Genomic DNA, 115,343 nt, shown 5'->3' on the forward strand with positions numbered 1-115,343 from the left:
TTCTACTTTTAAAAGGGCTTCCTTTAATTGTTTTTCCTTATCTGTATTGGAGGCTCCTGCTTTTAGGTCCGGTGAGCCAACTGCTGGATCTTTTTTAACTACTGGCAGCTGATCCTGGCTGTAATGCCTTTCGTACCAGGACACCATACTCCTAACGACCTCTCTGTTTTTAAGGCCGTACTTCTTTGCCAACTCCCCATAGCTTTGATCTGTCGATAGATATTCCCGGGCAACGCTGATTTTCAAGGTCTCGGCGTAGATAGGAGGTGGTCCTAATGATTTTCCTTTCATGTTAGTAATTTAATTAATCCTTAATTAACCCCCAACATGTAAAGTCAATTCTGAATCAATACAGAATGCAAGTAGTAATGGATACCTGGTTTATTCCACGGGGTACCCAAATAAAAACAGGCTGTATCAGTATATGATACAGCCTGTTCCCTTCTTAAAGGATATCTTTTATGTTATTCCGTTTTCAAACTCTTTACCGGGTTGGCTACTGCGGCTTTTACCGCCTGGAAGCTGATGGTAAAAAAGGCAATTAATAATGCCAGTAAGGCGGCTATGGCAAATACCCACCATTGGATGCTGATACGGTAGGCAAAATGCTGCAGCCATTGCTGCATGCCCCAACCCGCAATGGGAGCGGCTATGAGCGCTGCTATAATTACCAGCTGCAAAAATTCTCTGGATAATAAGGTTACTACCTGGCTTACTGAGGCGCCCAGCACTTTACGGATGCCGATCTCTTTCACCTTTTGCTCTGCCGTGAACAGGGCCAGGCCGTACAGTCCCAGGCAGGAAATAAATACGGCCATAATGGTGAAAATGGTAATGATAGTACCGGTACGCCGCTCCATTTCATAATTATGCTGGAACTGCCGGTCTAAAAAGTAATATTCAAAAGGCTCTTCGCTGTTAAGGGTTTTCCAGGTAGCGGCCAGAGATTGCAGGGCGCTTTGCAGCTGCTTTGTATTGAGGTGCACCATCAGGTAGTTATACTGCCCCTGCTGCATTTCAAAGCTGTAAGATTTAATGGGTTCCTGCAAGCCTTCAAAGTGAAAGTTCTTCGTTACGCCAATGATCTCGTAGGTATACTTGCGGTCCTGCCAGTCAAAGAAAATGCGTTTGCCAATAGCTTCTGCCGGCTGGTAACCCAGCTCCCTGACGGCTTTTTCATTTAATACGATCTTGTTAAAACCGGCAGTATCTGCTGCAAATCCGTTGGAGAAAAAGCGGCCGGCCAGCAAGGGGATCCGCAAAGTGGCGGCATAATCATAGTCTACCCAGTTGGAGCGGATGCTTACTCCTTCTTTGGACGATTTACCTTCTGTATAGAAACTTTTATCAGAAAGTACGGAGGTGCCCGGGTAAGTATCGCAGCCGGAGGCCTCTGCTACAAAGCTGCTTTTTTTGACCTCTGTTTTAAAAACTTCATACATCTTTTTGGCATGCGCTGTTCTCAGGGGTATCACTACTTGCTGCGATTGCTGGAAACCCAGCTGCTGGTGCTGCATGTACCGCATTTGCTGCAAAATGATGATGGAGGCCAGGATGAGGCAAATGGCAATGGCAAACTGGAAAACCACCAGCCCCTTGCGTACGAACACTGCGGCAAAACTGTTCTTTAGCCGGCCCTTTAATACCTGCACCGGGCGAAAGGCGGAAAGGTAGAAAGCCGGATAGCTGCCGGCCAGCAAACCCGCCACCAGCGTAAGTATCACAAAAGCGGTAATGTACAAAGGATTGGCCAGCACATTTAAGGTGATGGCGCTTCCGGAAATATCATTGAACAAGGGCAACAGAGCGGCCAGTAAAATAACGGCCAGCACTAATGCAATCACGCTGGCCAGCACCGATTCGCCTATGAATTGCTGTACCAGCGAGCCGTTACCGGCGCCAATGGCCTTGCGAATACCCACTTCCACCGCGCGTTTGCTGCTGCGGGCAGTGGAAAGGTTCATGAAATTAATACAGGCAATCACCAGTATGAATACCGCGATCAGGATGAGCATGTATACATAGGTAATGCTGCCATTGCGGGCAAACTCCGCATCCAGGTGGGAGTGCAGGTGAATAGCCGTTACCGGCTGCAGGAAATGTTTTTTATCGAACCCGGCTGCTTTCAGCCATTTGCGCTCATATTTTTCTATAAAGGCGGGGAATTTACTTTCCAGCACCTCCGCACGGGCGCCGGGTTTAAGCCGGAGATAGGTATAGAAGATATTGTTAACAGCAAAGTCTGTGGTGGTACGTGCAAACTCGCCCATGCCCCCGCTTTGCAGCGACATAAAAAAGGTACCGTCAATATGCGATTTGCCGGTGGGGGTAAACACGCCGGTAATGCGGTAATCAATCTGCCCGTTGCTGTTATTGATGCGGATGATCTTATTTAATGCAGGCCCAGTACCGAATAATTTCAGGGCCATTTCATTAGAGATCACTACGGTATTGGGCTCCTGCAGGGCATTATAGGGGTCGCCTTCTGTAAAATGATAGTTGAAGATGCGGAAAAAAGGCGCATCGGCCATATAACCATGGCTTTGATAAAATGACTTCACCAGGGCGCCGCCTTCATAATACTGCAACAAACTCTTATCCTCATTATAGGGTACAAACAAACGGGCTGCCTGCTCCACTTCCGGAAATTCCAGCTGCAGGGCGGCCGCAATGGGCGCGGCGCTCACAGCATTGGGAATAGCCCCTTCCCGGCCAATGCTTATAGTACCCAGGCGGTATAGGTCCTGGGGGCGCCGGTGCTGCCGGTCATAGCTGAACTGATCCTGCACATACAATAAAATGAACATGCAGCAAGCCAGGCCAATGGCCAAACCAGCTACGTTAATAATGGAAAACACCTTATTGCGCCACATATTGCGCCAGGCGGTTTTAAGATAGTTTTTAAACATACCCGGGAATTAAGCATATAGGGGCACACAAAGGGAGTGCTGGATTATGTAGAGATTGATTCCCAGATGATTGTGATGTATGCGTAAGGGGAAGTGTCCGGTTTTAAGGCAGTAGAGTGTTCGAATCTGAACGGGAGGTGCGGAGCTTGTGTGTGCCCCACCTTGAGGTGTGGCACACGGTTACGCCATTACCGCCTGTTTGGCGGCCACGGGTTTGGCCTTGCTTTTCTTATGCCTGCGGCCCCACCAGATGTAAACGCCGGTAACGGGCAGGCTGGCGGCTATAAGGCTGGCACAGAAAGCCATGATCTTGCCGGGCAGGCCCAGTACGGCGCCTACGTGAATATCATAGTTCATACGGGCCAGCTTATCTGCAGCAGATGCTTTGGCAAAACGGTTGTAGGAGTGGGTAACCGGTATTTCCTGAAGGGTGTATTGATCAAAATAGAGAATATCCTGCTTCCAGTAAGTATCCATATCCGGGTTGGCTACGGCAGAAATGGCGGCGGTATCGCTTTCCGGGTAGTGCACTTCTATGATCTGCGCTTTAGGATAATCTGCCTTCATTTTTTCCCAGAGCCGGTCTGTAACCGGGGTGGCAGCGGCCAGTGCAGCGGTGTTCTTTTTAGAGAAGGGCTCGTAATATTGCACCAGGCTTTTACCGCCGGAGCTTGTCCAGTACACGGTTTTGGCAAACCACTGAAAACCCATCACCAAACCGGTAAGGGCTATAAAAATGATCACCCAGCTAATATAGAAGCCCAGCACATTATGTAGGTCATAGTTCACCCGCCGCCAGCGGGCATTCCATTTTATGGAAAAACGCTGTTTGCTGGCAGCCCGGTTCTTAGGCCACCACAGCACCAGGCCGGTAATAAGCATGATCACGAAAATAAGGGTGGCGCTGGCTACAATGGGCTGGCCAATGGCAGGCGGCAGCCATAAATAGTAATGGCCCATGATCACGATCCGGAAAAAATCGCGGTTCATATCCTTTACCTTCAGCACCTGCCCGCTATAGGGATTAAAGTATACGATGTAATAATATTCGGGATCTGCCGCATAAAAGGCCACTTCAGCGGCCCGGTCTTTGGGAAAAAAGCTTACGCTGTGCGGGTGCTTGCCGGGCAGGGCCTTTTCTGCGGCGGCCTTTAATACAGAAGGAGGCAGAAAAGGGCGCTGCTCATTTTTAATATAACGGTAAGGGGTAGTTACACTTTCAATTTCGTGCTGAAAAGCCAGTATACAGCCGGTAAGGCCCAGGAATAAAACTATCAGGCCGGAGGTAAGCCCCAGCCAAAGATGTATTTTCCCTATCCAGTACTTCAGATCCTTTTTCTTAGTTCCCATATGGTAAAGCCGGCGGCCTAACACGCCTTATTATAGGTATTTAACATATAAAAACGTTTGCCTTACAGCAGTGGTCCCCATTTGTTAATGCCTTTGTCACTTATCAGATTACCTGGCAAAATTGCGATTAAAGCGGCTAAAGTGTTTACGGGATCGGGAAAAATATTTACGGGATACGAAAAAATCTGAACCGGATCGGGCAATGGCGGGAGGACGGATCTATAACAGCATAGCCTACACGATATTTTCACTGCAGGGCTTTTTACCTGATGGTGGTAAAGCGGCCACCATATATTTATCCGGTAATTGCTTATTCCTGCAATCCGCCCTGGTACCGTGTTAGTTGTACATGATCATGCCCGCCTGTTCTACAGAATTACGGCTACAGTCATTCACAAAAAAAATTATTTACGTTAACAACGGTCAAATAATATTTTCTGTACTTTTAGTTGGTATAAGTTAGGCACAACTGCTTGTCATAAGAATTACGAACCTTGCCCTGAAAGTTAGATGCTCTTCCTTAGAATTGTTGCCTGGTTCCGGCTATTGTATCGTAGACATCGGGAATCATATACCGGCTACGGGCCAACGTTATGAACAGAAAAACCAAATCTAGTGTATGAAACGAAAAGTGGAGCAACACAATGACAAACAATTATTACGCAGACTCAGAACGGGCGACCCAAATGCGTTGAACGATGCCTATCGTCAATACCGTGTATGGCTGCTGGTGGTAGCTACTACTTATCTCACCGATGAAGCTGAAGCCAAAACCCTGGTGGAAGACTTTTTTATAGAATGCTGGGATAAAAATTTATTTAAGGATGTTCGCGTTCCGTTAAGGACTTTTCTTTTCAAAACCCTTACAGAGCGTTGCAAAAAACAGGGTATACAGATAAACATGTACCCCTGATAAATCTTCGGGAATAGATCAACAATATGCCATTTTATTGACCGGTAGTAACATTATTACTTCTACTTCGACCATGTCATTATTTGTATGACTGCCAACGAAACAACATTGTAGCCTTGACACACACACAACAACAGAACGAACACCTATGGCAACTGATGTTTGAGAAAGTTGCCGGCGTGATCTCCACGAAAGACCTGCATTACCTGGAAGCGCAGCTCCGGGAAGATGAATCCATGCAGGAAGCATTCCACGCAATACAGATCAGCTTTGGTCATGAAGATCTTGAACGTTTAAAGGAGGATGAGGACTGGATCGATATTTTAAGCGTGATCAAAACCCGGCCACGCACCACCCACCAGCACCGCTTTGGTAAATATACCGTGGCAGCTGTGCTGGCTGGCCTGCTGGTAAGCAGCGCAGGGCTGTACTTTTTAACGAACCGTAAAACAACCCCACCCTTAGCTGCTGTTACTGCCGGCGAATCCCCGCAGGCAGTAGTATTACAGCTGGCCGACAGTAAAACTGTGCTGCTGTCTGACAAAACCACCAACATTCGCCTGGGCGATGTGCAGCTGCACAACGCGGCAGACCAGCTCACCTTTAGCAGCCCGGATAATTTTTCTGTATATGGCGGGCAGCACACGCTGATAGTGCCGGTAGCCAAATCGTACAGGGTTACCCTGTCTGATGGTACAGCTGTATGGCTGAATGCCGACACCCGCCTGCAATTTCCCTTTAGTTTTAACGGCAGCAGCCGGGAAATTACCCTGCTGAGCGGGGAGGCGTTTATAGAGGTGGCCCCTGATGCCGGCCAGCCTTTTATTGTACACACACCTAACAGCACGGTGCAGGTATTGGGCACGGCATTTAATATTAATGCCTACAACCCAAAGCAGGTGCGCCTGTCGCTGGTAAGCGGGTCTGTTAAAATGAACACCCATGGCGCAGCCGTGGTGGTAAAACCCGGTATGGAAGCGGTGTACACGCCGCCCGAAGGCTTATATACACAATCCTTTGACGAAAAAACGGTGCTGAGCTGGAAAGCCGGTAAGCACTTCTTTGATAAGGCCTCCCTGTCAGATATCTGCCTGATCCTGTACCGCCATATGGGTATTAAAGCGGTTATAGACAGCAGCCTGCGGAGGCATGATATTCACTTTAACGGTATGGTGGATAAGCATAAACCCATCCAGGAGTTTATGGATGATGTGAAGAACATGACCGGGGTAGATTATTACTTTGACGCGCAGGGTATCCTGCATTTCAGATAAACTGCTTAATACAGCATTACTGCTGTTATAGTTTGCTTAAAGGTTGAGGTACGTTACAAGGGAATAATAAGTACCTCCGGCGCATTCCGGGTGATGCCGGCATGCGCCACAAATGCACATTGGCGGCCATGGCCGCCAATGCTTTTTACAAGCACCCCTGGCAGATCAGGTACAGTCCCCCCTATAACCGGCCTGTTTTAACCCGGTATTTGTTATAAGCCGCTACGGCAATCCGGCTACAGCAAAGCATTGTAAAGACTGCTCCCCTGGTAATAATGTTTCAGTAACCAAAAGGTTTCATTATTTTTGTGGCGGGGGAAATTTTCATCCCCGGTTAATTACATTTATCATGAGACGGGATGTTTTCCAGGCGATCGCGGATCCAACGAGAAGGGAGATTATACACTTACTGGCCCAGCAGGCCCTTAACCTGAATGCGGTAGCAGAGAACTTTGATATCAGCCGGCCGGCTATTTCCAAACATATTAAAATACTCACGGAATGCGGGCTGGTGGTGATCAAACAACAGGGCCGGGAACGGTATTGCTATGCGGAGCTGCAAAAACTGCAGGAGGTAGCGGAGTGGACTGAAAAGTACCGTATTTTCTGGACCGCGAAACTGGATGCGCTGGAAAATTTCCTGGAAAAAACGCAGCCCCGGAAGAAAAAATAATTGTCATTTTCCCTACCGTTCCGGGGGTGTTGCGCTTATAATGCTCAGAATAATTACGCCCCGCTATAAATAACACTACCATCCTCTCAAGCAGCCATCACAGGACATTTTAGTAAATTATAAATATACCGGCCTAAGATCCGGCCGGGCAGGTACGCCGTATATTTCCAAGGAACGCCTCCTATACTGATACCTTCTTACTGTTCACTTTGTCCGGAATTTAGCTGCATTTGATTATTCATCTTACCCAATTACGGCAGTATGAATCCGAATGATCAACTCTTATTAAACCGCCTGAAAGCTGGTGATGTTACCGCTTTTACGCAGCTCGTTAGCCAGTACCGCCGCTGGATGGTTTATATAGCCTATACGCTGCTGGAAGATGAAACGGAAGCGCATGATGTTGTGCAGGATTTTTTTATGGATTGCTGGGAGAAACAATTATTCACGAACGTAACCATCTCACTGAAAAGTTTTTTACACTGCGCCATGAAGAACCGTTGCCTGAACCGACTGCGGGATGAGGCTTTGCGCCGGAAGAAATTAAAGGTACTGCTACAGCAGGCTACCGAGCTGCCTCTGCAGCCTGCCGAGAACAGTGATTTCTGGGAACGCGTGCTGCAGGTGGTTGAGCAGGTGCCGCCCGCATCTGCACAGGTATTCCGGTACACCTATTTTCACGGCATGAACCGTAAGGAGGTAGCCTTACAGCTTGGCATCAGCCCCTCTACCGTTAAGCACCAGCTGGCGCGCTCCCTGCGCATTGTACGTAACCTGCTGCTGCGCAGTCCCCAGCTCCATTACTGATCCTGCGTTTCCAACACCACCGGCCCTAATAAACCGGATTCCAGCAGCTGCCATTCCGGGCGGATGGTGATATTGGTTTTGGTGAACCGCTTTTCCGCAGGCACACCACGGTCGCCCACCAGGCGGTTACGCCAGCTGTTGATCACTTCTACTTCCAGCACATTCTTACCCGGCTGTATATCGTTTAAGGCTATACGATAAGGCGGCGCCCACAATACCCCGATCTCTTTTCCATTTAACTTTACTCCAGCGATGCCTACATCTTTTACCGCGCCCAGGTTCAGGTAAATGTGCTTTTGCTTTGGATCATAATTAAACTCCTTGTGATATACCACGCTACCGGAGTAGTAACGGATGCCCGGTTCCGGCCTTTCCGTCCAGCTGGTCAGGGATGGGAACTCCACGGAGGCCGGGCCGCCCCAGCGTTCATCAAAATGTAATTGCCAGGGGCCCTGCAGGGTATCTGTTACCCTGAACTCAGGGAAGTTGGTGGCTGCTGTGCCTTGCTGTGTAACCGGTACAGGTTTGCGGAACACCACAAACCAGGAACCATAAGGCGCAAAAGATACCGGCACTGTAGTAACGCCCCCAGCCTGTGTATACGCTACTGCCGGTTGGGTGCGGCCGCTTACCGGGTCCCAGAACTCAGGCTGGCGCCCGCTTACCCGGAAGCTAACAGTAGCGTTTACAGGTGTTTGCTTCCGGCTGCTGATGAAATAATAATCCGCTTCATTCCAACGGTGATGGATATATCCAAATGTATCCGTAGCTGAGGCTTCAAAATGACAGTCTTCCGCTATGTGCTGTAAGGCCAGCCATTCTGCGGCTGTGTAGCCCCAGGCCATACGACCCTTACCTACTGCCCGGCTGCCCGCTTGCTGATTGGCCGTACTATCTGTACCCCATAAATGCGCTACCAGCTGTTGTAATGTTTTGCCGGAGGCAGCATACTTTTCCAGGCTTACCGTTCGCTGTGTACGCGTGCCTATCACCGTGGCGCCGGCGCTTACCAGCTGATCTATTTTTTGCAACGCAGCCAGTGACAGTACACGGTGTTTGGGCAATACCAGCACGCGGTAACGCATACCATGGGGCAGCGTGATCCAGCCTTGCTGTACCTGTAAGGCCATTAACCGCTCCTCATTGATCACGTCATAATCGTAGCCGGGTAAAGCGCCCGCGGGATCATCTTCTTTCAGCCGTGCAATATTCGGCACATGATCTCCATAATAATAGAGCACATCGGCTACAAAACGGCCCTGCTGCATCATGTACTGCGCGCGGGCCATGTAGCTCCAGAAGGCATCTGAATATTTCCACCAGGTTATGTTGGGATTAAAGTGCGTGCCTGCAAAATATTCCTGCCCCGGCAAACCCATTTCAGGCGGCGAGCTGGTAAAGGTATGCAGCAAAGTAAGGTTCAGGCCTGCACACAGTTCATGGTCAAAGCTGGGCTTCATTTCTTTCCAGATAATATCGTCCCAGTGATGGCCAATAGTGGTAAAGGCTTCTGCACCTACCAGGTTCTTATTGTAGATGTGCGCTGCGCTGGCGGCCTGTTTCACAAAAAAGCGGCTTTCCGGCAAAGGGCGGTGTGCGGAGGGCGACCAGAACTCGCCCATCATAATTTCACTGTGCCCAAAATTCTTTAATCCATCAAAGGGGCCTGCGTGCGGGCCGGCACTTTCCGGCTGAATGCCCATGCCATAAGCGGCGGCTTTTTCCTGGAATACCTTGTAATGATTATCGGCTATACAATCGCTGATGGTTTTGCGCAGGTCTGCTAAAAAACGGTTGCTCACCTCGCGGCTGTCAATGAGCTTACCGGCCACTATGGGTAAGTAAGGGAGCAGATCATATCCCCTGCGGTTGCGGAATTCCTGCTGAAAATCTTCTGTCCAGTTAATGCCGCCCAGCTCCCAGCTGTCTGTTTGCAGGTAACGCAGGGTAGTACCTGCATCCTTGCCAATGCTTTGCAGCAGCGGTTGTACATGTGTATCCCAATACCGGGTAAAATGCTGCCGGCTCATGTAATCAATTACTAAGCCCTGCCATTTACCGCTGGAGGTAGAAATTTCTGCGCCATTGAGGGTGTACCCAAATCTCAGGATCACCCATTTGCCGGCAGGCGCTTTCCAGCTGAGGATACCCTGTGCATTCATTTTTTGCGTAAGGTTAATAACGGCACTGTGCTGTGCATGTACCAGCTTATTATTGGTGGTATCCTCATTCAGCAGAAAGCGTGTATCCGTAGCGGAGCCGCCTACTTCATCAAAAGCTGCTTTCTGTCTCAGGTTATGCAGAGGTTGTATGCCGGTGGTATCCTTGTATGGGAAGGCCAGCACTGCAATGTCTTTATAAAAACCGTCCAGCGCTGCTGGTACCGGTAAAGCCTGTACGTAGTTCTGATTACCATTGATGATGGTTTGCGACCAGGTTAAACGTTTGGCGGCTTCCTGCGGTTTTACATCCGGCGCGCCCAGGTTCCAGCCGCTTTGTATGTTAAGGCTTAATACCAAACCCAAGCGGTGGGCTTCCTGTACGGCAAAGCGGAACAGCTCCTGCCAGGCGGGTGAGCCAAACAGGGGACCTTCCGGCACATTACTATTTCCACGCTGATCCTGCCCGCCTGCATCAAAGATACAGGCTCCGCTGAAACCCTTTGCCTTCATAGCTTCCAGGTCACGGGTAATAGACTGTTTGCTTACATTGCCATTCAGCCACCACCACCAGCAGCGGATGCCGTAAGCAGCAGGCGGCTGCTGAAAGGCTGTTTCAGAAAGTTGTGTATTGGTGTTGTTATTGGGTTGTTGTGCAAATGCCTGTTGTGATAGTAACAAACCGGATAAAAGGCCGGTTAAGATGATGCTGGATCTCATACGCGTGTTTATTCAAAAAATGTAAAATTATAATGATTATCCGCTTTCTTATACCAACGTCATTGCGTGGCCGCGCCCCAGGGCCAGCAGAGAGCAGGGCCAAAGCAATCTCCTGCCATCGGGAGATTGCTTCGGCGCCCACGCTTAGTAACTTCGCTTTACGCCTCGCAATGACGTAGCAGATGGCAATCGCAATTATGCTGGTGTAGAAAAGCGGATAATCATTTAATCCATCAGCTGTACTTCCCTGCGCGGGTACTGGTAGATAAGCTTTATGCCGGTATAGGCGGCAGGCACCAGGTAAGCTTTCAATGCCTTTTCCCTGGCTGCATGCGCCAGCATAACAGCAGTGCCCTGGCCGGTGCGCAGCAGGTCAAACCAGCGGTGATCTTCAAAGGCCAGCTCTACCCTCCGTTCCTGCCATACAGCCTGGCGAAAGGCTTCCTGCGTGCTTACATTCAGCGCGGGGTTGGCGTTACCGCTTGTTTTGGGCAACAGCCCTGCGCGCTGGCGCACCTGGTTCAACAATGTATATGCTTCCCCGTTAGCTGCAAAACCGGCTTCATTTAAACACTCCGCCAGCATCAGCAGCACATCTGCAAAACGGTATACCGGGAAATTGCTGGCCGTTTGGTAACGGATGGCATGCGGTGTTTTATACTTGATCACATAAGGTACTATCTTACTGGTATTGGGATCCGTAAAGGAAAGGCTGATGGATGCATCCTTACGTTTATCGCCTGCTTCATATGCATCCAGCATATCCTGGGTGGGAATGTTCCAGCCGGATCCGGAGCCTGTATACAAACCAAAACCGGTAATGCTGGTGCCTGCATTGTAAGGCGCAAACTGGTACATAAAATCGCTGAACTCATTGGAGCTGCCTTCCATGTACTGGATCTCAAAGATGGATTCTACACTGTTCTTATTAGCCAGTGTGTACAGGCTGGCATAATCCGGCAGCAGGGTGTATCCGTTGGGCGATTGCATAACAGCGCGTAACAACGGTACTGCGTTATTGTATTGTTTTTGCGTAAGGTATACTTCTGCCAGCAGGGTTTGTGCGCTGGCTTTTACTGCACGGCCTTTATCCTTGGCATTTGTCCATGCATCCGGCAGGTTGGCGATAGCTGTTTGCGCATCTGCTATGATCTGGGTATAGATGTCGGCAGCTGGTTTACGTTCGGCTACATTAAAGGCATCGCTGGTGGAGGTTACTTCATGCGTAACCAATGGAATATCGCCAAAGGCGCGTACCAGGTTAAAGTAATAGAAAGCCCGCAGAAAGCTGGCCTGGCCGGTGATCTGTGTTTTTATGGTTGCGTCTATGGTGGCGCCGCTTAAGTGGTCCAGCACAGTGTTACAGCGTGCAATGCCATTGTAGCTATAGTTAAAGTACGCGTATACAAAACTGTTATCATCCTGCTCGCGGAACTCATCCAGCTCCTCGCGTGCAAAACCGGAAGCGTCGCCGGTATTCTTCTGGTAAGAGGTATTGTCGGAACGCATTTCCGCCAGTACCCAGTGGCTGCCGGTGTATAAACCCTGCAATGGCGCATAGGCGCCGTTTAAGGCCTGTACAAACTGGTCGGCGGTCTTAAAATAATTGCCTTCTTTCTGGAACTGCTCCGGCGATATATCCAGAAAACTTTTTCCGCAGGCAGTAAGCAGCAGGCATATAAGCAATAAATATCTTGTGTGTTTCATGTTACATGTTTTTAGTAAGCCATCACATCCTATAACTTCAGGTTTGCGCCCAGTGTAAATGTGGCTGGTACCGGGTAACCGGTATAGTTAACGCCCGGCGCCAGGGAGTTGCTGCCGTTCACATTCACTTCCGGGTTGCCCCTGTAGGAAGAGAAGATCCAGGCATTCTGCGCGCTGAAGTATACCCGCACATTATTGGCTGCTTTTATTTTAAAACTGTAGCCCAGGGTAATATTCCTTAGCGCTACGTACGATGCATCTTTTACCCACAGGGAGTTGATCTCACGCGCCAGCGGTGTGCTGGCCACCGTGGTGGGCAGCTGCCCGTTGCCCGGCTGCTGTGGCGAACGCCAGCGGTTCTTTACATCTTCTTCTACATTAAACACCCCATCCAGGTTAGTGGTAAAACGTTTGTACAGGTCCAGCACCTTAATGCCCTGTGATCCGTTAATGAGAATAGACAGGTCAAAATTGCCGTAGTTGAACTTATTGGTAAGCCCCCATGTAAAATCAGGGTAGGGGCTGCCCATAATGGTTTTGTCGGCGCTGGTAATATTACCATCTCCATTCACATCTTTATACTTCACGGTACCCGGTACCTGTCCGGTTTGATGCGGTGATTTATCTACCTCTTCCTGGCTCTGGAAAATGCCTTCAAAAATATAGCCGTAGAACATGCCCATGGGCTGGCCAATTAAGGAAATATTCGTGCTTTCACTACCGGAAATGATCCTTGATTTATTGCCCAGGTTCTGAATGCGGTTACGGTTAAAGGCTACATTAAAATCCGTGCTCCAGCGGAAGGCATTTATAAAATTGCGGGTGCTTACAGAAAATTCCCAGCCATGGTTACGTACTTCGCCAATGTTGGCAATGCCGCTTTCAAAGCCGGATACGCTGGGTACATCAATGGTTTGCAGCATATTCTTTGTATCGCGGACATAGTATTCACCTATAAAATAAATGCGGCCTTTTAACAGGGACAGGTCAAGACCTACATCTGTTTGCCGGGATGATTCCCAGCCCAGGTCGGGGTTAGCCAGTGCGTTCACACGCACACCGCTGGCCAAGCCACCGCCCAGCACATAGTTAGTATTGTTTAAGAAGTTGCCGTTGTTGTCAATTACTACACCGGGTAAATAGGTATAGTTACCAATGTTATTGTTGCCTGCCAAACCATGGCTGGCGCGTAATTTCAGATCATCAATAAAACGGGTTTTAGGAAAAAAGGGTTCTTCAGATACCCGCCATCCCAGTGATGCGGAGGGGAAGTTACCCCAGCGGTTGTTCTCACCAAAACGGGAAGAACCATCGCGGCGGAATACCACGCTGGCCAGGTAACGGTCTTTAAATCCATAGTTAATACGGCCCAGGTAAGAAAGCTGCCGCCATTCCTGTACGGAGGTTTGCCCGGTTATCACGGCTGCTGCATTTAATGTGCGCACATTATCATCCGGGTATTGTGTGCCGGTAAAGTTGCCGAACTCGCCCCGCTCCTGCTGCGCGGTGTAGCCGGCCAGTAAGGAAAAGCTGTGCTGCTTCCATTGCTTATCGTATGTAAGCGTATTTTCATTCAGCAGGCTTAACACGCTGCCGGTATTATACTGGCCGCTTGCAGGCTGTGGGGGCGGACTGCGGAAGCTGCCCACAAAGGAAGGCACGTAAATATTCTGCTTATCGTTACTGTAATCAACATTCAGGGTGGTTTTAAAATTCAGGCCCGGAATAATTTCCCAGTTCACATACACATTCGTTAACGCACGCACGCTGTTCACCTTGTTGGTAGTGTTCTCCAATACATTCACCGGGTTGGCATTGGAAAAAGCATCTGTGGATCCTATTACCGGCGTAAAGCTGCCATCCGGCTGCTTTACAGGCGGCAAAGGGCTGTTCAGCAAGCCCTGTGTAAGAATGGCGGTGTTAAAGTGGCCTTCTGTTTCCTGCAGGTTGCGGATGTTATAGGTAGGTGAAAAGTTAAGGCCTATGGTAACATTCTTACGTACGTTGCCTTCAATATTTGCGCGGAAGGTATAGCGCTGGAAAGCGGTATTGCGTACAATGCCCTGCTGGTTAAAGTATCCGCCGGAAAGCAGCACCCTGATATCCTCCGATCCTTTGCTCCAGGTTACATTATAGCTTTGAATAGGCGCTGCATGCGTCATAGCATCGTACCAGTTAGTACCGGCTCCTAATGAATCGGGGTTACGGTATTCCTTTGGTACGGATGCCGGATCAAAAGGCTGCCCGGTAAATGCGGCCATATCCTGCCGGTGCTCTGTACGCCACTGTGCGTACTCCTGCGCCGTCATCATCTTTACACGGTTACGTTTATACTCCTGCTGAATGCCGGTATACAGATCCACTTCCAGGCGGCTGGTACCGGGTTTTGCTTTTTTTGTGGTGATGAGTATTACGCCATTGGCGCCACGGGAGCCGTAGATGGCCGCTGCAGAGGCGTCTTTCAGCACCGTGATGGATTCAATATCATTAGGGCTGAAAAGGCTGAGCGGGTTTGAATATTTGTTATAGTTGGTGGTAATGGGAAATCCATCTATCACGTACAGCGGATCATCACCCGCGCCTATGGAACCGGCGCCACGGATACGTACCACCGGGCTTCCACCAGGCGTGCCCGTTACCTGCATTACCTGCACACCGGCTACCTGGCCGGTCAGCTTCTGATCTACGCTGGTTACCGGCAGGTCCTTGATGGATTCTGCACGTACGGTGGATACTGCGCCGGTTACATTACGCCGCTCCTGCTTACCATAACCTACTACCACTACATCCTGCAGGGATTGGGAGGCCGGCCGCAGTTGTATATCTACCGCAGTTTTGCCTTCAACCGACAGCTCCTGTGTTTCATAGCCGATAAAGCTTACCAGCAGCATTGGGTTATTGCCGGTTATACGTAATTTAAAGGTGCCCTCGGGATCGGTAACGGTACCATTGGTGGAGCCTTTTATCACCAGCGTTACGCCGGGTATGGGATGGCCCAGTTCGTCCCTTACCGTACCGGTGATCACTTTTTCCTGGAAGGCTGCAACGGCAATGAGCTTGTCCTTATCCAGCGCATACAATAAAATGCGCTCATCCATCACCTTATAACCAATGTCCATTGGTTTTAATACTTTATCCAACAGTACGCCCAGCTTCTCATTATTTACGGAGAACGACAGCTTGCGGTCTGTCCGGATCACCTCCGGGCTATACAGGAAGCGGATACCTGTTTGCTGCTGCAGCAGCTCAATAATGCCGGAAATTTGTGTAGGCTGTACTGTTAGTGTTACTCTTTTGTTCAATACATCCTGTGCGGATATTTTGCTGGCATACACGGTGCAGGCAAACATACCTGCCAGTGCCAGCTGTATTACTGTTATCCTCATGACAAGCAGTATTTTGGCCTTCCATGGCCTGTGTTGCGGCACATGAATGACCCGCGATGAATAGTAATCGCCAGATTTCATAACATGAAAAATTTGTTGTTTAATAAAAGGATCCGGGAATTAAGGCCGTGCTAAACGGTATTGCGCCACAATACCGGCTGGCCTGGTGGAATTGATTTTGGTTAATTTTTCATAACTTGGAATTGTTTGTTCGTTTAGTAAAAGGATCCGGACAACACTAACAGCCGGTAATGCGCCACATTGCCGGCTTGTTTTTTTGCTGACCGTTATTATTGCTGACTATACATGTTTACTCCGGGCAACCGCTGCCCCTGATAATGATCTTTGTACCCCTGATCTCATAGGCTGCATGTAATACCTGGCAGATCACTTCCATTCTGGCATTAAAATCCATATCAGATATATCTCCTGAGAAATGGCAGTTATTAATACGCTCATTCTCTACTTCTATTTCTATACCGTATACCTGTTCAAAGGTGTGCAGCACTTCCGGTAAGGGCGCCCTGTTAAACACAAAGCTGGCTGCTGCCGCCACTGAACCGGCGCTATGCAAACTATCTGCCGGCATTACCGGCAATAAGGGTAGTGGATCTTCTACCAGCAACGCTTCAAACTGCCGGCTATCTTCCGAATAGATCACTTTCTGGTTTGGCGTAAGGATCACTCCATTGCTAACGTTGGTACGTTCCCGTTTGCGGGAAGCGGTAACCTGCTCATACACTTCTACCTTACCACTGTGCACTGTTACCTCTACCTGTTTCTTCGGATTGGTTTTTATACGGAAGCTGGTGCCCAGCACATGTGTTACCAGGTTATTGTAGTACACATAAAAAGGGCGGTCTGCATCATGGCTTACATCAAAAAAGGCTTCCCCTTCCAGGTATACTTCCCTTTTACCGCTTTTAAAATGCGGCGGGTATAAGAGTTTGGCGCCTGCTTCCAGTATCACGGTGCTGCTATCTTCCAGCTGTATGGTTAACGCCTGTGTGCCGTTGTTCTTTTTCTCCTGCAGGTATTGGGTGGCCAGTAGCTGCCGGGTGTTCCTGTTGCTGTAATACTCCTTATTATAAAGGAACAGTATTGCTGTTAGTACAATCCCAATGGTGATCACGGCCAGCGCAAACAGGCGTATCAGGCGGCCCTGTTTGGTGGCTGTCAGCGGCGCTTCCTCTTGCGGAGCTTCGCCTTCATGGGTGTTGATAGCGCGGTGCAGGCGTTCCATTTCCTGCTGGTATTCCTCTTCCGGCAGCTGCAGGGCAGCAAAGCTAATGAGCTGATCGGCGCTCATGATCACATCCAGCTTTTCCGGATGATTGCTGATCCAGTTCTGCCAGAAAAAAACATCTACAGGGTCTAATTTAAAATAGTACCGCAGGTAGGATTCATTGGCCGCAAAGTCTTCCGGTGCATATAATGTATAATCCATACGGGGGCTTTGTATATATATAAGTGCAACCAACATTCCATTTTTACTATGGAATTGTTATAAAAATTTAAAAATAATTTTTAACGGGCTGATAATTAGAAAAATAGCACCACTCTTAAACACTTACGCAGGATCTTGAGGGAGTCGTATACCTGGTTATAAATGGTACGCGGTGTGGTGGTGGTAAGGGCGGATATTTCTTCGTAGCTCTTATTCTCAAAGAATTTCATGCGGATGATCTCTATCTGGCGCTGGGAGAGCTGCTGCATGGCGGCCCGTACTTTGTCGGCCATTTCTTTTTTTGATTGCATGAGAATGAGCAGCTCTTCGTAGGGGCGTTCTGTTTCGGTAATGCGGGTTTCCATATCGGCCACAGCGTAATGCTGCAGCTTGCCGGCTTCCCGCTGAATTTTCCTGCGGAGATAGGTTTTGAGGTAAGCGCCTACATGCTGTACCGGCGGCAGTTTGTGGCGGTTATACCATATTTCGAGGAAGAGCTCATGAATACAGTCTTTCACCAGGTCTTTATTACCACAGGTGCGGAAGCCTTCTGCAAAAAGCAGCTGGTAGTAAGCCTTGTACAACATGGTAAAGGCTTCTTTGTCATTGTCCCTTATGGCATCCCAAAGTTGATCTTCCACGTGGTATTACGTATGGTGAGTTAGCGGAATATAATAAATTATATCCAGCTAACTATCCTACACTGTCATAATTCCCTTACCCATATGTTGCGGAAGCTCACCTTACTGCCGTGTTCCTGCAGCAGCAGCGGCAGCTTAGCGGCATGGTATACATATTTGGGGTAACCGGCATATACCATGGGACCTTTAATGGCTACATGGTTCTGTATAAGAATGCCGTTCTGAAAAACAGTGATATAAGCGGGTGTTTTCAAAGACTGATCGGCATTAAATTCCGGCGCTTCAAACACCACATCAAAGGTTTGCCAGGTTTGTGGCGGCAGGCTTGCATTTACCAGGGGCGCATATTGTTTGTAAATGCTGCCGGCCTGGCCGTTATAATATATACGTTCCCGGTACTGGTAGCTTTCGTAGATCTGCAGCTCATACAGGCCCATGAACAGCACCCCACTGTTGCCCATGTTATTGCGGCCTTTATTTTCTCCGGGATCAGGCGTTTTCCATTCTATATGCAGCTGTATGCTGCCAAAGGCCTGTTTGGTACGGATATCTTTTGCTTTGGGTACAATGGTGAGCTCATTGCCATTAACTGCCCATTTTACAGCGCTGCTGTCCGGATGCTCCCATTTGTTAAGGTCCTGCGCAGTGGAAAATAACACGATGGCATCTGAAGGCGCATGACGTTTATCCGCAGGGGTTACTACCGGCGGCTGGTGCGACCAGTCCTCGGTGGCTTCAGGCGCAACCTTTTGAGAGAACCCAGCAGCCGGAAGGAGGGCAAAGGAGAGAGTGAGCAATGTGAAGAAACACTTCATTTTTAATTACGAATTGGTCAATTACGAATTACGAATTGGGTAGAGCGTGGTTAAATGTATTTATTTGGAAAGGCTGGTAATTAAAAAGTATGGTGCTTTGCAGGGCTTTGTTGAATGGAGCCTGCGTTATTATACCATCACTTTTAGTTTACTGCCTTAAGCTTTATGCTTTACGCTTTATGCTTTCTGCTTACTTCACTACTTCCAACCGGTCATCTCTCACCTGTAGCCGGTACTTCTTTCCTTTTTGGGTAGATAGCTTCAGCGATTGCTGACCGTACTTCAGCTCACAGGGGCCACCCGCAGTAGCCGTTACCGTTAGCTGTTGCAGCTTACCTTGCTCCCAGCCCATATCCAGCACAAAACCACCACGGGTACAAATGCCGCTTACATGGCCGGCTGGCCAGGCATCCGGCAGGGCGGGCAACAGGTCAATATATCCCATATGGCTTTGTACCAGCATTTCTGCAATGCCGGAAGCGCCGCCGAAGTTACCGTCGATCTGGAAAGGCGGATGCGCATCAAACAGGTTGGTGAATGAGCCGCCATGTGCTTTGCCGCCGTTCAGGTCTTCAGCTGGCGTTAGCAGGTTTTTTAGGAGGAGCAATGCGTGGTTGCCATCTTTAAACCTGGCCCACAGGTTCACCTTCCAGGCAAGGCTCCAGCCGGTACCGCCATCACCACGGAATAATAAAGACTGGCGCGCGGCTTTCATAAATTCCGGCGACTGATCCCAGGTAATATCCTTACCGGGGAACACACCCCACAAATGGGATACGTGCCGGTGACGGCTGGTAGTATCATCTACATCCTGCAACCACTCCTGCAGCTGTCCGAACTTACCGATCTGGTTAGGCGCTATCTGTTTATATTTTGTTTGCAGGGTTTGGCTGAAAGCAGCATCCGTATGCAGGATAGCCGCTGCATCTATGCAGTTCTTAAATAGGTCGCGGATCAGCTGGTGATCCATTGTAGGACCAGCTACCAGGCCGCCGTTCTCCGGGGAATTGGAAGGTGTGCTGATCAACCAGCCGGTAGTGCTGTCTTTCACCAGGAAGCTCACAAAAAAGCTGGCCGCCGCTTTCATAATGGGATACGCCTTTTGCTGTAAGAAAACAGGATCTTTTGTAAATAAATAATGCTCCCATAAATGATGACTGAGCCAGGCGGCTCCTGTTACCCATATGCCGTGATTAGCTGCATTAATGGGCGCAGTGGCCCGCCACAGATCGGTATTATGATGTAATACCCAACCTGGAGCACCATATTGCTCCTTTGCTGTAACGCGGCCGGTTTGCGCTACATCATCTATTAAACTAAACATAGGCGCTGTGCAGGCTGAAAGATTCCAGACCTCTGCCGGCCAGTAGTTCATTTCAAAGTTAATATTGGTGGTGTATTTGCTGTCCCAGGGCGGCGTTAGCTGATCGTTCCAGATGCCCTGCAGGTTCATGGGCTGCCCACCCGGGCGCGATGCTGCGATCATCAGGTAACGGGCATATTGTACGTACAATGCGGCCAGCGCCGGATCGGTAGCCGGTGTAAATTGGCGGATGCGCTGATCTGTAGGCAGCTGTGTTTGCCCCTCGCCCAGGTTAAGATCCAGTTTGTTAAAGTATTGCTGGTAATCTTTGATATGCGCTGCTTTAATGCCGGTGTAAGAAAGACCTTTCAGCTTAGCTGTTACCTGCGCGCAAAGTGCAGCAGGGTTGCCGCTTACATCCTTGTAGCTTTTGTAGCTGGTGGCAGCGGTGAGGTACAGCGTGGCTTCATCTGCATCCTCAACAGTAATGGTACTATCCCCAACGGTTACACGTCCTTTATGTGCGCTTAGCTTTAGCCAGCTTTCGCCCTTTAGTACACCGTCCTTTACCTGCAGGGAAAGCGCCAGTGTGCTGTCATTCACCTTGCGGATGCTGTAAGTTTTGTGTGATGTTTTTATTGCTGCAGTGAAGCTGATACTGCCTGGCCTGTCTGCTGTTAAATGTACTGCTATCGCCTTTTGCGGCGCGCTGGCCAGGTATTCCCGGGTATAATGAATGTTGTTGGTAGTATAGGTGGTGCGGGCAATGGCCCTGTTCAGGTCCAGTTCCCGGTGGTAATCCGTTACTGCTGCAGTGGTGTCCCTGAAGTGTAGCAGCAGGTCGCCAAAAGGCTGGTATGCTGCCTGGTAGCGGGAGGCAGGTGGGGCACTTTTTTGTCCCAGGAAATGTTCTTCAGCCAGCTGCTCTGCTTCTTTTTGCTTACCGGCTGCCAGCAGTGCACGGATCTGTGGCAGGTACTGTACTGCGCCAATGCGGGCATGCTCCCGCGGGCCATCGGTCCATAAGGTAGCTTCGTTAAACTGTAAGTGCTCTGTGTTCACACCACCGTAGATCATAGCTCCCTGATGCCCGTTACCAATGGGCAATGCAGCGGTCCATTTAGCGGCCGGGCTGTTGTACCACAAAGTAAGCGCCTGCTTTTTTGCAGGCAGCGGTGTTACGACGCGGGTAAGATTATTACCGCTGTAGATCTTTTCACCGTCTGCAAATATTTGAAAGCCCTTTCCTTTATTATATTTTTTCCCGGTCCTATCCCACAGGATGGTGAGCAGGCGGCCATGATAAGGCACCTGGTCCAGGCAGAACCAGTCCCAGGTTCCGGCAGGGATCAGCGGTGCTATTTCCAGCTGTTCATCACTGCGGGGCTTCAGTCCCACCAGGTCGCTGATCACCAGGTCGCAGAAACCGGAGTGGTTGTAAAAGCTGCTGCGCGGATCATCTCCTTTTAACCAGTACCCGTTCTTTTCATCCTGGTACTCGCCTAAATAAGGTTGTCCGTTCTTCTGGTGAGAGCGGGCGTATGTTTTCAATGCGCGGTAATATACCTGCGCATTCATTCCATCATGATTACGGTAGTCTGTTAACAGGTTGGCTAATGCTTTTAATGTTTGCGTAGTGGCAAAGGGCCATATAGCGCCATCCCACTCACAACCACCGGTACCGTGTGTACGAAAAGCAGGGTGCCGCTGTTCTGCTGTGGTAATGCCCCAGGGTGCATCAAAACCTTTTGGGTCAGTGAGCTGCTGCCAGGCTTTTGCATAAGTGGCCTTATCATCCGGCAGGTTAAAATACCAGGGTATAAAACCTATCTCCTCTCTTGCGCCGGATAAACCGCCTTTTGCAAAACGTACTTTGAAGAAAGCGGCTGTATCATCCCATAACTTTTCCTGCACGGCTGCTTTTAACTGCGCGGCCAATTTCGTATACCGGATACGCAGGCTGTCGCGCCCGGCCATAGCGGCTATCAGCGCCAGTGCGCGGGCATTGCCATACATATAGCTGTTGATGGTAGGGCGTATATTCCTTTCTTTCCGGGAGCCGCTGATAGATTCTTCCATTCCATCTCTTACATCAAACTGCCAGAACATACCATCCGGCAATAATTTCTCCTGCTCCCACAAACGGTAATCGGCATCCAGGGAATCCAGCATGCTGATGGCAAAATTGCGGTCGCCGGTAACCAGGTAGTAATTATAAACGGCATCGGCGGCCCAGCCGCTGAACTGATGAAAACGTGGCTTAGGCTGGTGTTTGTCTTTTTCCAGCCAGTAACGGATGTATTGATCCACGTACTGCGTATCGCGCAGCCAGCGGCCTTCATAAATGTGATGGCCTGTGGCGCAGCTTAATGCATTATACCTGCCGGCATGTTTTACCGGTTCAATAAATTCTGTAAAGATGAAACCATCCGGTGTTTGCTTTAAGTGTTTGCGAAAGCTGTACCAGCGGTAGTAATAGGTTTGTTCAATGGTGCTGTCCGGGCAATCCAGTAAAGGAATATTGCTCTGCAGCCAGGTGGCAGCCTGTTCATCCGGCACATAATTCACCACATTCTTTTTATCGTCTATCCGGTTAAAGAATGTTACGTATTGCTGTAAACGGCCGCCTTTCAGGAAAGGCGTCTTTTGCTGCGTCCATCCATTCATTACTGCACACAGGCATAAACAAACACTTAAAAAACGTTGCATTGGTTTCTTTTGATTACTTCTATTTCTTATTTCGCTTTTACTTTCAGGATGCCCTTCATTACCGCATAGTGGCCGGGAAAGGTGCATACGTACGGGTAATCACCCGGTGTTTTAGGCGCTATAAAATAAATGCTCTGCGAGGTTTCCGGCTGCAGCAGGCAGGTATTGTACAACACATCTTTTGATCCCGGCACATAGGCCAGCTGTGAGCCGCTTAAACCCATTTCCATGGCCAGCTTACCTACTGCATCTCCTTTACCCGGAGCGGTGATCACCAGGTTATGCAGCATATCGTCATTATTATTAAACACCAGCTTTACCTTGCTGCCGGCAGTTACTTCCAGCTCCGCTACATCAAACTTTAAACCTGGTTTGGTGCCTACCTGTAAGGTTATATCCGGCTTAGCCCAGCCGGCGGGTTGCACGCTTACACATTTGGTGGGATCTGTACCGCAGGCGCCTTTATTACTGGCGCCGCTGGCAGCCAGGCTTTTAGTAGTAACTGCACAGCTGGGACCTACGCCGGCTGGAATGGCATTTAACGTATAGTAGCCAACGTTATGCAGCAGGGATAATCCTGATTGTGATTGCAGGCCGTTCACATGCAGCTCATGAATATATCCTTCGCGCAAACCTTCCACATAGATCCTTACCCGGCGTCCATCTTCAGATACTTCACTTTTTACTACCGCGCAGGGTTGCTGGTTAATAATAGGGCTGCCATATGTTTTATGATAAGCGTAGGTAAAACCGGTTACGCTGTACAAGCTGGCATCTGCTGCCTGTTTTTTATTTACCGGCAGGGTAAATTCCAGCTCAAAGCCATTGCTTTGGGCACGCATGGCTTTTATTTCAAAAGGCGTCGCTCCTTTAAAGTTTACCCGTTGCAAACCAAACAATGCCGGGCCGGTGGATGCCCACCCGCGGCTGGTCATGCCTACAAAAAGGGAATGATCACTTCCCCAGGCCATGCGCAGCACACCGGATGAAAAGCCCTCCAGGAAAGGGAAAGAGGCTCCCTGGTATTTTCCCTTTACCTTTTCCAGGAAAGCGCGCATTACTTTGCTATGCCCCTGGTCACCTACCAGCACCTGGCCTTTAAAAGGACCAAAAGCATCGGAATTAATGGTTAATACTTCTGAAGTGGAAATACCCATCAGCGTGTGCGGGAACCATACACTGGGCTCTTTGAAGTGTTCCGTTTTTTTAGCAAAGTCGTGCAGAATGCCTATTGAATCCGGGAACTGTTCCGGTTTTAGCTTAATGGGCGATCCATATTCACCGGACCAGCGCAGGCCTGCAGGGTGACCGGCAAAATCGCCATAGTCCATTTGCGTGATGCGGCCGGAGCCTATCCAGTCGCCCTGGTTCTCCGCAAAAAATATATCTCCATTCTCCGACAATCCAAAACCTGCAGGAGAGCGCATGCCCGCAGCATAAGGCTGCATAGTGCCATCCGGTTTTATGCGCATCATCCAGCCACGCCATTTAGCCAGGCTTGCACCGCGCCCTATCCAGGAAAGGTTCAGGGTAACGATCATATCACCATTTGGCAGGAACAGCGGGCCATAAGAATATTCATGGTAGTTGCCGGACAAAGGCCAGGAGGCTACCGTCTGGAACAGGTCTGCTTTCCCGTCGTTGTTAGTGTCGGTTACTTTCGTGAGCTCTGAACGCTGTGTGGTATAGAAAGATCCGTTGTGCCAGGCCAGGCCCAGGGTTTCATGCATGCCATATGCAAAACGTTTGTACTGCGGCTGTTTAGACTTCTTCTGGTATGGGTCTGTGATCAGCCATATTTCCCCGTGCCGGGTGGACACGCCCAGCCTGTCATCCGGCGTAAAGGCCAGCCCGCCTACTTCCAGCACCACGCTATCCGGTATAGGCACATCCGTTATACTATAATACTTACCTTCCTTTGCCTTCATTTCTGTTTGCGCATTTGCCATAAAGGGGAGGCCGCATAACAATGATAAAAAGGCTATATGCAATTGACGCTTCATATTATTTACCAGATAATGGAGTAATGAATGTTCATAGTTTTACCAGCCTGTAAGGGCAGCACCAGGCGGTATTGCCCTTTGCTTTCCACGATCTCCGGCTGATCCTTTGTTTCAATGTAGTAGTGCTTATCATCTACCGCATAGCTGCCATCCGGCAGTTTTTCTATCAGGCCGCCGCCACCCATCAACCAGTATGCGTTGCCGTTAGCCGATGCAGGACTGTTGATGGTGATTTCCCTTTCCAGCCCTTTTCCATCTGCACGAGGATGCAGATAATCTTCCACCGACCATTGATGCAGCGTGTAAAAGAATACCGGCAGGTCATTGGGTAATATTTTATAACCGCGGTTGGTATAGCTGCTGCTGTCTTCCCGTATAGAATCCGGCCAGGCAGCATTCTTAGCGGATAATTCTGCAATACAGGGAATGCCTGCCAGCTCCAGCGGAGCGCCTAAGGGCCGGGCCAGCTGTTTTTCTCCACGCTCATGCCACATCTCCGCTACATCAATATAGCGCCCGTGCCAGGCCAGTAAAGGACTATAGTTCACCATATCATACGCATAATTAATGCCGCCCGGCGCGCCTACCGCCATGCTATAGGGATCCACTTTATTGCCATGCTCCATGAAGCCGCGCTGAATAACAGCGCTTGCTTTAACAGGATATTCCATTTGCGGGGATACCTCCACCTGCCGTTCAGATGCAGGTGTAGTAAGCGCAGTAAAAGGAATATGCGGTCCTTCATATAACAGCACCAGGCTCTCATCATAATTTGCATAGCTTAGCTGGAAATCGTGCGGACCGCCTTTCAGCAAGGTATCACCGTAAAAGGGGCGTTCAAAGTCGCGGGTACCGCCGTTATTGGCAATTTCATTCCCATCGATCATCAGCCGCACCGGTCCGCCGGCGCGGATGCTGAATACATAGTGCCCTTCTGTGGGCAGCTGCAGCTTACCTTCCAGCAGCAGCTGCGCACGTTTATCGCCTACGCGGTAGCTGAGTGAATCTGTATTACCTGAGCGGGTGGGCAGTAATAGCTTCAACGTATCATGGTTCTTGTATACGCCTTTGTATACACGGTAATGCAGGCCGGTTATACTTGCACGTGCATCGCCATAGGTTTTATAACGGATGTTGCGGAACGCTACAGGGCCATTATGCACCACAAAGCGCAGAGGACCGGGCGTTTGCACCTGTTTACGCAAGGTATCCTGCGCTGTGATGCCCAATACAGGATCCTGCTGAATGGTACGCCCGTTCAGCATTACAGATTCAAAACCTGCTTCTGTAGTGCCATTATTACCGGTACGCGCTGCTTTAAACTTCACCACCAGGTGCTGCCACAAACCAGGCGCCTTGCAGGCATTCAGCAAGGGTGCTTTATCTGCTACCCCTCCGCAATCTGCTGCAGTAACGCTGTCTTTAAGCCAGCTATCCTGCAGCTGCAATGGATATTTACCCTGAAAAAGAATGGCGGCATTTGCCTGCGGCGATAGCATGAAGTCCAGCTCCAGGTCTATATCCCCATGGGTCATTTTCGTAGGCAGCTCACCGTTAGCAGCTGCATTAAATACCAGGATGCCTTTACCCTCCTTTACTTCCAGCTGGTGCGGCTGCTGCCGATTCATGTATACATTACCGGCTATTTGCCAGCTGTTACCCGGTGTGGTAAAAGCATCCAGGTTATCCAGGCTAAGCGGATCCATGGGCAGACTTTCGACCGGAAGTGTTTCCTTCTTCCCCGACGAACAGGCCGCAAGGCTTACAATGATGGTGCTATACAGCAAAAAAGATTTGACAGACATTGACTGAGATCAAAAGATGAAAAATATTTTCACAACGTTCAATTATACTATGGTGTAAACTTAACGGCCCTGTTACGGAAAATCAAACCGCTTATCAAGGATCCGCAGCAGGTCCGGTACATCGTAATACCGCAAAACATCCGGTATTACAACGCTATACCAGTTCTTTTGCAACACCTGCTGAATGATAGTGGTAAAAGAAGGCAGGTGATCCGCTACCTGCAGGTATTTGATGCGATCATCCACCACAGCGGCATGCAGCGCTACCAGGGCGCTCATACCTGTAGCACGTACGGCCACCTCTCTTTGCCGGAAAGCAGCATCTGTTTGCAAATAATCCAGCAAGAGCTGCAGGTCGGTTACGCGCTGCCCTATAAGCGGCCGCCCCAAATGCAGGGATGACATTACATTGCGGTATTCTTTATTATAGAACTTGGTATTGTTAAATTCGGGCCGGTCGGCAGTTTCACCGGTACCCCGCAGATCGGGCAGCAGGATGGCGTAACCTTTTTGCAGGTACGGCTGTAACAAAGCAGCGCTATCCAGCAAGGCGCGTTTGCCCTCGTCCTGTAAGCAGATCAGCACTTTTTTGATAGCCTGCTCCTGCGGGCGTATGAGCAAAAAAGGCAGGGGCGGCTCATGGGCGCTGCGTAACAGCTTCTTTTCTATTTTACCTAATGGGTGTGAGAAAGTACCGGTATCTTCTACCTGTACTTTTTCGCGGGCGGATGGTAATGCTAATAACTGTTGCAGGGTATCTGCCAGCGCTTTGCCCGTGAGCTTCTTCCGGCTGTTAGACAGCACGGTAGCTGTTTTCAGGAAATGCTGCTGTAGCGTAAGCTCATTGGGCATGCTGTTATTCAGCTCACCGCTAGTAGTGCAGTTCAGTGTTGCGGCAGGTAATACATTCAGCGTACCTTCTTTTACCGGCGCATCATCTTTATAAAGCCATTTACGGAACCAGCGTACAGCAGCTTCCCGCTTGGGTTGAGAAATGCCATGGCCATCATCTACTGTTACCAGCTGCACATGATCTGCAGCATTTAAAGTAGTATAACATTGTTTGGCTTCGTTGTAGGCCTGCACAGCGCCGATATAATCTACAAAGTCGTACCGGCCGGATAATATCAGTAAAGGCTTCGGCGCCAGCATGTGCATGTAGTCGGCTATTTCAATGCCTTGCTTGCCTTCATTGGGTATTTGTACACAGCCATCCAGCGGGCCGGCCAGCTCAAATGTTCTTTCGCGGGAAGTAATGTAGCTGCACACTGCCGCCACTTTAATGCGTGGCTCAAAGGCCATAAAGTAAGCAGTTTGCGTGCCGCCTCCAGAATTGCCTAAACAACCAATACGGGTAGTATCCACTTCCCTGCGGGATAAAAGGTAGTCGAGCCCGCGCTCATTATCCCATAACTCGTAAGCCGCTACGCTGGAACCTACCAGGGCAGCTGCTGCGTTTAATAAAGTATGTTCAGTGGTACCGCCCCTGGTTAAAGGTTTGCCGGTACTGTCCGTAAGCTGATGACGCTCTCCCTGTGAAACGGGGTCAACGATCAGCACCACAAAACCATTTTTTGCAAGCAGTATAGCTGTTTGCTGGTATGAGGGGGTGGACTTTGCTGTGGCCTCATGCCCGCAAAACAACAGCGCAGCAGGGAAAGGGCCTTTGCCTGCTGGTATATATAAGTTGGCCGTTACATGATGTTGAGGAAGGCTTTGATAAATGATCTTTTCAATGCGGTAACCATCCTGCTGCAGCGTGCCTGTTACAAGCGGCTGCAGTGGTACTTTTTGCGGCAAGGGACCTAATAATTTATGATAAGCAGCCTGCAGCTGCTGCTGGTAGCTGTGTACTCCCTGCGCGGATTGCAGGGCCGTTTGCAGACGGGTATTGCGTAATACATATTGCTGGTGCATTTGCTGCATCAGGTAAGTATTGAGCATTTCATCTGCCCGCCAGTCAATGATGTTAGTGGATTGTTGGGCATGCAGAGGGAATACCCACAGGCACATAATACCAATGGCAATCTTAGTATAACTGTACAAGTAACACTTATTCGACAACAGCTGCGTAAAACGGTAAAGTCCCCGTACTTTCATCAACATGGAATTTTAGATCTCCGCTATAGCGATCAAACTACAGAAATATACAGGTAAATTAGTATTTTTTTACGCAAACGTTGCCGGAGCAAGCGTTTAAAAATGTTCTGTTAACTTTGCCCGCTTATACAATATGTACCAGGTTTTTCGCAACATATTACTTTGGCTGTTACCGGTTATATGCGCTTTTAACACACAAGCGCAGCAACCGGAGCTGGATTCCTGCAATATTACCTGGACCCGCCAGAGCCGCAGCTCCGGCGAATCTATGCCTTGTGGTGGCGGTGATATAGGCCTGAACGTGTGGGTAGAGAAAGGGGAGCTATGCTGCTACCTTTCCCGCAGCGGCGCATTTGATGAACATAACATTATGCTCAAACAGGGGCGCCTTCGGGTAAAGCTTACGCCTAACCCGTTTGAGAATGGTACGCAATTCCGGCAAACCTTGCACCTGCGGCAGGGTTATATTGATATCAGCGGCAGCAAAGGCCCGCTGCAAGCGAAGATCCGGATATGGGTAGATGTTTTTCAGCCCCTGATACATGTGGAGGTAAACAGCAACCAGCCTGTAAAAGCTACTGCGCGTTATGAGAACTGGCGCACGAAAGACCGGTTATTATCGCCGGGTGAGCTGCTGGCTTCTTCCGGTTATAAAGGCGGCACCATCCCGGTAACAGCCTATCATGATAGTATTACTTTTCATGAAAACCAGGTGCTGTTCTGCCATCGCAATCGCGATGATAAGCTGATCTTTGACTTTACCGTACGGCAACAAGGCTTGAATGCGATAAAGTCACAGCTCTGGAATCCACAGCGGGGGCTTACGTCCGGCGGAGCAATGTGGGGCAGTAATATGCAGGCCGCCGGTACTGCAACCGGCAAATACCTGAACACACCTTACACCGCGTGGCAGCTGCAAAGCAGGCAGGCGGCACGTAATCATACTATTAATGTGCTGCTACATATAGATACGATTAACTGGTACCAGGGTTTGCAGCAGCAAATAGCAGCAGCTGCCGGCAGCAGCTTTGAAAAAACACAAGCCTGGTGGCAACAGTACTGGGACCGGAGCTTTATCTTCATTCAGAAAGACACCAACACTGTTGAATGGCAGGCCAGCCGCAACTATCAGCTGTTCCGCTATATGCTGGGCTGTAATGCCTACGGCGCCTACCCTACCAAGTTTAACGGCGGGCTGTTTACCTACGATCCCGTTTTTGTAAATAAAAACACTCCCTTCTCACCGGATTTCCGGCGCTGGGGTGGCGGTACCTTCACCGCGCAGAACCAGCGCCTGGTGTACTGGCCGTTGCTGAAAAGCGGCGACTTTGATCTGATGACCGCGCAGTTTGAATTTTACCGGCGGGCATTGCAAAATGCAACCGCGCGTACCCGCTTTTACTGGGGACATGCAGGCGCCAGCTTTACAGAGCAGATGGAAAATTTTGGCCTACCTGCTGCCAGTGAATACGGCTGGAAGCGCCCAGCAGATTTTGATAAAGGCGTAGAATACAATAACTGGCTGGAATACGAATGGGATACTGTACTGGAATTTTGCCTGATGATACTGGATTGGGAACGTTTCAGCGGGCATGATATTTCAAAGTACCTGCCGCTTATTGAAAGCTGCATTACCTTTTTTGATGAGCACTATCAATACCTGGCTACCTTACGCGGCGGCGCTGCGCTGGATAGCAACGGGCACCTGGTGCTGTATCCCGGTTCGGCTGGCGAAACATACAAGCTGGCTTACAACTCCGCTACTACTATTGTGGGTTTACATACCGTTACCAGCCGCTTGCTGGAATTATCTATTGCAGACAGTACACGCAAAAAGCTGCAGGCTTTCCTGCAACGCATACCGCCTCTCTCCTTCCGTAACATGCAGGGATATACGACTATTTCACCTGCGCAGTCCTGGCAACGGATCAATAACCAGGAAACACCGCAGTTATACCCGGTATTCCCTTATGGCATGTATGGTATTGGTAAGCCCGGGCTGGATACGGCACGCAATACCTGGCTGTATGATACGGATGCCATATCACGCCGCAGCGCAGTGGGCTGGAAACAGGATAATATTTTCTGTGCACGTTTAGGGCTTACCAAAGAAGCAGCTTATTACACATTGGAAAAACTGAAAAATAGTACCAACCGTTTCCCTGCTTTCTGGGGGCCTGGTTTTGACTGGACACCGGATCATAACCAGGGTGGATCAGGAATGATAGGATTGCAGGAAATGCTGCTGCAAACGGATGGGAAGCATATTTATCTTTTTCCTGCCTGGCCGCCCAAATGGGATGTACATTTTAAACTGCATGCACCATATGAGACAACCGTGGAGGGCATTTTGAAGGATGGGAAGATTGTGAAGCTGGAAGTGCTGCCGAAGGAGAGAGAGAAAGATGTGGTGGTGATGTTGAAGTAGGATTGTCTACACGGTGCGGAGATAATCACTTCACCACAACACTCACCTGCCCCTCCTTTAACCCCTCCGCCTTTGCCTTTAACACAACATTCCCCGGCCCTCCTGTAGCTTTCACTACCACCAAACACCTGCCCTGCCAGGCTTTACGCTGCGGCAGCTGGTAGCTTTCTGTACTGATAGGGTTTGCATTACCCACACCCACAATGGTGCCCGGACCAGTTATAGAAAACTGGACCAGGTTCTCTGCTTTAGGATCGCGCACGCCGCTGGCATCCAGTAATTCTACTGTGATATATACCAGGTCCTGGTTATTAGCCTGCATGGTGTTATGATCTGCTGTGAGCTTAAGCTGTACAGGCGTAGCCGCCGTGCGTAATACAGCAGTATTTATTTTTTTGTTGCCATTATAACCTATTGCTTCCAGCGTACCTGCTTCATAAGGGACCTTGAAAGTAGCGGTGAACTTATTAGCGCGGCTGGTGGATTGTTTTCCTAAAGAACGATTGTTCAGGAAAAGCTCCACCTGCTCACAGGAAGAATATACTTCCACTTCCAGCGGCTGTTTTTCATAACCTTTCCAGTTCCAGTCTGGTACCACATCATGCCATTCCCAATGGCTCCAGTCCACTTTATTTGGATTGGTGGGAAAAGAAGGCTGCGGCGGTTTTACAAAAACCGATACCTGGCCGGGTTTCCACAGTACATCCCGGTAATAGGATTGCGGGCGTTTCCAGCCGCAGATATCTATATCGCCGCAATAGGCAAGGTTCCAGGGGTAGAAGTGCTGCCGCTGCCAGTAACCCAGCCAGCCAATGCTGGCTTCTCCTATATAATCAAAGGAAGTCCATACAAAATCACCGATCACCCAGGGATGATCTGTTACACCCATCCAGTAATCAAATGCTTCCAGCGGTAAAGATTCCGTGGCAAATATAACGCGATCGGGTAAACGCTGATGATCGGTTACGTATTTATCCCGTGCATAGTTATAACCGGCGATGTCCAGTGTAGCCAGGAAAGGATCTTTATCCGGCGTTACACCATTCACCCCACAGGTTATAAACCGTGTGGTATCAAGCGTGCGGATGTGGTCACTGAGCATTCTGGCAACGCTTACTACTTCCGGCTTTTCCCGGTTCGGGATCTCGTTACCGGTGCTCCACATAATGATGGACGGATGATTGCGGTCGCGGTATACCATGCTCTCTATATCTTTCTTCCACCAGTCATTAAAGTAGAGATGATAATCGTCCGGGTTTTTACCCTGCGTCCAGGCATCAAAGGCTTCATCTATCACCAGCATGCCCAAACGGTCGCAGGCATCCAGGAAAGCGGGTGAGGGTGGATTATGCGCGCAGCGGATGGCGTTATACCCGTTGGCTTTTAGTATTTCTATCTTACGTTCCTCTGCACGGTCGTAGGCCTTTGCACCTAAGGGACCATTGTCATGGTGCACACACCCCCCTTTTAATTTCAACGGCTGCCCATTTAAACGGAAACCATTCACGGCATCAGCGGTAATGCTGCGGATGCCAAAAGGAGTTTGCAGCTGATCAACCAATTGCCCATCGCGGTAAACGGATGTTACAGCGGTATACAATACCGGCGTGGTAACAGACCACAGCTCAGGGCGGGCTACTGCCACATCCTGGTTATAGGTAACAGTATCTTTGGGGCTTAAGCTTTGCGTGCTGTTGGCAGTGGCTACTTCTTTTCCTTTTGCGTTTAAAATACGGGTAACCAGCTTTATGGATGTAGTGCCGGCGCCTTCATTCAATACCGTAGTATTTATATGTACACCAGCCGTAGCAGCGCTTACCTGTGGAGTTGTAATATAAGTGCCCCACTGCGCTACATGCACCGGATCCATCACCTGCAGCCATACGTGGCGATAAATGCCTGAACCGGCATACCAGCGGCTGTTCTCTCCTTCATTCCTGACCTTTACAGCCAGCACATTTTTTTCATTCCATTTGATACGATCTGTAGCATCGTACCAGAAGGACGTATAACCGTAAGGGTGTTTACCCAGCTTTTTTCCATTGAGCCAGATCTCGGCATTCATATAAATACCATCAAACTGCAGGTGTACACGCTTGCCTTTTTGCGCAGCAGGTATGGTAAATGTTTTGCGGTACCAGCCAGTGCCGCCGGTGGTAAAACCACCGCTTACCTGGCTAATGGCATCCGGGCTAAAGGGCGATTGTGTGCCTGGCAGGTCTTCAATACTCCAGTCATGCGGCAGGTCTATTGCACGCCATTGGGAATCGTCAAAATCCGGCTCATCGGCGCCTTGCGCCCCGCCCCTGTGAAAACGCCAGCCTGCATCAAATAACTGTGTGCGGCTGCTATCCTGGGCCTGGGCATAGATGCTTATCAGTAAAAATATAGCTGTTAATAATCGCATGTGCTTAATTATAAATGCAATATAAAATTAAGGGAGCATCCCACATCATTTATCCACGTGCGGTACAAACTGCACTTCACTTTTTCCCTTATCTACAGATGTAGCTACGGCAATACCCCGCTGCTCGGCCTTATTCACGGCGCAGTAGAAATGATATACTACGCCTTTGTAAAACACCACACTGGATTTATGTGCAAAAAGATCATCAAAGGATGCTGAGGACTTTATTAAGTCGTCACCGGTCCAGTCGGTCCAGTGCACCAGGTCATAGGAACAGGCAAAACGGTTAAAGGCGCCGGGCCTGTCTTTCCAGAAGGCGCCGAAGTAGAACATTACCCATACATCATTCATGCGCTGGATCCATGGATCGCCGGTAATGCCGGCGTGATGGTTCAGCACCGGTTCTTTTTCATAGCGCTTCCAGTGCACCATATCGTCAGATACTGCCATACCTATACGCTCCTTCCCTCTTTTGGGTTTAAGGCTGTCGCCTTTTGCATTGTAATACAGTATAAAAGGATAGCCAATGCTGTTGGTTTTATCCCATAATACCGTGCTTTTATACAAGGTGTTGTTCTCCCACCAGCGAACATCTGCATCAGTGGCCATCAGTACAGGTTTAGGCAACCGCTGCCACTCATGGGCTTTTGCAGGATTCTTCTTTGTATACGCCATTCCAATTGAAAGCAAGCCCTGTTCATAACCGCGGTTGCTGCCGCCAATGTACGACATCCAGTATTTACCCTTATAGGGCTGCCATTCATAGCTGCCGCCCCATTGCGGATCCTGCAGGGCTATGTATCCTGCCTTCTGGTTATTATCCCAATCCGTAGTATCAGAAAAAGACATGAGCCGGCCCATTGTTTTCCAGTGCAGCAGGTCGTCACTGCCGGAGAGCCAGGTTTCATAACCCCTTCCGTCAAAAACAATATAGGTCATATACCATTTATCGTTCTTGCGGAACACGCTTGGGCAATCTATTTTCTTTGCATTATCTGAGGGTACCAATACCAGCCCGTATTTATAGGGTGTTTTCACCTGGTCGTAAACATGCTGCATTACATTGGCGGGTACCTCCTGCGGTTTGCTTTGCGCACAGGCAATCGTTCCAATTAAAAGCAGTATATATGTTAGCATGTGTCTCATCGTGTCATTCATTTGTTTTCACTATTGTTACAGGCCCCAGCAAACCGGCTTCCAGCAGCGGACTTCCCTCTAAACGATAAGGCGCGGTAGTGCGGGTAATACGCTGTGCTTCCGGCAGTCTGTGATCTCCGATCAAACGGTTGGCCCAGGTGTTGGATACTTCGATCTTTAACTCGTTGCTACCGTTGTGTAAGGCTTTTGTAATATCCACACGGTAAGGTGCGGTCCAGGCCACACCGCAGGGTATGCCATTCAGGGTAATTTCCGCAATATTGGCTACCCGTCCTACATCCAGCCATATACGGCCGGTAGTTGCTTTCCAGTTAAATGCTTTCGCATATGTGGCAGTACCGGAATAATAGCGAATGGTACTGTCTGTGTGTTTACTCCAATCCTGCAGCTGATGGAACGTTATAGGTTGTTCACGGCCGCCTGCTTTTTTATTAAAGGCAGCCTGCCAGCTACCCGTGAGGGTTTGCAGCGTTTGCGGCTGCTGCCAGTTCTGACCGGTATGCTGTTCCTTTTGCGTGATTGGCTTACGCAGCACCACGAATATGGAACCTGAAGGTCCTAACTGTAACGGCAGGAGCGTACGCCCTTTTTCAACAGACCATTCTTTTGCTGTTTGTATATCACCGGTAACCGGGTCCCATAGCTCAGGTACCTTACCGGCTACACGAAGCGAAACATCCAGGATGCGGGCAGTATCCAGCTGGTTAGCGATGAAATAGATATCTGCATCCGGCAGCTGGCGGTGGGTCCAGACCACGCCGGGTTGTGTAATTACATCTCTTTCCAGGCGCCATTCGTGCCAGGTTTTCAATTTTAATGTTTGCATGATCCGGCGCACCGTATCATCACTGGCAGGGAAACCGGATAAGCCCGGCGCATGATCTGCCTGTTCTGCAGTAAGTATTGTAGCACCAGCCTTCACCAGCTCCTGCAAGCGGACAGCCACTTCCGGCGACAACATTTTTGCATCCGGCGACATAGCATGCGGGCCGGGTAATACCAATGCGGCATAGCTGGCACCACCCGGCAGCTCAATACGGCCGTTGTGCACTTCCGTTAACCGTAACAAAGCATCGCGGTTAAAAGAATCATATCCATCTTCTACAATACCGGGTAAAGTGTTTAGGCGGTCCGGTAATATGGCGCGACGGGGTATTTCCTCGCCAGTGAATACGGCTACATCCACTACCGGCCGGCCTTGTTGTAACAGGGCCTGGCAACGTTGTGCATAGGTAACCCAGGCGCGGCCCGGTTTCCACCAGGTTTGATCCCGCTGAAAGTAAAGCCCCACTCCGTCCAGCGTCATACCCGGAGCACGGTCTGTCCAGGGATTGTGCGCGAATACATGATACACCAGTCGGTTCACGCCCATGGCATAATTCTTATCCTGCAAGGCTTTTAACATGGCAGGATGCTCATCCCAGGCCATGCGTAATTCCGTAAAAGCTTCTGATTGTATAATCTGTTTCCCATAAATATGCGCACCGGAAATAGCGTCCAGCATATCATTGGGTTTATCGTGTGTGGGTGACCGTAGCCAGAACTCACCCATGGGAATATCCACTGCGCTGTAATGGGCCATGCCGTCGCTGGTCATGGTGGGCGCTACATTTTCCGCACTAAAGCTGCAACCCTTTTCATGCGCCAGCTTTCCCATGGTGCCGTAAAAATTATCTACTACCAGCTCAGAGATCGTTTGGCGGATATCGTGTAAAAACCGTTCTGAGATGGCGGCGCTTTGCACCGGGATACCGGCCATTACCGGCAAATAAGTGTACAGATCATAGCCTCTGCGGCGGCGAAACTCTTCGCGGAACACCGGCGACCAGTTCTGGCTGCCGCATTCCCAGCTATCCACATGGAATACTTTTAACACGCGGCCGGCTAATGCGGGTCCCACCTGCCTGAAAGCTTCTCCGAACCACTTATCAAACTGCAGACGGATGGCAACAGGGTTAAACTTATCACACTCCAGCCCAATCCCCGCGCCACCGGTAGCATTGGTATGACCTGTAGAGGTATGGCCGATACGCAGGATGGTCCAGCGGCCGGGTGGTACCTGCCATAACAGGCGGCCCTGTTTATCTAATTTACCGGTAAGGTTAATGATCTTATTCAACGGCACACATAATGAATCCGGCACCTGCGCTGTAGTAGTACGGCTGCTGATACGCCAGATCTCCCCGTTCTTTCCTTCAAACTGGTGCAGGCGCGGCTCACTGGATAATGTAATACCACAGACCTTTAAAGTGGTTTTCCATTTGGCAGCATCCAGGTCTTCGGATCCGGCTTCTGAGCCGGTGCTGTCATATACAAACCGGAAATAACGTGCAGTCGTGGGGGTGATGGCATGTGTTACGCCAAAATCATTATCCTGCCAGCCATGGCGGGGCGCCTCCAAACGGCCAATGCTACGGAAGTTTCGTCCATCATCGCTAACAGTTACTATCAGGCGCTGCGCCTGGTAGTTAGGTCCATTGGTGCGGATGTGAATATTGCGGCAGGTGAAGGGCTTATCAAATGCATACTGGATCCAGCAGGCGGCTTCACTGCGGAAGTTCTCTTTGTTATTGGGATCCAGTAAAAAGCGTGCATCTATGCCGGCCTGGCTGGTGCTTACCACCGGCGCAGGAGCGGGCCCTGTTCCTGGTAATGCGGGATAAGCCAGCACCTGGATATCTTTATAATAACCTTTATAGGCAGGCGGGGTTAACAAGGTATCATTAAACAGCCGGTTGCCCTCCACCTGTGTTTCTGACCAAACCACTTTTTGCATGGAGAGCTCCGGCGTTATCCAGGGGCCGCCAGCCAATGCAAAACCATCACAATCATGCATCGCCATCTGCAAACCTAAGCGGTCTGCTTCCTGTATGGCAAAACGCACCATGTCCCACCATTCCGGCGTTAGCTGCGCTACCGGCGGCTGCATCAGCGGCGGGTTAGCAGCGCCTTTTATTGGCATCAGGTAAGCGCCGCCAATACCTGCCTCTTTCATTGCTTCCAGGTCGGCAGTAATACCGGCCTTTGATACGCTGGCCTGCATCCAGTACCAGAATACCCAGGGCTTAGCCGCAGCTGGCGGTTGGCGGAAATCCCTTTCCAGGTCATGCTGCTGCGCTATAGCCGGCAGTGATAACATACACGCCCATACGTAAAACAGTATCGTTCTTATACCTTTCATTAAGCCTGTTGAAAAACCGATTTCAGATATTTAGTATTTGCGCCAAAGTTCCATTTTACATTACGTGGGTCCTTCGCATTGCGGGAGCGCTCTATCACCAGCCAGCCGCTCCAGCCCATTTTATCCAGCGTATGTTTTACTTTAGGTAAATGAATACGCGGGTTATCCTGCAGCCATACACCATCTTTATCCGTACAGTGGATCTGGCAGATACGGTTCTTACCCAGGATGCGCAATTCCTTTTGCAGATCGCGGCCTGCTTCCAGCGCATTGGCAAAGTTGAAATAACTCTGGATGGCATGAGAACCAATATCATCCATCAGCTTAACCTCTCCGGCTGCATCCAGGGATGTTTCTATTCCAATGATCACATTTGCTTTCTCTGCCTGTTTGGCCACTGCCTGCAAACGCTGCACAATTACAGGGCGCAGCTCCGGATGTTGTACCAGGTCGCCCTGTATGCCCAGGGGCAGGAAAGCTACCTTTACGTTTAGCTGGGTCATAGTATCAATGCAGTCCTGCACCATTTTGTCTACCCCCGGACGTTCCGCAAACGACTGTGCATAAAAACCCGACATGGCAACAGAACTGATTTTCAGGTTCAGCTCTTTTGCTTTGTCCAGGAACTGCTGGCGCAAAACAGGATCTACGAGCTTATTATCAAAAGTTTCCCGGTTACCTAAACCGCCCATATCCAGCTCTACCCCATCAGCGCCAATATCTTTGGTAAGCTGAAATGCGCCCAGCTTCTGCCTTTTAAGGATCATCCAGTCGCACACGGCTATTTTATAACGCTGATCAGTATTTGCAGGCGTGGTAGCAGCCCAGGATAACTGACGGTGTAATAAACCCGCTGTAAGGGCCAGAGAAGTATTGAGAAGGAAGTGACGACGGTCCATTTAATTACGAATTATTCAATTACGAATTACGAATTGGTTTTACGTTTTGGAATGTTATCTATATAACTACCAATAGTATTGGTACAATTATTTGATCACAAATTATCAACTACAAATTCCGGTCAGCATTTAATAGTGCGAACACCGTAATTACGAACTACTCAATTCGTAATTCGTAATTGGATAATTCGTAATTCACTTTGGCCATTGGCCATTTTTAATCTCTGTGAGCTGTAATTGCTTAGGATCTATTTTCACATACTTGATGCGCTCCCGGCGCCAGGTATATACAATGTGAATAGAACCATCCTTTGCGCAGATCACAGAAGGATAGGAATACTGGCTGATGGGTGAGTCTTCCAGCACCAGCGCGGCATTCCATACCTTACCATCTTTGGATATAGCTACGTTCAAAGGTGTGCGCGGGCCTTTGGGCTTACCATCCGGTGGCAGCACATGATTATATACCAGCAGCTGCCGGCCATCCTGCATGGTTACTGCATCTGTACCGGAATTATTATTTGGCAGATCAATTGGCGCTATGGCCGACCAGCTGCGGCCGTTATCTGTTGACCAGGATTCCAGTATCGCGCGGTTCTTGCTTCTGCAAAGGATCTGCAGCCTGCCATCTTTGTAAAACAGCACGCTGGGTTGTATAGCGTTGTAAGTTTTTCCATCATTGATAGGGCCTACCTTTTCCCAGGTATTGCCATTGTCTTTTGTGAGCTCAAAGTGTACCTTCCAGCCATCGCCTTCTGTACTGGACGGGCAGAGCAAAGTACCATCACTTAACAACACCGGTTTATTCTTAACAGGCCCTAAATAACCATCGGGCAAGGCTTTGGGAGCCGACCAGGTAGTACCGCCATCTTTTGAGCTGATCATCCAGCCCTTCCATTGCGCTACTTTAGGACCTATTTTATAGAACAATAACAGATCGCCGCCGGGCACCTGGTATAATACCGGGTTCCAGCAGGCATAGCGGGTAGTGTCGTTCTTTTTACCATTGGCTACTTTCACCGGTGTTGTCCACTGGCTTTTGGCTATTGCTTTATGGCTTACCCAGATGCTTACATCCGGTTTGCCCTCTTTGGTACCGCCAAACCAGGCTGCTACAAGTCCTTTCGGGGTTTCTGCAATGGTAGCCGCGTGGCAGGATGGAAAGGATGCTTTCTCAAAAATAAATTCATCTGTCAGGATCCCTTCTTTAAAAGTACGCGGCTTACCTGTTTGCCCCTGGCTAATGAGCGCTGCGAGTAATAGAAACCCGGCGCAAAAAATACGTTTATACATCATAGTTATTTACTGCTTTCAAATTCATAATTCCCGGAGCCTACCTCAAACACGGCCCGGTCACCTTCCATACGCAACCACCTTACACCAGCTGCTTTGGCAGCGGCGTTACCACGTTCCTTTACCTGTGCAGCAGCGGTAGCGGGTATATATACTAACGCAGTTGTATTACCCGGCACAGAAATATTCCAGGTAAATGTACCGTTCACATTCTTCCACTCGCTTTTGATAGTACCGTGAATGGATTGATAGGAAGCATTTACTGTTTGTAACCCTTCCGGCAAAACCGGCTGCATGATCACCTGTTTAAAGCCCGGAGATGCTGTGCTGCTGCGGATGCCGGCCAGGTCCTCATAATACCAGATCAGCAGATCGCCCAGCAGCATTACATGGTTATGGGAGTTCATGGCTGGATTAGCCGTGTCGCCATTCCAGAGCTCCCAGATAGTGGTAGCGCCACGGTCTATCATATATCCCCAGCTGGGATAATCGCGGTTAGCGGCAATGTGAAAGGCCAGCTCCGGCTTACCCCAGCGGCTTAAACCGCGCATAAGCCATTGCGTGCCTATTACCCCGGTGCTGATATGTCCTTTATATTCCTGTTGTATTTTATTCACAATATTGCTGAACACCTGCTTTTCCGTTGCAGCGGGTGTTATTCCAAAATACAATGGCAATAAGTTAGCAGTTACCGTATTATTGCTGTATTGTGCAGTAAGCGGGTTAAAGAATTTCCGGTTAAAGGCAGTGCGGATGTGCGCGCACAGCTCTGCAAATGCCTGTGCATCCTGCGGTTTATGCAGCACGTTTGCAAAACGCTGCATTAAAAATAACAGGCGGTAGTAATAAGCCGTGGCCAGTAAGGTACCATCCGTATTTCGGGTAGAATCCCTGGAATGAATGAGCTGTAATGATTCCGGCGGCACACACCAATCACCGTATTTATCTTTAGTGACGATGTAATCTTTCATGTACTTAGCGCGCATGTAGGCCAGCCACTTCTTCATAGTATCATAATGTTTGGCAATAGCCCGCTGATCGCCAAACTGCCCGTACAACATATCAGCTACCAGGATGTAGGTACCCGGCCAGGTAACATTATCACTGTAATAACGCCAGTAGGCCGGCGCTACGTCCGGTATGGCGCCTTCCGGCGTTTGTGCTTCCTCAATATCATCCAGCCATTTGGCATATAGTTTTGCATTGTCAAACAGGTAAGCTTCCCCGTAGGCGCCGGTAGCGCGGTCACCCAGCCAGGGCATACGCTCATTGCGTTGCGGACAATCCAGCGGCATACCTTTGTAATTGCTGCGAATGCCCTGGTAAGCGTTATTAAAGATCTGGTTCAGGGTAGTGTCTGAGGAAGTGAACGTGCCGGTGGTACTGATATTATCGTAGATCACCTGCCCTTCAAAATCCTGTACAGTAGGTGTGCCGGGGTAATTGCTGATCTCTGCGTACCGGAAGCCATGATATACAAACGCCGGGTGCCAGGTTTCTGTACCCCCGCCTTTTAGTGTATACCTATCCGTTACTTTGGCATCCCGCAGGTTAGCGGTGTAAAGGGAGCCATCAGGCTGCAAGGTTTCTGCAAAACGTAAGGTGACATTTGTACCGCGCGGACCTTTTACTTTCATTTGCAGCCAGCCTGCCATGTTCTGCCCCATATCAAGGATGTACACACCTGGCTTTAATTCTTTTATGGACCTGGGCTGCAGCCTTTCCATCACCTGCATTTTTTCATTCAGCTGCGCCCTTATTACACCACCGGGGGCCTGTACCAATTCTGGCTGCAGCCAGGCATGATCATCAAAACCGGCAGTATTCCAGCCGGGCATTTCTTTGGTGGCATCATATTCTTCACCATCGTATTCATTATTGGTGCGGATAGGCCCATCGGTGGTTACCTTCCAGGAAGCGTCACTGGCAAAGGTTTCGCGGGTACCATTGGTATATTCAATTTCCAGCTGCAGCAACATTTTAGGATAACCGAATGTGCGGATCTTTTGCGGTTTATAAGCCTGGCGCATGGTAAAGAAACGGCCATTGCCAAGTATAGTTCCTATTGCATTATCGCCCTGATGCAAAGCGTCAGTTACATCATAGGTATTGTACAATACACTTTTGGTATAATCTGTGGGCGCGGGCGCCAATACCTGGTTACCGATGCGCTGTCCGTTCATATACAGCTCATACCAGCCTAAGCCGGCTATATAGGCTGTAGCCTTTTTGACAGCTTGCTTTACTGTAAATGTTTTACGGAAGTAACGGGCCGACAAACGGGAGAACTTACTTTGCGCACTATCCCAGGGAAATGCACGATCCAGCCCTATCCAGCTGGCCTGCCAATCTTTTGTGGCTAACAGCGCCATGCTCCATTGTGCCGGCGCGCTCCATTCACTGGCGCCCTGCGTGGTCCAGGTTCTTACTTTCCAGTAACAGATTGCTCTGCTCTGTAAAGGAGCTCCTGCATACAGCACCTGTACGGATTGGCTGCTGCTTACCTTACCGGAGTTCCACAGATCGCCTTCATTTGCAGCCAGCTTTTCTGCAGATGATGCTACCAGCACCTGGTAAGCAGTTTGTAGCACATTGCGCTGCGCGCTGCTGATCTCCCAGCTCAGGCGGGGCGTTGTAACATCAATACCTGTTGGGTTAGATAACAATTCGCAACGCAGGTTTTGCAGCTGCACATTCGCGGTGGCCGGCCCCGCGGCAGAAATGAGTATTGTTAATATGGCAATAAAATAGCGCATTAGTTTGCTGCTGCTGTTTTTAATGACCGGATATAAAAGACTGCCTCATCCTCCGGCTCACCGGCATTGGGCAGGTCGTAGGTTTGTGCAGCAGGCGTATCCGCATTAGGCTCATGCCGTGGCATACCGGTGCGGAACACAATACGGCTCACATTCCGCACGGGCGCAAACGTAAGCTGGTTTAGGGCATCCTTACCATTAATGTTCACTGTATAAAAGCGGGTGTAAGTATTTAGCGTGATGCGGATATTATAGGTAGTGCCGGCCTCGTATTTCATGATGTTCTTGAACTTTGCACCGGCCTTTGCCCGCAGCACACCATCCGGCTCAAACATCAGCCGCACGCAGCCGCTGCCTTTAGCGTCCTGCAGCTCTACATGTAGCAGGCCTTTGTTATTTTGTGCAGGTGTTATGGAAAACTCCACCGCTGCTCTTTGTGTTTCCGGGAACAGGTGTTCTGCTTTAGCATAATCGTACCGGTCCTTATCTTTCAGCACCAACGCGGAGCCATCCGGTGTTTGTTCCATTTTCACGGGCGCCCAGCAGGGACTGTAAATATTCCATAAATTCAGCGCTGTATCCGGCCGCATTTCTTTAAACACATCATTTACCTGCTCCGTTGCTTTCTCCATGACCGGCACTTTTACGCGGGATACCCAGATGTCCTCCTTACTCATGCTGTATGTCACCCACAGGTCGCCATCCGGCGGTGTGCCATTCTTTTCAGTGATGCCCCGGATGTATTGCGGACCGTAATCTTTGAAATTGCCATGGTAACGCAGGGGAGAAATTTCACCATGTACCAGCAACATGTTCGTATATTCCAGGCCGTTATCACTTAAAGAAATGGCCAACGGCCAGCGGTATTCAGAGGGATTGTATACTGTGGCATAACGGCCGTCGGCTGTACGCTGCCCCCAGATCTTGGCATTGGCATTTACAAAGCCCGGCGCCCTTACTGCAGATTCAGGCCAGGTTTTGCCTTCATCTTTACTGATAGCAGTAAGCGCATTTTTCCACAGCCCCACTACCCTGCCATCCGGCAAATGGTAATAGCTTAATGCTTTGTATTGTTTTTTGAGCGGTATAAGCGGATCATTGCGATCTGATTCCTCATTCCACTGCTGCGTTACAAGCGGATCGGCCAGCAGCTCGTTACAGGCTTCCACGAAACCCTTATCCTTGCTGCTGGTATAATAGGGATAGGAGGTGTTCTTTGCATTCCAGGCAGGGTTATAATGAATGAAGTAAACAGGACCGTAGCTACCGTCCGGCAGTATTTCCCGTACTACACGGCCTATACCCTTTCCATCATTTGGGTCATCATCTATATCCAGGCAAAAACCGTAAAAGGCTAGTGCCAGCAAACGCTTTTTCTTAGAAGTATAAAATCCCATGCGCTGATGCATCACGGCATATAAATTATGCGCTACACCAGGGTGGCCTTCTTTGGTAGTGCCATCCGGTATTTTATACCGCGGAAAGATCACCTCCGGTTTGGTCCAGCTGTAACCGTCTTTAGAGGTGGTTAATAGTGTTTGGCCGGGCGGTATATGCTCACCAATACTGTCACTTAAATATTCCAGGTAGAATTTGTTATTCCAGTAAGCCAGCATGGGTGCGTGGTTGTATGTCCAGCCGGCGCCTTCTGCCATTTCAGGATGCTCACGGTTAGCGCGCAGCACCTGTATGTTATGTACGCCCATGGCCGGGCTTAGCTGCCCATGGTGGTAATCAATATTCACACGGGTTTGGCCGGTATAACGTACCGTGTCCTGCGCTTTACTTGTAATAGCGAGTAATAAGAGTGGAATAATATGCAGTAGTTTCCCGTTCATGCTTTAGTTTTTATGTGTGCCACACGTTTAGCGCTGTAGCGCATCCAATAATTCTTCTTTTACCTTTAAGATAGTGCCGTGCTTATGCCCTTCCGGTACCAGCACCTCCCCGGATATATCTGTGAATGTTTTAAAATCCGATGTTCTAACCGCGCCATATTCTTTATCGCGGTAGGCATCAAAATAGATCAGCCAGTTCTGCCCTGCTTTTACTACGGCAGGACCTTCTGTAAAAGAGGGTGTAAATGCCTTTGATACATTTTTGTACGGGCCTAAAGCCTGCGTGCTGAAGGCTACTTTGATATCCCTTTCCGGGCGGGTATTATCTTTTAAGATCAGCACATATTTACCTGCCGCCTGCTCTGCAATCACACAATCAATTACGCTGAAGCCGGGATCCAGGAACAACTTAGCAGGGGTAAAGGTTTTAAAATCTTTTGTAGTGGTATAATACATGCGGTGGTTATTATCCTCATCCTCCTGCCCTTTAGGAAAACGGCGTGGAATGGTGGATGCCCAGATAATAATATACTGGCTGGTAGCCTTATCATAAAACAGTTCCGGCGCCCATACATTTACGGTTGTGGGCTCTTTTTCCATTACGTTAATGGCCCGCTGCTCCGACCAATGTACCAGGTCTTTGGAGCTGGCATAACCAAATCCCTTATCTCCTTTCCAGCCGCTGGTCCATACCAGGTGAAAAGTACCATCGGCGTCCTGGATCATAGAAGGGTCGCGCATTAATTTCTTTTCACCTACCTGCGGCTGCAGGAAGGAATGGCCCAGATCCAGCCAGTGATAAGCATCATAGCTGTATAACAGGTGCAGACCGTCTGTAGCAGGCTCCCGGAAAGAGGTGAACAAATACACTTCCTTGCCGGGCGTGTAGGTATCCAGTATTAATACCCAGTCATTCCCATCTTTTTGCTCGCCCGGCGGGTCAAAAGTGTTAACACCTTTGTTCGGGTATTTACCAATGATGGTTACAGCGCCATTGCGCGGGTTATACCAGGATGCCTTTACAGTATCTCCTGCAATCTTACCCATGTTCACCGGTATATTGCGGCCATTGTACGTGTAAATAAATGCATACTGCTGCCCGCGGGTAGCCAGCAACCGGTTATAGCGGCTTCCCTGCCCGCTGGCTATCAACGACTGATCCGGTACCCGTTCAAAATAAGGACGTGACAACAGCAGGTTTTTCAGATACACCATTTGCTGTGCACCGGGATCGTTCATGGCGCTGGTCCATACTTCACGTACACCGTAAGCGCCGTTACTATCCGTGGATTTGTGCATTTGCATTACGGCGTTATGCCCGTATGTATAACCGGCAGCACCGGCAAAAACAGACCAGTAACCGTAACGGCGCACATCACTGTCGGTCCAGCGGGGCTGCAGGCTGTCGTGCAGGCCATGTGGAATGCCTTCGTAAGAGGGCTCTCCATCCAGCGTTGGTTTTGTGGGCGTAAGACGGTAATCTGTTACAATGTATTTCCAGTTATCTTCTCCATAGTGCATGTCTTCTGCGCTGGTATCCTGCGCGTAAGTACGGTGGCCGGACTGCATCATATTAAACTGCAGCCAGCTCTCTTTATGAAACCAGGTGGAGGATTGCATACGTCCCCTGGGATGGTAAGTAACCAGGTGCGCAGTATCTGCTGCATGCAGAGTGCTGCCAATGGCGTTCCATACCTGTATGTGATCGCTTCCCTTTATATCACCTCCATTCAGCCAGATGATGTTGGGCCGATTCCTATAACGGGCAGCTAACCAGGCTGCATAGATCTTTGCTTCCTGCTCACTTACATGCCCCTCTTTTACATTAGAGCCCCATACCGGCACCAGCGCCATGTACAGGCCCTTTTCCGCTGCTTTATCAACAATATAATCTACATGATCCCAGAAATCATATTGCGCGGTATCCGTAAATGTATTGCCGGGTGTAGTTTTAGGGGTCGCTACATTTTTATTGACCAGGGCACTGTCGCCATAGGCATTTACCTGGCCCAGGCTGTGCACCACCATTACCTGTATTACGTTAAACCCTTTCTGACGGCGGTTCTCCAGGTAGTTATCTGCTTCTTCACGGGTGAGCTTATTAAACAGTAACCAGCCGGTATCGCCTAACCAGAAAAAGGGCGCACCACCGGCGGTTGTAAAATACCGGCCATTGGCAGAGATATGCAGCGGAGCTACCCGCTTCATTTGTGCCTGTACAGCGCCGGTGATCATTAATAATGTTATGGATAGTATAAAACCGATCTTTTGCATGATTCCCATTTATGTTTATTTATTGCTTACCCAAACCACTACCGGGCCTGCGCCTGGATTTTGTAAGGTAAGATCTCTACCGCCTGCCTGTTCTTCTGTTTTCAACAGCCGCCCGTCCTTAGGATCTATCCAATGGATACTACAGGTACCGGTAGTTTTGCTCAGATCCAGCTGTATTGGGCCGGATGCATTGCTGTAAACAATATATGCTTTGCCGTTAGTTAACCTCCACTGCCCCTGCGTACCTGCTACCGGGTGCATAGCAGCAGCTGCTTCCAGGAAGCCCTTGTCTGCTATTGCCGGGATACCGGCCAAAGAACCACCGGCCATAAAAGCTGCCCAGGCAAATTCATCGTATGCGCTGCCGGCATATACCACAGCTTTTTCCGGGTATTTATTACGGTATTCGCTTACGGCCCGGTATACCTGCTCAAAAGTACTTTTCTTAGGTTTCAGCAGGCGGGCATGCTGGCGTGGCGCCAGGTTCTGGCCACCTAATGGTGCATAGGCGCTGCCATCCGGCTGGTAGTGCCACTGGCGTATATCTATTACAGTTATAAGCTTTGAACGTACAGGATCGGCCAGTATAGCATCCTGCACATCTTTGGTGGTGCTAAGGCCAATAGTTACTTTTTTACCGGTTTCTTTTTCCCAGGCCAGGATGGTATCTATCCAGAACTGCACAAAGGCCAGCGGCCCGGTAAATTCCGCTCCGATAAAATGGATCACCCCTGTATTGCCGGCAAAATTATCCATGCACTTGCGGATGTAAGCCTGGTGCAGCTTGCGGCGTACCGGGTTAGTTACATCATAGAACTGCTCCGCCATAAAGATGCGCTTATCACCTGCATAGGGAGGCGGTTCGGGGAAACCGGTATGATTGATATTGTTGGCGCTGCGCCAGGGAAAATCTGCATAGTGCGCACCGGCTTCAATAATGTTATGCTGAAAATAATCCTGGTGCACCAGCACTAATCCCTGCTGGTCGGCCAGGTTGGCAAACTGTTTCAGGCGCATCCAGTACCAGGCGTTGTATTTGGTAAGATCGTACTGGCTCAGGCCATCCCAGGCGGTTCCCTGCCCGCTGCGGGCAAAAGGCAGCTCGTAAAAGGGAGGCCATACTTCGCCATTCATACGGCGTATGCGTTCATGATCATCGCGCCGGCGCTCATACCACAACCCATAATTATGTTCCAGGGATACAATGTGCTTATCCCTCATCCACTGTGCTACTTCCTGCAGATCGTCTGTGAGGCCGGTACCAATGCGGCCGGGCACAAAGCGGGTTACATCGGGCTTAGCTTCTTTAATACCATCGGGCCGTACATCTCCCCGCCACCAGGGCACTTCAAAATGCTCCCCGGTTAATACGGCATTGCCGCGCAGCAGCCAGCCATTACCTACATGCATGGGAGCAGCCAGCGCGGGCACTGCTGGTTTCGTATAACCTATATCGTTAATAGTTTTAACACCGGTTGCTTTTGTAGTAACCGGATTGCGGTTTGATGCATCATCTATCCAGTCTGTGAGCTGTGGCAGCGGTTTAACAGCTGCCCGGGTCAATGCAACGGCCTGCTCTACACCGGGACTGCTGGAAGCTTCTGATTCCACCGGCATCAGCTGCGCCTGCTGTTTAACGTCTTTGCCTAAACGATCGGCCAGCTGCGCATAATACAAACTGCGGGGGGGAATATGCTCATTGGAATCGCCCCAGTACCCGTCGCCTGCAAACTGTGCCCAGGTTGCAAAAGCCCAGTTGTTGGCAGTTGGTGGACGGTAACAGTCCACACGTGCAGCGCTGCATTGCCAGAATACGCTGTTAGCAGCGCTCCATCCGGCGCCCTGCCCATCCTGACCGCGGTTACCAAAACGCAGGGCATTACCATCTACATTCACTACATCAAACAATACCCCGGAGGCCCAGCTATCAATGGCACCACTGAAATTATTGGGTAAATGTGATTCACATTGTACAAATGCATTAGGACCTGCTGCACAAAAACCCACCGCGAAATCGTGATAGCCGTATTCCGCATAATTACGCTGGAACAGGGTTTGCTGCCCCATCGTCCAAAAGCTATAACGGCGCTGCCCGCCTATTTCAGAAACAGGCAGCAGCGATTTGCAATCTTCTACCGTGATCCGTTTGCTTGTTTCCAGCGCCAGCACAGCCGATCCTGCAAAATGTTCAAAGGTGACCTGGCGTACCCAGGCATCGCAAATATTTTCCAGGGTAATGGCCATCCAGCGGTGGGCTTCATCTTTTGGATTATTTACATCGTAAGTGGATTGGCAGCGCAGGTTTTCAATACCGGTTTGCTCAATACGGCCCGGCCAGCTGTATGTAGCCAGGGTGCCGCCGCCATAAGCGGTATCCAGCGCAGTGGTTAAGGGTACATCCAGAGTAATGGCATTTCCGTCTACTGCTATTATGGTACGGTCCCAGTCTATATCACGCTCGCCCGGTTTCCACCCAAGCGTAGTAATACCTCCGCCCATGTGATCCATGCCTAAAGCCTCTATCCATTCTTTAGTGCTGGGACGGTGAACCAGCACTTTATCGCCCACCTTAAAACCCTGCGCAGCAGCCACATGAATAGTACGGGCATTTACCGGCACATAAGCATCGGTAATTTTAACAGGGGTATTGGTGCTGCGGTCAGGCCGGCCAAATATGCGGATGAGTGTTTGCCGGTCAGGACCTGTGCCCACCAGTGTAGTACCCTGCTCCTCTGCCCCGCTGCCGCGTAATACCACGCCGCTGGCGCGCATATGCAGGCTACCGGCTATTTCATAGCGGCCTTTCTGCAGCAGCACTGCACCGCGTATACCCTGTTTATCCGCCGGCAACGTTGCCACATAATCCAATGCCGCCTGTACTGGTACGGTAGCATCGCCCTTTATAACAGGGACCACTATACGTACCGGTACATCCGGAATGGATTGTTCGCTGGCCATATAACCGCAATAGGAAAAATCAGGGATCCGGTTGCCCTGCTCATCTGGCGCATATACCAAATGTCCGCTGGCATTAAGCTCCACCGGTGGTGCAGGTTTATTTTTTTTCTGTGCATACACACCGGTTGTAGTACCCAGCGTTAGCACACAAAATATGTTGATCAGTTTCCAGTTCATTCTTCTTTTGTTAAAACGAAGCAGCATAGAACGAAGTAAGAAGTAGGATGTACGACATAAGAAGCCTGGTTGCTACTTACATCATACATCCTACTTCATATAGATTATTTCTGCGCCGTATGCTTACTTCCTGCTTCTACATTCCCTTTCTTTTCTTCCAGTCGGCCTCTACTTCTTTCATATTGTAACCGGCAGCGGAAAGGTAATTGTTAATACGGCCTTTGTATTTTCCGAACCAGGCGTGCTTCTTTTCTGAAGAACCTGCATCCATGGCATGTTCACGGGCTTCTACCAGCCAGGCCATCATCTGTGCTTTCTGCTGCTGGGTAAGGTTAGGCAGCATATCCATGTACACGCCGTAAGTAAGCGGCAGCACACCATAGGTCATGCCATCCTTTACCTGGTCTACCTGCGCAGGGTTCAGCTTTGCGGACAGCTTAGCCAGGTATGCCTGGTGCAGCGCATCCAGCTTTTTATTGGTAGCGTCTTCAATACCCTGTAAACGGGTATCCAGCGCAGGCTTGTTGTCCTTCAATTCCTCTTTGGCGGCCTTCACCTGTGTGTCCCGTTCCATTTGGATCTTATTCAGATCCTGGTATTGCTGTGCAATAATATCACGCACCTGTGTGGATACCGCGGTATTGCCCATGTTCATGGAAGCCACGATCTTATCGGCACGCTGGGTTACCACCCTCACATAGGCCGTATCCGCACCTGCGCTTTGCGCAACTACCGGGGCAGTGGCCAGCATACATCCTGCTAAAAATAAATATTGTAATCGTTTCATAACAAGTCAATTGCTATTAACGGCTCATCTGGCCGCTGGTTTTACCTGAAAGCGTGTTAAAATTGTTCTTTGGATCTTTCCAGTTCACTTTTTTATCCGGGTTAATGCCATTGATGAATTTCTCAATGTTCGTATACCCATCGCCGTTCATATCCTTCGCCGCATCGGCAGCATCTTTGGGGTTCAGCCCATGTTTGCTTTCCCACTCATCGGGCATTCCATCGTTATCGGAATCTTTGTAAGGCGTACCCTTATATTCCGGGTAGCCGCCCACCTGGCTGATGTCGGCAATAATACCCTGTTTGTAGGAATCCTTGTCCAAACGGCGGTGAATGTACTGGCTGCCTACATCTGTAGCCGTATTATCCTTGTAAATGATCTTGCCGGTGCGTACCTGTTCTACCACGCGGGTATCTACCGGGTCGCGCTTAGGTAAGGTAGCGCCTGCGTTGGCCAGTACAAATTCATATGCTTCTTTGGCTGACATTATTGTAATAGCCGGCATGGGTAAAGGTTTTACAATGCGCATATCATCGCGGTACGGGCCGGCATCTTCCTCATCTTCTACCTGCACGCCACCGGCCCAGTTATCTTTAGTTATCTTGTCGTAACCTTCCATAATGTTACCGTTCACATACGCACGGCCAAACACTTTATATTTCAGCTTGCTGCGGCCTGATTCCGGTTTAATGATACGATGGCCCACCGGCTCATCTTTCGGTGTAATGGGACCGGGTTTATAATAGTTATTGATGATGTTGAACAAGCCACGGTAATCGCTGCCATCCATGGTACGGTGCTTCCAGTTAAATACAACGTTGTTCACAAAGTTAAACTGCCCAAACCAGCCGATAGACGGGTTACGGCCGGTATTGCAGGCCCACAGGTTACGCATGAACGTGCAGTTCTCACCGCCAATGGTGCTGCCAAAAGAGTGGTTGTAGGTGTCCAGCGCTTCGGAAGAGATACAGTTCTGGATGGTAATGTTAACGGTAGGCAGCTTCTCGTCCGGTGAACCATCTCCGGGATTGTACATGTGACGGTACATGGAGATATTTTCATCCAGGCCCCAGCTGGTGGAGCAATGGTCTATGATAATGTTGCCTACAGGATTGCCGCCCAGCGCATCATCCCGGCGGCCTACATTAGTTTCGCCACGGCGGAAACGCATAAAGCGGATGATCACATCATGTGTGTTGATCCACACTGATTCCCCTGCTACACATACGCCATCGCCCGGTGCAGTTTGTCCTGCAATGGTGATATAAGGTGCACGGATGATCAGCGGGCTTTTTAAATGTATGATACCTGCCACGTTAAATACAATAATGCGGGCGCCGCCCTGTTCTGCTGCATCGCGCAGAGTGCCGGGGCCACGGTCTTCCAGGCTGGTTACCACATACACTTTGCCGCCACGGCCGCCGAATGTATACGCGCCGCCGCCTTCTGCACCTGGAAATGCAGGAATATCTGCCTGCGGCAGGTCCGTTGGGCGGGAAGCCCAGGGGACAAAAGGCTTACCATGTTTTGCATCCTCATTAATGACCGGCAATGCTTTTTCCCATGCTTCATCAGACAAGCGCTGCGCCTCCTTCAAAGCTGCTTCATTGGCCGCCTGTATATCCTTTGGTATAGTTGGATATTGTGCCAGCACGGGCTGGGCCAGTCCCAGTGCAACAGTGCACGTAAGTGCAACAAAATAGTTCTTCATCTTCTTATTATTTCAGTTTAACAACATAAGCATGTCCGTGTATCCGTTCGTATCTTATTGTACGGGATCAAAGCTTCCGCCCCAACCCACATTCTGATCCAGCTTAGGATTATTATCTATGGCTGATTTAGGGATGGCGAAGAAATAGTATTCCGGTTTCCAGTTAATGGCATACTTGGTATCCATTATTTTTGGTGCGATGGTGAAATAGCTGGTATAAGCAAGATCCAGGTCCATTTTATCACGTTGCGCTTTAAAGTCGTCAGCGCTGATCGCATCGGTATTCAATTTAATAATAACGCCGGTACGTTTCCTGCCATTCAACACATTTTCAAACATTTTCCAGCGGCGCAGGTCCCAGAAACGTTTGCCTTCAAATGCAAACTCATACAGCCTTTCATCCAGGATGGCGTTAAACATTTCAGCGCGTGTCATACCTGCTTTCAGGCCATAGAGCTGGTCTGCACCGGCATCAATGCCTGCACGTTTACGAATGGCTACTAACTGTTCATATGCTTCTGCAGTGTTATTAACGCCGCAGGCAGTTTCTGCCAGGGTCAGTAACACTTCTGCATAACGGATCTCCATCCAGTCGGTACCGGAGTATTGTACGTTACCGGTAGTTACGGCCGGATCAATTGCTTTGCGGCAATAGAAGCCGGTGCTGCTGGCCTTCCCGGTTTCCGTAGAAGTATTGCCTACAAAGTAGGTCCAGATCTTATAATCATTTATCCCGTTCAATGGCCAGGTAGCACCATTAAAAGCAATGGTGTTATCAAACCTGGGATCGCGGTTCTTATAAAAGGTTTGTGCATTGTAGGTGTAAGCGCTGGTAGCATCCGTGATCTTCTTACCATCTTTCATGGGGAAAGCATCCACCAGCTCTTTGGATGGCTGGTTAGAACCGCCACCGGTACCATTTATAGACGGACGTGTGCTATTGTCAAACCCATTGTTCTTTTTTGTCTGATCGCCGGAGAGGTTGTTGTAACAGGTTACAAATACCGCCTCGGGATTATTCACTTCTGAAAACCACATATTCTGGAAAGAAGAATTAAGGCCATAACCGTTGGAAGAAAGCAGGTCTTTTGCTGCTTTGGCTGCAGTGTAAGCAGCCTGCCACCTGTCTGCCAGGTCGGAAGGATTAAATTCGGGGCTGGCCCAGTATAACAGTGCCCTTGCTTTCAATGCAGCAGCTGCGCCACTGGTAATGCGGCCCCAGTCATTGGTATTGGGCCATCTGGCGGGCAGGGTTGCAATAGCTGCGTCCAGGTCTTTTACAATTTGAGCAATACATTCGGAAGTTTTGTTGCGGGGCACATAAGCTTCCTGTTTAGCTTCATCACCCACTGCACTTTGCGGTTCCAGGATAATGGGTACGCCACCATATAATTTCACCAGCTCAAAATAACGCCAGGCACGGAAAAATAATGCCTGGCTTTTTAAAGTTGTTTTCCAGGTAGTGGTTAAGGAACCGCCATCCACCTGTTGTATGAACAGGTTAATAGCGCGGATCTTACCAAAGGCGTTATTGGCATCCAGCTTTGTGCCAAAATCATTTACATCATTTGGCTGCAGGGTACCTTCAAAGTATTTGCTTTCTCCATAAGATTCGTCGGACAGGTTGCCGCTGGGGCCCCAGGTGCCGCCCCAGCCAGGCAGGTTCTGGTCATAGATATAATCAAGATAGGTACGTGCCAGCACGGAATCATTAAATACCAGGTCGCCCTGTAATGAGCCCAGATCCCTTTTATCCAGCACCTTACTACAGCTTGCCATGGATAACAGCAAAACCGAAAATATAAATATGTGAATTCGTGTACGCATTGTCGTTGTTTTTTTCTTACTAATTACAGACCTACATTAATTCCAAACGCAAATGTTCTCAGGTTGGGATACACATCATATGATCCCAGTGCATTATCCCTGTAATCAAACGGGTTGTAGAAGTTAAAGGGATTGGTAGCGCTGATATAAAGTTTCAGACCTTCCATGCCCATCTTCCTTGTCATGAACCTTGGGAAAGTATAGGAAAGGTTCAGTGTACGCATCCGGAAATTAAAGGCGCTCTTGCTCCAGAAAGATGAAGCCAGGTCGTAGGTAGTACTATAATAAGGATCCGGATAAGTTGCGTTGGTATTTTCCGGTGTCCAGTGATCGGTCCAGAAAGCCGGGCGGGAAGAGGTAGCAGTAGCCTGTTTACGGGCACCGCTTTCTATCTGCGCTACACCACCGAAGGAACCGGCCATTACCATATCCAGCCGGAATCCTTTATAACCTGCGCCTATGTTTATACCGAAGCTGTAGTGATTGTCGGCTTTATTGGTAATAAAGGTCTGGTCATTTTCATCGATCTTACCATCTGGTCCGGCATACTGATTAGTGAGCGGATCTTTTGCACCACGGATATCTTTATAGTATAACATACCGGGCGCAGGTTTTTTACCCATGATAGTATAGTCAGGATTCTTTGCCAGGAAATTATCTACATCGGCCTGTGTTCTGAACATGCCTTCGTATACATATCCTTTCAAACCCATATCCAGGGAGTGGCCGTTGGGATCTTCCCAGGTACCGATTACACCGCGGTCCACATCTACTTTCACTGCTTTGGCATCACTCCAGGCCAGGAAACCGCCCACATTAAAATCAATGTTCTTACCAATGCGGTCATTCCATCCCAGTGATAGCTCATAACCGTATGCATTGATGGTATTATAGTTCTCCGCAGAAATAGCAGAACCTACTGTAAGCGGTACGGCTGCTGTTAAGGAAGTAAGCATGTTATAGCGGTGATCGTAAAACCCATCAATGGTAACGGATAAACGATTATTCAGCGCTTTAGCATCAATACCGGCATTAAATTTCAGGTCATCGTCCCAGCGGGCGGCGGGGTTAGGCATAGATTCCGGCCTGGTACCTACGTACTTGGCACTGTTGCCGCCAAATACGGCGCCCCCGGTTTGGCTGGGCGTATAACGCTGTAAATAGCCCCAGGCCTTGGTAGCGTCACCACCCAGGTGACCGGCTGAAGCACGTAATTTCAGGAAATCAATTGCGTTCACATTCTGCCGGAAAAAATTCTCTTCTGATATTACCCAACCTGCGGACACAGATGGGAAAAAGCCCCAGCGGTAAGCCGGTGCAAAGTTGGTGGAGGCATCATAACGGAAAGCAAATTCCAGCAGGTACTTATCTGCATAAGTATAATTCAAACGGCCTATGTAAGACAGGTTACCGGTTTCATTGGCTGTTTCATATACGTTCATAGCGCCGAATGCAAAACGGGAAATATCCGGGGCGCTTTCAGTAGGATCTTCTGTATAAGCCTGCACATCGTCATAGCTGTATTCAGACTGCTCTGCTACTGCCAGCACGGAGATCTCATGCTTACCAAATTTGCGGTTGTAGCTCAGGTAACCATCCAGCTGGTAACGGTCGCCATAGGAAGGTTTGAAGAATACCCGGGCGCCGTTCTTCATACGGGTAGGCCCTACCACATCACCGCCTATGATATGCTTGTGCTCACCCAGTCCGGTGAAAGAGTACAGGTTGTAGTAAGTACCAAACTGTTTAGGGAATACATTGTCCATTATTTTGGCGTACTGCACTTTGGCGGTTAAGCCTTTAATAAAGGTGGGCTGGTATTCCAGGTTGGCTACTACATTCAGGCTGTTGGAACGTGTTTGGCTATAGTTGTCCAATGCCTGTATTGCAAAGAAGTGGAAGGCATCAATATTATTAGCAGTGCTCAGCAGCACGGGTAAACCATTTACATAAGGGGGATTGAACTGCGGGGTATAGATCAGCCCTTTCAGGTCATTCTCTGCATTTTCACCACCCTGTTTCAGCAGGAACATTTTGGTGTTAGACAGATCGCCGCTTACAGAAAGGGATGTTTTTAAACCGGTGGCCAGCTTCACATCCGTGCTGGCGCGGAATGTCCAGCGGTCGTTCCTGATCTTGTCCAGGTTACCGTTCTGGTAAAAGTAAGTAGCACCTGCAAAGAAGGTAGCTTTTTCCGTACCGCCACTGATATTAAAGGTATGGCGGGTAGTAAGGGAGGTTTTCCAGGCCTGGCGCAGCCAGTCGTAATTATGATCTTTAAAATATGCTAATTCATCGGGCGTATAAATAACCGGGTCAGTAGCTGGTTTGCCTCCGGTAGTGTTCATATCATTCAGGTAAGTAGCCAGGTCATAACCCGTCATCATGGTAGGCAGCTTGGTAGCCTGGCTAAAACCCACGGATGAATTGTAATTGATAGCCAGCTTACCAGCCTTTCCCCTTTTGGTTTTTACCACAATGGCGCCCTGTGAGGAACGTGCACCATACACCGCTGCAGCGGCATCTTTTAACACGGAAATACTTTCCACTTCCGTAGGATCCAGCAGGTTAAAATCATCCGGGGTACGGATCACGTCATCAATGATATACAACGGCTGTAAAGTACCTCCATCTTTAGCATAAATAACAGGGTTGCGGATGGTAATAGTACCTGGAGTTCCGGGGCGGGCGGTACCACCACCTACGCTTACTCCCGGCAGCTTACCGGCGAGTGTTGCAGACAGGTTGCCCAAAGGCAGGTCCTCAATCTCTTTTACGTTCACTGTGGCAACGGCGCCTGTTAAATGAATTTTTTTCTGGGAACCATAACCTACTATTATTGTTTCAGAAAGGTCCGTAACCCCTCTTTTCATAGTTACATTTACTGCAGAACGGTCATTCACAGGCTGTTCCAGCGGGGCCTGGCCTGTGTAGGTAAAAACCAGTACAGCTTTTCCATCCGGTACCTGTATGCTGTAGTTGCCATCAATATCTGTTACGGTACCTTTTGATTGTCCTTTTAAACGGACGGTTACGCCGGGAACTTCGGAACCATCTTCAGAGAATACTTTCCCCCTGACAGTAATACCTGCTGGTTTTCCGGCAACGGTAACAGGTGTGTTGTTGTTTTGTGCATACGTGGTTGTGGTGTTGGCACATAAGTATAGTAGTATCAGCAATACAGTTCCCCCTGTGGTAAGTCGCTTACCAGAAAGTAAATGATTAATCATTGTTTTAATGATTTAAGAATAGGACTAAATAAGTTGATAGAACAGGACTAAGTAGTTTGGTGTCGGCTGGACAATTAAAATATAGCCCATAAAAAAAGAAGCATACTTTTCATAACTAACGGAATTTTAAGATGACGATCTTTCCCATAACAATCAAGGCTGCTGTTCCCCCCTGATAACTCCCTTCAGTAAGAGAGGTAATAATCTCAGGGGTCAAGCTACAGAAATAATCAGTTAAAAAAGGAGCATAGCGGCTTTTTTTTTACGCAATCGTTACCGGCAACGATGGCGTGCCTGCTTTAGCTAAAAAAGACTACCATAGTATAGTATAGATAAGAGAAATATAGTACCTTGGGGTTAATTAGATTTAATCACCCTGGTCTTTTTCAATCTCAATCCTGACTGCTGTTCCACGTTCTATTATAAAACCAGGTTATGAAGCATGTTATGTTCCGGTGCCGGCTTGGGGCCCTTGCCCTTTTGCTGGTAGTTTTTTCCTTTTCTGTATCCTTTGCACAAAAAAATATTCTTTATAAACCTGACTGGGCCTCCCTTCAGCAACACACGGAAGTACCGGAATGGATCCGCGATGCCAAATTCGGCATCTATTGCCATTGGGGTGTATACAGCGTGCCTGCCTATAATAATGAACATTATTACTCACATATGCATGCGGACTCCGGGTACTCCAAACTGGGTACCTACCAGCGGCATATAGCCCTGTACGGCCCTCTTAGCAAATTCGGGTACCATGATTTTATACCGATGTTCAAGGGTGAACATTTTAATGCCGATACCTGGGCCGACCTGTTCGTAAAAAGCGGGGCACGTTTTGCCGGACCGGTGGCGGAGCACCATGATGGTTTTGCCATGTGGGACAGCCAGCTAACACCTTTTAATGCCAAACAAATGGGCCCTCACCGCGATGTGGTGGGCGAGCTGGAAAAAGCCATCCGCAAAAGAGGATTGAAATTCTTCGTATCCCTGCACCATGAGCTGAATTACGGGTATGTAAAGCCCAAACCCGGATGGGCAGCAGCCAATCCCAAATACGCCAAATTATACGGCACCCCCATGCCGCACGAAGCCTGGCTGAAAATGTGGGAAGGCAAGTGCGAGGAAATAGTAGACAAATACCACCCTGATATTATATACCACGATTCCTGGCTGGAAAATATTCCCCCTACCTACATACAACATTATCTGGCGCATTACTTTAATGCGGCGGAACAACGCCACCAGGATGTAACCATGACCTACAAAGGCAATGATATACCGGATGGTATTGGTATGCTGGACCATGAGAACAGCAATCCTGATCATATTGTGGAAAAGCCCTGGCTTTGCGATTATTCCATTGGTACCGGCTATGCCCTTTCCTGGGGGTATACGGACGGTATGGAGATACGTACCCCTAAAGAAATTATACATAAGATCATAGAAGTGGTGAGCAAGAACGGACAGCTGCTGCTGAACCTTTCTCCCCGCTCTGACGGCACTATCCCGGATAATCAGCAGGAAGTAATGTTCCGCGTAGGTAAATGGATGTGGGCTAATGGTGAATCAATTTATGGTACCCGCCCTTTCAGCGTGTTTGGCGAAACCACGCCGGAAGGCCAGCGCATACACTATACCCGCAAGGGCGACACGCTTTATGCTATTTTCCTGGACTGGCCGGGGGATTCCAGCACCGTGCATCTGAAAGCGCTGAATAATAACAGCCTGGGAGGCAGCATTCAATCGCTGCAGATGCTGGGTTTAAAATCGCTGGAAACCATGCCGTTTAAGATGGATGAGCAGGGGCTGGCGCTTACTATCCCAAAGAAAACAAGGATCCCCTCAGACCTTGCTTATGTATTCAGGATCGTAGTTCAACATTCCATTCATAACGTGAACGAGAAGGGCCCACAAGTGTCCGTATCGCAGGGGAACCATGCACAGGCAGGTTCCCCTTTATTGAACCCTGCTACTCCCCTGTTTGAGATCCTGGGCGGGCCGGATGCCCCGGTGATACAGGAAGGTATGCCCGGTACAACCGGCATACAGGGCGGGTTTGAAGGCGGTACCTGCATAAAGGTGAATGGTACTTACCACCTGTTCCCCACAGAAAGAGCAGGGGAAAAAGGGGTGGCAGCATATTATGACCGGGTGAAAACCCGCATTGGGCACTGGACCAGCACAGATGCCATTCACTGGAAACGGGAAAACACTTTATACGCATCCAGCGGGCAATATGCAGTGGCAGTGGATGATAACCCGGTGAACGACCGGCGCGCAGCCATCTGGTCTTTTATGCCGGTGTTTAACAAAGCGCATAACCGCTGGTATGGTTATTACCTGGCTTATACGGTAGACAAAAATATTGAGCCCAATCATTCCTTTGGGCGCATCTGGCGGGCGGAATCTGTAAAGGAAGGACCGGAAGGCATTGGCGGCCCTTATGAAGATAAGGGCATTGTAATGGAACCCGGCGTAGATTCCCAGCTATGGGAAGGCCGCCAGGGCGTGGCTTTCTTTTATCCTTACCTGGTGGGTAATGAATGGCTGGCCTTTTACGGCGGCGCATATCCTTATGCAAAATGGGCTGACTATCCAACCAGATCGGGCAAGGGCTGGTATGTTGGATTAGCCAGGTCCGCCTCCATGGAAGGCCCCTGGACGCGGATGGATACTACTGTGAATCCCATAACCTCCATACATCCCTGGTTTGTGGAAAACCCTATTGTAAGCCGGTTACCGAATGGTTTATATATTGCCGTATTTGACGGCGGACCGGAGGGATTTGGTTTACATTTGCCTAACATGATGGGGTACACGCTTTCCAGGGATGGCCTGCACTGGACCGCTGCCCAGTACTTTCCCATTCATACCAAAGTAAAAAAGTGGTGGGATATTATGCGTACCCCGCTTTGCCTGATACCGGAGGGGGATGACCGTTATACCATCCTGTATGCAGCTATTAATAATAACCAGCGCTTCCATCCCATTGGAATGGTGCAGGTAAAGCTGAACCGGCAGGTGATGGACCAGGTAATGGATGGGTTGAAGCAAGATAATTGAAATTGATTTTTTTTAATATTGGGGATTGCTACTGAATGTTTGATTGATGTACGTTATGAAAATGGATGTATGAAGCGATTGTTTTGTATTTTATTGGTGAGCTGTTGCTGGCATTTCTGTTTTGCAGCAGGAGATAAAAATATAACGCTGGTAACAGCACCGCATGCCAATGCAAGGGTACAATATGGAGCCGAGCACCTGGGCAAAGCCTTACAGGCTGCGGGTTACCAGGTAAAGCTGCTTACACAGGCCAATGCTCCGTCGGGAGCGGCTATCGTAATAGGCCTCCTGAACGATGCGCTTACCCAAAAGGCTATACGTACTTATAAGTTAACCATTTCACAAGCACCGGGTAAAGAAGGTTTTACGATTGCAGCAGCAAACAGCCATACCGTTATTGGCGGTACGGATGCCAGCGGCGCTTTGTATGGCTGCCTGGAACTGGCTGCCCGCGTACGTGCGGCAGGCGCTTTACCTACACAGCTTTCCTTTACCGACCAGCCGGAAATGGTGCTGCGCGGCACCTGCGTAGGTATTCAGAAACCTACTTACCTGCCGGGCAGAATGGTGTATGAATACCCTTATACCCCGGAAGTATTTCCCTGGCTGTATGATAAAGCTTTGTGGATCCGCTACCTGGATATGCTGGCGGAAAACCGTATGAACTCCCTGTACCTGTGGAACGGGCACCCCTTTGCATCGCTGGTGCGGTTAAAGGAATACCCTTACGCAGTAGAGGTGGACAGCGCTACCTTTAAAAAGAATGAGGATATGTACCGCTTCCTCACCAAAGAAGCAGACCGCCGCGGCATTTGGGTGATACAGATGTTCTACAACATTATTCTTTCCAAACCATTTGCGGAAAAACACGGGTTGGTAACCCAGGACCGTAAACGGCCTATTACGCCGCTGATAGCGGATTATACCCGTAAATCCATTGCCGCTTTTGTAGCCAAATATCCCAATGTAGGCTTGCTGGTAACGTTGGGCGAAGCCATGGAAGGCGATGACATGGATGTGAAATGGTTTACTGAAACGATTATTCCAGGGGTTAAGGACGGGCTGCAAACATTGGGAAAGAAAACACTGCCTCCTATTGTGCTACGCGGACATGACAGCAATCCGCAGCTATTGCTGAAAGCTGCCCTCCCACTCTATTCAAACCTGTATGTAGAAAATAAATATAACGGGGAAGCGCTTACCACCTATACCCCGCGTGGCCCCTGGGCCGCCATGCACCGGGAGATCAGCCGGCTGGCTGCTGCCGATATTGATAATGTGCATATACTGGCCAACCTGGAACCCTTCCGTTACGGCGCTACCAGCTTTATTCAAAAATGTGTGCAGGCCATGCATACAGCCCATGGCGCCAATGGCCTGCACCTATACCCACAGGCCTCTTACTGGGACTGGCCCTATACCGCGGATAAAACCACGCCCCGCCTGCTGCAAACAGACCGTGACTGGATCTGGTACCAGGCCTGGGCGCGTTATGCCTGGAACTGCCACCGGGACCGGGCAGCGGAAGACCTTTACTGGAGCGATCTTTTAAATAAAAAATACGGCACACAAGCCGGTAAAGATATACTGGAAGCCTACGAGCAAACCGGCGAAATAGCCCCCAAGCTGTTACGGCGTTTTGGCATTACTAACGGTAACCGGCAAACGCTTACGCTGGGCATGTTCATGAACCAGCTGATCAATCCTAAAAAATGGCGGGTGTGGCCCGACCTGTATGATTCCGACGGGCCGGAAGGAGAAACCCTTCTGCAATATGCAGAGAAGGAATGGCAGCATGCACCGCATACCGGCGAAACACCTGTGCAGGTAATTAAAGAAGTAGTACAGCACGGGGAGCTGGCAGCAGCCGCCATTGACAGAGCTACTGGCAGTGTACAGCAAAACCAGGCAGAATTTACCCGGCTGAAAAATGACGTATACTGCTACCGTGCGCTGGCCGGTTATTTTGCTGCCAAAGTGCAGGCTGCCTTATGGGTGCTGCAATACCAGCACAGCCACCAGCTGAGCGATCTGCAAAAAGCGCTGCCCCTGCTGGAACAAAGCGTACAACATTACCGGGAGCTGGCGGCCCTTACAAAAGATACTTACCTGTATGCCAACAGCATGCAAACCGCGCAAAGAAAAGTGCCTATTGGGGGTGATGACGGGAAGAATAAAACCTGGACCGAGCTGCTGCCTCATTATGAAGCAGAGCTGCAGTATTTTAAACAGCACCTGCAAACTTTGCAGGCAGCGCCATCCGGCACTTCCGCACCGGCTAATACCATGCATTTACAAGCGGCTGCCGTTACACTATTAAGCCCGGCTAATGGCCGTTACCAGCCCTTAAGCGGGGCAAGGATATTTTCAGATAAAGACCTGCGCCTGGCAGCTGCAGCACCTGCGTTAAAAGACCTGCAGGGCATTACCTGCTCCATGCAGCAGCAGCAAACAGCCGGTACTACTTTACAATTCCGCAACCAGCAACCGGTAAAAGTAGTGGTAGGTTTCTTTGAAAGTAAGGACAAAAGCTTTTTACAGGAGCCGGACCTGGAAACAGACGCCGGCGCTGATAACTACGGGCAGGCAGCCATCCGCCTGCGGCATGCCATCAGCATACCTTCCCTGCCGCCGGTGAATGTGCATACCTATTATTTTGCAGCAGGTGAGCATACGCTTACACTGGGTAAAGGAGCCTGTTTGGTATTGGGATTTACGGGAGGCGGCACAGAAGATGCAGCAGAAGGACTGGATTGGCTGTTTGAACGCTGAACGCTTAATGCCGAACGCTAAACGCTTAATGCAGCGGATCGGGCATACAGCAGCACACAGGGCCTTCAACATCCGGCAATCAGCGTTCAGCATTCAGCGTTTTGCGTTAAGCGTTTTGCATTAAGCATTCAGCATTAATTAACTTATATGAAATCTATTATTACAGTAGATCACAATTCGGGGGCGCCAAAGTATCAGCAGATCATACAATCTGTTATTAGCGCTATTGATAACAAGCAGTTAAGGATCGGGGATAAAATACCTTCCGTAAACGAAGTGAGCGACAGCACCGGTATTGCCAAAAAGACCGTGGTACAGGCATTTGAGCAGCTAAAACAAACCGGTGTAATATCTGCCGTAAAGTATAAAGGTTATTTTGTAGCCAGCGCCAACACTCATTCCAAGCACAATATATTTGTGCTGTTCAACCACCTGACGGCGTATAAAGAGGATATTTACGAAGGCATAAAAAGCACGCTGGACGGAAAAGGCGTAGTGGATATTTTCTTCCATCACAATAATATGGAAGTGTTTAAAACACTGATCGCGCAGAGCGCAGGCAAGTACACGGAGTACATTATTATGCCCATACCTGACAAAGGCATGAAACCCGCGCTCAAAAAATTACCGCAGGATAAAATATACATCCTGGATATGGGCTACCAGGACTGGGGCCAGGCCTACCCCTCCGTGTGCCAGCATTTTGAAGCAGATATTTACCAGGTGTTACAACAGGGCCTGCCTACCATCCGCCGTAAATACAACAAGCTGGTGCTGGTATTGGGCCCGCAATTTTATAACCTGAAACAGATCGAAAAAGGTTTCCGGCAGTTCTGCCGTGAGTTTGAGCTGGACTTTTCCATTATTTCCCATGCAAAAAACAAACGGCCGGCCCGCGGGGAGCTGTATGTGCTGGTAAATGACCAGGACCTGGTGCACCTGGTAAAAAAGACCACCACCTTTGGTTATAAGCTAGGTAAGGATGTGGGCATTATCTCTTACAATGATTTTCCTATGAAAGAGATTGTGGGTAATGGCATTACTACTATTTCCAGTGACTTTACAAGAATGGGAATGGATGTGATCAATATGATCTTAAAGAAGAAAAAAGCGCACCTGCAAAACCCCTGCAGGCTGGTAGAAAGGTCTTCTTTTTAAGCAGGTTTATACATAAGAGCCTGGGAGCTGAATACTTACGGTAGTTCCCTTATCTACAGCGCTGGAGAGCTGCAGCCGCCCATCGTTGATCCTTACCAGCTCTTTTACCACCAGCAATCCCAAACCGGCTCCATGCTCATTATCTGTACCCCGGCGGGTAAAATGCCGTTCCAGGTCAAACAGGCGGGCCTGGGTAGCAGGATCCATCCCTATACCGGTATCGGTTACACGAATATGTACGGTTTCTTTTTCGGTGGCAGCAGCTATGGTAATATTGCCGCCGCCATGTGTGAATTTAATAGCATTGGAGAGTACGTTGCGCAGCAGGATGGCCAGGTGATCCGGGTCAGCATACACCAGCGTATCCCTGGGTACCTGCTGGTGAAAGGCCAGGGCTTTCTCCTCCATCTGCGATCCCATTTTTTGCTGCAGTTGTGCAATGGCTTCCTGCACATCGCAGTACTGGGGGTAAGCCATAGTGCCTTTTAACTGTATATGCGACCAGCGCAGGGTATTATCTAAGCTCAGCAGCACGTTATCCAAACTGTTACGTGCCCGGCCCGCAAACTCGTTGAACAGGGGCGCAGCCATATCCGCATCCAGGCTTAAGAGGGAGCGCATAGCAGCCAGAGGCTCCCGCAGGTCATGCGAAAGAATGGAAAGTATTTTTTCCTTGGATTTGTTCAGGTTCTCCAAACGCATGGCTTTATCTTCATTCTGCCGGTTCAGTCCTTCCATCTGCTGCCGGTAGCGCTGCTGCTCATACTTATTGTATAATAGCACTACCATCATCATCACAAACAAAGAGGTCACGCTAATGATATCGCGGGAAGGGGGCAAAGCCTCTATTAACGGCTGGTGATGGCTGTTATAAATATGGGTGAAGATGAATATGAACATATCCAGCAGCGCCATTACAACTATTAACCACCAGGAATCCAGCAGCATTATGATCACAGCTATATTTAATAACAGCAGCAGCTCTGTATTATTATGATAGGCCAGTGAAATAAAGCTGAAGAACAGGGCAATAGTTGTGATAGCCGTAAACCGGGCAGGCTGGAACAGCTGGCGTTGCTGTAGCATGAAAATGCCCGCTATCACCAGGGATAACAACAGGTAGCAGCAGACTAACCACAGATGTGCCGTTACCAGGTTCAGCACCAATAACGCTGCTACTATTACAGCGCCCAGCAGCGCCCCTGCATTCAGGGACCTTATTTTCTTTTGCTCTTCGAACGGATGATCAGGCCTGATTCCAATATTAACTACGCTATGAATGAACGGATACATGGAAGATGCGAAACTATAGCATTTTGCCCGTATTTTCATTACGTTTAGCAGCACTAAACATGTGGCTGCTCCCCTACGCAGGCTGGATAAGCACCCATCCTAAAAAAACTGAGGGCGATTAACCAATGCTTAACAAATAGCAGGTTTCCACACAGTATCTTTAAAGTCAAGAATTTATTAGACATAGCAGGTATTCTTACCACGCTAATTTTTAAAAAGGACTCCTCTGGGCAAAGCGGAGTCCTTTTTTTATCCTGTTCATTTCTCCTTCCCCCTCTACCGGCAAATTCTTAACTTCACAGCATGGACGCCGATATCCATACCCGTTACCATTCCGACTTTTATCGCGTGCTGGACTTTAAATGCCGGTGCACGGATTGCCGTACTTCCAAGCCGGAGTATGCAGAAAGCTTTTGCATCAGCTTTGTGCGCAAAGGCAATTTCCTGTACAATGTATTCCGGCATTCTATGGACTCTTATACCGGCTGCGTGATCATTACCAAACCCGGTTATGAACGTACTATTACACATACGCATGCCATACCCGATGAATGTACCATCTTTGAATTTACACACAGCTTTCACCAGGAGCTGACTCAACGTTACGGACATACGAAGTTCTTCCGGGATAATGACCTGCACTCTACCCTGCTGCGCACCAATACGGAAACAGAGTTCCTGCATTTTCACATCAGCCAGTTAGTGGGCTTACGTTCCGGCAGCAAGCTGCAGATAGACCAGCTGGTACTGCAAATGACGGATAAGGTGTTAGGCTCCGTTACGGACTATGCACCGGATACCCGCATTAACAGCCGGTTAAAGAAGAATCATCTTACCACCATAGAGCGGGCTAAGGAATACATTACCACGCATTTTACACAGGATATCTCCCTTTTTGAAATTGCGGCGTATTGTTATGTAAGCCCCTTTCACTTCAGCCGTATTTTTAAAACCTTTACTTCCTGCTCACCGCATCAATACCTGCTATCCATCCGTTTGCAGCATGCGGCCCTGCTGCTGCGCAATACCATGCAAACCGTGGCGGATGTTGCCTTTAGCTCCGGCTTTAACAGTATTGAACATTTTACAGCGGCCTTCCGCCAGCAATATCAATGTCCTCCCGCGGCCTTCCGCACCGGTACCCCCAGCTTCCGTTAAAAGAGCAAGATTCCTTAAGTGTTTGCCTGATGCTACCAATAGCTTTGCTGCATAAAATCTATGTTTTATGAAAGCGCAATTATTAGCTACACTGGAAAATTCAAAACAGTACACTTTAAACGTTGCCGGTAAAATGCCGGAGCGCGGTTATTCCTTTAAGCCTGTAGAAACGGTTTGGAGTTTTGGCGAGCTGTTACACCACATTGCCTACGGCATACAATGGTGGCAGGAGAATTATATAATAGGCAATGAAATTGCCTGGGCGCCACCGGCCGCTGTGGTAAAGAAAAAGGAGCTGCACAGCTACCTGGAGCAGGCATATGATGAGCTGAAAACTACGGTGGATAGCAGCAAACTAACGGAGGATGCTGTTAAAGGCTTTCATGCCACGCTGGATCATATTACCCATCATCGCGGGCAGGCAGTAACGTATTTGCGCTGCCAGGGAATTGAGCCACCGGAATACGGGTATTAAGCACTAGCTACCGCTGCAGCTTTAGACGCGAGCGGGATGTGTGCCGGCTTACATGCGGATATAATGATGCCATGTTGGTAGAGCACAAATCCCGCCGCTCTTAAGCGTTTACGAATGACATCTAATTTTCTTTCATATTCTGATACCTCATGAAACTCAAAAACAATATTCCGGGTAATACTCAGCAGGGCATCTGATACCTCCGGCAGCAGATCATACTCGCCTCCTTCACAATCAATTTTTAAAAGGTCCAGCTGATGAAGGTGATGCGCTTGATATAATTCTTCCAGTGAAATGCTTTGTACGCTTCTACGCTCGCATCCTTCATACCAATAGGAGGAAACATGCATTTCACCATTATCCAGCGACTGTACATTCAGCACTAACTCACCGGACCTGCCTGCTGCTTTATTTATTGGCTCAATAACATGTTCAAAATGGTTCAATGCAATGTTCTCACACAACACCTCATAATTCTCAATAGTAGGCTCGTAAACAATTACTCTTGCAGGGTTAAGGTACTTGGCGCAGTAAATAGAAAAGTCTCCGATGTAACCTCCAATATCAACAATAACAGGCTTTTCCGGAAGTACACAATAACGTAAATAAGGTTTTTCAATAAATATCTCCCGCACAATTCGCGCATCCCATATATTCTGCCGGATGCTGATCTTTAACCCTCCCCTGGTGTGCAGGATAATACGTTCATTCCCTCTGCTGTTAAGCGCCTGCCGGTATTGAGAGTAGTTCTTAAAAAGCTGCCATTCGCATAGTTGGTAGTACCTGTTTCTTCCAAACGCATAGATGGTTGTGGCAAAAGGGATCCTTTTGATGAGTTTCTTAAATAAAGACATAGTTTGGTTATTAGGAGGTAAGCAATAATCAATTCATCGGGATGATCAGGGCCGTGGTTATTATAGCCATGTCTTAGCGGGCTTAACGTATACTTTCAACAATCTAATTAAATAATCTGATAACACCAATAGGATTTTAAGCACTGCCAATACTAACAATACCTATGGCAAACCAGCCCGGAGTACAATACCGTATAATTTACTTATTTTGTTATTATTACTACCCTAAACCATTAACCCTTATGCTGCGTTCCACGTTCACTGCCTGTATCTGCTGCTGTGCCCTTTCCCTATTTGGCCAGATAAGCATTAGCGATAACCACCGTTACCTGCTGCGCGATGGTAAACCCTTTTTCTGGCTGGGCGATACTGCCTGGGAGCTGTTTCACCGCCTGAACCGGGAACAGGCCGACCAATACCTGCAACACCGCGCCAGCCAGGGATTTACGGTGATACAGGCTGTTATACTTGCAGAATTTGACGGCCTGCATACACCCAATGCTTACGGGAACCTGCCGCTGCAAAAAGACGATCCCACCAAACCGGAGGAGGCCTATTTTAAACATGTAGACTACATCATTGACAAAGCCGCATCCAATGACCTGGTAATAGGGCTGCTGCCCACCTGGGGCGATAAAGTGTGGAAATCATCCTGGGGAAAAGGGCCGGAGATCTTTACCCCGCAAAATGCCAGGGTGTATGGAAAGTGGTTGGGAAAACGGTACCGTACCCGGAAAAACATTGTCTGGATCCTGGGCGGCGACCGTATACCACAAAATGACCTTCAGCTCAGCATCTGGCGGCAAATGGCAGCCGGTATCCAGGAAGGGCTGGGCAAAAAGAATAAGGCGGTCATCACCTTTCATACCCAGCCCAATGCATTAGGCTCTGCGGAATGGTTCCATAAAGATGCCTGGCTAAGCTTTAACATGTTCCAGAATGGCCATTGCCGCAATACGCCTGTTTATGATAAGATACAGGCGGCCTACAACCTAACACCTGTAAAACCTGTGCTGGATGGAGAGCCCATTTATGAAGACCATCCCGTATGCTTTAATGCAAAAGAGCTGGGTACTTCCAGCGCATATGATGTAAGGAGCTATGCCTACCTGGACCTTTTTGCCGGCGCCTTTGGGCATACTTACGGCTGCCATGATATCTGGCAGTTCTACTCCACCAGCTATGAAGCGGTGAACAACCCGCATGTACTGTGGCAGCAGGCTATGGACCTGCCCGGGGCCGGCCAAATGCAATTTGTGCGTAAGCTCATGGAAGCTAATCCCATGTTGGAACGGGTACCCGATCAATCACTGATCCTGGAAAATAACCTTACGCCGGCCGAACGTGTACAGGCCACACGCGGTAAAGACTACCTGTACGTGTACACGGTATCCGGACAGCCTTTTACAATAGTGCTGGGAAAAATAAGCGGCGCCCGGCTGCAGGCAGGCTGGTACAATCCCCGTAATGGCGAGCTTAAACGTATTGGCCAGGTGGAAAACCAGGGGCAGCAAAAGTTTACACCGCCCGGCACGGGGTATGGACAGGATTGGATCCTGATATTGCAGGATGCGGCCAGGGAATTAAAGCTCTGATAGCTTCTATAAGCGGATAGAAAATTAATAAGGATTGTCAGGCGCAACAGGTCAAATGATGGCGGCAACTCTACAAGGACAGGTTACGGGATCAGATCTTAAAAGTGCTATCAGGGATGTTGCCATCCAGGCTGACAAATAGAAAATATCCGGCTATGGGGCGTGAAAGGCCACCGGAAAACGCAGCATTCTGCTTTAAAATTTGAAAAGGCGCGCTGTTACTTACCCATTGATCACAAACTGTGACATAGGTGGATAGTAAAGCATCCTTTTCCAGTCAATCGCAAAGATCTTTTCCAGCACATCTTTCAGATCTGCCAGGGAGGAAGGTTTCCTGGCATACAGGTTAGTGCCTTCACGGTAACAGAATTCAATGGTTCGCAGATCACTCAGGGAAGAATATACGATAATAGGAAGCGAATCAAACTTCTTATTGGCACGGATCTCCTTTATACACTGATGCCCATCCTTACAGGGCATCAACAGGTCCAGGAATAACAGGTCCGGATGCTTTTCATCCAGTAACCTCATCAGGATGTCACCATTTTCCGCTCTTGTTAATACCACCTTAACTGTTGTCAGGTCATTAATTGCCAAAGAAAAAATCAAGTAATCGTCGTCGTCATCCTCAGCCATTAATACATGTGTCAGCTCTTGATTAACATTCGTCGTCATAATAATCTTTATCTTTTTGGAAGAAAAAATCCCCCTTTTTTAACTGCAAATAAAGGAATTATCAAATAACAATTAAAATAGATTTAGATGCATTCGTTCCCAACAGCACAGTACTTTTACATCATTGTAGCCTCTTAAATGCATGCCGCTCAAAAATCATACTAAAAACACCGCATTAAACATAATGTTTATGTTTCATCTGTCGTAAAGCCTATCCTGATATGCCCCTCTTGTAACGGCCATAGTGCTAAAGATAAGTTATCAACCAGATATGTATCCTCCTCTGACTGTAATTTTCAGCCCCGTTAAGCCGGCTTAATTATATCATATATTCATAGGTGATGCTGCGAACTGCGTAATAAAATGCTCAATCTGACGCGTGGAGGTACCGGTCATCTATGCTCCGTCCCTTAATATAATAGTTTGCGTTAGTGCCATGAGTCTCAGGAAGATATAGAAGGCGCGGGATTTATAACCTAAAATCCCTAATTTTATTACATGGAATTTAAACACTTCCTCCCATCCCCTGCTTTAAGGCCGTACATCCGGCATTACTATATTTTTGAATCCAATGCCAACATTGCATTCGAGGATACGGTATTTCCCAGCGGTGATATGGAAGTGATCTTTAACCTGGGAGAAGGCGCCTGGGAGGCTGAAGTAGAAAATGAGTTCTATAAAAACCCACTTATAGAGCTATGGGGCCAGATTACCAAACCACTGGCCATCCGCTCAAAAGGCAGGCATGCCATGCTGGGCATCCGCTTCCTGACCCATTCCGCCGCTTATTTTTTTGATGATGAATTGGGCGTGTTCAACAACCGGGTCACTGATCTCAGCGACATTATAGGCAAGCCCGCAAAGATCCTGCATGCGCAGCTGCTGGAAGAAACCGCAGCGGAAAGAAGGATTGCGCTGGTAGAGGATTTCTTAATAAAGAGATTATCACGCAACGAAAAAAGATCCTTCAGCATTGATAAAGTAGCGCACATTTTAACCAGTATAAAAAATAACGCAGCAGAAACAAACATCAGCAACATTGCCACCAAACATGGCATTACGCCCCGTTACCTGCAAAAAATAATTTACCAGCATACCGGCCTGTCCCCAAAATCATTTAATAAAATACACCGGTTCCAGCACAGTCTTAAGCTGATCTCCAGAAATGATCAGCCCTTTACTTCTATTGCGTATGAATGTGGCTACTTTGACCAGTCTCATTTTATAAGGGATTTTAAATCATTTACCGGCATTACCCCCTCTGCCTACCTGGAAAATAACTCCCCCATTACCCAGGCTTTCGTACAATAAGTACGCTGTTCCGATTTGTACAATTTCAAAGCGCAGCACTATCCTAGTTTTGTTGAAAAATATCAGCAAGCATAAAACTTTCATTATATGAGCGCATTTGAAACCTTTTCGCAGCTGCATCAAAATGCAACACCACTCCTGCTGGGCAATATCTGGAATGTACATAGCGCCCGGGTATTTGAAGCCAGCGGGTATAAAGCCATCGGCACTTCCAGCATGGCGCTGGCACAATCCTTCGGTTATGAAGATGGGGAGCAGCTCCCTTTCGATATACTGCTGCAACTGGCCAAACGGGTAACGGAAACGGTACGTATACCATTCTCCGTTGACATAGAAGGTGGTTATAACCGCAGTGCAGCAGGTATTATTGATCATATACAACAGCTGCACGATGCAGGTGTGGTGGGCATTAACCTGGAGGATACCGTTGCCGGCAGCAGCCGTGTGCTGCAGGAAGCAAGCGCCTTTCAAAAAACATTATCTGCAGTAGCAAACCACATCAGCCGCAATAACCTGCACATCTTCCTGAACATCCGTACAGATGGCTTTTTGCTGGGCATGCCCACCGCATTAAGCGAAACGCTTACCCGCATTAAGCATTATGAAAGCGCCGGGGCCGACGGTATTTTTGTACCCTGCATTACGCGCCCGGATGATATCCGTGAAGTGGTTAAAGCCACTACCCTGCCCATTAATGTAATGTGTATGCCGCAGCTGCCGGATTTTGAGGCGCTGGCATCGCTGGGTGTAAAAAGGATCAGCATGGGCAGCTTTTTGTTTGATAAGGTATATGAGCATGCTGGCATGCTTGCAAAAACCATTGCCACAGAAGAAAATTTCTCCGCCTTATTCTAAAACCTAAATCAATAAACAATGAACTTACCTAAAAAAGCAGAAGATGCGCACGCCGCACTGGCCGCCGCTTTCAATACCGGCGATGTAAATACCGTAATGAGCATGTACGATGTGAGCGGCTTTATTGTGCCCGAACCCGGTAAACCGGTATCCGGCGCAGAGAAATTTGAAGAAGCCATCAAAGGCATCTTATCTATTAAAGGTAAAATGGAAATTAAAACGGTGTATTGTTTGCAAACCGGCGACATTGCAGTGGGCCGGTCTGAATGGAGCATTACAGATGGTGATGAAGTAAAGGTCAGCGCCAAAGGCATTGAAGTAATGATACAGCAGAATGATGGCAGCTGGAAGATCCTGATAGACCATGCGTTTGGAGCAGAAGCCAGCCTGGTAGCTTAAAAGAGCTGAGACCCCAAAAGGTTTGACACGTATAAATGACCGGGCATACCGGTCATTTATAATTTTATGGCCTTGGTAAATTCCCGCTAATTATTTTCCGGTGCATGCCGTGGATAAATTATATTAGCAGCGCATTATGGAAACATCAACAGACCCGGTAATTAATAAGACCATCATCATTCAGGCGCTTCCGGCAAAGGTTTGGGAAGCCATCACCCAACCCGCATTAATGCAGCAATGGATGACTGAAACCCCTATTGAAATTATTACCAGCTGGGAAGTGGGAGAACCTATCACCATCCAGGGCGATTGGTACCACAGCCGTTTTGAAAATAAAGGAGTAGTGCTGCAATATGAACCTGAGCGCGTATTGGAGTATAGCCATTTAAGCTCCCTGTCAAGATTAGCGGACCAGGTTGAAAACTATTCCGTAATCAAATTTGCCCTGGCGCCCCTGGAAGATGGGACGGAGCTAACCCTCACGCTCAGTAATTTTCCTACAGACGTTATTTATAAACACCTGGCCTTTTACTGGAATGTGACCCTGGTATTGCTGAAAAAATTCGTTGAGCAATAAATGTTCGCCCGTACCCCGGCATCCGGCATTAAAGCTACCAGTGTAGTTATTTCTTTTTCCGTTTTCCTTCTTTCTTTGCTTTTTCATGCTGTTCTATCAGCAGCTGCCAGTTCTCATTGGGTATGTCTTCAGAGAAGCTAATGGTTTGGCGGTAATCGTTCTTATCTATTTTCATTACCTGGATCTCTTTGCCCAGAAAGGATTGTATGGTATCCAGTATAGGTTTTTCTTCCGGGCTGCAGAAAGTAACGGCCTGGCCTTTTTGCACGCCACGGCCGGTTCTGCCTACACGGTGTACATAGTTCTCCGGTTCGTCGGGCAGGTCGTAGTTCACTACATATTCTACGTTGGGAATGTCAATACCACGGGCATTCACATCGGTAGTGATCAGTATTTTGATATCGCCCTGTTTAAATTCCTTCATTACAGTAAGGCGGTCATCCTGCTCCTTACCGCCATGCATGGTCAGGGTTTTAATGCCTACCCGCTCCATGGCTGCCGCCACACGTTCTGCCCGCACTTTGGTACGTACAAATACAAGGATCTTATTCTCCGGAAATTCCTTTACCAGCCGTTCCAGGAAAAAGCGCTTATCATCCATTTCCACAAAGGCCACTGAATGACTTACGTTCTTGGATACCGGATCATCCGGCGAGATCTGGATGCGGATGGGATTACGGACAATAGAATAAGCCAGGTCCTTGATCTCTTCATCAATAGTGGCAGAAAAGAACAGGGTCTGGTGGTTACGGGGCAGATGTTTGATCACATCGCGTATATCGCGTATGAAACCCAGGTCCAGCATATGATCTGCTTCATCCAGGATCAGGGTTTGCACATGGCTAAGATCCAGGTGGCCCTGGCTAATGAGGTCGAACATACGGCCCGGCGTAGCAATTAAAATATCTACTCCTTTATCCAGCTTTTTGATCTGCGCCTCCTGCTCCACGCCGCCAAAAAGGCCCATAATATCCACCCGGGTATATTTACCCAGCTGCTTAAATACATCGGAGATCTGGATAGCCAGCTCGCGGGTAGGCACCATTACCAGGCACTTTACTTCGCCCCTGGTACGGGAGCGGCTTTGCTGGTGCAGCAGCTGAATTACCGGAATGGCAAAGGCCGCGGTTTTACCGGTGCCGGTTTGTGCAATGGCCAGCACATCATCTCCCTTAAGAATAGATGGAATAGCCTTGTACTGTATATCTGTAGGGCGTTTGAAGCCCTGCTCCTCCAGGCTTCTTTTAATTTCTTCCGCAATACGGTATTGTTCAAACTTCATGAGGGCACAAAGATAACTTATTTTCAGGGGGTTAACCTGAGCGCTGCGCAACAACGGGAAAATGCGGTTGCGCAAAAAGTAGTAGAAAAAAAGGGCTCACCCAATGCGCCAACAACAATTCTCCTTAATATAAAACCTGTAAAATATTGGCTTATAACAAATTAGGAAATTATAAACCGGATCTTGATCCGATGTACATTAACAATTTAATAGCATTTAAATGTCAGCGGCCGTAATTATCCGGATAGTATCTTTATTGCAGATTAAGAATAACGACTATCCAATTATCCTATGAATATTTGCTTGTAAAACTAATAACTATAAGTTTTTGGGGTTAACAAATAACATGAATATGGCCACTCTTTCCAGGGTGGCTTTTCTGCTTTTTATAGGGCGATGGTTAATGCGCTTTTGTATCTGCCAGGTTCAGGCTAATAACATTCATTTGCGGCTGCAGCCTTAATACCGCACCGTTACCAGGTTTTGAGAAGGCACCTTTCACAGCAGGCAGCTTATAGTTCAGTCCATCAAAGCTGCAGGTTATTTGTGCAGGGGCAATTTGCTGAAAAGGCAGCTTAGCATCCGGGGCTGTGTTCAGGTCCAGGTACCAGTTACAGGGTCGCTTACTCAGCAGTTTTATAGTAAGGGTTCTCTCATCCAGGTCCATCTCCAGCGAACCGCTTACCGTGGTTAAGGGCCATGAGATGTGCACCGCGCCCGTACCCCTGTTAGTGAATACCGGATCTTTACCCGTTAACAGCAGCTCCTTTCCATCAATCAATGCTTTGAAGCGCAGGCCTGCAATCTGATCAGCCTTGCTCCATAGGTATCCATCTACCACGGGAAGGGTAAAGAATGTGCATTCATTAGTGGTTGCTACCTGCGTAGTGTATACATCGGGCAGCTCTTCATTAAATAAATGGATATCGCGGATGCGCAGGCCTTCCTTCTCCCAGAGCATATTTATCCTGTAAAACCGGCTGTTAAACCAAAGCGTTTTCAGGTTGCTGCCTTCCAGGTCTTTGGTAACGGCAAAAGAAGTAGGCGGCGTTACCTTATAGCTTTTTTTGAACCAAAGGCCGGATTGTTCCAGCGTTTCCACACGCAGCTTGCCGGCTTTCCGCAGCTGCGCAATAAGCGGCATCTGGATCTCAAATCCTTTTGACATGCCATCCCAGGTAAAGGAATTTTCCTGCCCTGCCTGTGTATAGTTAAAACCTAATGCCGCATCTTCTGTAAAGGTCTTAAAGAACCAGCTCACCCAGGATGTGCTGCCACCGCCAAATTCATATACCGGCTCCAGGGTAATAACACCCTGCCGGTTTGAACCTATGCCCTGATCATACTGCCGGATAGGATCACTGCCCAGCATTCTGAAAATGGGAACCGGTATCTGCTGCTGCGCATTTTGTGCCGGCATATAAGAGTTGATCTTACTGGGATAATAGGCCTGGTTCCAGTAACCGCCCCATAACGTATAACCATCTGTTCCATACTGGTCTTTACAATTAGCGGAGGCTACGATGTGATACTTCTCATACATATAATTCAGGCTATGCGCATCTATAAACCAGGAGGCTACTGAACGGGGATAATAACCAAAGATCTTTTTAAAGTCAGCCATATAAACGTCAATCAGCTTTTCCCGCTCTTCAGGCGTATAGCCGGTTGAAAAACCAATATTGGCGTGCCAGTCCCAGGGATAACGCCCCCGCCATTTAAGGCCGGCTTTTTCTACCAGCGGCTGGGGTATCTCCCACCAGGCGCCTACCTCAAATGATCCTTTGGGCAGCGCCGCTAACAGCTGCTGGTAGCGGGGATCCATTAACGCATCATATTGCAGTAAGAAGGTTCCCGGCAGGTTGTATTGCTTCATGATCTGCACCTGCTTTACAACCGTTTGGTACAACACATCTTCCGTGATCTTAGGATCCCTGGGTTCCAGTAAACGGATAAAGTTCACAATGTTCACAATCTTAGGACCGCCCTTGGTTTCCGCTGTTTTTTTTACTGATTGAAAAGCATAAGCAAAAGAAGACAGCAGGCATAAAAATGTTATGCCTGCCATCATAAAAACCGATGATCTTATTCCTTTATTCATTTCTGATGATACGTATTTGTGTGCAATTATACCTTAATTATTACCAACCCGGGTTTTGTTCCAGCGTTTTTCCATTAGCGGAATAAAAAGCCACTTCCCGTGTGGGCAGGGGCTGCAGGTAATCCTTATTGGGATCAAATTTTCTGCTGGTTTCTGCTATCAGGAAACCATTTGCATCTACCTTGTTCTGGTAGCTTGGATCACTGTAAGGCGCCCTGGTAGCCCATTCTGTGCCGGTAATTTTAATACCTTTCACATCCTGCGGCAATTCGGTTTCTGCTGTTTTCCAGCGCCGGATGTCATCGTACCTGAATCCTTCCAGCGTTAGCTCCACCGTTCTTTCCCGCCGGATCTCCGTACGCATGTTAAGACCATTAGCTGTAACAAAGGCATTGGTGAGGTGTGGCATATTTACCCGGTCCCTGAGCTTATTAATGGAAAGGGCCAGGTCATTATCGCTGATGGAGCCATTCTTCTCATAGACTGCTTCTGCATAGATCAGCAGCACTTCTGCATAACGGATCAGGTGCCGGTCATAATCAAACAGGCTGGCATCACCCAGCTGGCCGGAGTTGTTGGCCACCGGATCCTCAGACATGTATTTGTACAGGATATAACCCGTATTGAAGTTACGCTGCGGCTTATCCGGCCAGTTAGCCACTTTAGTAACGGGGAAGAATACACGGTTGGTGAGCGTACCTGGTATGATCATGGTCATGGTCATGCGCGGGTCCCGGTCCTGGAATTCGGAGCTAAAAGTACTGTACCCATGAAAAACACTACCGGCAGCCGTGATGGGCAATCCATTTTTATCCAGGTACAGGTCCACCATTTTCCGTGTTGGGTTATACCCCGTTCCGTCATACTGGTAAGGCATATCATGGCCCAGGATGTTCCTTGCATACCTGCGGTCCAGTATAGTTTCGTGTGAATCATCGCCGGCTTCCAGGAACAGGTAACGGTAGCTTTGCGCACCGCTGCCGGTATACAGCGTATAGGCGCCGCTGTTAATAACCGCCTGCGAAGCAGTAACAGCAGCATCCAGGTATTTGGCTGCGCCGGCCTCTCCCCTGAACTTTTCCCAGGTTCCTTCGAACAGGGCTACCCTGGCGGCTAAAGCCAGCGCTGCGCCTTTGGTGATCCTTCCTATATCTGATGATGAAAGGTCCGGCTGGGCGGGCAGGTCATGTTGCGCTTCATCCAGGTCTTTCAAAATAAGGTCTGCTGTTTCTCCCCGGCCTGAGCGTGGTGTAAACAAAGCTGGATCATCAGCCGATAAAACTTTTGTGATCAGGGGCACACCGCCATAAATACGCAGCAGCTTCCAGTAATACCAGGCCCGGAAGAACTTTGCTTCCGCTACATAACGCTTAATATCTGCATCCTCGCTGGCAGCGCCTTTTTCTATAATGTTATTGGCGGACCGGATATAACCATAACTGCTGCTCCATTGGCTAGATGTTTCTGCCGGCTGCAAATTGCCGTTACTAACCGAGTTGGGGAAATTAAACGCGATATCAGATTCCGTATCCTCAAACCCGAACCGGTCCAGCCCATTATAAAGATTATTTGCGGCCAGTTTAAAATCACCCGCTGTTTTCCAGAAGGTGGAATCGGTAATGCTGTCCTGCGATACCAGGTTCAGATCCCGCTTGCAGCTGCTGCCCATTACAGTGAATAACCCCAGGCCCAGTATAATATACCTATATATAAGTTTCATGATCTCTACGTTTAAAATTTAGCATTTATGCCCAGTGAGTAAACTTTATTGAACGGGTAGGTGCCCTCATTACGGTAACCATCTTCCGGGTCAAAGTTGCCGCCCAGTGTTCCTTTTGAAATGGTGAACAGATCCTGCCCGCTAAAAAAGATCCTGGCTGATTTCATTTTAATGCGCATGGCCACAGCAGTGGGCAGGTTATATCCTACAGTGATCACTTTAAAACGCAGGTAAGCCACGTTTTGCAGGGTTAATGCGGAGGCGCGGTAATCATAGCTCCTGATATCATCATACCCTACGCTGCCGGGAAGATACCGGGGATATTTAGCGTCCGGCCGTTCCGGGCTCCAGGTCTTATCTGAATAGTAAGCCAGCGAGGGCCAGAAGAAGGTATTGGGCGTGCTGATAGCGCCTTCATAAATAACATCTCTTTTACCTACGCCCTGTAAAAATACCTGCAGGTCAAATTGTTTATAACCCATCGTGATGTTGGATGAAAAAGTATACCGGGGTATCAGGTTGCCCAGGTAAACCATATCGCCCGGCAGGCCTTTGGATTTATCACCGAAAGCGGTCAGCTTTCCATCCCCGTCCACATCTTTATACATCACATCTCCCAATGAGATCCTGGACGGTACGCCCTGCAGCTGTTTATATTCATCCAGCTGTTTCTGGGTTTTAATGATGCCGTCATATACATATCCAAAATAAGAGTAGATGGGATAACCCTGCCTGGTATAGTTCAAACCTTCCTGGAAGTTATCGCTGTTCTTCAGCTCTACCAGCTTGTTCCTGCTATCGCTTAGCTGCAGTGAAACGCTGTACCGGAAATCATTGATTTGATCTTTCCAGGTAGCCGATACTTCAAAACCTTTGGTCACCACCTTGCCCTGGTTGGTGCTGGGAGGCGTAGCGCCATAAGTAGCCGGTACTGCTATGTTCACCAGCATGTCATTATTGATCTTATTATAATAATCAAAGGAGAAAGTAAGCCGGGAGCTGAACACCGCTACATCCATACCAATGTTCTTATTCTCGATGGTTTCCCAGGTTCTGCCGGCAGATGCGGGGTTGGCATTGGCCCCTGTGAGCCCGGCATTGGGTGATCCTAAAGGATAATTACCATTTACAGATACCAATGGAATATAATCATAGAGCCCTAAATTGCCTATTTCCTGGTTACCCATTTTTCCATAGGACACTCTTAGCTTTAACAGGTCAAAGGTGCGCAGGGATCTGATAAACCTTTCTTCCGATAAATTATACGCCAGCGCTACCGATGGGAACACTGCGCTCCAGCGTTTTTCCGGCGCAAATTTGGAGCTGCCGTCTGCGCGCGCTGTTACATCCAGTATCAGCTTGTCTTTATAGGAATAGCTTAACCTGCCGAAATAAGAGGCCAGGGCCTGGTTATCCAGGTTACCGGTGAAATTTGCGTAAGCTGCTTTCGTACGGTCGGCCAGGTTAAGGGTAAAAATATTATTGCCAACGAAATTGTAACCGGTGGTTGACTGCCCCTCCCGCCGGGTTTGCTCCAGTGATGCGCCACCGGTAACATTGATCTTGTGATCTTCCCCAAACTGCCGGTTATAATCCAGGTATGCCTGGTATAATTTATTCAGCAGCTTCTGGTTTGCATAGTACGCTGAATTTGGTGTGTTGCGGATATCCTGTACCCCGCCTACATAATTATAACGGGTAAAGGTGCGGGTATTGCCGTTTTCGTTCGTGTAATCAAATCGCACGGCAGTTTGCCCGGTTAATTTTAATCCGGATATAATGCTGTAATCAATTTTCAGATTCGTAGCGAACCTTGAAAAATTATTCTGCTGCCGGCCGCCCTCTTCCAGCGACTGAGCGGGGTTTTCATAACCCTGGTATCCATAGAACTGGCCTACGCTGTTATACACCGGCTGGTAGGGGAACTGGCGGGGCACATTGCTAAGCGCATTATCGATCATGGTGGGCGTTACCGTAGCCTGGTTCTCAAAAATGCTGCGGGTTTCCACGCTTATTTTTTTACTGATCCGAAAATCATAATTAAGCCGGAGGTTGTATCGCTCAGACTTGTTCTCTCCGAACTTCAATGAACCTTCATCGCGGTTATAACCTACGGATAGTAGGTAATTATTATTATCGGCCCCACCTGAAACAGCTATGTTATGCAGCTGCTGTGTAGAGTTACCATAAATGACCTTATTCCAGTTTGTATACCCGTAAAAGCCCGGGTAGCTTGTAATGCCATAATTCCATCCGCCATCCAGCTCCGGTGGCGCATTTGCCTTTATCTTGTCAAATACCTCCTGTGAAAAACCGTTGATGCCGGCATTGCGCAATCCTTCATCCATAAACTTTGCAAACTGCAAGGTGTTCTGGATCTTTCTCAGGTAGGTGGGTGTTTTTAAACCAATGTTGCCGTTATAGGTAACTTCCGGCGGTCCCTTTTTTCCTCTTTTAGTGGTTACCAGTATTACGCCATCTGCAGCGCGTGCTCCGTAAATGGAGGCTGCGGCATCTTTCAGCACAGATACTTCCGCAATATCATTTGTATTAATGGTATTGATATCGCCCGGTATACCGTCAACCAGTACCAGTGGCTGGTTTCCGTTTATAGAGGAGTAACCGCGGATCTGCAGTCCGTAACTTTGTTTGCCGGGCTGCCCGCTGCCTTTGGTGATGGTTAATCCCGGTATGGTACCCTGCAGGGCATCAAAGCTGTTGTTCAATGGCCGGTTCTCAAACACATCTGACTTAACGGTAGAGATAGCGCCGGTAACCGCACCTTTGGTGCGCGTACCATAACCTACCACCACTATTTCATCCAGCTTGGTATCAATCTTAACCATGTTAACCTGCATACTGGTTTGCTCATTCACCGTTATCCGCTGGGTCAGGAAGCCAATGAATGAAAACACCAGGATGGAGTTGGGGCCTGGCACCTCCACTGAAAATTCTCCGTTCCCGTTTGTGCTGGTACCAGTGGCAGTGCCTTCCACGCCAACGGTTACCCCGGGCAAAGGATCGCCGCTGCTGCCGTCCCTGACCACGCCGGATATTCTCAGCGCCTGTATATCATTTCCATATCTTACAGGAACGCTGCTGTTCTTTTCCTGGATCAGGATGGTTTTGTTGCGGATAACATATTTAAAGGGCTGCCCTTCAAAACAAAGATCCAGCACTTTAACAAGATCCATATTCCTGGCCTGTATTGTAATGGGCCTGGCATTTTTCAGCGTAGTGTTATTATACAGGAAATCATAGTCCGTTTGTTTTCTTATCTGGGCAATGACTTCTGTTAAAGTTGCCTTTTGTGCAACTACCGTGATCTTCTGCGCATAGGTTGCTGCCTGTACCTGCAGGAACATGATCGTTAAGAAGATGAAGGTTAGCCTGGTTCTCAGAAAAAACGTGGAATGTGCATAGGGATCCCTCCTGAGAAGTAATTCAATAACGTTCTTATACATTTGTTGATCAGATTTAAGTTGGATCTATTGGTTTGCTTATTTTAACATGACCTGGTTTGGCATACAGCTTCCCGCCAGGGCGCATCAAAGGCGCCTGGTTGCTTGTGATAAAGGTTTGGAATTACTTAGCTTACTGATCGGCCGATCGTTCTGCTTTCTACTGTTAATGAACGGATAAATTCCCTGATCCTGGTTGCGCTTAATTTGTAACAATAACTTTGTTAGCCTGCATTTTGAAATGAACAGATCCCACCTGTTCCAGATTGTGTAAGATCTCCGACAGGTTGGCTGAACGGGAAAACGTTCCGCCAAACCGGTCCTGCCTGTTGTAATTGCTGTATTCTACATCTACATCGTACCACCGGCTCATAATTTTCATAACGCTGCTGATATCCTGGTTGTCGAACAGGAAGTACCCGTTCTTCCAGGAAATAGCATCTTCAGCATTCACTGTTTTGATGTGGATGGGTGCCTGGTTCTTAAAGATATTAGCCTGCTGGCCCGGGGCCAGTAAGCTGGATTGTCCGGATGTAAGGTTCCGGACCTTAATGCTGCCGGAAAGCAGCGTGGTGCTGACGGCTGCATCATCTGCATAACCATTCACATTAAAGCGGGTACCCAGTACCGTAACTTCCTGGTTGCCTGTGGATACTTTAAAAGGCTTGTTCTCATCAGGAGCTACTTCAAAATAAACCTCCCCGTTTATAACCACCTTTCTTTCATTATTTGCAAATGTTACCGGGTAGGTGATGGAAGATGCGGCGTTCATCCAAACCTGTGTACCATCTGAAAGGGTAATATGATACTGCCCTCCCCTAGGAGTGGCCAGTGTGTTGTAGATCATGTTAGCGGATGCATTGCCTGTACCGGCGCCATACACCAGCTGCCCGTTGGCTGTTTTATTAACGGTTACAGATCCCTGATCTGCCAGCTTACCATTTTTTGCATCCGTAAGCACAATTTGCTGACCGTTTGATAAGGTTAGCAAAGCCTTGTTACCACCCGGTTTAAAATCATAAACTGGGCTTGCTGCCACCTGCTTTTGTTTAGGCTGCTGTGTGGACTGGTGTAATAAATAATAAGCGGATGCAGCGAGTAATAACAACAGGGATGCTGCTGCAGCTATACGCGGCCATGACCGGGTTTTGATAACCCTTGCCGGCGGCGGCTTCACAGACTGCCAAACCTCTGCCTTAATAGCCTGTAATTCCTCCAGGGATATATCCTGGTTCTCAGGCTGCCATTGTAGGTACCAGGCTTCCAGCAAAGCCAGCTCCTCCGGGCTGATAGTGCCGGTCCTGTATTTTTCCAGTAAATGCGGTATGTCCGGTTTTTGCATGTATGCTCCTGTGTCTTATAATAGATAGACAAGGAAGGTACCGGTGAGGGGGGTAATGAATTTAAAATTATTTGTAAAAAATAAAGAAGAGGTATAACAGGATGCCCAGCCGCATGCGCAGCACTTTAAGCGCATTCTTTACGTGGCTTCTTACAGATTGCTCGCTCAGGTTTAGTTTTTCTGCAATTTCCTTATAGCTTAGGTTGGATTTGCGGCTTAACTCAAACACCTCCCGCATTTTAGGGGGTAATGCCCGGATCTCGCTTTCTATGATGGCTGCCAGCTGCCGCTCCCGTACCCGGTGGTCTGTAAGCGCTTCCGTGCCGCTGATCCAGCCCGGCAAGGCAGCGCGGTACTTTTCCTCCACCTGCTTATGTGCAATGGCATTAAGCACCCGGTTCCGTACCCAGGTATACAGGTAGTTGGAAAAATTAGTCTTAGGCTCCAGCGTGCCGCGTTTTGACCACAGGTGTGAAAAGAGTTCCTGAACCAGGTCCTTGGCTTCATCCTTGTCCCTTAACCGGTTGTAGGCGTGTAAATAAAGCAGCTCAAAGTACCGTTCATATATTTCAGCAAACGCGTTCTGATCACCGGTCCTCAGCAACTCCACCAATTCCAAATCACTCAATGAATTGTATCGGAGCATTTCTCACATGAAATTTATATATTCAACAGCGGAATTATCGATAAATATACTAATTGATAATTTACTTGTACTTTTTGACACTTCCATCCCATGCTATCCCACTTTTAAAAAAAATTTCAGATCATTACATTTATCTGTTTACAACACCCGCAAATAAGATGTTTATAAAAAATCTCTGTTTGGTATTTACCTGCTTTTCAGGTTTATTGCTGCCGGTGATCAGCCAGGGCAGCCCACGTAAGGACTCAAATATCATCCGGATCAGCAGTCCCAAAATTACGATGACCATTGACTGCGATAACAAGGCGAGCATTATCTCGCTGGTTATTAACGGCCAGGAGGTTGTTAGCAGCAAAGACGGGATGTATACTGCAGTAAAGGCAGCAGGGATCCTCTGCTCCTCTATGCAGCTCAAAGCCAAACCGGTGGTTAAGCAAACCCCGAACAGCACGATCATCAGCGGTATTAATTATGGCAATGAAAATATTACGATCCGGGAAAGCTGGATCTTCACCAGGGTGGGTGAGGCTATTCAGTGGGAAATAAAAAGAGCGCTGCCCCAGGCAATAAAGGTGGAGGAAGCCGGTATGCCGGTCCTGAATTTCAATAGTATAGATACCTGGGAAGGCGCGTACCAGGGTTATGGCGGCTTAGCCTGGTTTTATCTTTTTAATGAAAAGGAATCCACATATGGTGTACATACAAAGTCATCCAGTTTCTGGAACAGTAAAAGCGGAAATGGCTTAACGGTAACGGTGGATGCACCGGGTAAGCAGGTAGCCATGAAATACAGCCGTGCAAATGATAACAGGCTGGCGTATGCCGTTACTGTTTCCAATAACGCAATGATCCCCGTATCGGACAGCGGCACCAACAGGCGCTTATTTGTAAGGAACAGAACAGATGTTTGGGCACCCTTCACTATGCCTGCCGGCGCCAGCAGCCAACGTATAACATTCCGCTATTTTGATTTTAATGAAAAATACGGCAGGGGAAAATTTGCCGGCATAAACGGAACAGCAGTAAGCGCAGTACTGAATACCATTGCCAGGATAGGCGTGATCGATTCCCTGCACTTTGGCGGCAACAGCTGGCACACGCCCTACGGGCCTATTTGCCTGCATGAACAATATATAGCACAAATGGGCCTGGGCATTAATGATCCCGATTATTTAAACGGTTATCAAAGCTGTCTTGATTATTACCGGGACCATGCTATAAAACCTGACGGGCGGGTGTATCCCCGTTGGGCTTATACCAATGAAGATGCCATGCCGGGCGCATTTAACAAAGAAGGTTTTTATGAAGCGCAATGGGGCATCCTGATGGATTCAAACCCCGACTTTGTTACGAATGTGGCAGAGCTATACGATATGACAGGGAATAAGAGCTGGGTTAAAAGCCACCAGCGCAGCTGCGAAAAAGCATTGGACTGGATCCTGAAAAGGGATGCGAATAATAACGGGCTGGTGGAAATGATGACCGATTCCCAGGAACAAAAACGTTCCAGCGACTGGATAGATATTATCTGGGCATCGTATGAAAATGCCTTTGTAAATGCCAAGCTTTACCTGGCTTTAACAAAATGGGCCGCTATTGAAGGCCAGCTGGGCAATCCGGCAAAAGAGCAGCAGTATAAGGCTTTCGCAGCCAAGCTGAAAAACAGTTTTAATAAACCGGTAAGCAATGGCGGTTTTTGGGATAATGACCATCAATGTTATGTACACTGGCTGGATAAAGCGCAGCAGCCGCATGGGCGCAACATGGTAACCCCTGTTAACTTTATGGCTATTGCTTACGGGATCTGTGATGATGCCGGCAGAACGAAATTAATCCTGGATAATATTGAGCAGCAAATGGTGAAGGAGCAGCTTTTCTTCTGGCCTTTGGCCATGACATCCTACGCTGCCGGAGAAGGCCGTGAATCCCAGTATCCCTTTCCTGAATATGAGAACGGGGACCTGTTCTTATCCTGGGGCTCTGTTGCCATTAAAGCCTATGCAGCACATGATCCGGAAATTGCGCTGAAGTATGTAAAAAATGTGCTGGAGCAATACAACAAAGACGGGCTTGCATTTCAGCGTTACGGCCGCATTAAGCAGGATGGCCGTGGAGATGATATTTTATCAGGTAACAGTCTTTCCATAGTAGGCTTGTACCAGGCTATTTATGGCATTAATCCCCTGTATAACCGTTTGCTGCTGGATCCGCATATTACACCTGCGCTGGCAGGTACGGAGCTTACCTATAACAACCAGCACCAGCGCCTGGTTATAAACCTTGACAGTAATAATTATGCGGTATCCAATAAGGTGTTTAAAATAATCAGCCCTAAACGCTTTGGCTTTAACGCTACAAAAAATAATGTTTTCTATTTTGATGGGGATAGCAGCAGCGCCGCGTTACAGGTTACCACTAATAACCCCTTAACCATTCATATAAAAAACTGGAGCGCTGATAACATGCGCTGGACACAAACAACTGCAGCGCCCACCCTTAGCCCGCTCACTTATAATATTCATGGGCTAAAACCCGGCGCTGATCACACTTTCAGCGTGGATGGGAAAGTGGTAAAAAAAGTGCGCAGTGATGGGAAGGGGAATTGCATCATAACCTATATACCTTCCGCGCATTCAGCTGCCATTACCATAAGCAGGTAAATACTATTTTATTTATAAATACTAAAAATAAATGTTCGTGGGACTACTAAATATTGCAACACCATTTGTTAACGGAACCGTTAACATTTGATAATGCTAGAGCATTCATTTTTAATCACTTATAGTTGATCAGGCATTCATTTCCGTGAATATTTGATCACACATAAATGTTAGCATAAATGTTCAATCCAACTATATCTTTGATTCAACGAAACAGTGAATATTTTCAGACTATCCTATGAAGAATTATTTAAAGACATTTTTACTTTGGGGTTAACAAACAATTGGATACCAGAGCCGCTCTTTTTAGGGCGGCTCTCTTTTTCATCCTTTACCTAAACTTATGAAAATGCCATCCCACGTTAAATTATTATTTGCTGTGATAGACAGGATCGGAGAAATGGAAATAGAATACCTGCAGGAAACAGCACCAACAAAAGAAATTGCCATCCGCAAAATTGAACACTACATTACAGCCACCTGGGGCGCTTCAGGAGAGAATGGCCATTATGGTTTCCGGGTATTGAGCAGTCAGGAGAGCAACCAATTTCTCCGCCCATAGCTTTCACGATAGCGGATCAGAACAACGACTTTATATAAAACACAATGGGCATGGAGGCAAATGCTAACGGAATAATAACCGCAAAGAACCAGATGCCTGTAAACTGTACAATGGGCGTATATTTTTTATGTACCCAGCCAGCGGTTCTGAAAGCGCTTTGAAAGCCGTGGTATAAATGATAGGCAACCGCTACCATCGCCAGCAGGTACAGCGTCACATACCATAAAAGGCTGAAGCTGTGCGCTACTATAACATACAGGTCTTTCACCCTTACGATCTCAATATTATTTTCTGTAGTAACCGCGTATTCAAAATGAGGTGAAAGCGGTTTGTACACCGTTGACGTTAATTCACCGGTTAAAAGGTTCTTGTGGTATTCCCGGTAAGTCCCTTCCGTAAACTTATACCGGCCCCAGAAATTGCTCATATGTACAATCAGGAATAGGAATATAATGCTGCCCAGCAGTCCCATATTCAGGGAAGCCCATTTAACAGGCGCTTTTGAAGCCACCGCATATTTAACGGGCCGGGCCCTCCGGTTCTGTATAGTAAGTATAAGTGCATACAGCGCATGCACCAGGATGGAGATATACAAAATATAGCTGATTATTTCCACTGGCGGAAAGTGTGTCATGAAATGTGCATAGATGTTAAAGGTATAACCCTCATCGCCTGCAAATAAGGTTAGGTTTCCTCCCAGGTGTACGATCAGGAAAAGACACATAAACAGTCCCGTCATGGACATGATCAGCTTTTTACCAAGAGATGAGTTGAAGAATTGCTTAAAGTTGGTCATGAATAGATCTCGTTTAAAGTTGTGGATAAGCGCGCCCTTCTCCGTTAAGGGACGGGAATTAATACCGGTTCTCCCGGTTCCCGGACCGGAAGATCATTCTTAATGCCTGGTCACGGGTGGTATAAGCCACGGCCCAGTTATACAATGTTTTTATCCGGTTGTTGTAATTAACCAGGGAAACAAGGTGAATAAAAAGCCAGCTCAGTAAACCCAGCAAACCGCCTAAATGCACTTTGTGTTTAAAGAGGTCTGCTACGGCAAACTGCCGGCCAATAATGGCCATATCGCCACGGTCAAAATATTTGAACGGTTTCAGCGGCTGCCCCTTTGCCATGCGCAATAAATTTTTAGCCAGCGATTTACCCTGCTGAATAGCCGGCTGGGCAAGCTGGGGGTGGCCATCGGGGTAAGCACTGTCTGTAAACTGTATGCTGATATCGCCAATGGCGTATACATTTTCATACCCCTGCACCCGGTTAAAGGCGTCGGTGATCATTCTTCCGCCTTTGCCTATACTTTGCGCTGAAATGCCTTCAAAGGAATTGGCAATGACCCCGGCTGCCCATATCAGGCTTTTGGCTTCAATCACTTCCCCGTCCGACAAATGAACCTGGTCATTTTCATAACTTTTAACCCGGGTATTCAGCTTTACATGCACCCCTAATTTTTCCAGCTCTTTATGAGCTGCTTTATGTGTTTTATCGCTCATAGGCGCCAGCAGGTAAGGTGCGCCATCCACCACATAGATCTCAGTCGGCGTATTTTTAAGCTCCGGATAATCGTGGCCCAGGATGTATTTTCTCATTTCAGCCAGCATACCCGCTACTTCCACGCCCGTTGGGCCTCCGCCTGCGATCACGATGGTAAGCAGCCGTTCCTTTTCTATGGGATCCTGCTCAATAACAGCCCTTTCCAGGGTTTTGATCAGCTCATTACGCATATAAAGCGCATCATCAATACCTTTCAGTGAAAAGGTACTGTGGCGAAGGCCATCGTTTCCAAAGAAATTAGTTTTGGAACCGGCGGCAAACACCAGCACATCATAATGCAGCTCACCACCATCACTTAAATACACTTTGTTTGCAGCCGTATCTACCCGTAACAGGCCAGCCATCCTGAAAGAGACGTCCTTTTTCTTAAAAAGTTTCCTGAACGGGTAGCTGATGCTGGAAGGCTCCAGGAAGCTGGTAGCCACCTGGTATAAAAGCGGCGTGAAGTAATTGTAGTTGTTCTTGTCAACAACGGTCACAGCATAATATTTGTTATGGAACAGGTTTTTGACAAAATTCAGCCCTGCAAAACCACCCCCGATCACCACTACCTGTTTCTTTTCTGTATTATTAGTCTTTTCCATAGTATTATAATTTATGGGCCAACGGCTCAATCTTTTGTAACACACTAATAACAACTGAAGTTTCATTATTGGACAAAAACCCCTAACTTTTTTTGCTGCTGTGCCGGTTACAGAATGATATTGTTCTCCGGCTGCAGGTAGGGCGGCGTATCCCGCTCACCGATCATTTCCCGGAGGTCTATTTCAATAGCGCGGCACATTTGCGAGATGGGAACGTCATTAGCGCTGCCTTCAAAAGGGTTTTCCGTGCTTTCCCCTACCTGCTCCAGGGAAGTGTACATCCAGGAGATAATAACACTGAAAGGAACCACCAGCCATACCATACTGCCTTTCATAATTCCCTCTATACTGTTGTTCAGCTTATCAAACTCCTGTAACATGCCAAAAGGCAGCAGCAGGCAAAAAAGCCGGACGAAGAGGGTATTAATAACGGAATATTGCCTGGGATAGGGCGCATCTTTAATAGACTCGCATTGCCCCTGTTGCACATAAAAATTATTGAGGGCCTTTTGCATCTCCATAAACTGGGCCAGGGCAATCTCCTGGTTATCGTAAAGCTCCTTGATGCTTTTACCTTGCATACCCATGATCTGGGTGGCCTTGTTCTTTGTACTAAGAATGTAATGCAGCTCATGGCCCGGCATATATTTTTCCAGCGCTGTTTCAAAAGTTGTTTCTCTTTCAGGTATCGTGTAATACCGCCGGTACTCTGCATTGTGCTTTTTATCTGTTCCTTCCCAAACCCTGTCTTCCCGCATCTGGTAACGCATAGCGGTAAGCCAGGCAAAATGGCGGTAGATGAGTATTTTTGTTTTTTCAGGATCATGCAGGTAATCCCTGCTTATAATGGCCCATGCCCTGCTGCTGTTTAAGATGTTTGTCCATACCTGCTGGGCATCCCGGGTACGGTAATAGGTTTGAGTATTTTTGAAGCCCACAATAAAGGCGGTTGCTGTTCCCAAAAGCGCCACTACTGTCCAGGGTACGGCCAGCCATTTTATGCCCAGCACCTGGTACAGGATCACCGGTATAATGCCCAAAACAAGTAACACATAGATCTTTCTTCTGGTCCAGATCAGGAATTCTGATAGTTTATACGATTTGCCTACATGCATTTGTTCAAATAATTAAATTCTTTTCTAGTGAAAATCTCCCGGCTTAAACCGCCATGCGGATCTCTACGGTTCCTCCCAGCTCCAGCACCGGCGCCCTTTGGGCAATGGCCACGGCATGGTCATAATCATTTGCTTTTATGATGATGATGCCGCGTATGGATTCTTTCACTTCTGCATAAGAACCATTGGCTACTGTAAGGTTTTGTCTTAATACCCTTCCTTCAGGGTCCCAGCGTTGTACTGGCATGGCCAGCTTACCTTCTGCTGCAAGGCTGATGTACCAGTCGCGCCAATGTTTGAGATGCAGGTTCATTTGTTCGGTTGTGGGCTGCAGCTCCTTTGTTCTATAGTCTCTGCGGAATACCAGTAAGAACTCTTTCATTGTTTTTAATTTTAATGGTTAAAGGGTAACATTTTTTAGTCCTGTTCTTGTGGTTCATCGTCCATTGTTATGAAGTCATCCAGGAATTCACCGCCCTGGTTGGGGTCTTTTTCATGCAAAGGTTCCAGTGCTGTTTGTACAAGCTCCGGCGATGGTTTTGCTTCTTTGTCAGGGAAAATGTTGCGGAATAGAAAGGAGAACGTTTTCATGCGTTATGATTTTGATGTTAAAGATGTGGTTTGTGCTGTATGCGTTCCGAATGCGCATACAAATTTGCAACGCACGTGCCAACGGACATAAATGAATGATTATGATATAGTTACGTAAAAATCAGATAGGAACGTTTTCACGATATTTCGTGAGTTAACGAAAGCGTTCACTATATTTAGGGGAAATAAAACTTAGCTCCCATCGCCTGACCTATGAAAGTTATACTCGCTTTTCTTTTATTGACTGTTACTATTAATGCCCGTTCTCAGCACAATGTTCCGGCAAATACTATTGACACCGCTATCAGCTTTTTTGGAATAAAACCCATTAATCTTTACAATTATGATAACAGGGTGGTTCCTTACGCTAGCAAGGCTCCGCTATATGTTTGCATAAGTTATGAGGGTGGTAAATTCAAAGAGAAAGAATACTTTAAGGCTGATGAAAACAAATACCTGCTGTATGAATATTTCAAAAATGGCGATGAAAAAGCGGAGGGCCAGGTGAAGGTAACAGATGAAATTATAGGCAACTCCTTCACAAGGGTTCACCATATAGACCTGGATAGCCCAAGTACCTCCTTAGCAACCCATTACTATAAAAAACTTTTAAAGAAACAGCCATAAAAGGTAAATGGGCCTTAGTTAACAAAACGGATGGACGTTATATAAATATAAAGTTCACCGACCATACCAGCTGGACATTAAAGCTCCTGTATTTAGATGCGGAAGGCACTTTAATAACGGAAAGAAATTAGCATTGTGTGCAATCGCAGTAATTTTTTTCCATATTCAATAATTATACATTAATAATCAGAATATTATACAACCTGGCTCCTGTAACAAAGTTTTTTTTATCTTAGCTATATGACAAAAATTCACACAAAAATAGTTGCTTTATTACTGGCAATGTCCTTTGCCATCACAGCTCATTCGCAAAATACCATCAATAATTATAAATACGTTCTGGTACCCGATCGGTTCGATTTTCTTAAAACAGATGATCAGTATGGGTTGAATATGCGGACAAAATTATTACTTCAACAGGTAGGGTTTACCGCTTTCATGACCAGTGAAGCGTTGCCTGCGGAAGTTGCCGATAATAAATGCAAGGCACTCAAAGCGGAAGTTGTAGAGAAGAAAAAATTCCTATCCACTGGTTTAACTCTGCTGTTAAAAGATTGTCAGGGTACGATCGTTTATAAAGGCGAGGAAGGAAAAAGCAGGGAGAAAGAGTGGCAGGCAGCCTATTCAGAAGCGCTGGCAAATGCCTTCACTTCACTGAATGCCGCACAATATAAGTACGATGGCACTACGGTACCACAGGCTACACAACCAACGGTGAGCGCTCCGCCTGCGCCTGTAGCTCCTGCCCAGCCTACTACTGTTAATGAAGACAAGAACATTTTATATGCTCAGGCTAATGATAACGGCTATCAGCTGATAGATACCACTCCCAAAAAAGTAATGACCTTGCTGAAAACATCCCAGCAGGATCATTTTATTGCGGATGATGGTGCATCGCAAGGTATTGTTTTCAGGAAAAATAGTGAATGGTTCTTCGAATTCTATAAAGATAATAAACTTGTTTCCCGGAAATTGAATATCAAGTTCTGACAGGCTTTTTCGCCGGAATTACATGCTTTTTACCGTAGCACCTGTATTGCTGCTCCGGATTGCCTTTGACCGGATAGTATTGAAAAACTCAGGAGTAAAACCAAGATAGCTGGCGATATGTTTCTGCGGTACCCGTTTGTCCAGTTCGGGGTATTTCGTGCGGAAATAGTTGTATCGCTCGCCGCCGCTCATAGAAAGCAGCTGTATTGTTTTCAGATGATGCATAGCGAGTGCATTCTGATAAGAGATCCTGAAAAAGCGTTCCAGCCCTGGTACTTTTTTCAGAAAGTCCTCTAACGCCATATTCGGTATATGCACCAGCTCAGAATCCTCCAGCGCTATGATATTGCACAAAGCCGGCGCATTAAAGGTCCTGCTGTATATGTCGGACACCCAGTAACCTTCCACGGCAAAATATGTATTATGCTCCATCCCTTTGTGATCAATATAGTATGTTCTTAAACAACCTTTGTTCACGTAATATTCGTGGCGCGCATCTTCGCCACTGCGAACCAGAAATTCTTTACGCTTCAGCTGCTTTATGCTCATAATGGCGCAAAGCTGGGTCTCCTCTTCTTCTGTAAGTGTAACGTGACGGCGGATATTTGTAAGAATACGTTCAAATTCCATAAAGATACCTGGCTTTGAAAAGCCAAATATCCCAACTTGGGGATCAAAAAAAATTAAGGTAGATTAATTTTTTACGAAGCAGCGGTTCCTGTTCCAGAAACCGCTGCTTCATTACGCAACAGGCAGGCCACTGATGAACAGCATATGACACCTGGTTTTTGCAACTAAAGTGATCAATGCGTTTTCAGCGGAAGCTCCCAAAGCGATCGTATCATTTGATTGCATTTCGAAACTTCCGGCGGGCGTATCTACCTGCAGTGCGCCAGACAATAAGTAAACAGTGCCGTTCCAACCGGCGGGCAGCCCATGCCGGAAAACTTTACCACTATTGATTGTCAGATCAAGAAAGGTAATATCCTCCGGCGTTTTCACACTGTTCACCAGATCACCGGTTGCCCCTGTTACTACTTTTACGCGTACGCCATCGGCTTCCCATACGGGCATTTTTTCAACGGGGATCAGTATACTCTTTGGCGGCCGGTTCCTGTTTTCAGCGGGGATATCCAGGAAGAGCTGCAGCCCGTGTATCCGCGTATTGTTCTCTTCCGGGAACTCGTGATGCGTAACGCCACTGCCGGCCCAGGTCCACAGCAGGCTGCCGGTGGTGATAGTGAGATCTGACCCCATGGAGTCTTTATTATGATATGCCGCCGAATCTTCGAAAAGATAGCTCAATGCAGACATATGCCGGTGTTGATGCGGGCCAAAAACATCGCTGCTTAAACGGAAGTTATCGAATCCCATGAGCGGCGAGAACAAGCCTGCATAATCCTGCCTGTTAGCCCTGAATGCAGAAAAAGACGGGTTGCCGGTTTGAACAAGTTGTACTATTCCGGATAACTTTAAATCAGATGACATAGCGTTACACTTTTTTGTTGAATAATAAAGCATCCAGGCTGGCCTTTCCGCCACCTGCGATCAATAAAGACAGCAGCATGCTCAACATCAGGATATGATATTCAAATCCTTCCCCTTTGAGGTTGCCAAACCAGTTCATAAAGAAGCCTGCATGAATGTGCACCATCAATATCATCCCCGTCACAAGCCCGGTGAGCGCCAATGCAAACAAACGGGTAAACAGGCCAAGCAAAATAAAAATGCTGCCGAAGAACTCCAGGAAGATGATCAGGAAACTGATCACCGATGGTATACCGATCGAAGAGAAATAACCCATAGATGCAGCATAGCCATATCCGCCAAACCATCCCACAAGCAGTTGTGCTCCATGCGGGAACATCACGATAACAAAAGCAATTCTCAGAATAAGCAGCGGTATGGCTGCAGGATTTGTTTGTCCGATCTTAGTAAGTAATGAATTCATAAGGTTCAGAATATTTTTATGCAAAACTATTCCCATGCCGCCTATCGTTTCTTAAGAAAACTTAAGAAATCCGGGAATGTAGTGTTGCATTGAAAAAAATAACCGTCTCACAATTGCTTATGAGACGGTTTAAAGGCCCTGAAAAAATTAAGAAATCTTATTTTCTTGCGCGCGTCACTTTCGCATGTACCGTATTGAAAAATTCAGGTGTTAAACCCAAATAAGTAGCAATATGTTTTTGTGGGATACGGCCTGCCAGCCCGGGATATTTTTCTATAAAATTGACGTATCGCTCTTCAGCGCTCAAGTGCAGCATATCGAGATTTTTCAGATGCTGATTCACAAGCGATAATTGATAAGAGAGGCGGAAGAATCTTTCCAGCGCAGGTACTTTTACCATAAACTCCTCCAGTGCCTGGTGTTTAATCTCTACCAGCTCCGAATCCTCCAAAGCCACAATGTTACTGTACGTTGGCGCCATTTGTGTGCGGCTGTACAGATCGGATATCCACCAGTCTTCTATGGCGAAATAAAGATTATGCTCAAATCCTTTTTTATCTACAAAATAAGTCCGCAGGCATCCTTTGTTCACAAAATATTCAGCAGTACATATATCCCCTTCACGTAAAATAAATTCTTTCCGCTTTACTTTTTTGATGGCAAGCAATGCACAAAACGCTTCTTCTTCCTGCAGTGTAAGTGAAGCAAAGCGGCTTATGTTCTTTAAAATACTTTCGAATGCCATGATCAGATAATTAATAATAAATAATGTATAAGGCGAAAAGTTACCATCTCAATTTCCGTAAAAAACTAAGAAATATTAAGTTTTTTAACCGGCGCAACATAGAGTTTTGTGTACAAGTTTTAAAACCATGATAAATTTTAATGAAGGACGAATTGGCTTCGAAGCCATAGGCAACACATACCCGCCTGCTGAAAATGTTACCCGTGAGAACGTAACGATTGCAGGTATTCCATGCGCCTGGTTCACACCAACAGATATGAATACAGCAGATATCGTGGTCTATATTCATGGCGGCGCTTTCATCTTCGGCTCTATCAATTCTCATGCACCGATGGTAAGCTACATCGCGCAGGCACTGAACAGGAAAGTGCTGATAATAGATTACCGCCTTGCTCCTGAGCATCCATTTCCGGCGGGTATCGACGATTGCGTAGCCGTTATTCAACAACTGGACCTGCCCTTCGGTATCATTGGCGATAGCGCCGGTGGCAATCTCACCATGGCCACACAGCTCAAATTAAAAGCGGTCAATGGACCTGCCCCACTTTACAGCATCGTGATCTCCCCATGGGTAGATCTTACATGCAGGAATGAAAGCTACATCCGTAATAAAATAGCAGACACTGTCCTATCCGGGGAATACCTGCTGGAAGCCGCAAAGATCTACGCTGCCGGCCGGGAACTGTCTGCCTCCTTATTATCACCGGTAAATGCGGTATTCTATGATCTCGCCCCAGTGCTCATCATGTGTGGTACAAACGAGATCCTGGAAGACGATTCCATCCACTTACACAAGCAATTGATCCAATCCGGTGTGGACGCAACGCTTGAGCTGTTCGAAGACGAGCTGCATGTATGGCCTTTCATGAATATCCATACCGAAGCGTCCCGCAAAGCCCTCAGCAACATGGCGCATTTTGTAATAAAACAAACCAATAAATAATTATGACATACGATGCAATTATCGTTGGCGGCGGCTCTGCCGGCGCTGTTATGGCCAACCGTTTATCCCAGGATACCGGGCGCAGCGTATCCTAATGTTACCACCATTATGACGGCCGAACAAATCAATTTTAATTTATGTAGGAAACTACGTAGTTTTGTACGTAAATAATCCTCCAATTGGAAAACATAGTATACAAAACAATAGGTGATCAGTACTCAAATGATGTAATACAGCTGATACTTCCCATTCAACAGATTGAATTCGGTGTTCGTGTAACCCTGGAAGATCAGCCGGATCTAAAAGCCATAAATGCATTTTATCGCGAAACAGGCGGAAATTTCTGGGGCGCCTTCGATGGTAATACCTTAGTGGGTACGATTGCCCTGATCAACATAGGACACCAGGCAGGTGCGATCAGGAAGATGTTTGTAAAAAAAGAATATAGAGGAAAAGAATTTGGAATTGCCCAGCAGCTGCTGGCAAAATTATTGGCTTATAGCCGGGAACAGGGAATCAAGGATATTTACCTTGGTACAGTAGAGCAGCTGAAAGCAGCACAGCGATTTTATGAGAAAAACCAATTCACCCTGATCCAAAAAACAGATCTTCCGGATTACTTTCCGGTAATGAGCAGCGATAGCATGTTCTTTCATCTGCAATTAAAGTAACTTATGGATAACGTAATAGACCAATCAGGTATACTGGCCATTTCTACCAGGCTGCAACGGCTGGCCGATGCCTTAAGAAAGGAGGGGCAGCTTATCTATCAGTCATTTGGGATAGAATTTGAGCCAAAATGGTTTCCGGTTGTTTATACCCTGCATTTAAAAACTTCAATGAGTGTGGTGGAAATTGCCAACGAAATCGGCTATGCTCATCCTTCTACGATCAGTTTACTTAAAGAGCTGGAAAAGCAGCAGATCATTAAATCAAAGAAAGATAAAACGGACGAAAGAAAACGATTAATAGTTCTTACGCCCAAAGGGAAAGCACTGGTTAGCGCTATGCAACCGGTATGGAACAATATGCAAAAGGCGTTATCACAGATTGCAGACAACAAAAACAACCTGATGGATGCGATTATAGAAGCAGAAGAGAAGCTGAAGGTATCCGGCTTCCTGGAACGATCGCAAAAGATCCGGTTATCAGGCGATGTCCGGTAGTTGAAAAGCTCCTATTTCAGGGATCATCGCCCTGGATGATGGGTTCATTTAATTCATCATCCGGTAATCATTCGGCGTAACGCCTGCTTTTTGTTTGAATAAACGGTTGAAATGCTGCGGGTATTTAAAGCCCAGCTCATAGGCAATTTCACTCACAGATTTATTCATGTCGAACAGTCTCTCTTTCGCCACATCTATAACTTTTGACTGAATGTATTCCTGAGCAGATCTGCCGGTCTCTTTCTTCACCAGGTCACCAAAATAGTTGGATGATAAATGCAGGGTTCTGGCGCAATAAGCTACGGAAGGCAAGCCTTCGTTCTGCGGTTTATCGGATGAAAAATAGCTTTTCAATAAATATTCAAACCGTTCCAGGATCCCCTTGTTTGCATTGTCGCGCGTAATGAACTGGCGGTCGTAAAAACGGGTGCAGTAATTGAGCAGCAACTCGATGTTGGATGCAATCAGCCTTTTGCTGTGCTTGTCTATATTCTGATCAAGTTCATACCCGATCTTTGAGAAGCAATCAATCACAATATTCCTTTCTTTATCCGACAAGTGAAGCGCTTCATTTACATCGTATGAAAAGAAAGAATAATCCTGAATATGTTTGCCCAACGGGGTGCCATTTATCAGGTCGGGATGAAAGAGTAATACCCAGCCTTTCGGGGCAAAGAGCTCAATGCCAGGTTCCACACCTATCACCTGTCCGGGCGCTACAAATATCAGACTTCCTTCCTGGTAGTCATAGTGACTTCTTCCATAGCGTAACTGGCCATAGTTTAGTTCTTTCAGACCTACCGCATACAAACCAAAGTTGAATGTTCTGGCGGGCATCGGTAACGCTTTCGACAGGTCAATCACCGAAACCAGCGGATGTTTGGTAGTTAGGCCCCGTATGGAATTGTATTGTGCGATGCTGCCAATTTTTATAATCTCTTCCATACCTTATTCTTTTATCGCTACAAAATTACAGGTTTCGGCAAGCTCTTTTGAGACCAGCCTTCCCAATCAGTAAAATTGGTAGTAAAACCCGTAATCTGTATAAAAAACGGCTCGCCCTTTTCTACAATTTTGCAGCAATAAACATACAAAAACACACGAAATGAAAACACGGCAATTAGGAACATCAGGATTAGCAGTGTCCGAACTTGGTTTCGGCTGCATGGGATTAAGCCATGGTTATGGTCCGGCAACAAATGAAAACGATGCCATTGCACTCATTCAAAAAGCCTATGAATCGGGCATTACTTTCTTTGATACCGCAGAAGTGTATGGACAAGGCGCCAATGAACAGCTGGTGGGAAAAGCATTGCACGATGTACGTGATAAAGTGATCATCGCTACCAAGTTTGGCTTTACAAACGGCAGGAATACAGATGGTTTGGATAGTCGCCCGGAACGCATCAGGCTAGTGGCGGAAAACTCGCTCCGGTATCTGCAAACCGATTATATTGATTTATTTTATCAACATCGCGTGGACCTGAATGTGCCTATAGAAGACGTTGCGGGAACCGTAAAAGATCTGATTGCTGAAGGTAAAGTAAAATACTTCGGTATGAGTGAAGCCGGCGTGCAGAGTATACGCAGAGCGCATGCCGTACAACCCGTGGCCGCCCTGCAAAGCGAGTACTCCATGTTCTGGCGCGAACCTGAAAAAGAGATCATTCCATTGCTTGAAGAATTGGGCATTGGCTTCGTTCCGTTTAGCCCGTTGGGCAAAGGATTTTTAACGGGTAAGATGAATGCGGACACTGAATTTGACAAGACCGATTGGAGAAATGTCATTCCCCGTTTTAGCAAAGAAAACCGCGAAGCGAATCAAGCCATTGTTGATCTTGTAACAAAGATTGCGGGAGAACATAACGCAACACCGGCGCAGATTGCATTGGCATGACTACTGGCGCAAAAATCATGGATTGTACCGATTCCGGGAACCACAAAAATGACTCGCTTAGAAGAAAATATAGGTGGTGCAAACATCACCTTAAGCGATGATGATTTAGGCAATATCAAAAAGTCTTTGGACAGTATCAGGCTCCAGGGAGAACGCTATCCCGCAATCCTGGCAGACCTGCAAGGCAGGTAAGCACGTCATACTCCCATTCATGCATTGTTAAAACCCGCCCGGAATTCCAGCGGCGACAGATTGGTTTTCTTTTTGAACAGTGTGCTAAACGATTGCGCGTGTTCAAATCCTAAAGCATAAGCGATCTCGCTGACTGAAAGGCTGGTTGTGGAAAGCCTTTCTTTGGCTTTCGAGATCAGCTTTTCGTGAATATGCTGCTGGGTATTCCGCCCGGTATGCACACGCAGCAAGTCACTCAAATAATTTGGTGACAGGTTCATTTGTTCAGCAACATATTGTACGGTCAGTAAACCTTTCACCTCACCATAAAAATATTCATCGAGCAGCTTTTCAAATCTGACAAGCAACTCAGAATTATTATTCCTTCGCGTAATGAATTGCCGCTCGTAAAAACGATTGGAATAATTCAGCAGCAATTCGATCTGCGTTAAAATAATCTCCTGCGTATGCTTGTCGATATGCCCGCACTCCTTATCAATTTTATTCAAAATGGTGATCAGGTCATCTTCTTCTTCAGCCGACAGGTGCAAGGCTTCGTTAACCGCATAATCGAAAAAACCATAGTTATGTATGCTATTTGCTAAAGTATGCTGCAATAAAAAATCCGGGTGGAAAATCAGCAGGTAACCCGAGGCACATTCCATATTTTGCAGGTCGAGATACTGCACCTGGTTAGGCGCCGTAAAACTCAAAACTCCCTTATCGTAATCGTAATGCTGCTGCCCGTACCTTATCTTACCCTTCGCTTCCCGTTTCAAAGCCACGCAATAAAAGCGGTTGACAAAACCCTTCCAGACCTCATCTTCCAAAAAAGTGCTCGCGGCCAGATTGATCACGCTCACTAAGGGGTGCCGCGGTTCCGGCAAACTGAGCAAGCGGTGAAATTCGGATATGGAGTTAATGGAGTTCATAAACAAAATTAATCAATTAAGCTCATACTGAATTCATCATACGGCGCCCCCGTATCTGTACCCAACGGCACGATACTTTCCAGCTGCGCCATCTCTGCGTCACTTAAATTAATCGCTGTTGCTGCTATATTTTGCTCCAGGTATTTCCGGCGTTTCGTTCCCGGGATCGGCAAGATACCTTTACTCATAATCCAGGCCAAAGCCAATTGTGAAGAGGTTACGTTCTTTTCTTGCGCCATGGCTTCAATCGCTTTTACCAATTCGATGTTCTTATTAAATTGATCGCCCTGAAAACGCGGGATCGCCCTGCGAAAATCGTTCTCCGGCAGATCATCCAGGCTTTTGATCTGTCCCGATAAAAAACCGCGGCCCAACGGCGAATATGCTACAAAACCAATACCCAGCTCTTTTAACGTTGTCAATACGCCACGTTCTTCTACTGTACGTTCGAACAAAGAGTATTCGCTCTGTACTGCCGTGACCGGGTGTACCGCATGCGCACGCTTTACCGTTTCCGACGATACTTCCGACAAACCGATATAACCTACTTTACCTTCTTTGACTAACTCACCCATGGCTTCCACTGTTTCCTCAACCGGCGTGTTTTTATCCAGGCGATGCAAATAATACAGATCATATAATCTGTCTTCAGGTTCTTCAGCGAACGCTCCAGGGCTTTCTTAACATAATCTTTTTTACCGTTGATCGCCCAGGTCACTTTATCATCTTCATTGATCTCCCAGCCAAACTTGGTTGCCAAAATATATTGGGCACGGTTACCACTAATCGCTTTCGCGATCAATTGCTCATTCTTCAGCGGCCCATACAGGTCGGCTGTATCTAAGAAGTTGCCGCCCAGTTCCAGCGAACGATGGATCGTAGCAATTGCTTCCTGCTCATCCGCCGGGCCATACATATGCCCCTCTTCAAAACCGGTCATACCCATACAACCCAACCCGATCATCGGGACAACCAAACCCTGGCTACCCAATGCAATTTTTTTTATTTCCATAACTCAAAGGTCATTCAATCAAACTTGGCAGCTGTATGCAAATCCCTGAAACTTGTACGCAAATCAAGGAGTTTAGCATACCGGACGTGAAATTTTTCGCTGGTGAGCAGCAGGAGAACAGTCTTTCGGTCTTGGATTATCTATTTCCCGGCAGATCGTAAAAGCGCATGGCGGCACCATCTGGTGCGAAAGTTCTCCGGGTAATGGCAGTACCTTTTATATTGAGTTGCCGAGAGCTACGACCTGAATACCTTACAAACAAGTCATAGAAATCCAGCTCCCCATACTTTTCCGGACTTTTACAATCCCGGTAGCTATACCCTGTGACCATATTCGGGTTTGGGAAACTCACCTGGTGCTTTGTAACGCGTAGAGCGGCCCTTATGATACCATGCTCCCAACCCGGAAATCATCAAAGTCATATAGTGAACAAACCGTTCAATGTCTTTTTGGTATGAGCCGAAGTTGGGAAGATTGTTTTGTATTTCTACAAATTCTGCTACATAATCGTCGTGTATACGCATTGCCTCTGTAATGGCCTCTTCTATTGAGATCTTATATTGATGTTTGATCACAAGAATTATGTTGAGTACCTCAGTAGCGACCGCCAGTTCTTTTTCTATTGAGGCAAAGTCATTCTGGATCGCCATAATACGACACATAAGCATTTTCAATCGCCTAATAACCGGATGCTTTGAAATATGGTCAGGTACAATAAAATTAATGGAAGGCTCGACCGGGTCTCCATATGGATACATGGAAATTGAATATTCACGGATCAGCAACAGATTATTTAAAGTGGGGAATTGCGTGGATAATTTGTAAGGTGTTTCTTCCATGATTCCGTAAGTAGTATAATCATAGAAAGATTGCGCCCAGCGTTGAAACCAGTCATTGTTAACATAGGGACGGAATTCCTCCCTGCTCAAAGCGACCTGTCTTAATAGCCCAATATCATCCGGCCCCGGATTCCCGCCAAGCATTATCTCTATAATATGATCCCGGATATCCGCCAATTCATTAACCGGGCAAACTTCATAGTAATCATCGTATAACGTTAACCATACCATAAACCTGGCAATAGGCCGTATGTGCTCAATGCTGGTTGCACCCGGGAACATGTATGATGTGGCCTGTGCCAAGCCATGCCCTTTGTATTTACGCCTTGTTGCTTCAGACATGAATGTATAATCAGTGTCGATCCAGTTAATTTCCTCTTCGTTGAATGATTCTGAAAAAGGGCCAATTTCATATGGCCAGGGGTATTGTAAAACGGGGACATCTTTTTGTTTCATACTAAAAATTTATGATTATTGGATAATGTGGAGATACAATTAGCTTTCATTGATTAATATCGTATTGCAGATGATCTTGCAGGCGCATGGCTTCAGGTGCCGACCTTACTGTTTTTTTGCCTGATGGTTTCGATAGACGGGAATCCCTCAGTGCTATTGTAGCGTGGTAAATTAAAGGAAACGGCCTTCCAGCCACTAAGCGTCATACTGATATAGTGTATGCGATTTACCACCAGGTCATGCCAGCGGCCAAAATCAGGCAGAAATGACTGAAGGTGTATGAACTCTCTCAGGTATTCGTTATGAATACGTAAGTCCTCTAAACAAGCCTCTTCAAGCGAAAGATTCCGATTATGCTGAATTGCCTTCACCACGTTATAATATATGCCGTCTGTAGCTTCATCTTTTCTCACCGACTGTACCTCATTAAAGCATACCATCATCCGTATAGCAAGTGAAATAATGCGTTGTATTACGGGATGATCGTGTATCTCATCCGGCAATGGCTGTTCAGTTTCTATGTCCGCCAGCTCCAGAAAGGGCCGGAGGCATAGTGAGTTTTCCCGGATGGCCAGGCATTCCTCAATACCCGGGAAAGTTCTCCTGGTTTTATAGGCCATTTCTTGTTCAAGCCCATTGAAATACCTGCTGAGGGCGGCAATAAAACGCTGCAACGACGCTGGCGTGAGGTATTTTAATAGTTCTTCCCTTAAAGAAGATAATAGCTGGCCAAGTGGCAGGCCGGATTTCTCCGCGGTTACCTTTCCTTTCAATATTGCAATGGTATGTTTGTGAACCAACTGTATCTCTTCAGGTGTGACTTCTTCGTACATGTCGTCATTATAGAGCGTCCAGAGCATGAAGCGGCACACAGGTTGTAGTCGTTCGTAGCTCGCCGTAGGAAACCATTGAGAGGCAATGTGGGCTGTTTTTGTTTTCTTGTACTTTAACCTCGTAGATTCATCATTATAATATAGCCAGCGGTATTCTTTGTCTATCCACTCATTGTTTGTTACTTCCTGAAGTGTCTCTGCAAAAGGGTTTTTAAGTGTTGGAAACGGATAGCGAAATTTGGAAAGCATTTCTGAATTCATGGTTACCTGGGATGTTTAACAGTTAATGATAGAAATCAATGCTTCTGGCAGTGATGTCTGAAATGAGGATAGGTAGATGTTGAATTTGGAAATGGACGATCTATTTGAGACTATTTTCTACATGGCAAGCTTATTTTAACGGTTAACATTGAGGATTATGAAAAGCTCCGGAATGGAAATTAACTCCCGTTCCATGAAATTCTACCGCAGTAGTGCATAAACGGGTTGGTTGTTATTCTTAAAATGATGGTCTGGTGATTTCGTATCGTAGATATATCCTGCCTTTATTATGAGGACATTACAACCGCTGTGAAATATTCCTCCAGGGAAAGTGTTCCTACAGTGCATCAATTTCAAACTTGAATCGTTTTTAGTCACCTCAAGGCTTGGAGGAATAAAAAAAGCCGGAACCTTCATGAGAAAAATTCCGGCTTTGTTGCCCGACCTGGATTCGAACCAAGACAAACAGCGTCAGAATCTGTCTTTCTGATACATTTGCCCATAGCTCATCCTCTCCTTGAGGGTAATATATATCTTAACAAGGTTTTAAATTAATTGGCCAATTTTCGCAAAGCTACAGCTTTGAATTAAGCAATTTTTGTGGATTCTTATGCCGATTTCCTTTCTTCCAGCACCTTTTGAATAGCCTGGCAAATTTCATAATCCTCATCAGTTTTAAACTGTGGAACAGCGCTAGTGTCTCTGAGCAGGGTTTCAAATAGCATTGGCTTTTTTATTGAAACTTCGTCAGAAGCCAGAAATACTGTGGAGATTGTAATCTCATCTATACTATCATACCACAGTGATTTTCTTTTCATACTTTTCATATCTTCTACTCCAAGCTCGCCTTTTTCCATCATTTCCATCAGTTCTTCTGTCGTTCCAACCGGAATAGGGTTATTGTTTTCATCGAGCTTATAGAACATCAGCATAACAAAGGCTTTGATGGATTTCAACAATGGATTTACGAAACAAAAAAGCAGATACCTGGACAGGTACCTGCGGATATTGACATTTCTGATAGGCATCACCTACAGATTCCTTAGTTTGAATGGTAAGGAAATCCGTTCTCACCATTCCGCAGCTCACTGTGTTATTACCAATTTATCAACCAGAAAACGTTGATTCAACTTATTTGGGGAACGAGAATTATTTTAAAGCAAGATTGAACGATTCATTATCTACCGGGAGGCATTCCTCATCCTTACAGGCCATAAACTTTACCTCTCCTACTATATTGGTAAACTCCCATTGAACTGGCCTTTCGAGTTGAGCCGATACTGTATTGATGCTAAAAGCGCTGCACTGAGCACAACAAGCTTCCTTATTATATTTTTCATTACAATCTACTGATTTAGAATACAAACGGTATATAAAGTATGTGTACATTTTAAAGCAACAGCTGGTATTTACACCAGGCTGTTGCCGAGATCAAAGTGAACATGCTTATGACTAAAATGTGTTGGTAAGTCTATCCGGTTATTTAATGTTATTGTCACAATGCAATTACAGGCCCGCCCTATTTTTAAGAAGGATCTCCCATATAAGTAAACCGGTAATAAGTGGATTTGTACTGTTCGAGGATAAATTTTTTCTTTACCTTTTACCTTCCTGAGCCCCCGATGCTATTTATTAGTCGTTTCTTTGCTTGACGTTGATTCTACCGCCGCCAGCGCGCCCTCCTCACGGAGAATCCTAAGCGCATGGCACATTTTGTCCGCTTTAGCTTTTTGATGAGTTGCAAAGATTTATTTACATTGCATCATATAGTGATTTATGTGACATGAGCAATTGTGCTAAAGACAAGACAACACCAGGACAATCCCCAAAATGCGGGCGCAAGAAGCCAAAATAGCCAGTAAAATTTTGAGGATTTATTTTATTTCTGTTATCCGGGAAACAACCAATAGCCGTATTGTATAGTAGCGGAGAAAAAATTTGACCAGCGGGAAGATAGCAGCCTGCTTTATATGGTCAGGTTTACGTTCCATCTTTTATTGTAACCGTTCAGCCAGCGCCTTATCGCCAAGGCTACAGGAATTCCACGCACTGCTATTGTGCATTATGACAAGCTTATGAAACTCTCAAAGCATATGAACGATCTATCCAACTTAGCAACCGAGGAGACACAAGAGATATCTATGCAATTGGTAATAGACAATTCAGAAGGCACGGTGTTAAATACCACAAAGATTCCAGCGCTATATAAATGGACTACCCTGCCCATGCATGAAGCCGTTGTCCAGCAAGGGCTCCACGGTATACTCATCAAACAGGGGCTGGAAAAAGAACAATTTGCCATCTACGTCCACCACACCGATTTCAGACACCCAACTGCGCTCGTGCTAAATATCATAGAGCCCTGCACCTGCTATTTCTTCTCTGTGATGGGCAGCCCGGTGTTTATGGGAATGGACCCCGGGAACTTGTCTGAAATAGTGCTGGAAGCCCGTTCCATCACGGAGCTGAAATTCAATCTGGTGACCAACATTCACCGGATGATCTTTGGAGCGGGCACCTATATTTCCATTTGTGTGGTCGTAGCTGACAACTTTAAATACCTGCTGGAGGATGAACAATGGATATACAACCTGTTGATGGAATATGACAAAATGATCTATAAGCCCCCGACCCCGGGGCAGCAATAAAATACCCGGCATGAAAAATCCTCAAAATGCCCCACATTACATTTTGCCCTTCTCCCATCAGGTCATGGTTCAATGGGCTCCGTTACTGGAAGATCTACGCAGGGAATATCCCGCTGATGACTACCAGGCCGATGTACCCTACAACCAGATGCGGGAGGATATTTCCCAGGTGTTACATGATATCTATGATCAGCTAAAGCCTAAAGACTTTTTGATTCGTTAACCATATCCCTCAATAAAATGACCATGGTAATAAAACCTGTTCCAGCCAGGAGGATGAAGGTATCCTCCACGATAGAGCCTGCACTGCAATCTTATGAGATCACGAACACGTTACCCGCTGCGATGGTAACAGATACTGCGACCGTCCTTGTGCAGCAACTTCCCCTTGATATCCTGGTAGTGCATTATATTCTCATCCAGGTAGAACGCACAACAGAGATTGACTGCTTTCTGGACGATGACACCTACCTGCTGAATTTCGTGCTGGGAAACCCCTTACTTTCCAGCGAGGCGGCCGGCGTAACAGATGATTACCGTGAGGGGCAATACCAGCTGCTGCATATGCAACCGGGTAACTACCAGGTGTTTTACCCTCCTGGCCTGTATCGTTTCCTGCAGCTGGAGATCAGACGGGAATATGTCAATGACCTGATCACCGACAAACGCTTCTTTTATGACGAATACGGAGAAATGGCAGGTGTTGCGGTGCGCCGGTACAATAATCTTTCACTCAACATTCCGGTGGACCTGTGGATGCTGGCAGAGAAGATCATCACCAATAAAGTACCAGGCATTAAAGGATCCGTGAAAATGGAAGCTGCAGCAAAGGAACTGCTGGTGAACGGGATCACACTGCTACTTGAACACCGGGAAGCAACGATCCCCATTCGTAAAACAGAAATGCAAAAGCTGGAGCAGATCAAAACGTACATACTAAAAAATCTGGACCGCAAACTTACTGTAAATGACCTTTGCAAAGAGTTCAACATCGGCCGAACATGGCTCTATCACGGCTTTACGCAACTGTATGGCGACAATGTACAGGAATATATCCACAAGCAAAAGATGGATCATGCGATGGACCTGTTAAAAAAAGGTTTGACAGTAAATGAAGTAGCATTCATGATAGGATTTGCTGATCCGGACAACTTTTCACGTGCATTCAGGCAACGAGTAGGAATGACACCTACTGCGTTTAAAAAGCAGCATTCGTGAACAAACAGCCGGAATTTTATTAGTCAAAAAGAAAGAAATCTTAAAAATTATCCTTCGATATTTGTAATGAACACGCAGCAAGGAAGTAGTGATCGATAGCGAAGAGAAACCCTGTAATCCCGTTCCAATCCACTTTAGATTTATACTCAAAATATCCAATTAGCCCGGCTAAGTATTGCATCACGTTACACGAAACCATTTGAGCTGTCGGAGCTAATTATTACCGGTCCTGTAATTTGACAAACCATGACTCAAAGTAAAAGACACAAGTCTGAATCCTCAGAAATACCGACTGCCGCCGTATTGATGGACGCTGGCCATATAACTCCCGAAATGCATACTGCCATTGATGATATGAAAAGCTTTCAGGGTACACCTGAACAGGCGGAAATATATCTCAAACAAAAGGTATCATCTCTCTTCACCATGGCTATCCGCCAGATGTATGAAGAAAACGCACCATAATCCGTAAATCTTTCATTAGACGTTGACTTCCCTCACCTTACCGTCGGTATCGCCCGTGTCACGATCGGTTATAACCGCGATATTTGACAGTTATTTTGAGGAAAATTATGTTCTGCCTTTCAAGGCAGAACTACCCTGATACTTTGCCAATTTTTAAAGTAAGTGATCCTGTATGAAAAACGATAGCGCTACTCTTTAAGCTTTTAGTATTTTAATATACAACGGCGCTACAGCGCAGTCAACTATTTTTTTGCCTACCACCAAGGCTACCTCTCTCGTAATCCTCGAGGGAGGTGCCGGGTGGTTTATTGGAAAAACTATGGAAAAAAGAGCCATCATTATAGGCGCCGGCCCTGCCGGCCTTACCGCCGCATATGAATTACTCAAGCGCACAGACATCAAGCCGGTGATCCTGGAGAAGTCCGGTGACATAGGAGGTATATCAAAGACCGTCAATTATAAAGGGAACCGCATAGATATTGGTGGGCACCGGTTCTTTTCAAAGTCAGATCGTGTAATGAACTGGTGGATGAACATCATGCCGGTGGAGGAAAACCAGAAAGAAGCATTTAACATCACCTATCAAAATAAAAGCCGAAAAGTTGATCTCAGTAATGAGACCAACAATGGTGCACCTATCTCAGATCCTGATAAAGTTATGCTGGTACGACCACGACTTTCCCGGATTTATTTCCTGCGTAAATTTTTCACTTATCCAATACAGTTATCTATAGATACCCTGCGTAAGCTGGGCCTATCCACTACCATAGCAATCATGTTCTCCTACCTGAAGGCACAGCTCTCACCGCGCCGGCCGGAAAAGAACCTGGAAGATTTTATGATCAACCGCTTTGGACAAGTTCTTTATAAGCTCTTTTTTAAGGATTATACGCAAAAGGTCTGGGGAGTGCCCTGTCAAGATATTCCGGCTGAATGGGGGGCACAACGGATCAAAGGCGTATCAATCGCCAAAGCCATCCAACATGCTATTCAATCTGCCACAAAGCGCAACGCAAAGGGAGACATCTTGCAGAAAGCTACAGAGACCAGCTTGATCGAGCAATTCCTTTACCCAAAGTATGGCCCTGGTCAGTTATGGGAAGAAGTCGCAAGGCAGGTTGAAAGCATGGGTGGTACGATCCTGATGCACCATGATGTGGAACATGTCTATACCAATACAGAACAATCCCGCATAACCGCCATCGCAGCGGCAGACAATACCTCTGGCAAGACTGTATACTTAGAAGGAGATTATTTCTTTTCCACTATGCCGGTAAAGGAACTGATTGCTGCAGTAGATACCGGCGTGCCGGAAAATGTGAAGGAAATAGCTGCTGGTCTGCAGTATCGGGATTTTATTACCGTTGGGATACTGTTAAGGCAACTCTCATCACAAGATAAGGCTACTGGTGAGTGGCATCCACTGGAGCTGAAGGACACCTGGATCTATATCCAGGAAAAAGAAGTAACCGTGGGCCGGCTGCAGATCTTCAATAACTGGAGTCCTTATATGGTAAATATTCCAGGTACTGTATGGGTGGGAATGGAATTCTTCTGTAATTCCACAGATGCGTTCTGGAACAAGCATGACCAGGATATAAAAGCTCTGGCGATCCGCGAACTTGAAAAGATCGGGCTGGCCAGCCCAGCCAATGTGATGGATGCAACCGTCATAAGGATGGAAAAGACCTATCCAGCATATTTCGGAGCATATAAAAACTTTGACCAGGTACGCAACTATACAGACCAGCTGAAAAACCTCTTCCTCATAGGTAGGAATGGTATGCATAAGTACAATAATTCCGATCACTCAATGTTGACAGCAATGGTGGCGGTAGATAATATCGCAGCTGGTGTTACTGATAAAGATAATATCTGGTCGATTAATACGGAGCAGGATTATCATGAAGTTGCCAGAGCGGATGGTAGTGACAAAAAAGGGAAGGAAGATGTAAAGCTCCCACAATCAGAGTCGGCCGGAATTCAATGGTTCTTTGGCAATAAGGGATTGATGATAGGTACAGCTTCGTTAATTATACTACAATTCTTATTATTCAAATTGCTCTATCCGTTTGCCAATTATATGCCTGATTCCTATTACTACCTGGAGGCAGCGTGGAATAATAGTAATATCAATATATGGCCAATCGGGTATTCAAAATTCCTCCGTATAGTAAATACGTTCTTCCGTTCAGATACCGCACTGGTGTTCACACAGTTCCTGTTCTTTGAATTGACGATTGTTTTTTATGTGGTCTCCATGGGGTATTTCCTGAAGATGTCACGCAAACTTGTGCTCATATTGATAGCGGCGCTCATGCTGAACCCAATGATAATATTTATCAGTAATTATGTATCCGCTGATGCGCTCTTTACAAGTCTTAGTCTACTTTGGTTCACCCAGCTGTTGTGGCTAATATACAGGCCGTCAGCAAGCTTCATTGTATTACACGGCATTCTGCTACTGGCACTGCTGAGCGTGCGTTATAATGCCTTGTATTATCCGATCATTTCAGTTCTGGTGCTACTGGCTGCCCGGGTTTCCTGGTCGTATAGGCTGGCCTGTTTCTGTTGGATAGCGGTACTGCTCGGAATGTTCATCAAGGAAAATAAAAGTGAATACAGATCCTTTGCCGGTTCTGCACAATTTGCGCCCTTCAGCGGATGGCAGCTTGCCAGCAATGCTCTTTTCATGTATCGGCGCCTGGATGAAACTGTTCGAGTACCAGTGACCGATCGGTTTAAAGGGATAGATGATGAGGTGCGTCATCATATGGATTCATTGAGGGCGCTACGCCATAGGCCCGATTCGGTACTGGGTACTTATTATCTATGGAGCGGACCATTGAAAAGTCATTTAATGCGTGATCCGGTTGCATCTCAGGATTTCTTTAAGGCATGGTCATCTGTGGCGCCTATGTATGCTGCATATGGTCGTTATTTGATTGCAAAATACCCTTTACAATACGTTAAGTATTTCCTGGGAGCGAATTTCCTGAACTACTTCTATCCTTCGCCAGAGTTTATGAGTGTATATAATTTGAAGAGGGATAGCGTAGGCACATTAGCGCAGACATGGTTTGGGTATAATAACTCAAAGGTTAAGGCTTACTCCATGGAGCCCAAGCTGTTGAAATACTCATCTGCTTTGAAGATGGTAGTTGAATTCTTATTCATATTGAGCTGCATCGGCTTCACATACTATGGTTTTATGAAGCAGCTGAGTAAAAACCAGAAGGTAGTCATCGCCATTGTAGGTATTGTGTGGGGTCTTAACCTTCTGTTTAGCGTGATGGCATCACCGATAGTACTCAGGTACCAATTGTTCCTTATGATTATTCAAGTACCTATTGCTGTCTTTTTTGTAAAGCGCATTACGGATGAAGATCAAACAGAAAAAACATCAATATGAGACTTATAATTATTCTCTTTTGCAGCATTTGGATCACAGCATGCGGTGCCAGTCATAAAGGATACCCCCCCCTACCGGAATTCAGTTTTATGTTACTGGACAGCTCTACAATTATGAGCACAACACAAATACCGAAGGGAACACCTTTTGTCCTGGTGTACTACGATCCCGATTGCAGGGAATGCCAGGACGAAACACGAGAGATCATAAAGCACAAGGATGAGCTTTCTGATACCAGGCTGTATTTTATAACTGATCTGCAGTTCAGTAGAATGAAACTCTTCAATCAGGTATTCAAAATCGATCAACATAAAAATATTGTCTTAGGAAGAGACTATAGCCAGTCATTCTATAAGCTATTCAAGCCAAGCGGTACTCCCTATACGATCGTCTATGACGGTGAGAAGAAAATGAGAGCTGCATTTAGTGGACAGGCAAAGATCGATGATTTACTAGCAGTATTAAATAAAGCAAAATAAAAGTACCATGAAAAAGGAACACAATATTCTACAGATCATTTGTGGATTGCTAATCATACTATTTTTCTATACAGGTGTGATGAAGATAATAGATCACGACACTTTTCAATTCGATCTGATTAATGCACCGATCATTAGCAAACTATCAACATTGGTATATGCGGTCATCCCATCCGTTGAGGTACTTACTGCAATACTGCTATTATTTAATAAAACCCAGAAAATTGGGCTTTGGAGCTCATTTGTACTAATGACGGTATTCACAATATATGTAGGAGGGATCTTATTAAAAGGTGGGCATAGGCCCTGCACTTGCGGCGGTGTTATAAGGGCAATGAGTTGGGAAACGCATTTGGTCTTCAATATTCTTTTTACAACAATCGCGCTGCTTGGTATCGTACTGAATAAAAAACTAGGGAGGATAGATTATAAAAAAAATAACCTACATGATGTACAAAGTCATTTAATAAAATCCTAAACAAATTCACATGAAAAATAAACCTTTTATTATTCCATTTACTTGTATAGTTATATCTGCCTTATTGCTTTTTGTGGTTAAAGGTATGTCATTAGATCAAGCTCCCCCCGACTATTACGTTAATACCGCAGGTTTATGTGTTATAGGGCCGACTACAAACTGCCCACCAGGTAAATGTACATGTGTTAGGATGATACCAGGTCAAGGTTGGGTACAAATGTATGACGATAGGATCTCAGCAACTCAATGTATAACATGTCTGGAAGAAAACTAATAAAAAGCAATCATGCTTAAGCAACGTGTATTGATAACCTTCCCTTTTTGTTTGCTGGATCTGTTGCGATTATTGTTACCAAAGCCGCAGCCACTTGAGGAGCTTACAATCAGATAGGATATCCATTCATCCCTATTGCAACCTATAAGAGTCATTTTCGCTGCGAAATACAGGGAAAGCCGAAAACCTGTAAAATAGAGTAGGCATATTTTTTCATTTTAAGTTTATTGCTTTACATAAAGCAAATATAATTATGAAAAAGGTTAGATTCTTCATCGGTTTTTCTTCTCTGCTTTTAGCGGTAGCAGCCATTGGAGCGACAAAAATTGCATCTGCAAATGTGGCTCCAGAATACTACATTAACACCGCTGGGAATTGTGTTGTATCTCCTCTACCAGTTTGCTCTGGAGGTGCATTCCCATGCCAAAAGGTTATTCCTGGTCAAGGGACAACTAAAAGGCAGATTTTTGACACATTTGTTAATACAACCACTTGTGCCGATCCGCTGACTCAGAACACTCAACCCTGAGAATTCTAAAAGAATGGCTGATGGGAAAACCCATCAGCCATTTAACTATTAATTCATATCTCTTATAACAATGTAATCTATGATTTTTTTGCAGGGGATTAGTTCAAATCCAAACTTTTTAAGCTCTGATATCCATTCATCATAGTATATTCCATGAATAGTGATATCAATTCTTTTAAATATCCCTGTTTCATCTTCGAATATTACTCCATTCAAAGAAGACGGTCTCCCTGGCTGCGTTATAAGCAAACCTAGCAATTCAGAAGGAGATATTGCAGTTGCTTTAATACCTTGATTTGGTCCAAATGGCTCCTGTAAGCTTGGAATGGAACTATTGGAATATGATTTACTATTGAAATTGCCATTCTTCACAAGCTTAACGCAACGGCATTCTCTCCTCTCAATTCTCACATCATAACCAAAAACTGTTTTTAAATCCTTTTGAACAGCTTCCATAATCTCCGGTGAAAGAGAATAATGTCCATCATTATTCTGTCTCGCTATACCTTTAGGATATACTAAACTATAATTAAATAAATTATCATCGGTAATCTCGCTGGTGAGAAATTTTGAAGAGTCCCTAACTAACAATATAGGATCCAAATTGATTTTACCGTATAAAGAATCTCCGAAATACCAATCCGTATGCCCAGTATAAGCTATTCTGTAAAGGCTCTTCAAATCCTTCTTAAATGCGATTACTCGGTCCTCTGTAATGAGGTATGCATTACTTTTAAATTTTGGATTATATGTTGAAAGCACAGAACTAAATAAGCAGCTTCCATTCTTAATAGATTCAGAAATTAATTCTGAATGTCCAAGTCGTTTATCACTCAAGCTATCATATGCCAAGTAACTACGCGCAAGTTGAGGCGACTGTCCCGCTATAAATGCAGATAGTTGTTCTTCATTTAAGCTGTATGTTATTCCTACTACTATACCACTTGGATTAATAATTACTAGTATTGGTGCCGCCGATATTCCCAGTTTTTTATGAACGATAGAATCGTATGCAATTGGAATACTAAGGTTATTTTTTTCTCTTATCTTTTCATAAAGGGTTTGTATAGTTGCCTTTTTTTTAATTATCATTCCCACTAGCAAAAATTGTACAGAACCAGAAAACTTATCCTGTAAGAACTGATTGTGTGGCATACTTGATATACAACTTGAGCAGTATTCATGCCAAAAGTCAAGTATTAACCATTTCCCTTTGTAATCACTTGGCTTGACAGTTTTAGTATTATTATATTCAACATCATTAAACTGAACCACGGGCATTTTATATCCAATTTTTAAAATGCTCTGAATATCATCATAACTCTCCTTTGAGTATCCATTAGTAACAGTAGTGACTATAAACAACATAGAAATTAGTACCCTAAATAAGAAATTCATAACTTTTAATTTTATTTCAGAAATTTAGTAACCATTGTTTTGATCCAAATTTGGATTCTTATCTCTCTCCAGTTGGGGAATTGGGTAATTTCTTTCATATGAACTCCAAGTAGATTTCTTTTCTGACATGGCTTGTATCATTATCGAATCTATTCCGTTAGT

The 115,343-nt window shown here is 47.2% G+C and carries 83 protein-coding genes and 2 pseudogenes (1 of these 85 running past the window's edge); 33 read left to right on the forward strand and 52 right to left on the reverse strand.

Features of this window, described 5'->3' with window-relative positions; translation table 11 throughout:
• The 3 genes from BMZ54_RS32830 to BMZ54_RS29965 all read right to left on the reverse strand — a co-directional run.
• Nucleotides 1–291, reverse strand: a 291-nt coding sequence (locus BMZ54_RS32830) for a transposase (protein WP_143081183.1), incomplete at its 3' end; no start/stop codon positions are given.
• Nucleotides 292–464: 173 nt separating this feature from the next.
• The gene (locus BMZ54_RS29960; RefSeq protein ID WP_089920538.1) at nucleotides 465–2,909 is read right to left on the reverse strand and encodes an ABC transporter permease; all 2,445 of its coding nucleotides are present in this window, start codon (nucleotides 2,907–2,909) and stop codon (nucleotides 465–467) included.
• Nucleotides 2,910–3,089: 180 nt separating this feature from the next.
• On the reverse strand, nucleotides 3,090–4,259 hold the full coding sequence (locus tag BMZ54_RS29965; protein ID WP_089920873.1) for a PepSY-associated TM helix domain-containing protein: 1,170 nt from the start codon (nucleotides 4,257–4,259) through the stop codon (nucleotides 3,090–3,092).
• A gap of 619 nt (nucleotides 4,260–4,878) precedes the next feature.
• Here BMZ54_RS29965 and BMZ54_RS29970 point away from each other — a divergent pair.
• From BMZ54_RS29970 to BMZ54_RS29985, 4 genes are all read left to right on the forward strand, one after another.
• Nucleotides 4,879–5,172 (forward strand): RNA polymerase sigma factor, encoded by a 294-nt coding sequence (locus BMZ54_RS29970; RefSeq protein ID WP_089920540.1) that lies wholly within the window; start codon nucleotides 4,879–4,881, stop codon nucleotides 5,170–5,172.
• A 158-nt stretch (nucleotides 5,173–5,330) separates the two neighbouring features.
• Nucleotides 5,331–6,446, forward strand: a complete 1,116-nt coding sequence (locus tag BMZ54_RS29975) for a FecR family protein (protein ID WP_089920542.1) — start codon at nucleotides 5,331–5,333, stop codon at nucleotides 6,444–6,446.
• Nucleotides 6,447–6,795: 349 nt separating this feature from the next.
• Nucleotides 6,796–7,119, forward strand: coding sequence for an ArsR/SmtB family transcription factor (locus BMZ54_RS29980; protein ID WP_089920544.1), 324 nt, complete (start codon nucleotides 6,796–6,798; stop codon nucleotides 7,117–7,119).
• Between the two features lie 261 nt (nucleotides 7,120–7,380).
• A complete protein-coding gene (locus BMZ54_RS29985) occupies nucleotides 7,381–7,926 on the forward strand; it encodes an RNA polymerase sigma factor (RefSeq protein ID WP_089920546.1) in 546 nt (181 codons plus the stop codon).
• Here BMZ54_RS29985 and BMZ54_RS29990 read toward each other — a convergent pair.
• The 10 genes from BMZ54_RS29990 to BMZ54_RS30035 form a co-directional block, all read right to left on the reverse strand.
• Entirely contained in the window at nucleotides 7,920–10,805 is a 2,886-nt protein-coding gene (locus BMZ54_RS29990; protein ID WP_089920548.1) for a glycosyl hydrolase, read from the reverse strand. The two genes, BMZ54_RS29985 and BMZ54_RS29990, sit on opposite strands and share 7 nt — an antisense overlap.
• A gap of 225 nt (nucleotides 10,806–11,030) precedes the next feature.
• Nucleotides 11,031–12,512, reverse strand: coding sequence for a RagB/SusD family nutrient uptake outer membrane protein (locus tag BMZ54_RS29995; RefSeq protein ID WP_089920550.1), 1,482 nt, complete (start codon nucleotides 12,510–12,512; stop codon nucleotides 11,031–11,033).
• A 29-nt stretch (nucleotides 12,513–12,541) separates the two neighbouring features.
• A complete protein-coding gene (locus BMZ54_RS30000) occupies nucleotides 12,542–15,898 on the reverse strand; it encodes a SusC/RagA family TonB-linked outer membrane protein (protein WP_162277706.1) in 3,357 nt (1,118 codons plus the stop codon).
• Between the two features lie 310 nt (nucleotides 15,899–16,208).
• On the reverse strand, nucleotides 16,209–17,345 hold the full coding sequence (locus tag BMZ54_RS30005; RefSeq protein WP_162277707.1) for a FecR family protein: 1,137 nt from the start codon (nucleotides 17,343–17,345) through the stop codon (nucleotides 16,209–16,211).
• A gap of 95 nt (nucleotides 17,346–17,440) precedes the next feature.
• Nucleotides 17,441–17,986 carry an RNA polymerase sigma factor gene (locus BMZ54_RS30010; protein ID WP_089920556.1) on the reverse strand — a complete coding sequence of 182 codons (546 nt, stop codon included), beginning with the start codon at nucleotides 17,984–17,986 and terminating at the stop codon, nucleotides 17,441–17,443.
• A gap of 65 nt (nucleotides 17,987–18,051) precedes the next feature.
• Complete coding sequence (locus BMZ54_RS30015; protein ID WP_089920558.1) at nucleotides 18,052–18,801, reverse strand: 3-keto-disaccharide hydrolase; 750 nt, start codon at nucleotides 18,799–18,801, stop codon at nucleotides 18,052–18,054.
• A 190-nt stretch (nucleotides 18,802–18,991) separates the two neighbouring features.
• Nucleotides 18,992–22,813, reverse strand: coding sequence for a glycosyl hydrolase family 95 catalytic domain-containing protein (locus BMZ54_RS33410; RefSeq protein WP_238386729.1), 3,822 nt, complete (start codon nucleotides 22,811–22,813; stop codon nucleotides 18,992–18,994).
• A 26-nt stretch (nucleotides 22,814–22,839) separates the two neighbouring features.
• Nucleotides 22,840–24,816 carry a plastocyanin/azurin family copper-binding protein gene (locus tag BMZ54_RS30025; RefSeq protein ID WP_089920560.1) on the reverse strand — a complete coding sequence of 659 codons (1,977 nt, stop codon included), beginning with the start codon at nucleotides 24,814–24,816 and terminating at the stop codon, nucleotides 22,840–22,842.
• A gap of 5 nt (nucleotides 24,817–24,821) precedes the next feature.
• Nucleotides 24,822–26,621 (reverse strand): 3-keto-alpha-glucoside-1,2-lyase-like domain-containing protein, encoded by a 1,800-nt coding sequence (locus tag BMZ54_RS30030; RefSeq protein WP_089920562.1) that lies wholly within the window; start codon nucleotides 26,619–26,621, stop codon nucleotides 24,822–24,824.
• Nucleotides 26,622–26,693: 72 nt separating this feature from the next.
• Nucleotides 26,694–28,721 carry an alpha/beta hydrolase family protein gene (locus tag BMZ54_RS30035; protein WP_089920564.1) on the reverse strand — a complete coding sequence of 676 codons (2,028 nt, stop codon included), beginning with the start codon at nucleotides 28,719–28,721 and terminating at the stop codon, nucleotides 26,694–26,696.
• A 133-nt stretch (nucleotides 28,722–28,854) separates the two neighbouring features.
• Here BMZ54_RS30035 and BMZ54_RS30040 point away from each other — a divergent pair, with 133 nt between their 5' ends.
• Nucleotides 28,855–31,149 (forward strand): DUF5703 domain-containing protein, encoded by a 2,295-nt coding sequence (locus tag BMZ54_RS30040; protein ID WP_089920566.1) that lies wholly within the window; start codon nucleotides 28,855–28,857, stop codon nucleotides 31,147–31,149.
• Nucleotides 31,150–31,174: 25 nt separating this feature from the next.
• Here BMZ54_RS30040 and BMZ54_RS30045 read toward each other — a convergent pair whose 3' ends face one another.
• The 13 genes from BMZ54_RS30045 to BMZ54_RS30105 all read right to left on the reverse strand — a co-directional run bounded on the left by BMZ54_RS30045 (nucleotide 31,175) and on the right by BMZ54_RS30105 (nucleotide 57,645).
• On the reverse strand, nucleotides 31,175–33,556 hold the full coding sequence (locus BMZ54_RS30045) for a glycoside hydrolase family 2 TIM barrel-domain containing protein (RefSeq protein WP_089920568.1): 2,382 nt from the start codon (nucleotides 33,554–33,556) through the stop codon (nucleotides 31,175–31,177).
• A 45-nt stretch (nucleotides 33,557–33,601) separates the two neighbouring features.
• Nucleotides 33,602–34,702: a glycoside hydrolase family protein gene (locus tag BMZ54_RS30050; RefSeq protein ID WP_089920569.1), complete on the reverse strand. Its 1,101-nt coding sequence runs from the start codon at nucleotides 34,700–34,702 to the stop codon at nucleotides 33,602–33,604.
• A gap of 4 nt (nucleotides 34,703–34,706) precedes the next feature.
• Nucleotides 34,707–37,895 carry a glycosyl hydrolase gene (locus tag BMZ54_RS30055; RefSeq protein WP_089920571.1) on the reverse strand — a complete coding sequence of 1,063 codons (3,189 nt, stop codon included), beginning with the start codon at nucleotides 37,893–37,895 and terminating at the stop codon, nucleotides 34,707–34,709.
• Nucleotides 37,895–38,794, reverse strand: coding sequence for a sugar phosphate isomerase/epimerase family protein (locus BMZ54_RS30060; protein ID WP_089920574.1), 900 nt, complete (start codon nucleotides 38,792–38,794; stop codon nucleotides 37,895–37,897). Before BMZ54_RS30060 ends, BMZ54_RS30055 begins: the two co-directional genes overlap by 1 nt.
• Nucleotides 38,795–38,989: 195 nt before the next feature.
• Nucleotides 38,990–40,090, reverse strand: a complete 1,101-nt coding sequence (locus BMZ54_RS30065) for a sialidase family protein (RefSeq protein WP_238386730.1) — start codon at nucleotides 40,088–40,090, stop codon at nucleotides 38,990–38,992.
• Between the two features lie 2 nt (nucleotides 40,091–40,092).
• The gene (locus BMZ54_RS30070) at nucleotides 40,093–42,843 is read right to left on the reverse strand and encodes a glycoside hydrolase family 78 protein (RefSeq protein WP_089920576.1); all 2,751 of its coding nucleotides are present in this window, start codon (nucleotides 42,841–42,843) and stop codon (nucleotides 40,093–40,095) included.
• Complete coding sequence (locus BMZ54_RS30075) at nucleotides 42,843–44,681, reverse strand: six-hairpin glycosidase (RefSeq protein WP_089920578.1); 1,839 nt, start codon at nucleotides 44,679–44,681, stop codon at nucleotides 42,843–42,845. Before BMZ54_RS30075 ends, BMZ54_RS30070 begins: the two co-directional genes overlap by 1 nt.
• A gap of 27 nt (nucleotides 44,682–44,708) precedes the next feature.
• Nucleotides 44,709–46,955, reverse strand: coding sequence for an apiosidase-like domain-containing protein (locus BMZ54_RS33415; protein ID WP_089920876.1), 2,247 nt, complete (start codon nucleotides 46,953–46,955; stop codon nucleotides 44,709–44,711).
• Between the two features lie 15 nt (nucleotides 46,956–46,970).
• Nucleotides 46,971–50,090 (reverse strand): DUF6298 domain-containing protein, encoded by a 3,120-nt coding sequence (locus BMZ54_RS30085; protein ID WP_089920580.1) that lies wholly within the window; start codon nucleotides 50,088–50,090, stop codon nucleotides 46,971–46,973.
• Between the two features lie 136 nt (nucleotides 50,091–50,226).
• On the reverse strand, nucleotides 50,227–50,877 hold the full coding sequence (locus tag BMZ54_RS30090) for a DUF3826 domain-containing protein (RefSeq protein WP_089920582.1): 651 nt from the start codon (nucleotides 50,875–50,877) through the stop codon (nucleotides 50,227–50,229).
• 16 nt (nucleotides 50,878–50,893) lie between these two features.
• Complete coding sequence (locus tag BMZ54_RS30095) at nucleotides 50,894–52,588, reverse strand: polysaccharide lyase (RefSeq protein ID WP_089920584.1); 1,695 nt, start codon at nucleotides 52,586–52,588, stop codon at nucleotides 50,894–50,896.
• A 54-nt stretch (nucleotides 52,589–52,642) separates the two neighbouring features.
• Nucleotides 52,643–54,415, reverse strand: coding sequence for a RagB/SusD family nutrient uptake outer membrane protein (locus BMZ54_RS30100; RefSeq protein ID WP_089920586.1), 1,773 nt, complete (start codon nucleotides 54,413–54,415; stop codon nucleotides 52,643–52,645).
• Nucleotides 54,416–54,438: 23 nt separating this feature from the next.
• Nucleotides 54,439–57,645, reverse strand: a complete 3,207-nt coding sequence (locus BMZ54_RS30105) for a SusC/RagA family TonB-linked outer membrane protein (RefSeq protein ID WP_089920588.1) — start codon at nucleotides 57,643–57,645, stop codon at nucleotides 54,439–54,441.
• Between the two features lie 435 nt (nucleotides 57,646–58,080).
• Here BMZ54_RS30105 and BMZ54_RS30110 point away from each other — a divergent pair, with 435 nt between their 5' ends.
• The 3 genes from BMZ54_RS30110 (at nucleotide 58,081) to BMZ54_RS30120 (ending at nucleotide 64,635) form a co-directional block, all read left to right on the forward strand.
• Nucleotides 58,081–60,705 carry an alpha-L-fucosidase gene (locus BMZ54_RS30110; RefSeq protein ID WP_089920590.1) on the forward strand — a complete coding sequence of 875 codons (2,625 nt, stop codon included), beginning with the start codon at nucleotides 58,081–58,083 and terminating at the stop codon, nucleotides 60,703–60,705.
• 69 nt (nucleotides 60,706–60,774) lie between these two features.
• The gene (locus BMZ54_RS30115) at nucleotides 60,775–63,477 is read left to right on the forward strand and encodes an alpha-d-galacturonidase (RefSeq protein WP_143081185.1); all 2,703 of its coding nucleotides are present in this window, start codon (nucleotides 60,775–60,777) and stop codon (nucleotides 63,475–63,477) included.
• A 147-nt stretch (nucleotides 63,478–63,624) separates the two neighbouring features.
• Nucleotides 63,625–64,635: a GntR family transcriptional regulator gene (locus BMZ54_RS30120; protein WP_089920594.1), complete on the forward strand. Its 1,011-nt coding sequence runs from the start codon at nucleotides 63,625–63,627 to the stop codon at nucleotides 64,633–64,635.
• Nucleotides 64,636–64,641: 6 nt separating this feature from the next.
• Here the strand turns inward: BMZ54_RS30120 and BMZ54_RS30125 are convergent, their stop codons facing one another.
• The gene (locus BMZ54_RS30125) at nucleotides 64,642–65,928 is read right to left on the reverse strand and encodes a sensor histidine kinase (RefSeq protein ID WP_162277708.1); all 1,287 of its coding nucleotides are present in this window, start codon (nucleotides 65,926–65,928) and stop codon (nucleotides 64,642–64,644) included.
• Nucleotides 65,929–66,231: 303 nt separating this feature from the next.
• Between BMZ54_RS30125 and BMZ54_RS30130 the strand changes: the two genes are divergently transcribed.
• Nucleotides 66,232–67,086, forward strand: a complete 855-nt coding sequence (locus BMZ54_RS30130) for a helix-turn-helix domain-containing protein (RefSeq protein ID WP_089920598.1) — start codon at nucleotides 66,232–66,234, stop codon at nucleotides 67,084–67,086.
• A 67-nt stretch (nucleotides 67,087–67,153) separates the two neighbouring features.
• Nucleotides 67,154–67,561, forward strand: a complete 408-nt coding sequence (locus BMZ54_RS30135) for a DinB family protein (protein WP_089920600.1) — start codon at nucleotides 67,154–67,156, stop codon at nucleotides 67,559–67,561.
• Here BMZ54_RS30135 and BMZ54_RS30140 read toward each other — a convergent pair.
• Nucleotides 67,558–68,415, reverse strand: coding sequence for an FkbM family methyltransferase (locus BMZ54_RS30140; protein ID WP_089920602.1), 858 nt, complete (start codon nucleotides 68,413–68,415; stop codon nucleotides 67,558–67,560). The two genes, BMZ54_RS30135 and BMZ54_RS30140, sit on opposite strands and share 4 nt — an antisense overlap.
• Before the next feature lie 242 nt (nucleotides 68,416–68,657).
• Here BMZ54_RS30140 and BMZ54_RS30145 point away from each other — a divergent pair, with 242 nt between their 5' ends.
• Nucleotides 68,658–70,010, forward strand: coding sequence for a glycoside hydrolase family 140 protein (locus BMZ54_RS30145; protein ID WP_089920877.1), 1,353 nt, complete (start codon nucleotides 68,658–68,660; stop codon nucleotides 70,008–70,010).
• Nucleotides 70,011–70,232: 222 nt separating this feature from the next.
• Here the strand turns inward: BMZ54_RS30145 and BMZ54_RS30150 are convergent, their stop codons facing one another.
• Nucleotides 70,233–70,685 carry a response regulator gene (locus BMZ54_RS30150; RefSeq protein ID WP_089920604.1) on the reverse strand — a complete coding sequence of 151 codons (453 nt, stop codon included), beginning with the start codon at nucleotides 70,683–70,685 and terminating at the stop codon, nucleotides 70,233–70,235.
• A 498-nt stretch (nucleotides 70,686–71,183) separates the two neighbouring features.
• On the opposite strand from BMZ54_RS30150, the gene BMZ54_RS30155 reads away from it, so the two are divergent.
• The 4 genes from BMZ54_RS30155 (at nucleotide 71,184) to BMZ54_RS30170 (ending at nucleotide 73,827) form a co-directional block, all read left to right on the forward strand.
• Nucleotides 71,184–71,996 (forward strand): helix-turn-helix transcriptional regulator, encoded by an 813-nt coding sequence (locus BMZ54_RS30155; protein ID WP_089920606.1) that lies wholly within the window; start codon nucleotides 71,184–71,186, stop codon nucleotides 71,994–71,996.
• Nucleotides 71,997–72,083: 87 nt separating this feature from the next.
• On the forward strand, nucleotides 72,084–72,851 hold the full coding sequence (locus tag BMZ54_RS30160) for an isocitrate lyase/PEP mutase family protein (protein WP_089920608.1): 768 nt from the start codon (nucleotides 72,084–72,086) through the stop codon (nucleotides 72,849–72,851).
• A gap of 18 nt (nucleotides 72,852–72,869) precedes the next feature.
• Nucleotides 72,870–73,250, forward strand: a complete 381-nt coding sequence (locus BMZ54_RS30165) for a YybH family protein (RefSeq protein ID WP_089920609.1) — start codon at nucleotides 72,870–72,872, stop codon at nucleotides 73,248–73,250.
• Between the two features lie 136 nt (nucleotides 73,251–73,386).
• Nucleotides 73,387–73,827, forward strand: a complete 441-nt coding sequence (locus tag BMZ54_RS30170) for an SRPBCC family protein (protein ID WP_089920611.1) — start codon at nucleotides 73,387–73,389, stop codon at nucleotides 73,825–73,827.
• A gap of 46 nt (nucleotides 73,828–73,873) precedes the next feature.
• Here the strand turns inward: BMZ54_RS30170 and BMZ54_RS30175 are convergent, their stop codons facing one another.
• From BMZ54_RS30175 to BMZ54_RS30200, 6 genes are all read right to left on the reverse strand, one after another.
• Nucleotides 73,874–75,109, reverse strand: coding sequence for a DEAD/DEAH box helicase (locus BMZ54_RS30175; RefSeq protein ID WP_089920613.1), 1,236 nt, complete (start codon nucleotides 75,107–75,109; stop codon nucleotides 73,874–73,876).
• A 400-nt stretch (nucleotides 75,110–75,509) separates the two neighbouring features.
• Nucleotides 75,510–77,210 carry a hypothetical protein gene (locus BMZ54_RS30180; protein ID WP_238386731.1) on the reverse strand — a complete coding sequence of 567 codons (1,701 nt, stop codon included), beginning with the start codon at nucleotides 77,208–77,210 and terminating at the stop codon, nucleotides 75,510–75,512.
• Between the two features lie 40 nt (nucleotides 77,211–77,250).
• On the reverse strand, nucleotides 77,251–78,930 hold the full coding sequence (locus tag BMZ54_RS30185) for a RagB/SusD family nutrient uptake outer membrane protein (RefSeq protein ID WP_089920615.1): 1,680 nt from the start codon (nucleotides 78,928–78,930) through the stop codon (nucleotides 77,251–77,253).
• 11 nt (nucleotides 78,931–78,941) lie between these two features.
• Nucleotides 78,942–82,394 carry a TonB-dependent receptor gene (locus BMZ54_RS30190; RefSeq protein ID WP_089920616.1) on the reverse strand — a complete coding sequence of 1,151 codons (3,453 nt, stop codon included), beginning with the start codon at nucleotides 82,392–82,394 and terminating at the stop codon, nucleotides 78,942–78,944.
• 199 nt (nucleotides 82,395–82,593) lie between these two features.
• Complete coding sequence (locus tag BMZ54_RS30195) at nucleotides 82,594–83,733, reverse strand: FecR family protein (protein ID WP_089920618.1); 1,140 nt, start codon at nucleotides 83,731–83,733, stop codon at nucleotides 82,594–82,596.
• Nucleotides 83,734–83,800: 67 nt separating this feature from the next.
• Nucleotides 83,801–84,379, reverse strand: a complete 579-nt coding sequence (locus BMZ54_RS30200) for an RNA polymerase sigma factor (protein ID WP_089920619.1) — start codon at nucleotides 84,377–84,379, stop codon at nucleotides 83,801–83,803.
• 179 nt (nucleotides 84,380–84,558) lie between these two features.
• Here BMZ54_RS30200 and BMZ54_RS30205 point away from each other — a divergent pair, with 179 nt between their 5' ends.
• Entirely contained in the window at nucleotides 84,559–87,039 is a 2,481-nt protein-coding gene (locus tag BMZ54_RS30205) for a glucosidase family protein (protein WP_162277711.1), read from the forward strand.
• Nucleotides 87,040–87,388: 349 nt separating this feature from the next.
• The gene (locus BMZ54_RS32835; RefSeq protein ID WP_143081187.1) at nucleotides 87,389–87,601 is read left to right on the forward strand and encodes a hypothetical protein; all 213 of its coding nucleotides are present in this window, start codon (nucleotides 87,389–87,391) and stop codon (nucleotides 87,599–87,601) included.
• 16 nt (nucleotides 87,602–87,617) lie between these two features.
• Here the strand turns inward: BMZ54_RS32835 and BMZ54_RS30210 are convergent, their stop codons facing one another.
• The 5 genes from BMZ54_RS30210 to BMZ54_RS33030 form a co-directional block, all read right to left on the reverse strand.
• A complete protein-coding gene (locus tag BMZ54_RS30210) occupies nucleotides 87,618–88,397 on the reverse strand; it encodes a succinate dehydrogenase cytochrome b subunit (protein WP_089920624.1) in 780 nt (259 codons plus the stop codon).
• A gap of 58 nt (nucleotides 88,398–88,455) precedes the next feature.
• On the reverse strand, nucleotides 88,456–89,751 hold the full coding sequence (locus BMZ54_RS30215) for an NAD(P)/FAD-dependent oxidoreductase (protein ID WP_089920880.1): 1,296 nt from the start codon (nucleotides 89,749–89,751) through the stop codon (nucleotides 88,456–88,458).
• Nucleotides 89,752–89,858: 107 nt separating this feature from the next.
• Nucleotides 89,859–90,866 (reverse strand): bestrophin family protein, encoded by a 1,008-nt coding sequence (locus tag BMZ54_RS30220; protein WP_089920626.1) that lies wholly within the window; start codon nucleotides 90,864–90,866, stop codon nucleotides 89,859–89,861.
• Between the two features lie 43 nt (nucleotides 90,867–90,909).
• Entirely contained in the window at nucleotides 90,910–91,248 is a 339-nt protein-coding gene (locus tag BMZ54_RS30225) for a YciI family protein (protein ID WP_089920628.1), read from the reverse strand.
• Nucleotides 91,249–91,283: 35 nt separating this feature from the next.
• Nucleotides 91,284–91,457 (reverse strand): hypothetical protein, encoded by a 174-nt coding sequence (locus BMZ54_RS33030; RefSeq protein WP_156093033.1) that lies wholly within the window; start codon nucleotides 91,455–91,457, stop codon nucleotides 91,284–91,286.
• Nucleotides 91,458–91,670: 213 nt separating this feature from the next.
• On the opposite strand from BMZ54_RS33030, the gene BMZ54_RS30230 reads away from it, so the two are divergent.
• Nucleotides 91,671–92,084, forward strand: a complete 414-nt coding sequence (locus BMZ54_RS30230) for a hypothetical protein (protein ID WP_143081188.1) — start codon at nucleotides 91,671–91,673, stop codon at nucleotides 92,082–92,084.
• A 240-nt stretch (nucleotides 92,085–92,324) separates the two neighbouring features.
• The gene (locus BMZ54_RS30235; RefSeq protein WP_089920632.1) at nucleotides 92,325–93,074 is read left to right on the forward strand and encodes a hypothetical protein; all 750 of its coding nucleotides are present in this window, start codon (nucleotides 92,325–92,327) and stop codon (nucleotides 93,072–93,074) included.
• A gap of 18 nt (nucleotides 93,075–93,092) precedes the next feature.
• Here the strand turns inward: BMZ54_RS30235 and BMZ54_RS30240 are convergent, their stop codons facing one another.
• The 4 genes from BMZ54_RS30240 to BMZ54_RS30255 all read right to left on the reverse strand — a co-directional run bounded on the left by BMZ54_RS30240 (nucleotide 93,093) and on the right by BMZ54_RS30255 (nucleotide 95,770).
• Entirely contained in the window at nucleotides 93,093–93,704 is a 612-nt protein-coding gene (locus BMZ54_RS30240) for a Crp/Fnr family transcriptional regulator (protein ID WP_089920633.1), read from the reverse strand.
• A 111-nt stretch (nucleotides 93,705–93,815) separates the two neighbouring features.
• Entirely contained in the window at nucleotides 93,816–94,562 is a 747-nt protein-coding gene (locus BMZ54_RS30245) for a pirin family protein (protein WP_162277712.1), read from the reverse strand.
• Between the two features lie 4 nt (nucleotides 94,563–94,566).
• The gene (locus BMZ54_RS30250; protein WP_089920893.1) at nucleotides 94,567–95,025 is read right to left on the reverse strand and encodes a DoxX family protein; all 459 of its coding nucleotides are present in this window, start codon (nucleotides 95,023–95,025) and stop codon (nucleotides 94,567–94,569) included.
• 157 nt (nucleotides 95,026–95,182) lie between these two features.
• The gene (locus BMZ54_RS30255; protein WP_089920637.1) at nucleotides 95,183–95,770 is read right to left on the reverse strand and encodes a Crp/Fnr family transcriptional regulator; all 588 of its coding nucleotides are present in this window, start codon (nucleotides 95,768–95,770) and stop codon (nucleotides 95,183–95,185) included.
• Between the two features lie 127 nt (nucleotides 95,771–95,897).
• Here BMZ54_RS30255 and BMZ54_RS30260 point away from each other — a divergent pair, with 127 nt between their 5' ends.
• The 4 genes from BMZ54_RS30260 to BMZ54_RS30270 all read left to right on the forward strand — a co-directional run bounded on the left by BMZ54_RS30260 (nucleotide 95,898) and on the right by BMZ54_RS30270 (nucleotide 97,879).
• Nucleotides 95,898–96,713, forward strand: coding sequence for an alpha/beta hydrolase (locus tag BMZ54_RS30260; RefSeq protein ID WP_089920639.1), 816 nt, complete (start codon nucleotides 95,898–95,900; stop codon nucleotides 96,711–96,713).
• Between the two features lie 2 nt (nucleotides 96,714–96,715).
• Nucleotides 96,716–96,808 (forward strand): GMC family oxidoreductase N-terminal domain-containing protein, encoded by a 93-nt coding sequence (locus BMZ54_RS33260; RefSeq protein WP_202909397.1) that lies wholly within the window; start codon nucleotides 96,716–96,718, stop codon nucleotides 96,806–96,808.
• 84 nt (nucleotides 96,809–96,892) lie between these two features.
• On the forward strand, nucleotides 96,893–97,384 hold the full coding sequence (locus BMZ54_RS30265) for a GNAT family N-acetyltransferase (RefSeq protein ID WP_089920641.1): 492 nt from the start codon (nucleotides 96,893–96,895) through the stop codon (nucleotides 97,382–97,384).
• 3 nt (nucleotides 97,385–97,387) lie between these two features.
• Nucleotides 97,388–97,879, forward strand: a complete 492-nt coding sequence (locus BMZ54_RS30270) for a MarR family winged helix-turn-helix transcriptional regulator (RefSeq protein ID WP_089920643.1) — start codon at nucleotides 97,388–97,390, stop codon at nucleotides 97,877–97,879.
• A gap of 48 nt (nucleotides 97,880–97,927) precedes the next feature.
• On the opposite strand, the gene BMZ54_RS30275 is transcribed toward BMZ54_RS30270, so the two are convergent.
• On the reverse strand, nucleotides 97,928–98,824 hold the full coding sequence (locus tag BMZ54_RS30275) for a helix-turn-helix domain-containing protein (RefSeq protein WP_089920654.1): 897 nt from the start codon (nucleotides 98,822–98,824) through the stop codon (nucleotides 97,928–97,930).
• A gap of 160 nt (nucleotides 98,825–98,984) precedes the next feature.
• On the opposite strand from BMZ54_RS30275, the gene BMZ54_RS30280 reads away from it, so the two are divergent.
• Nucleotides 98,985–99,776, forward strand: coding sequence for an aldo/keto reductase (locus BMZ54_RS30280; protein ID WP_238386732.1), 792 nt, complete (start codon nucleotides 98,985–98,987; stop codon nucleotides 99,774–99,776).
• 209 nt (nucleotides 99,777–99,985) lie between these two features.
• Here BMZ54_RS30280 and BMZ54_RS30285 read toward each other — a convergent pair whose 3' ends face one another.
• Together BMZ54_RS30285 and BMZ54_RS33615 are read right to left on the reverse strand one after the other, a co-directional pair.
• Nucleotides 99,986–100,879, reverse strand: coding sequence for a helix-turn-helix domain-containing protein (locus tag BMZ54_RS30285; RefSeq protein WP_089920897.1), 894 nt, complete (start codon nucleotides 100,877–100,879; stop codon nucleotides 99,986–99,988).
• Between the two features lie 8 nt (nucleotides 100,880–100,887).
• Nucleotides 100,888–101,891: pseudogene (locus BMZ54_RS33615) on the reverse strand (aldo/keto reductase).
• A gap of 127 nt (nucleotides 101,892–102,018) precedes the next feature.
• On the opposite strand from BMZ54_RS33615, the pseudogene BMZ54_RS30295 reads away from it, so the two are divergent.
• Nucleotides 102,019–102,138, forward strand: a pseudogene (locus BMZ54_RS30295) (ATP-binding protein); the annotation flags it as partial.
• A 67-nt stretch (nucleotides 102,139–102,205) separates the two neighbouring features.
• Here the strand turns inward: BMZ54_RS30295 and BMZ54_RS30300 are convergent.
• From BMZ54_RS30300 to BMZ54_RS30310, 3 genes are all read right to left on the reverse strand, one after another.
• Nucleotides 102,206–103,186: a terpene synthase family protein gene (locus tag BMZ54_RS30300; RefSeq protein ID WP_089920656.1), complete on the reverse strand. Its 981-nt coding sequence runs from the start codon at nucleotides 103,184–103,186 to the stop codon at nucleotides 102,206–102,208.
• A 92-nt stretch (nucleotides 103,187–103,278) separates the two neighbouring features.
• Nucleotides 103,279–104,280 (reverse strand): terpene synthase family protein, encoded by a 1,002-nt coding sequence (locus BMZ54_RS30305; RefSeq protein ID WP_089920658.1) that lies wholly within the window; start codon nucleotides 104,278–104,280, stop codon nucleotides 103,279–103,281.
• A gap of 608 nt (nucleotides 104,281–104,888) precedes the next feature.
• The gene (locus BMZ54_RS30310; RefSeq protein ID WP_202909398.1) at nucleotides 104,889–105,212 is read right to left on the reverse strand and encodes a hypothetical protein; all 324 of its coding nucleotides are present in this window, start codon (nucleotides 105,210–105,212) and stop codon (nucleotides 104,889–104,891) included.
• A 1,161-nt stretch (nucleotides 105,213–106,373) separates the two neighbouring features.
• Between BMZ54_RS30310 and BMZ54_RS30320 the strand changes: the two genes are divergently transcribed.
• The 8 genes from BMZ54_RS30320 (at nucleotide 106,374) to BMZ54_RS32845 (ending at nucleotide 113,783) form a co-directional block, all read left to right on the forward strand.
• Nucleotides 106,374–106,928, forward strand: coding sequence for a hypothetical protein (locus tag BMZ54_RS30320; protein WP_089920665.1), 555 nt, complete (start codon nucleotides 106,374–106,376; stop codon nucleotides 106,926–106,928).
• Between the two features lie 10 nt (nucleotides 106,929–106,938).
• A complete protein-coding gene (locus tag BMZ54_RS30325; protein WP_089920667.1) occupies nucleotides 106,939–107,151 on the forward strand; it encodes a hypothetical protein in 213 nt (70 codons plus the stop codon).
• 53 nt (nucleotides 107,152–107,204) lie between these two features.
• On the forward strand, nucleotides 107,205–108,146 hold the full coding sequence (locus BMZ54_RS30330) for a helix-turn-helix domain-containing protein (protein ID WP_162277713.1): 942 nt from the start codon (nucleotides 107,205–107,207) through the stop codon (nucleotides 108,144–108,146).
• A 246-nt stretch (nucleotides 108,147–108,392) separates the two neighbouring features.
• A complete protein-coding gene (locus tag BMZ54_RS30335; protein WP_089920671.1) occupies nucleotides 108,393–108,611 on the forward strand; it encodes a hypothetical protein in 219 nt (72 codons plus the stop codon).
• Nucleotides 108,612–108,930: 319 nt separating this feature from the next.
• Complete coding sequence (locus BMZ54_RS30340) at nucleotides 108,931–112,023, forward strand: NAD(P)/FAD-dependent oxidoreductase (protein WP_089920901.1); 3,093 nt, start codon at nucleotides 108,931–108,933, stop codon at nucleotides 112,021–112,023.
• Between the two features lie 113 nt (nucleotides 112,024–112,136).
• Entirely contained in the window at nucleotides 112,137–112,502 is a 366-nt protein-coding gene (locus tag BMZ54_RS30345) for a TlpA family protein disulfide reductase (RefSeq protein WP_162277714.1), read from the forward strand.
• A gap of 7 nt (nucleotides 112,503–112,509) precedes the next feature.
• Nucleotides 112,510–112,980 (forward strand): MauE/DoxX family redox-associated membrane protein, encoded by a 471-nt coding sequence (locus BMZ54_RS30350; protein ID WP_089920675.1) that lies wholly within the window; start codon nucleotides 112,510–112,512, stop codon nucleotides 112,978–112,980.
• Between the two features lie 527 nt (nucleotides 112,981–113,507).
• Nucleotides 113,508–113,783: a hypothetical protein gene (locus tag BMZ54_RS32845; RefSeq protein ID WP_143081191.1), complete on the forward strand. Its 276-nt coding sequence runs from the start codon at nucleotides 113,508–113,510 to the stop codon at nucleotides 113,781–113,783.
• Nucleotides 113,784–113,831: 48 nt separating this feature from the next.
• Here the strand turns inward: BMZ54_RS32845 and BMZ54_RS30355 are convergent, their stop codons facing one another.
• Together BMZ54_RS30355 and BMZ54_RS30360 are read right to left on the reverse strand one after the other, a co-directional pair.
• Nucleotides 113,832–115,181, reverse strand: coding sequence for a TlpA family protein disulfide reductase (locus tag BMZ54_RS30355; RefSeq protein ID WP_089920677.1), 1,350 nt, complete (start codon nucleotides 115,179–115,181; stop codon nucleotides 113,832–113,834).
• A gap of 24 nt (nucleotides 115,182–115,205) precedes the next feature.
• Nucleotides 115,206–115,343, reverse strand: partial view of a RagB/SusD family nutrient uptake outer membrane protein gene (locus BMZ54_RS30360; RefSeq protein WP_162277715.1) — the end only. The gene runs 1,299 nt beyond the window's last position; the window shows 138 of its 1,437 coding nt (coding positions 1,300–1,437); the start codon falls outside the window, past its right edge — the gene reads right to left on this strand; the stop codon is at nucleotides 115,206–115,208.

Origin of the sequence: Chitinophaga rupis (assembly GCF_900109685.1) — a bacterium.
Taxonomy (GTDB): Bacteria; Bacteroidota; Bacteroidia; order Chitinophagales; family Chitinophagaceae; genus Chitinophaga; species Chitinophaga rupis.

What these genes read in the sequence shown, in the direction of transcription:
- BMZ54_RS30155 (WP_089920606.1), top strand. Translation starts at nt 71,184, where the DNA reads ATGGAATTTAAACACTTCCTCCCATCCCCTGCTTTAAGGCCGTACATC.
- BMZ54_RS30210 (WP_089920624.1), bottom strand. Translation starts at nt 88,397, where the DNA reads ATGACCAACTTTAAGCAATTCTTCAACTCATCTCTTGGTAAAAAGCTG.
- BMZ54_RS30055 (WP_089920571.1), bottom strand. Translation starts at nt 37,895, where the DNA reads ATGAAAGGTATAAGAACGATACTGTTTTACGTATGGGCGTGTATGTTA.
- BMZ54_RS30170 (WP_089920611.1), top strand. Translation starts at nt 73,387, where the DNA reads ATGGAAACATCAACAGACCCGGTAATTAATAAGACCATCATCATTCAG.
- BMZ54_RS30285 (WP_089920897.1), bottom strand. Translation starts at nt 100,879, where the DNA reads ATGAACTCCATTAACTCCATATCCGAATTTCACCGCTTGCTCAGTTTG.
- BMZ54_RS30160 (WP_089920608.1), top strand. Translation starts at nt 72,084, where the DNA reads ATGAGCGCATTTGAAACCTTTTCGCAGCTGCATCAAAATGCAACACCA.
- BMZ54_RS29975 (WP_089920542.1), top strand. Translation starts at nt 5,331, where the DNA reads ATGTTTGAGAAAGTTGCCGGCGTGATCTCCACGAAAGACCTGCATTAC.
- BMZ54_RS30255 (WP_089920637.1), bottom strand. Translation starts at nt 95,770, where the DNA reads ATGGCATTCGAAAGTATTTTAAAGAACATAAGCCGCTTTGCTTCACTT.
- BMZ54_RS29980 (WP_089920544.1), top strand. Translation starts at nt 6,796, where the DNA reads ATGAGACGGGATGTTTTCCAGGCGATCGCGGATCCAACGAGAAGGGAG.
- BMZ54_RS30000 (WP_162277706.1), bottom strand. Translation starts at nt 15,898, where the DNA reads ATGAGGATAACAGTAATACAGCTGGCACTGGCAGGTATGTTTGCCTGC.
- BMZ54_RS30040 (WP_089920566.1), top strand. Translation starts at nt 28,855, where the DNA reads ATGTACCAGGTTTTTCGCAACATATTACTTTGGCTGTTACCGGTTATA.
- BMZ54_RS30280 (WP_238386732.1), top strand. Translation starts at nt 98,985, where the DNA reads ATGAAAACACGGCAATTAGGAACATCAGGATTAGCAGTGTCCGAACTT.
- BMZ54_RS30260 (WP_089920639.1), top strand. Translation starts at nt 95,898, where the DNA reads ATGATAAATTTTAATGAAGGACGAATTGGCTTCGAAGCCATAGGCAAC.
- BMZ54_RS30350 (WP_089920675.1), top strand. Translation starts at nt 112,510, where the DNA reads ATGAAAAAGGAACACAATATTCTACAGATCATTTGTGGATTGCTAATC.
- BMZ54_RS30220 (WP_089920626.1), bottom strand. Translation starts at nt 90,866, where the DNA reads ATGCATGTAGGCAAATCGTATAAACTATCAGAATTCCTGATCTGGACC.
- BMZ54_RS29990 (WP_089920548.1), bottom strand. Translation starts at nt 10,805, where the DNA reads ATGAGATCCAGCATCATCTTAACCGGCCTTTTATCCGGTTTGTTACTA.
- BMZ54_RS30300 (WP_089920656.1), bottom strand. Translation starts at nt 103,186, where the DNA reads ATGAAACAAAAAGATGTCCCCGTTTTACAATACCCCTGGCCATATGAA.
- BMZ54_RS29985 (WP_089920546.1), top strand. Translation starts at nt 7,381, where the DNA reads ATGAATCCGAATGATCAACTCTTATTAAACCGCCTGAAAGCTGGTGAT.
- BMZ54_RS30275 (WP_089920654.1), bottom strand. Translation starts at nt 98,824, where the DNA reads ATGGAAGAGATTATAAAAATTGGCAGCATCGCACAATACAATTCCATA.
- BMZ54_RS30195 (WP_089920618.1), bottom strand. Translation starts at nt 83,733, where the DNA reads ATGCAAAAACCGGACATACCGCATTTACTGGAAAAATACAGGACCGGC.
- BMZ54_RS30015 (WP_089920558.1), bottom strand. Translation starts at nt 18,801, where the DNA reads ATGAAGTGTTTCTTCACATTGCTCACTCTCTCCTTTGCCCTCCTTCCG.
- BMZ54_RS30050 (WP_089920569.1), bottom strand. Translation starts at nt 34,702, where the DNA reads ATGAGACACATGCTAACATATATACTGCTTTTAATTGGAACGATTGCC.
- BMZ54_RS33030 (WP_156093033.1), bottom strand. Translation starts at nt 91,457, where the DNA reads ATGAAAACGTTCTCCTTTCTATTCCGCAACATTTTCCCTGACAAAGAA.
- BMZ54_RS30305 (WP_089920658.1), bottom strand. Translation starts at nt 104,280, where the DNA reads ATGAATTCAGAAATGCTTTCCAAATTTCGCTATCCGTTTCCAACACTT.
- BMZ54_RS30130 (WP_089920598.1), top strand. Translation starts at nt 66,232, where the DNA reads ATGGACGCCGATATCCATACCCGTTACCATTCCGACTTTTATCGCGTG.
- BMZ54_RS30245 (WP_162277712.1), bottom strand. Translation starts at nt 94,562, where the DNA reads ATGTCATCTGATTTAAAGTTATCCGGAATAGTACAACTTGTTCAAACC.
- BMZ54_RS30325 (WP_089920667.1), top strand. Translation starts at nt 106,939, where the DNA reads ATGAAAAATCCTCAAAATGCCCCACATTACATTTTGCCCTTCTCCCAT.
- BMZ54_RS30345 (WP_162277714.1), top strand. Translation starts at nt 112,137, where the DNA reads ATGAGCACAACACAAATACCGAAGGGAACACCTTTTGTCCTGGTGTAC.
- BMZ54_RS30180 (WP_238386731.1), bottom strand. Translation starts at nt 77,210, where the DNA reads ATGAATAAAGGAATAAGATCATCGGTTTTTATGATGGCAGGCATAACA.
- BMZ54_RS32835 (WP_143081187.1), top strand. Translation starts at nt 87,389, where the DNA reads ATGCCATCCCACGTTAAATTATTATTTGCTGTGATAGACAGGATCGGA.
- BMZ54_RS30230 (WP_143081188.1), top strand. Translation starts at nt 91,671, where the DNA reads ATGAAAGTTATACTCGCTTTTCTTTTATTGACTGTTACTATTAATGCC.
- BMZ54_RS30335 (WP_089920671.1), top strand. Translation starts at nt 108,393, where the DNA reads ATGACTCAAAGTAAAAGACACAAGTCTGAATCCTCAGAAATACCGACT.
- BMZ54_RS30110 (WP_089920590.1), top strand. Translation starts at nt 58,081, where the DNA reads ATGAAGCATGTTATGTTCCGGTGCCGGCTTGGGGCCCTTGCCCTTTTG.
- BMZ54_RS30250 (WP_089920893.1), bottom strand. Translation starts at nt 95,025, where the DNA reads ATGAATTCATTACTTACTAAGATCGGACAAACAAATCCTGCAGCCATA.
- BMZ54_RS30065 (WP_238386730.1), bottom strand. Translation starts at nt 40,090, where the DNA reads ATGATGTATAAACGTATTTTTTGCGCCGGGTTTCTATTACTCGCAGCG.
- BMZ54_RS30310 (WP_202909398.1), bottom strand. Translation starts at nt 105,212, where the DNA reads ATGCTGATGTTCTATAAGCTCGATGAAAACAATAACCCTATTCCGGTT.
- BMZ54_RS30165 (WP_089920609.1), top strand. Translation starts at nt 72,870, where the DNA reads ATGAACTTACCTAAAAAAGCAGAAGATGCGCACGCCGCACTGGCCGCC.
- BMZ54_RS30145 (WP_089920877.1), top strand. Translation starts at nt 68,658, where the DNA reads ATGCTGCGTTCCACGTTCACTGCCTGTATCTGCTGCTGTGCCCTTTCC.
- BMZ54_RS33260 (WP_202909397.1), top strand. Translation starts at nt 96,716, where the DNA reads ATGACATACGATGCAATTATCGTTGGCGGCGGCTCTGCCGGCGCTGTT.
- BMZ54_RS30240 (WP_089920633.1), bottom strand. Translation starts at nt 93,704, where the DNA reads ATGGAATTTGAACGTATTCTTACAAATATCCGCCGTCACGTTACACTT.
- BMZ54_RS30070 (WP_089920576.1), bottom strand. Translation starts at nt 42,843, where the DNA reads ATGCGCTATTTTATTGCCATATTAACAATACTCATTTCTGCCGCGGGG.
- BMZ54_RS30100 (WP_089920586.1), bottom strand. Translation starts at nt 54,415, where the DNA reads ATGCGTACACGAATTCACATATTTATATTTTCGGTTTTGCTGTTATCC.
- BMZ54_RS30355 (WP_089920677.1), bottom strand. Translation starts at nt 115,181, where the DNA reads ATGAATTTCTTATTTAGGGTACTAATTTCTATGTTGTTTATAGTCACT.
- BMZ54_RS30090 (WP_089920582.1), bottom strand. Translation starts at nt 50,877, where the DNA reads ATGAAACGATTACAATATTTATTTTTAGCAGGATGTATGCTGGCCACT.
- BMZ54_RS30215 (WP_089920880.1), bottom strand. Translation starts at nt 89,751, where the DNA reads ATGGAAAAGACTAATAATACAGAAAAGAAACAGGTAGTGGTGATCGGG.
- BMZ54_RS30085 (WP_089920580.1), bottom strand. Translation starts at nt 50,090, where the DNA reads ATGAACTGGAAACTGATCAACATATTTTGTGTGCTAACGCTGGGTACT.
- BMZ54_RS30175 (WP_089920613.1), bottom strand. Translation starts at nt 75,109, where the DNA reads ATGAAGTTTGAACAATACCGTATTGCGGAAGAAATTAAAAGAAGCCTG.
- BMZ54_RS30135 (WP_089920600.1), top strand. Translation starts at nt 67,154, where the DNA reads ATGAAAGCGCAATTATTAGCTACACTGGAAAATTCAAAACAGTACACT.
- BMZ54_RS30045 (WP_089920568.1), bottom strand. Translation starts at nt 33,556, where the DNA reads ATGCGATTATTAACAGCTATATTTTTACTGATAAGCATCTATGCCCAG.
- BMZ54_RS30185 (WP_089920615.1), bottom strand. Translation starts at nt 78,930, where the DNA reads ATGAAACTTATATATAGGTATATTATACTGGGCCTGGGGTTATTCACT.
- BMZ54_RS29970 (WP_089920540.1), top strand. Translation starts at nt 4,879, where the DNA reads ATGAAACGAAAAGTGGAGCAACACAATGACAAACAATTATTACGCAGA.
- BMZ54_RS30340 (WP_089920901.1), top strand. Translation starts at nt 108,931, where the DNA reads ATGGAAAAAAGAGCCATCATTATAGGCGCCGGCCCTGCCGGCCTTACC.
- BMZ54_RS30320 (WP_089920665.1), top strand. Translation starts at nt 106,374, where the DNA reads ATGAACGATCTATCCAACTTAGCAACCGAGGAGACACAAGAGATATCT.
- BMZ54_RS30075 (WP_089920578.1), bottom strand. Translation starts at nt 44,681, where the DNA reads ATGAACGGGAAACTACTGCATATTATTCCACTCTTATTACTCGCTATT.
- BMZ54_RS29995 (WP_089920550.1), bottom strand. Translation starts at nt 12,512, where the DNA reads ATGAAACACACAAGATATTTATTGCTTATATGCCTGCTGCTTACTGCC.
- BMZ54_RS30200 (WP_089920619.1), bottom strand. Translation starts at nt 84,379, where the DNA reads ATGCTCCGATACAATTCATTGAGTGATTTGGAATTGGTGGAGTTGCTG.
- BMZ54_RS30105 (WP_089920588.1), bottom strand. Translation starts at nt 57,645, where the DNA reads ATGATTAATCATTTACTTTCTGGTAAGCGACTTACCACAGGGGGAACT.
- BMZ54_RS30025 (WP_089920560.1), bottom strand. Translation starts at nt 24,816, where the DNA reads ATGAAGCGTCAATTGCATATAGCCTTTTTATCATTGTTATGCGGCCTC.
- BMZ54_RS30225 (WP_089920628.1), bottom strand. Translation starts at nt 91,248, where the DNA reads ATGAAAGAGTTCTTACTGGTATTCCGCAGAGACTATAGAACAAAGGAG.
- BMZ54_RS30030 (WP_089920562.1), bottom strand. Translation starts at nt 26,621, where the DNA reads ATGTCTGTCAAATCTTTTTTGCTGTATAGCACCATCATTGTAAGCCTT.
- BMZ54_RS30095 (WP_089920584.1), bottom strand. Translation starts at nt 52,588, where the DNA reads ATGAAGAACTATTTTGTTGCACTTACGTGCACTGTTGCACTGGGACTG.
- BMZ54_RS30120 (WP_089920594.1), top strand. Translation starts at nt 63,625, where the DNA reads ATGAAATCTATTATTACAGTAGATCACAATTCGGGGGCGCCAAAGTAT.
- BMZ54_RS32845 (WP_143081191.1), top strand. Translation starts at nt 113,508, where the DNA reads ATGAAAAAGGTTAGATTCTTCATCGGTTTTTCTTCTCTGCTTTTAGCG.
- BMZ54_RS30150 (WP_089920604.1), bottom strand. Translation starts at nt 70,685, where the DNA reads ATGACGACGAATGTTAATCAAGAGCTGACACATGTATTAATGGCTGAG.
- BMZ54_RS30190 (WP_089920616.1), bottom strand. Translation starts at nt 82,394, where the DNA reads ATGTATAAGAACGTTATTGAATTACTTCTCAGGAGGGATCCCTATGCA.
- BMZ54_RS30115 (WP_143081185.1), top strand. Translation starts at nt 60,775, where the DNA reads ATGAAGCGATTGTTTTGTATTTTATTGGTGAGCTGTTGCTGGCATTTC.
- BMZ54_RS30005 (WP_162277707.1), bottom strand. Translation starts at nt 17,345, where the DNA reads ATGGATTATACATTATATGCACCGGAAGACTTTGCGGCCAATGAATCC.
- BMZ54_RS33415 (WP_089920876.1), bottom strand. Translation starts at nt 46,955, where the DNA reads ATGCAAAAGATCGGTTTTATACTATCCATAACATTATTAATGATCACC.
- BMZ54_RS29965 (WP_089920873.1), bottom strand. Translation starts at nt 4,259, where the DNA reads ATGGGAACTAAGAAAAAGGATCTGAAGTACTGGATAGGGAAAATACAT.
- BMZ54_RS30140 (WP_089920602.1), bottom strand. Translation starts at nt 68,415, where the DNA reads ATGTCTTTATTTAAGAAACTCATCAAAAGGATCCCTTTTGCCACAACC.
- BMZ54_RS29960 (WP_089920538.1), bottom strand. Translation starts at nt 2,909, where the DNA reads ATGTTTAAAAACTATCTTAAAACCGCCTGGCGCAATATGTGGCGCAAT.
- BMZ54_RS30125 (WP_162277708.1), bottom strand. Translation starts at nt 65,928, where the DNA reads ATGTATCCGTTCATTCATAGCGTAGTTAATATTGGAATCAGGCCTGAT.
- BMZ54_RS30270 (WP_089920643.1), top strand. Translation starts at nt 97,388, where the DNA reads ATGGATAACGTAATAGACCAATCAGGTATACTGGCCATTTCTACCAGG.
- BMZ54_RS33410 (WP_238386729.1), bottom strand. Translation starts at nt 22,813, where the DNA reads ATGCAACGTTTTTTAAGTGTTTGTTTATGCCTGTGTGCAGTAATGAAT.
- BMZ54_RS30060 (WP_089920574.1), bottom strand. Translation starts at nt 38,794, where the DNA reads ATGGACCGTCGTCACTTCCTTCTCAATACTTCTCTGGCCCTTACAGCG.
- BMZ54_RS30235 (WP_089920632.1), top strand. Translation starts at nt 92,325, where the DNA reads ATGACAAAAATTCACACAAAAATAGTTGCTTTATTACTGGCAATGTCC.
- BMZ54_RS30330 (WP_162277713.1), top strand. Translation starts at nt 107,205, where the DNA reads ATGAAGGTATCCTCCACGATAGAGCCTGCACTGCAATCTTATGAGATC.
- BMZ54_RS30035 (WP_089920564.1), bottom strand. Translation starts at nt 28,721, where the DNA reads ATGAAAGTACGGGGACTTTACCGTTTTACGCAGCTGTTGTCGAATAAG.